Annotated in this window: 76 protein-coding genes, 2 tRNA genes and 1 pseudogene; 64 read left to right on the top strand and 15 right to left on the bottom strand. The window is 42.3% G+C overall.

The features are described 5' to 3' along the window. Positions 1 to 380 precede the first annotated feature (380 nt). Positions 381 to 464, bottom strand: coding sequence for a putative holin-like toxin (locus tag K5Q29_RS10900; RefSeq protein WP_221877039.1), 84 nt, complete (start codon positions 462 to 464; stop codon positions 381 to 383). A 245-nt stretch (positions 465 to 709) separates the two neighbouring features. Between K5Q29_RS10900 and K5Q29_RS05200 the strand changes: the two genes are divergently transcribed. From K5Q29_RS05200 to K5Q29_RS05160, 9 genes are all read left to right on the top strand, one after another. After that, complete coding sequence (locus K5Q29_RS05200; protein ID WP_029693774.1) at positions 710 to 970, top strand: type II toxin-antitoxin system Phd/YefM family antitoxin; 261 nt, start codon at positions 710 to 712, stop codon at positions 968 to 970. Position 971: 1 nt separating this feature from the next. Continuing rightward, entirely contained in the window at positions 972 to 1,229 is a 258-nt protein-coding gene (locus K5Q29_RS05195) for a Txe/YoeB family addiction module toxin (RefSeq protein ID WP_105139678.1), read from the top strand. 13 nt (positions 1,230 to 1,242) lie between these two features. Then, entirely contained in the window at positions 1,243 to 1,773 is a 531-nt protein-coding gene (locus K5Q29_RS05190) for a DUF1697 domain-containing protein (protein WP_105139679.1), read from the top strand. 20 nt (positions 1,774 to 1,793) lie between these two features. Then, positions 1,794 to 2,666, top strand: coding sequence for a 16S rRNA (adenine(1518)-N(6)/adenine(1519)-N(6))-dimethyltransferase RsmA (gene rsmA, locus K5Q29_RS05185; RefSeq protein ID WP_002939007.1), 873 nt, complete (start codon positions 1,794 to 1,796; stop codon positions 2,664 to 2,666). A 369-nt stretch (positions 2,667 to 3,035) separates the two neighbouring features. Then, entirely contained in the window at positions 3,036 to 4,766 is a 1,731-nt protein-coding gene (locus K5Q29_RS05180) for a hypothetical protein (RefSeq protein ID WP_105139680.1), read from the top strand. A gap of 12 nt (positions 4,767 to 4,778) precedes the next feature. After that, positions 4,779 to 7,223: an LTA synthase family protein gene (locus K5Q29_RS05175; RefSeq protein WP_105139681.1), complete on the top strand. Its 2,445-nt coding sequence runs from the start codon at positions 4,779 to 4,781 to the stop codon at positions 7,221 to 7,223. 126 nt (positions 7,224 to 7,349) lie between these two features. Next, entirely contained in the window at positions 7,350 to 8,177 is an 828-nt protein-coding gene (locus K5Q29_RS05170) for a helix-turn-helix domain-containing protein (protein ID WP_105139682.1), read from the top strand. Positions 8,178 to 8,319: 142 nt separating this feature from the next. Continuing rightward, on the top strand, positions 8,320 to 9,897 hold the full coding sequence (locus K5Q29_RS05165; protein ID WP_105139683.1) for an ABC transporter ATP-binding protein: 1,578 nt from the start codon (positions 8,320 to 8,322) through the stop codon (positions 9,895 to 9,897). Positions 9,898 to 9,930: 33 nt separating this feature from the next. Then, positions 9,931 to 11,547 (top strand): ABC transporter ATP-binding protein, encoded by a 1,617-nt coding sequence (locus K5Q29_RS05160; RefSeq protein ID WP_221877038.1) that lies wholly within the window; start codon positions 9,931 to 9,933, stop codon positions 11,545 to 11,547. 131 nt (positions 11,548 to 11,678) lie between these two features. Here the strand turns inward: K5Q29_RS05160 and K5Q29_RS05155 are convergent. Continuing rightward, a tRNA-Leu gene (locus K5Q29_RS05155) sits at positions 11,679 to 11,760 on the bottom strand. 124 nt (positions 11,761 to 11,884) lie between these two features. On the opposite strand from K5Q29_RS05155, the gene rsgA reads away from it, so the two are divergent. From rsgA to K5Q29_RS05010, 30 genes and pseudogenes are all read left to right on the top strand, one after another. Beyond that, on the top strand, positions 11,885 to 12,760 hold the full coding sequence (gene rsgA, locus K5Q29_RS05150) for a ribosome small subunit-dependent GTPase A (protein ID WP_105139685.1): 876 nt from the start codon (positions 11,885 to 11,887) through the stop codon (positions 12,758 to 12,760). A 14-nt stretch (positions 12,761 to 12,774) separates the two neighbouring features. Continuing rightward, the gene (gene rpe, locus K5Q29_RS05145; RefSeq protein WP_105108244.1) at positions 12,775 to 13,434 is read left to right on the top strand and encodes a ribulose-phosphate 3-epimerase; all 660 of its coding nucleotides are present in this window, start codon (positions 12,775 to 12,777) and stop codon (positions 13,432 to 13,434) included. Further along, positions 13,427 to 14,059, top strand: coding sequence for a thiamine diphosphokinase (locus K5Q29_RS05140; protein WP_105139686.1), 633 nt, complete (start codon positions 13,427 to 13,429; stop codon positions 14,057 to 14,059). The genes rpe and K5Q29_RS05140 overlap by 8 nt, the downstream gene beginning before the upstream one ends. Beyond that, the gene (locus K5Q29_RS05135; protein WP_105139687.1) at positions 14,060 to 15,298 is read left to right on the top strand and encodes a DNA recombination protein RmuC; all 1,239 of its coding nucleotides are present in this window, start codon (positions 14,060 to 14,062) and stop codon (positions 15,296 to 15,298) included. After that, positions 15,288 to 16,229, top strand: coding sequence for a 3'-5' exoribonuclease YhaM family protein (locus tag K5Q29_RS05130; RefSeq protein ID WP_105139688.1), 942 nt, complete (start codon positions 15,288 to 15,290; stop codon positions 16,227 to 16,229). The genes K5Q29_RS05135 and K5Q29_RS05130 overlap by 11 nt, the downstream gene beginning before the upstream one ends. After that, entirely contained in the window at positions 16,229 to 17,095 is an 867-nt protein-coding gene (locus K5Q29_RS05125) for an aminoglycoside phosphotransferase family protein (RefSeq protein ID WP_105139689.1), read from the top strand. The genes K5Q29_RS05130 and K5Q29_RS05125 overlap by 1 nt, the downstream gene beginning before the upstream one ends. Positions 17,096 to 17,196: 101 nt before the next feature. Continuing rightward, a complete protein-coding gene (gene purR / locus K5Q29_RS05120) occupies positions 17,197 to 18,009 on the top strand; it encodes a pur operon repressor (protein ID WP_002938438.1) in 813 nt (270 codons plus the stop codon). 284 nt (positions 18,010 to 18,293) lie between these two features. Further along, positions 18,294 to 18,584 carry a WXG100 family type VII secretion target gene (locus tag K5Q29_RS05115; protein ID WP_013730614.1) on the top strand — a complete coding sequence of 97 codons (291 nt, stop codon included), beginning with the start codon at positions 18,294 to 18,296 and terminating at the stop codon, positions 18,582 to 18,584. A gap of 73 nt (positions 18,585 to 18,657) precedes the next feature. After that, a complete protein-coding gene (esaA, locus tag K5Q29_RS05110; RefSeq protein ID WP_105139690.1) occupies positions 18,658 to 21,807 on the top strand; it encodes a type VII secretion protein EsaA in 3,150 nt (1,049 codons plus the stop codon). After that, the gene (gene essA / locus K5Q29_RS05105; RefSeq protein ID WP_013730613.1) at positions 21,808 to 22,272 is read left to right on the top strand and encodes a type VII secretion protein EssA; all 465 of its coding nucleotides are present in this window, start codon (positions 21,808 to 21,810) and stop codon (positions 22,270 to 22,272) included. 29 nt (positions 22,273 to 22,301) lie between these two features. Continuing rightward, positions 22,302 to 22,541 carry an EsaB/YukD family protein gene (locus K5Q29_RS05100; protein ID WP_024413501.1) on the top strand — a complete coding sequence of 80 codons (240 nt, stop codon included), beginning with the start codon at positions 22,302 to 22,304 and terminating at the stop codon, positions 22,539 to 22,541. A 1-nt stretch (position 22,542) separates the two neighbouring features. Continuing rightward, positions 22,543 to 23,805 (top strand): type VII secretion protein EssB, encoded by a 1,263-nt coding sequence (essB, locus tag K5Q29_RS05095; RefSeq protein ID WP_105139691.1) that lies wholly within the window; start codon positions 22,543 to 22,545, stop codon positions 23,803 to 23,805. 3 nt (positions 23,806 to 23,808) lie between these two features. Then, on the top strand, positions 23,809 to 28,236 hold the full coding sequence (essC, locus tag K5Q29_RS05090; RefSeq protein WP_205032608.1) for a type VII secretion protein EssC: 4,428 nt from the start codon (positions 23,809 to 23,811) through the stop codon (positions 28,234 to 28,236). A 1-nt stretch (position 28,237) separates the two neighbouring features. After that, entirely contained in the window at positions 28,238 to 28,564 is a 327-nt protein-coding gene (locus K5Q29_RS05085) for a TIGR04197 family type VII secretion effector (protein ID WP_052506915.1), read from the top strand. A 9-nt stretch (positions 28,565 to 28,573) separates the two neighbouring features. Next, the gene (locus K5Q29_RS05080; RefSeq protein ID WP_029179009.1) at positions 28,574 to 28,945 is read left to right on the top strand and encodes a hypothetical protein; all 372 of its coding nucleotides are present in this window, start codon (positions 28,574 to 28,576) and stop codon (positions 28,943 to 28,945) included. Further along, on the top strand, positions 28,932 to 30,452 hold the full coding sequence (locus K5Q29_RS05075) for a T7SS effector LXG polymorphic toxin (protein ID WP_105139794.1): 1,521 nt from the start codon (positions 28,932 to 28,934) through the stop codon (positions 30,450 to 30,452). The genes K5Q29_RS05080 and K5Q29_RS05075 overlap by 14 nt, the downstream gene beginning before the upstream one ends. A gap of 4 nt (positions 30,453 to 30,456) precedes the next feature. Beyond that, the gene (locus tag K5Q29_RS05070; protein WP_105139795.1) at positions 30,457 to 31,131 is read left to right on the top strand and encodes a hypothetical protein; all 675 of its coding nucleotides are present in this window, start codon (positions 30,457 to 30,459) and stop codon (positions 31,129 to 31,131) included. A 24-nt stretch (positions 31,132 to 31,155) separates the two neighbouring features. Beyond that, entirely contained in the window at positions 31,156 to 31,455 is a 300-nt protein-coding gene (locus K5Q29_RS05065) for a DUF4176 domain-containing protein (RefSeq protein ID WP_024412827.1), read from the top strand. A gap of 292 nt (positions 31,456 to 31,747) precedes the next feature. Further along, positions 31,748 to 34,693: pseudogene (gene essC, locus K5Q29_RS05060) on the top strand (type VII secretion protein EssC); the annotation flags it as partial. Further along, positions 34,690 to 35,787 carry a hypothetical protein gene (locus K5Q29_RS05055; protein ID WP_105139864.1) on the top strand — a complete coding sequence of 366 codons (1,098 nt, stop codon included), beginning with the start codon at positions 34,690 to 34,692 and terminating at the stop codon, positions 35,785 to 35,787. The pseudogene essC (K5Q29_RS05060) and the gene K5Q29_RS05055, both read left to right, overlap by 4 nt. Further along, on the top strand, positions 35,780 to 36,064 hold the full coding sequence (locus K5Q29_RS05050; protein WP_105139865.1) for a hypothetical protein: 285 nt from the start codon (positions 35,780 to 35,782) through the stop codon (positions 36,062 to 36,064). Before K5Q29_RS05055 ends, K5Q29_RS05050 begins: the two co-directional genes overlap by 8 nt. Position 36,065: 1 nt before the next feature. After that, positions 36,066 to 37,445, top strand: a complete 1,380-nt coding sequence (locus tag K5Q29_RS05045) for a T7SS effector LXG polymorphic toxin (RefSeq protein ID WP_172699867.1) — start codon at positions 36,066 to 36,068, stop codon at positions 37,443 to 37,445. A 13-nt stretch (positions 37,446 to 37,458) separates the two neighbouring features. After that, entirely contained in the window at positions 37,459 to 37,998 is a 540-nt protein-coding gene (locus tag K5Q29_RS05040; protein WP_105139867.1) for a hypothetical protein, read from the top strand. A 2-nt stretch (positions 37,999 to 38,000) separates the two neighbouring features. Then, positions 38,001 to 38,507, top strand: a complete 507-nt coding sequence (locus K5Q29_RS05035; protein WP_105139868.1) for a hypothetical protein — start codon at positions 38,001 to 38,003, stop codon at positions 38,505 to 38,507. Between the two features lie 13 nt (positions 38,508 to 38,520). After that, positions 38,521 to 38,946, top strand: coding sequence for a DUF5082 family protein (locus tag K5Q29_RS05030; RefSeq protein ID WP_105139869.1), 426 nt, complete (start codon positions 38,521 to 38,523; stop codon positions 38,944 to 38,946). Between the two features lie 48 nt (positions 38,947 to 38,994). After that, on the top strand, positions 38,995 to 39,129 hold the full coding sequence (locus K5Q29_RS10690; protein WP_260619127.1) for a hypothetical protein: 135 nt from the start codon (positions 38,995 to 38,997) through the stop codon (positions 39,127 to 39,129). 117 nt (positions 39,130 to 39,246) lie between these two features. Next, entirely contained in the window at positions 39,247 to 39,990 is a 744-nt protein-coding gene (locus tag K5Q29_RS05025) for a hypothetical protein (RefSeq protein ID WP_105139870.1), read from the top strand. A 44-nt stretch (positions 39,991 to 40,034) separates the two neighbouring features. Then, entirely contained in the window at positions 40,035 to 40,649 is a 615-nt protein-coding gene (locus K5Q29_RS05020; protein ID WP_172699868.1) for a hypothetical protein, read from the top strand. A 226-nt stretch (positions 40,650 to 40,875) separates the two neighbouring features. Continuing rightward, positions 40,876 to 41,037, top strand: a complete 162-nt coding sequence (locus K5Q29_RS10895) for a DUF4176 domain-containing protein (RefSeq protein WP_172699869.1) — start codon at positions 40,876 to 40,878, stop codon at positions 41,035 to 41,037. 85 nt (positions 41,038 to 41,122) lie between these two features. Further along, positions 41,123 to 41,788, top strand: coding sequence for a hypothetical protein (locus tag K5Q29_RS05010; protein WP_105139873.1), 666 nt, complete (start codon positions 41,123 to 41,125; stop codon positions 41,786 to 41,788). A gap of 406 nt (positions 41,789 to 42,194) precedes the next feature. On the opposite strand, the gene K5Q29_RS05005 is transcribed toward K5Q29_RS05010, so the two are convergent. Both K5Q29_RS05005 and K5Q29_RS05000 read right to left on the bottom strand, forming a co-directional pair. Continuing rightward, positions 42,195 to 43,064, bottom strand: a complete 870-nt coding sequence (locus tag K5Q29_RS05005; RefSeq protein WP_105139874.1) for an RluA family pseudouridine synthase — start codon at positions 43,062 to 43,064, stop codon at positions 42,195 to 42,197. Between the two features lies 1 nt (position 43,065). Beyond that, the gene (locus tag K5Q29_RS05000) at positions 43,066 to 44,034 is read right to left on the bottom strand and encodes an NAD(P)/FAD-dependent oxidoreductase (protein ID WP_024413586.1); all 969 of its coding nucleotides are present in this window, start codon (positions 44,032 to 44,034) and stop codon (positions 43,066 to 43,068) included. Positions 44,035 to 44,187: 153 nt separating this feature from the next. On the opposite strand from K5Q29_RS05000, the gene pbp2a reads away from it, so the two are divergent. The 5 genes from pbp2a (at position 44,188) to K5Q29_RS04975 (ending at position 52,643) form a co-directional block, all read left to right on the top strand. Continuing rightward, complete coding sequence (gene pbp2a, locus K5Q29_RS04995) at positions 44,188 to 46,401, top strand: penicillin-binding protein PBP2A (RefSeq protein ID WP_105139875.1); 2,214 nt, start codon at positions 44,188 to 44,190, stop codon at positions 46,399 to 46,401. 33 nt (positions 46,402 to 46,434) lie between these two features. Continuing rightward, positions 46,435 to 46,587: a 50S ribosomal protein L33 gene (gene rpmG, locus K5Q29_RS04990; RefSeq protein ID WP_002940258.1), complete on the top strand. Its 153-nt coding sequence runs from the start codon at positions 46,435 to 46,437 to the stop codon at positions 46,585 to 46,587. Between the two features lie 9 nt (positions 46,588 to 46,596). Continuing rightward, complete coding sequence (gene secE, locus K5Q29_RS04985; RefSeq protein ID WP_002940255.1) at positions 46,597 to 46,773, top strand: preprotein translocase subunit SecE; 177 nt, start codon at positions 46,597 to 46,599, stop codon at positions 46,771 to 46,773. A gap of 109 nt (positions 46,774 to 46,882) precedes the next feature. Beyond that, complete coding sequence (nusG, locus tag K5Q29_RS04980; protein WP_002940254.1) at positions 46,883 to 47,422, top strand: transcription termination/antitermination protein NusG; 540 nt, start codon at positions 46,883 to 46,885, stop codon at positions 47,420 to 47,422. A gap of 142 nt (positions 47,423 to 47,564) precedes the next feature. Further along, complete coding sequence (locus K5Q29_RS04975) at positions 47,565 to 52,643, top strand: S8 family serine peptidase (RefSeq protein ID WP_105139876.1); 5,079 nt, start codon at positions 47,565 to 47,567, stop codon at positions 52,641 to 52,643. Positions 52,644 to 52,685: 42 nt separating this feature from the next. On the opposite strand, the gene K5Q29_RS04970 is transcribed toward K5Q29_RS04975, so the two are convergent. Further along, positions 52,686 to 52,756 (bottom strand) — tRNA-Cys (locus K5Q29_RS04970). Between the two features lie 370 nt (positions 52,757 to 53,126). On the opposite strand from K5Q29_RS04970, the gene rpsB reads away from it, so the two are divergent. The 7 genes from rpsB to K5Q29_RS04935 all read left to right on the top strand — a co-directional run bounded on the left by rpsB (position 53,127) and on the right by K5Q29_RS04935 (position 59,691). Beyond that, positions 53,127 to 53,903: a 30S ribosomal protein S2 gene (gene rpsB, locus K5Q29_RS04965; protein ID WP_012775356.1), complete on the top strand. Its 777-nt coding sequence runs from the start codon at positions 53,127 to 53,129 to the stop codon at positions 53,901 to 53,903. A 129-nt stretch (positions 53,904 to 54,032) separates the two neighbouring features. After that, complete coding sequence (gene tsf, locus K5Q29_RS04960; protein ID WP_105139877.1) at positions 54,033 to 55,073, top strand: translation elongation factor Ts; 1,041 nt, start codon at positions 54,033 to 54,035, stop codon at positions 55,071 to 55,073. A gap of 109 nt (positions 55,074 to 55,182) precedes the next feature. Beyond that, positions 55,183 to 56,715: a pilus ancillary protein 1 gene (locus K5Q29_RS04955; RefSeq protein WP_105139878.1), complete on the top strand. Its 1,533-nt coding sequence runs from the start codon at positions 55,183 to 55,185 to the stop codon at positions 56,713 to 56,715. 6 nt (positions 56,716 to 56,721) lie between these two features. Continuing rightward, complete coding sequence (gene lepB / locus K5Q29_RS04950; protein ID WP_079268952.1) at positions 56,722 to 57,264, top strand: signal peptidase I; 543 nt, start codon at positions 56,722 to 56,724, stop codon at positions 57,262 to 57,264. Between the two features lie 20 nt (positions 57,265 to 57,284). Continuing rightward, positions 57,285 to 58,310, top strand: a complete 1,026-nt coding sequence (locus K5Q29_RS04945) for a QVPTGV class sortase B protein-sorting domain-containing protein (protein WP_105139879.1) — start codon at positions 57,285 to 57,287, stop codon at positions 58,308 to 58,310. Positions 58,311 to 58,326: 16 nt separating this feature from the next. Next, the gene (gene srtB / locus K5Q29_RS04940; RefSeq protein WP_029752678.1) at positions 58,327 to 59,034 is read left to right on the top strand and encodes a class B sortase; all 708 of its coding nucleotides are present in this window, start codon (positions 58,327 to 58,329) and stop codon (positions 59,032 to 59,034) included. Between the two features lie 36 nt (positions 59,035 to 59,070). Next, a complete protein-coding gene (locus K5Q29_RS04935) occupies positions 59,071 to 59,691 on the top strand; it encodes a Spy0128 family protein (protein ID WP_172699870.1) in 621 nt (206 codons plus the stop codon). A 247-nt stretch (positions 59,692 to 59,938) separates the two neighbouring features. Here K5Q29_RS04935 and K5Q29_RS04930 read toward each other — a convergent pair whose 3' ends face one another. Continuing rightward, on the bottom strand, positions 59,939 to 60,277 hold the full coding sequence (locus K5Q29_RS04930; protein ID WP_105139881.1) for a thioredoxin domain-containing protein: 339 nt from the start codon (positions 60,275 to 60,277) through the stop codon (positions 59,939 to 59,941). A gap of 269 nt (positions 60,278 to 60,546) precedes the next feature. Between K5Q29_RS04930 and K5Q29_RS04925 the strand changes: the two genes are divergently transcribed. From K5Q29_RS04925 to K5Q29_RS04915, 3 genes are all read left to right on the top strand, one after another. Then, positions 60,547 to 61,005, top strand: a complete 459-nt coding sequence (locus K5Q29_RS04925; protein ID WP_221877037.1) for a CtsR family transcriptional regulator — start codon at positions 60,547 to 60,549, stop codon at positions 61,003 to 61,005. A 3-nt stretch (positions 61,006 to 61,008) separates the two neighbouring features. Further along, on the top strand, positions 61,009 to 63,462 hold the full coding sequence (locus K5Q29_RS04920; RefSeq protein WP_105139882.1) for an ATP-dependent Clp protease ATP-binding subunit: 2,454 nt from the start codon (positions 61,009 to 61,011) through the stop codon (positions 63,460 to 63,462). A gap of 425 nt (positions 63,463 to 63,887) precedes the next feature. After that, entirely contained in the window at positions 63,888 to 64,376 is a 489-nt protein-coding gene (locus K5Q29_RS04915) for an adenylyltransferase/cytidyltransferase family protein (protein WP_105139884.1), read from the top strand. A 103-nt stretch (positions 64,377 to 64,479) separates the two neighbouring features. Here K5Q29_RS04915 and dusB read toward each other — a convergent pair whose 3' ends face one another. The 4 genes from dusB to gshAB form a co-directional block, all read right to left on the bottom strand. Beyond that, positions 64,480 to 65,484 (bottom strand): tRNA dihydrouridine synthase DusB, encoded by a 1,005-nt coding sequence (gene dusB, locus K5Q29_RS04910; protein ID WP_105139885.1) that lies wholly within the window; start codon positions 65,482 to 65,484, stop codon positions 64,480 to 64,482. After that, the gene (gene hslO, locus K5Q29_RS04905) at positions 65,477 to 66,343 is read right to left on the bottom strand and encodes an Hsp33 family molecular chaperone HslO (protein ID WP_013730589.1); all 867 of its coding nucleotides are present in this window, start codon (positions 66,341 to 66,343) and stop codon (positions 65,477 to 65,479) included. The genes dusB and hslO overlap by 8 nt, the downstream gene beginning before the upstream one ends. Positions 66,344 to 66,422: 79 nt before the next feature. Next, positions 66,423 to 69,542, bottom strand: coding sequence for a DUF6359 domain-containing protein (locus K5Q29_RS04900; protein WP_105139886.1), 3,120 nt, complete (start codon positions 69,540 to 69,542; stop codon positions 66,423 to 66,425). A gap of 567 nt (positions 69,543 to 70,109) precedes the next feature. Continuing rightward, the gene (gene gshAB / locus K5Q29_RS04895; protein WP_105139887.1) at positions 70,110 to 72,341 is read right to left on the bottom strand and encodes a bifunctional glutamate--cysteine ligase GshA/glutathione synthetase GshB; all 2,232 of its coding nucleotides are present in this window, start codon (positions 72,339 to 72,341) and stop codon (positions 70,110 to 70,112) included. A gap of 363 nt (positions 72,342 to 72,704) precedes the next feature. On the opposite strand from gshAB, the gene K5Q29_RS04890 reads away from it, so the two are divergent. From K5Q29_RS04890 to K5Q29_RS04865, 6 genes are all read left to right on the top strand, one after another. Then, on the top strand, positions 72,705 to 73,997 hold the full coding sequence (locus K5Q29_RS04890; protein WP_002937782.1) for an adenylosuccinate synthase: 1,293 nt from the start codon (positions 72,705 to 72,707) through the stop codon (positions 73,995 to 73,997). Positions 73,998 to 74,106: 109 nt separating this feature from the next. Continuing rightward, the gene (gene yajC, locus K5Q29_RS04885) at positions 74,107 to 74,430 is read left to right on the top strand and encodes a preprotein translocase subunit YajC (RefSeq protein WP_105115980.1); all 324 of its coding nucleotides are present in this window, start codon (positions 74,107 to 74,109) and stop codon (positions 74,428 to 74,430) included. A 113-nt stretch (positions 74,431 to 74,543) separates the two neighbouring features. Then, positions 74,544 to 75,299: an isoprenyl transferase gene (locus K5Q29_RS04880; protein WP_105139888.1), complete on the top strand. Its 756-nt coding sequence runs from the start codon at positions 74,544 to 74,546 to the stop codon at positions 75,297 to 75,299. Positions 75,300 to 75,308: 9 nt separating this feature from the next. Beyond that, complete coding sequence (locus K5Q29_RS04875; RefSeq protein ID WP_105139889.1) at positions 75,309 to 76,115, top strand: phosphatidate cytidylyltransferase; 807 nt, start codon at positions 75,309 to 75,311, stop codon at positions 76,113 to 76,115. A gap of 9 nt (positions 76,116 to 76,124) precedes the next feature. After that, positions 76,125 to 77,384, top strand: coding sequence for an RIP metalloprotease RseP (rseP, locus tag K5Q29_RS04870; protein WP_029186785.1), 1,260 nt, complete (start codon positions 76,125 to 76,127; stop codon positions 77,382 to 77,384). A gap of 376 nt (positions 77,385 to 77,760) precedes the next feature. Further along, the gene (locus tag K5Q29_RS04865; protein WP_105139890.1) at positions 77,761 to 79,623 is read left to right on the top strand and encodes a proline--tRNA ligase; all 1,863 of its coding nucleotides are present in this window, start codon (positions 77,761 to 77,763) and stop codon (positions 79,621 to 79,623) included. 223 nt (positions 79,624 to 79,846) lie between these two features. Here the strand turns inward: K5Q29_RS04865 and K5Q29_RS04860 are convergent, their stop codons facing one another. The 4 genes from K5Q29_RS04860 to dhaK are packed head-to-tail and all read right to left on the bottom strand — an operon-like array spanning position 79,847 to position 82,513. Next, positions 79,847 to 80,557: an MIP/aquaporin family protein gene (locus tag K5Q29_RS04860; protein ID WP_044755256.1), complete on the bottom strand. Its 711-nt coding sequence runs from the start codon at positions 80,555 to 80,557 to the stop codon at positions 79,847 to 79,849. 9 nt (positions 80,558 to 80,566) lie between these two features. Then, a complete protein-coding gene (dhaM, locus tag K5Q29_RS04855; RefSeq protein ID WP_105139891.1) occupies positions 80,567 to 80,941 on the bottom strand; it encodes a dihydroxyacetone kinase phosphoryl donor subunit DhaM in 375 nt (124 codons plus the stop codon). Then, positions 80,938 to 81,513: a dihydroxyacetone kinase subunit DhaL gene (dhaL, locus tag K5Q29_RS04850; RefSeq protein ID WP_105139892.1), complete on the bottom strand. Its 576-nt coding sequence runs from the start codon at positions 81,511 to 81,513 to the stop codon at positions 80,938 to 80,940. The genes dhaM and dhaL overlap by 4 nt, the downstream gene beginning before the upstream one ends. A 10-nt stretch (positions 81,514 to 81,523) precedes the next feature. Continuing rightward, entirely contained in the window at positions 81,524 to 82,513 is a 990-nt protein-coding gene (gene dhaK / locus K5Q29_RS04845) for a dihydroxyacetone kinase subunit DhaK (RefSeq protein ID WP_105139893.1), read from the bottom strand. A 146-nt stretch (positions 82,514 to 82,659) separates the two neighbouring features. Here dhaK and dhaS point away from each other — a divergent pair, with 146 nt between their 5' ends. From dhaS to K5Q29_RS04825, 4 genes are all read left to right on the top strand, one after another. Beyond that, on the top strand, positions 82,660 to 83,205 hold the full coding sequence (dhaS, locus tag K5Q29_RS04840) for a dihydroxyacetone kinase transcriptional activator DhaS (RefSeq protein WP_014638686.1): 546 nt from the start codon (positions 82,660 to 82,662) through the stop codon (positions 83,203 to 83,205). A 10-nt stretch (positions 83,206 to 83,215) separates the two neighbouring features. Then, complete coding sequence (dhaQ, locus tag K5Q29_RS04835) at positions 83,216 to 84,205, top strand: DhaKLM operon coactivator DhaQ (RefSeq protein WP_105139894.1); 990 nt, start codon at positions 83,216 to 83,218, stop codon at positions 84,203 to 84,205. Between the two features lie 164 nt (positions 84,206 to 84,369). Beyond that, positions 84,370 to 84,624 (top strand): hypothetical protein, encoded by a 255-nt coding sequence (locus K5Q29_RS04830; RefSeq protein WP_205032604.1) that lies wholly within the window; start codon positions 84,370 to 84,372, stop codon positions 84,622 to 84,624. A gap of 25 nt (positions 84,625 to 84,649) precedes the next feature. Further along, a complete protein-coding gene (locus K5Q29_RS04825; protein WP_105139896.1) occupies positions 84,650 to 85,120 on the top strand; it encodes a hypothetical protein in 471 nt (156 codons plus the stop codon). Positions 85,121 to 85,123: 3 nt separating this feature from the next. Here the strand turns inward: K5Q29_RS04825 and K5Q29_RS04820 are convergent. Beyond that, positions 85,124 to 85,354 (bottom strand): transposase (locus K5Q29_RS04820; protein WP_221877036.1); only part of this gene is annotated, 231 nt, incomplete at its 5' end.

Genomic DNA, 85,354 nt, shown 5'->3' with positions numbered 1-85,354 from the left:
TGGCTAAGAAATTAGTCCAAGATAGTAGAAGCAGAAAGAAAAACACAGACAGTTCGGCTGAATTTCATCAGAATCAGCTTGAATCTATCTGTGTTTTTTATTTACTGGCTAGTTTTTGCCCAGTCTCGATAGGACCGTTTTAAAGACGGGACGGATTTGTAGATAACAGAAAAACCGCTACTTACAGACCGGTCAAAGTTGGAAGTGCGGTTTTACTGTTTATTTTTTTCGTTGAAATATTAGAACCTATATTCACAGTTCAGCACTTCCACCTAAGGCTAGTTTTCAGCTACTCATCGTTAGTTTTTTTCAAAATACAGTCGTATTCCCTCAAAAAACTGCCTTGATTAACTAAAAACTATCTCTTATATAAAAGTACTTCACTTGTGAATACAGGTTCTTAAAATAGCCAGTAAAAGAATGCCAAAGTGTATCATTAGCTCAATCGCTTCGTAAACTGACATCGACGGTCACCTTTCTAAGGAGTTGTGCCATGGTCTCACCTCCTGAATCAGATTTCCGTCCTGCCTTCGGAACTTCCCTACACTAGATTAATTCGGAAAACAACAAGCATTTTGTTCCGCTTTTTTAAAATAAAAGGCAAAAAATGAGAAACACACATAATAATCGCCAAAGAGTTGTACAAGAAGTTTGACAACTCTTTTTTTCTATGCTATAGTAAGCCTAGAAATGATGAGAGGTATTGCTTATGGAAGCTATTGTATATTCCCATTTTCGAAATCACTTAAAGGACTATATGAAAAAGGTCAATGACGAGTTTGAGCCTTTGGTTGTGGTTAATAAAAATCCAGAAGAAGATATTGTTGTACTGTCAAAGAGTGAGTGGGATAGTTTACAAGAAACCCTTGCTGTTGCTCGGAACGCCTACCTATCTCAGAAAGTCTTGCGTGGTATGGCTCAAGTCAAAGCGGGACAAACTCAAGAACGAAACTTGATAGAGGCGGACTAACATGGGAATCCATTTTACAGACGACGCCTGGGAAGACTATCTCTACTGGCAAGGTCAGGATAAGAAAATACTGAAGAGAATCAATAAGATTATCAAGGATATGCAGCGACATCCTTTTGAAGGCATTGCCAAACCAGAACCTTTGAAGTATGATTATCAAGGTGCTTGGTCAAGAAGGATTGATGCGGAGAATCGGTTGATATATATGGTAGAAGCAGACCAGTTGTATATCTTGTCGCTAAAAGACCATTACGGGTGAGGGGGATTAACAAATGAAAAAAGTTGCTCTTTTGCGTGGTGTTACCCCTGTTGGCAAGAATAAAATTCCCAAGATGTCCTATCTGGCGGAAATTTTGACGGAAGCTGGTTTAACTTCTGTTCAAACCTATATTCAAAGTGGAAATGTTGTTTGTGAACCAGATTTGTCAGATGAAAAACTCAGCCAGCTTATCCATCAAACCATTAAAGAAAACATTGGTGCAGATTTGGCTGCTATCATTAAAAATCAGTCAGAGTTAACACAAGCAGTTGCTGAAAATCCTTTTGGTGAGGGTTATGATCCTTCTCGTGTCCATTTGGTCTTTACCAATGATGAGATAACTGGTGAAAAATTAAACAAATTATTGCACCAAGACTTTGGTGATGAGGAGTTACGTCTGGGAAGTCAATGTCTATACATGTATCTTCCGAGAGATGCTCGAAAGAAGAAACTAAATACCAATTATTTAGAAAAACAGCTGGGCATTACAGCGACGATGAGAAAACTAAGTGTTATTTCACGATTGAGTGAAATGGCGAAATAAAAAAACAAGAAAGAACACACATGAGAATCGCAGACAAAAACGTTACTCGGGCCGTCCTTGAGCGCCACGGGTTTACCTTTAAGAAATCCTTCGGTCAGAACTTTTTGACCGATACCAATATTTTACAGAAGATTGTGGACACGGCAGAGATTGACCAGAATGTCAATGTCATCGAGATTGGACCTGGCATCGGGGCCTTGACCGAGTTTTTGGCGGAAAATGCTGCTGAGGTCATGGCTTTTGAGATTGACGACCGCCTGATTCCGATTTTGGCGGACACCTTGGGTCGCTTTGATAATGTGACCGTGGTCAACCAAGACATCCTGAAGACCGACCTGCAGACCCAGATTCAGAATTTCAAAAACCCTGACCTGCCTATCAAGGTCGTGGCCAATCTGCCTTACTACATCACAACTCCTATCCTCATGCACCTGATTGAGAGCAAGATTCCCTTCAGCGAGTTCGTGGTCATGATGCAGCGAGAGGTGGCCGACCGCATTTCTGCCGAGCCAAACACCAAGGCTTACGGCAGCCTGTCCATTGCGGTCCAGTACTACATGACTGCCAAGGTGGCCTTCATCGTGCCTCGCACCGTCTTTGTGCCCGCACCAAACGTGGACTCCGCCATTCTCAAAATGGTTCGCCGCGAGCAACCCCTGGTAAGCGTCAAGGACGAAGATTTCTTCTTCCGGGTGTCCAAGGCCAGCTTTGTGCACCGCCGCAAGACCCTGTGGAACAATCTGACCAACCATTTCGGCAAGTCCGAAGAGGTCAAGGACAAGCTGACACAGGCACTTGGCATGGCAGAGCTGGAAGCCAGTGTACGTGGGGAAGCCCTTTCTATGGCTGACTTCGCGCGTTTGTCTGACAGCCTTCAGGAAGTTGGCTTATAAAAAAATATTTGATTGTGGAGAAATCTGCAATCAATATTTAGTTTATTTAGAATTATAGTAGTTTTCTACTTGCCTTGTCCGTTGACAGTGGGGGGAAAGCTTGTTATACTGGGAGTTGATAAATTTTAAGGAATTATTGTCTGCAAATGAGCAGAATAGTAAGAACCCGTATTCACAGTTCAGCACTTCTACTTAAGGATAGTTTTTAAGCTAGTCATCGTTAGTTTTTTCAAAGTACAGTCAGTATTCTCTCAATAAAACTGCCTTGATTAGCGAAAAACTATCTCTTATTTATAATCACTTCACTTCTGAGTACAGGTTCTTACAAAAACAAGAGAGGGGTTCCCTCTTTTTTTATGAAGGTATCTTATGTTAAAAAAATTACTGAAAAAGCATCCAGATATTGTTGCAGTAACTGTATTTTTTCTTTTTTCGCTCACCCTTCTATTGCCACAGATTTTGACAAAAGCAGTGGTGACAGGAGACGATATTGTTTTTCATTATAATCGTTTTTATGATACAGCTATGCAAATTAAGTCAGGAGATTTTTCTTATATAATGAGCTTGCATGGCTATCAGCAATCTGGAAGGATTGTCAATGCTCTATATGGTCCATATCTAGCCTATTTGCAAGGAGCCTTGCTGTTGTTGGCCGGAACTTGGTATCGATATCAACTACTGTCTAATCTTCTTTTAGGAGTTTTGAGTGCCACTTCGCTTTATTTTCTAATGCGAGAAGTGAAAGTACGCTATTCTCTATCTGTTGGGTTATCCATGTTTTTCGTGACTACCTACTCTGTTCAATACTGGTGGGTAGCTCAAGGATTTTCAAGTTGGGGAGTGGCCTTATTTCCGCTTTGCTTGATTCCAGCAGTTCGATTCCTAAAAACTGGTAAAGTTCCTATTTTTCTGATGGCAGGAGCTGTAGGGTTAATGTTGCAGATACACATGCTGTCGGCTCTGTTTCTCATCTTAGCCTATGCAATTCTTTTTTCAATTGGTTGGTTAAAATCGCAAGACAAATGGAACGTAATGAAAGATGTACTGTTTTCGGTTGGAGTTTTTCTGATTTTAACTGTAAATATCTGGTTGCCCTTATTATATGTAAATGCAACAAATGAATTAGCAGCACCATTTATAAACAAAAAGTTTATTCAGTCAACAGTTACCTGGTCTAAGGCTTATTTCTTATACTTTCCATACTCTCTACCAATCATTTTTGCAACCTTTCTTTATTTTATGCTGAAAAAATGGAAGAAGCAATCGGTGATATTGAGGGGGCTGACATTAACTTTTTTGGTATTTTTTATTTTTTCAACAAATCTTTTTCCGTGGCAACTATTTGCTGGTAAAGGTATTGGATTAGTGGATTTAATCCAATTTCCCTTTAGATTCTTTTTGTATGCTAATACTTTACTTCTGACGATTGTTGGTCTTCAATTAACAGATTACGAAGTGCGTAAAAAGTTGTTTTTGGGGATGACAATCTTATCTACCATAATTGGTGTTGGTTTTACTTGGGATCAATATAATCAAGCAGTCAATGACCAGTACAACAAAGCAGAATTCTTACAAGATATGCTTCATACTACTCTATACGGAACAACGGAAGAATTACGTGCATCCTTGCATTCAAAAAATTTAGGTGAGTTTGTTCAACTGGCTCAGAAATCAACTCCCGACTATGTGCCGGTGTTATCTGAAAAAGAAGAGAATGTTCGTGCGGTAAATGAGGCTAAATCTCGTTATGATCGTTACCGTGACCAGATTATTTTACCTAACCAGCAATTTAATAAGCAAGTTTTTGGGGATAGCTTAAAAATAAGTTGGTCGGCAAATCAATCAGAGGAAATCCAAATACCGATTGTTATTTACCGAGATAGTGAATTGACATTGAATGGAAAGAGGTTAGGGAAGATGGATTATTATCTTTCCACTATTGGTGTGCCAACGGTTACCAGCCAAAAAGGGAAGAACACCCTTATCCTCTCCTATAAGCAACAATGGTGGTTATTGCCAGTTATCTTTATCAGTTTGACTGGCTGGATACTTTGGTCGATTTATTATACCTTTATCTACCGAAAATCAAATATTTCCTAAGAGAGAAATGCTATGAAACAAATCAAACTCAAGGCAACCAAGCAATTTATTCTGGTCATGGTAATGACCGTCTTGCTGGCTATGGGGCGAGCCCTTTTACTGAGTGATGTATCTTTTCCACTCCGGTTTATTCCCCTGCCCTTGATTGCCTATCTTATTTTTACATTTTATGTATTGGTCTTGCTTGATAAATATGAGAAATTTATAAAGACCAAAACCTTTGCCAAGTATGTCGGCTATTTTCTAGGTTTTCTATATCTTATCAACCTGGTCTATCGGCTCAATGCCAAGAAGTATCAACCCTGGAATATTTTCCGGAATAATCTCTTTCAATTTGAGCTTCTATTGATGTTGGCTCTTCCTGTATTGTTGGCATTTTTATGGCGGAAGAAGACGGGAATTCGAGAAAAATTAAGCCAGTGGTCAGCCAATCACTTGGTACCAGATGGCTATTTGCTCTTGACCAGCTTACTCTCGCTCAGTCCTCTCGCCATATCTTACTGGAAAGATAGCCATTATGAGAGTTTGGTTGAGAAAGGTTCTTACATAGAGTTTTTCAGCCAGACACCGCTGTTTGCACCTATTCATTTTATAGGGACTTACATTTTTCTTCGCTATCTTCATAAGGCATTTGTAGAGTTTAAGGCCAATCGGACCAACGTTCACAGCATGCTCTTTATCAGTTTGGCACTGGCTACGCTATCGCATATTGGTTATCAGGCTTCTATGGCTGGAGCGACTGGTTCTTATTTCACACGTCATCTCTTCCCAGGGGCTATTGTCTTCCAGATTGCCTGCCTCTTTTTCCTCAATGTCATCATTAGCCTAGTTATCAACCGCCAAATCTTATCTGTTGCCGTGATTGCTAGTCTAAACGTCATTTTGGTTACGGCCAATTTTCTCAAATTCCGCTACCGTTCGGAGCCATTGACCCCAAATGATTTCAAATGGGTCGGGAACTTGGGGATGATTCTCAGCTTTATCAGTCTACGTGTTGTCTTGGTATCGCTCGTCTTTATAGTCCTCCTTGTGTTTATCTACCGACGTATTCACAAGAAGTACTTCCAAGGAAGGATTGTCGCTTCTATCTGGAAACGGCTGGCAGGGATTTCTGTCATTATTTCCTTGATTTTAGGAATGGGCTGGGCAATTCGCAATGAAAAAGACCATAAGATTGCTGGCTGGATTCCTATTCTTTCTCAGGTCAATAACTGGCGGAACGTAGACTGGAAGGGCTACGCCTTTGTGGCTCGTTATCGCACTCTTTCATTCCTCTGGTTGCAGCAACTCAGCAAGACCAGTATGGAAATGCCTGAGAATTACTCTGAGAAGACCATGAAGGCCATTGTGAAGAAGTACACCGCCCTGGCTGAGGAAATCAATGCAGAACGGACAGGTCAATTGACTGACCAGACGGTTATCTATATTCTTAGCGAGAGTTTGGCTGACCCGCGTCGGATTCCCGGTGTAACCCTTAGTCAAAATGTCCTTCCAAATATTGAGTACATCATGAGCCAGACTACCAGTGGCTTGATGAAGAGTGACCACTATGGTGGTGGTACGGCTAATATCGAGTTTCAGGTCTATAGTGGTCTGCCCTTCTACAATTACAGCTCATCCATTTCTTCAGTCTATTTGGATGTGGCGCCAAATATGAAGAAGTTGCCAAGTATCAGTGACCTCTATCCAGCAGATAATCGTATTGCCATCCATCCTTACTACGATACCAGTTACAACCGAAATTCTATCTATAAGCAGCTGGGGATTGAGCAATTCTACACGCTCAATAGTGCCAAGTATCCTCTTACTGTGACGGCTGAGGATTATCAGGGGAATTTTGTCAGTGACAAGAAGACCTATGACTTGATTTTGGAGCAGGTACGTTCTGCCGATACCAGCTTTGTGTCGGCTATTACCATGCAGAACCATGTTCAGTGGAATTCTCTAGAGCCTGCAGGTATAACAGCATCGGGTGAGGGTTTCACGGCTGAGGAAAATGCCAACCTTAATAGCTATGCTCGTCTTCTATCTTTTACGGATCAAGCAACAAGGGATTTTCTAGACCAGCTCAAGACCTTGGATAAAAAGGTGACCGTTGTTTTTTATGGTGACCATCTGCCAGGTTTGTATCCTGAGTCAGCCTTTGTGACTGATCCAAGTCTGCAATATAAGACAGATTATTTCGTTTGGAGCAATTTTGATACAGCGAAATATAATTATGAGCTAGTTAACTCTAGCGACATGAATGCACTGATGCTGGAAACGACCAATAACAAGGTCAGTCCTTACTATGCCCTCTTGACAGAAGTGCTTCATAAGGACCGAGTAGGACAGGCTGAGCGAGATGCGAAAGTTGCAGAAGAGCTCAAACTGGTCCAATATGACCTATCCACAGGAAAAGGCTACCTTTTGAAATACAAAGATTTTTTCAATGTGGCGACTGAAACGACAGAATAAAAATAAACCAAGTCAGATAGCTGGCTTGGTTTCTTATTTATGTGAAAAAGGACACAAATATAGGAAGGCATGGTATAATAATTATGTTTACAAATGATTTTTTAATCGTGAGTGTAGAGGTGAAGTATGAATCGTTTTGGTAGGACATTAAAATTGATACGAGAGGGAAAGGGGAAGAGTCTGGCGGAGGTCGCCAAGGGACATATTTCTACTTCTCAACTTTCTCGGTTTGAAAATGGGGAATCCGACATCACTGTTAGTAAATTATTTGGTGTGCTGACAGAAATGAATGTGGATGTGGACGAGTTCGTGTATGCTAGTCAGGATTTCAAAAAAGATGAGCTGACTAGAATTTTGGAACAACTAAAACAATCCATCTATATCAGAGATGTTGTAACCATAAAGAAAATCTTGTCTGAACAATTAGCAAAAGCAGAAAGAGATTCTCGTAGGGAGTTTCATCGGTTGAATGCTATTTTAATCGCTTATAAACTAAGAAACTTAGATAAGACAATAGTTGTTTCGAAAGAAGATACAGCCTTTTTAACGGATTACTTATTTCGAGTTGAGAATTGGAGTTACTATGAAATCTTACTATTTGCGAATACGATTGACAAATTGGGTCATCAAACAATGATGCTTTTTTGTAGAGAGTTACTTCATCGTACACAGTTTTACCGTGAAATGAAACAACATCGATTGGTAGTTTCTCAAATTTTACTGAGTGCCTATCTCGTCAGCGTTCAACATAAGGAACTTACCGATGCAGTCTTTCTTGAAAAGACCATCAAAAGTCTGTTTTTCGATGAAACGGAAATTTTTGAACGGATTTTGTTTAAATTTGGTAAGGCTTTTTATGATTATCGAAAGACAGGAAGTGCCAATGCTATCTTAGAGATGAGAAAGTGTATCGAACTTTTACGAGCGGTTGATAGTCAGAATATAGCAGATTAGTATGAAACGATACTTGAAAAAATAGTGAACGAGAAATAGTTGCATATAGGGGACGTATAGATTCAATTACAATTCGTATTCTATAATATAGATGAAAGTGACCAAATGTTTACTTAGAAATCTATCCAACGGTGGAGGAGAAATGAAAAAGAGGGATTTTTGGCTAACCTTATCTTGTATTTTTGCAGTAGCCCTGCTCAATGTTGGGTTTCTGTATCAGTATCGCTATATTATTGACGCTATTGCGGCTGGAGATAGACAGGCCTTTGTGTCCTATTTTGTGCTGATGGGGCTAACTGTCCTTGTTATGCTGATTTTTGAGTACATTCGTCAGATTGCCAATGTCAGCTATCTCAATCAAGTAGGTTTCCAATTGCAGGCGACCTTTATTGGGAAAATTTTTGATTTGCCTTTTAGGCAGTTTGTTGAGCAGGGGGCAGGGGCCTATATTTCTCAGCTCAATAATGATTTGGAGACGGTGAAAGAAGATTATTACGACGCTTTCTTTACGATTTTTCAAGGTGCTTGTACCTTTGGCATTGCCAGTTTGGCCCTTCTTAGCTTGGATGGTCTGACCGCTATTTTCTTGATTCTGATCTCATTCTTGCCAGTTGTGATTCCCTATTTGTTTAAAAAGCGGAGAAGGCTCAATCAGGAGGCGATTTCGGACAGTCAGCAGGTCTATAATACAAGGGTTTCAGATGTCTTTCTGAGTTATTTGCAAGTGAAAAATAGCCACCAAAGACAGCAAGTTTTAGATGGTCTGAACGATCGCTATCAAGCAGTCAATGACAAGGTCAATCAGGCCAATCGAACAACAGTAACCATGCGGCTCTTAGTCGGTTTCGTCTTTTATTTGACCACTCTTTCGATTATCTTTATCGGTGGTTTTCAGGTTTTATATGGCGCTTTGACCATCGGTGGCTTGACAGCTATTCTGACCATTTCAGAGCAGTTGGTTGATCCCATTAATAGCATTGCGGCAGCCTTTTTGGACAGGCATGCCGTTAAGAAATTGAAGCAAGAGTTTGAGCTATCTACTTTGGGTCAAGAAACGAAGGGACAGGAACTAGCTTCAGCTTTCCAGAGCATGCAACTGGTAAAGGCTAGCTATGCAATCGGTGAGAAACAGGTCTTTGAAGACCTGACCGTAGCGTTTGAACGTGGCAAGAAGTATTTAATTCTTGGGGAAAGTGGTTCTGGCAAATCTTCCTTGGCTCTTATTTTGACCAAGAATAGCCAACTGCAAGCAGGGGATATTTACTTTGATAAAACCTCTCTTTCAGACTTGTCCTACCAAGCCATTCAAGATAAGATTGCCTATCTGCCACAAGAGGGAGCCCTTTTCCATGATACTGTACTTTACAACTTGACCATGGGACGGGATGTTTCAGAAGATAGGCTGATGTTCCTCATTAAGACCATGAATCTTGACAGTCGTTTTCCAAGTTATGCTTCTTTGAGCGAGGAAATCAGTGACGATAGTGGACTGTCTGGCGGACAAAAGCAACGCCTGCTCTTGATTCGTGCCTTGCTACAAGATAAGGAGGTCTTGTTGCTGGATGAAAGTCTGTCTGCCTTGGATCAGGAAACTTATGTAGTGATTGAAGATTATCTCATCTCACTAGCAGATAAGACGCTCATTCATATTTCCCACCGTGTGTCCGATGAGGTCCTTTCTCGCTATGATGGGGTGGTACGGATTGGGGAGAGCAATTAATTTTTGTCAGATTGTTCCTATCTAGGAGGAGTTATGAAAAAAATCATCTATCAATTGAGGTTTGTTATTGCCATTCAGTTGGTTTTCCATATCTTATATAGTTTGACCAATGTCGTTTTGCCGGAGTTAAATAAGTATCTTTTTGACCATATTTTTCAGATGGGCTGGACAGGGCTTGTATGGCTCTTGTTAGCCTATGCCTTAACCATTATTGCTAATTCAGTCTTTCAGTACATTTCCCAGGTTTATGAGTGGAAGGTGTCTCAGGGCTTCTATGTCACTGCTAAAAAAGGCCTGGCAAACAGCTTGTTATCACAGTCTTTATCCAAATTTTCAGAGAAGAATGTCTCCGCCTATCTGTCCATTTTTGATAACGATTTGGAAACCATTGAGGAGAGTTATCTAAGCCCTCTCATGGACATTATCCGCTCTAGTTTGAGCATGCTCATCTATGCGGTTTCCCTCTTTCTCTTTGTTCATCCGCTGGTTGCGGTTGGCATTATTCTATCGTCTGCCTTGGCGGTTTTCATTCCCAAGTGGATTTCTGGTCCTCTTTCTCAGCGGCAGCGGGCATTTTTACAGAGTTTGGAAAGTTATTTTCAGGTGGTAACTGACCTCTTTTCTGCTAAGAACCGTGTTAATAGTGAAACCTTCGGCTCCATCAGCCGTGTCCACCATCGGTCAGTAGAAGAAAGTGAACAGGCTCGTTTTCGCTTTGGGCAATTCAAGACCCTGGCTAATGTTGTCAATGGATTTTCCATGTTTTTGGTGCAATTAACAGCTTTTGGCTTGGTCGGCTATCTCTTGCTACAAAAAGAGTTGATCATTGGAGCTGCTATTGCGACTTTTAGCTATGTTGAAAATTTCATCTATCCTATGAAATACATCCTCTTGGATGTCAATTATATCCATTCAACCAAGGAAACAGTTGCCAATCTAGAAGACTACCTTGCTGGTCAGGTCTTGTCTGAGCAAGTGCCAAGCTATCCCAATGTGGCAGCCTTAGAAGTCAGGGATGTGGCCTATCACGTGGGAGAATTAGCGGTCACCGATTTTTCCTATCGGTTTGACAAGGGGAAAAAGTATGCCATCATTGGTCCGTCAGCCAGTGGAAAATCCACTTTTCTACGAGTGTTGGCAGGGGAACTGGCTCTGGACATGGGGAGTGTTTCCTATTTGGAACATGATGTTTCACATGAAATGGAAGCAGCTACCGCCTTCTATCTCAGCCAGTTTGAGCATCTTTACCATACCGATTTTGAAAGCAATGTGTCTGTTTTTGGAACCTATGAGAAGGGAAGAGATGTCATGCTTGGCTTGTTAAGGAGCTTGCCAACGAGTTTACAGGACACCTTGCGTACAACAAGCGATCCCAGTCTCTTGAGTGGTGGCGAAAAAAATATCCTGTGTCTGCTCCGTGCCCTGATGAGTGGTAAGGATGTCTTGCTCTTGGACGAACCGACCGCCCATTTAGACCCTGCCCTGACCAAGCAGGTCTTGACCAACCTCTTGCAGTTGGAGGACAAACTCATCATCACCATCTTGCATGAATCGGACCCTGCCATCCTAGACATGTTTGACCACGTTTTGGAAATGCGGGATGGGAAACTGATACTCTTCGAAAATCAAAATCAGACGTTGTTGACTTGATTTGATGAACTTCAGTTCTATCTGCATCTGCGTCGCCTAGTCTGTTTTTGATTTTCATTGAGTATGAGTGAGAAAATATAAAAATCACCCCAAGCCATCAACTTTGACTTGGGGTTATCCTTTATAAATAATGCGGAGGAAGGGATTTGAACCCTCACACCCGATGGGCACATGCGCCTGAAGCATGCGTGTCTGCCGTTCCACCACCTCCGCTTGCTTTTTATTATACTATTTTTAAATTGAAATGACTAGAGTAAAGTGTAAAATCGAAACCGCTTGCGGTTTTTTTGTAGGAAATTTGGTATAATAGGAACAAGTACACACAAAGGAGTCTTCATTGCAAGGAAGAATTATCAAGGCCTTGGCTGGTTTTTACTATGTCGAGGCGAATGGACAGATTTATCAAACCAGAGCCAGAGGAAATTTTCGTAAGAAAGGCCAAACGCCCTATGTGGGTGATTTTGTGGACTTTTCTGCGGAGGAAAATTCAGAAGGCTACATTTTAAAGATTCATGAGCGAAAAAATAGCTTGGTTCGACCTCCTATCGTCAATATTGATCAGGCGGTGGTTATCATGTCGGCCAAGGAGCCTGATTTTAATGCCAATCTACTAGATCGTTTCCTAGTGCTTTTGGAACAGAAGGACATGGATCCTATTATTTATATCTCTAAGATGGACTTGGTAGAAGATCGGACGGAGATGGATGTCTTCAAGGCTATCTATGAGAAAATTGGCTATCCATTTGTCTATAGTTTGGAGGAATTGACGCCATTATTGCAGGATAAGGTGACGGTCTTTATGGGGCAGACAGGGGTTGGCAAATCAACTCTGCTCAATCGCATTGCACCAGAATTAGCCTTGGAAACAGGGGCTATTTCAGATAGTCTGGGGCGTGGTCGCCATACCACTCGTGCGGTCAGCTTCTACAATGTCTTTGGTGGGAAAATTGCGGATACGCCAGGTTTTTCATCCCTAGACTATGAAGTCAAGGAGGCTGAGGCTCTGACAGATTGTTTCCCAGAGATTGCGGAAAGCAGCCAGGACTGCAAATTTAGGACCTGTACCCACACCCATGAGCCGGATTGTGCAGTCAAAGAAGCTGTTGCCAGCTCTGCCATTTCCCAAAGTCGCTTTGACAATTATCTCCAATTCCTCAGCGAAATCCAAAATCAGCGCGAAACCTATACCAAGGTAAGTAAGAAATTCAAATAGAAAGTTGGTTCTCTATGTCACATTATAAGATTGCACCGTCTATTTTGGCGGCAGATTATGCAAATTTTGAAAAAGAGCTCAAGCGTCTAGAAAAGACAGGTGTGGAGTATGTGCACATTGATGTCATGGACGGTCATTTTGTGCCAAATATCAGCTTTGGGGCGGATGTGGTTGCGGCTATGCGTCCTCATAGCAAGCTGGTTTTTGATTGCCATCTCATGGTGTCCAATCCTGAAAATCATATTGAGACCTTTGCACGTGCGGGTGCAGATATTTTAACCATTCATGCAGAAGCAACGGTTCACCTGCATGGGACCTTGCAGAAAATCCGTGCCGCTGGTATGAAGGTGGGTGTGGTCATCAATCCAGGTACACCACTTGTGACCATTGAGCCTGTGCTCAACTTGGTGGATCAGGTTCTGCTCATGACGGTCAACCCAGGTTTTGGTGGACAAGCCTACATTCCAGAAGTGGCTGAGAAGATTGAGGCCTTGGTCAAACTGCGTGAAGCCAAGGGCTTGACCTTTGACATCGAAGTGGACGGCGGGATTGACGATAAGACCATTCATTCAGCCAAAAATGCGGGTGCCAATGTCTTTGTGGCTGGTTCCTATCTCTTCAAAGGAGACTTGGATGCCAACGTTGCCAAATTGAGAGCGGCCCTCCATGATTAAGATTGCTGTCATTGCAGGCGGTTCCTTTGACTGCCTTCCTGAGCCTGCCGACCTCTATGTGGGGGTAGATGCAGGCTCTCTTCGTCTTCTGGACCATTCCCTGCCTCTTGACTGGGCCATGGGTGATTTTGACTCGGTGACACCTGAAGAGTTGGGGCGGATAAAGGATCTAGCAGAGCGGTTCCTACAAGCTCCTGCTGAAAAAGATGATACAGATTTGGAGCTGGCTTTAAAAGAAATCTTCAAGGCCTATCCGCAGGCCCAGGTTCGCCTATACGGAGCCTTGGGTGGCCGCATGGACCATATGATGGCCAATCTCTTTCTGGCTGCAGAGCCGGACTTGGCAACCTATATGGAGCAGATTGAACTGGTGGACAGTCAGAACATCGTCCGTTTTCGACCTGCAGGTCAGCACCGTTTGTCACCGATTGCTGGTATGAAGTACATTTCCTTTATGCCGTCGGACCAAAGCCGCCTGACCATTCGTCATGCCAAGTACCCGTTGGATGCCAGCAATTATTTTTTCAAAAAATGCTATTCCTCTAACGAATTTATAGATAGAGACATAGACATTCAACTGGATAAGGGCTACGTGGTCCTTATCTACAGTAAGGATAAGGATTAGATGGATATTGTATTACTTATTTTGCTGATACTGGTCTTGCTTGCCTTGGTTTTTCTTTATGGAAAATGGCAGAGCTTGGCCCTGCTTTTGCAAGATCAGGCAGAAGACACAGCAGACAACTTGTCTGATCAGCTCAGCTATCAATTAGAAAATGCAACCCTCAAACAGCAACAGGCCATTCATCAGGAAGTGGAAAGACTCCGCACGGAGCTTTACCAACAGCTAACAGACATCCGTCAAGAGCTGAATAAGAGCCACTTGGAAACGCGAGATGCCACCGACCGCCGTTTGCAGGCCATTCAGGAGTCCAATGAAAAACGCCTGGAAGAAATGCGGCAGACGGTTGAGGAAAAGCTAGAGAAAACCCTGCAAACCCGCCTACAAGCCTCCTTTGAAACGGTGTCTAAGCAGTTGGAATCGGTCAATCGTGGTCTGGGAGAAATGCAGACGGTGGCGCGTGATGTGGGTAGTCTTAACAAGGTGCTGTCTGGCACCAAAACCCGTGGTATCATGGGTGAATTGCAGCTGGGGCAGATTATCGAGGATATCTTGACACCTAGCCAATATGAGCGAGAGTTTGCTACGGTTTCAGGCTCTAGTGAGCGCGTGGAGTATGCGGTCAAGCTACCAGGACGGACGGAAGGCGACTATATCTACTTGCCAATCGATTCCAAGTTTCCGCTGGCGGATTACTACCGCTTGGAGGATGCCTACGAAAGTGGGGACAAGGACCAGATAGACCTCCATCGCAAAAATCTCTTGGCTGCTATCAAACGTTTTGCCAAGGATATTCAGAGCAAGTACCTCAATCCGCCAGAAACGACTAACTTTGGGGTGCTCTTTCTGCCAACCGAAGGGCTGTATTCAGAAGTGGTTCGCAATCCCATTTTCTTTGATGACCTTCGCCGTCAGGAAAATATCGTGGTAGCAGGACCGACAACACTTTCTGCCCTGCTCAATTCCCTCTCCGTCGGCTTTAAGACTCTCAATATCCAGAAGTCTGCCGATGATATTTCCAAGGTCTTGGGCAATGTCAAGCTGGAATTTGGCAAGTTTTCTGACCTCTTGCTTAAGGCTCAGAAACAACTCAATCAGGCTAGCAGCAATATTGACAAACTCCTAACTACTCGCACCAACGCTATCGAGCGTAGTCTTCGCACCATCGACCTGTACGAAGATGACCAAACCAAGGGACTACTTGGCCTGTCCCCATTAGATGAGGAAGATAATGAAAATTAACCAAATGAAAAAAGATGAATTCTTCGAAGGATTTTATCTTATTAAAACAGCTGATGTCCGTCAAACACGGGCTGGCAAAGACTACCTAGCCCTGACCTTCCAGGATGATACTGGTGAGATTGAAGGCAAGGTCTGGGACGCACAGCCAGGGAAAATCAAGGATTTTACTGCTGGGACAGTTGTTCACGTGCAGGGACGCCGTGAAGTTTATAACAACACCCCGCAAGTCAATCAATTGATTCTCCGTTTGCCAAAAGCTGGCGAACCCAATGACCCTGCTGATTTCAAGGAAAAGCCACCTGTGGATGTCAAGGACACTAAGGACTATCTGAGTCAGATGATTTTCCGCATCGAAAATGCCACATGGCAGCGGATTGTTCGTGCCCTTTACAGCAAGTACGACAAGGAGTTTTATTCCTATCCAGCAGCCAAGACCAATCACCATGCCTTCTATTCAGGCTTGTCCTTCCATACGGCGACCATGGTAAGATTGGCAGATAAAATTGGGGATATTTATCCCCAGCTCAACAAGAGCCTGCTCTTTGCAGGAATTATGCTGCATGACCTAGCCAAGGTGATTGAACTGACAGGACCTGATAACACAGGTTATACTGTTCGTGGCAATCTGATTGGACACATTTCCTTGATTGATGAAGAGATTACCAAGGTTTTGGTGGAATTGGGCATTGATGATAGTCTGGAGGAAGTGACTGTTCTGCGCCACGTTATCCTCAGCCACCACGGTCTCTTGGAGTATGGTAGCCCAGTCCGTCCGCAGATTATGGAGGCGGAAATCCTCCACATGATTGACAACATCGATGCGGAAATGATGATGATGCTATCGGCCTTGGACAAGGTCGGTCCAGGCGAGATGACCAACCGCATCTTTGCCATGGACAACCGCGCCTTCTATAAGCCCAACATCGACTGATGGCAGTTAGGATAGTGTCTCGACAGCCCCTCACCAAAGGCTGGTCCACGGACCAAAAGTACAAGGTCCAGCTAGAAGATGGTCGCTTTGGTCTGTTGAGAATAGCAGAGCGACCAGCCTATGAGGCTAAGCGATTAGAGTTTCAGTTAGTTGAAAACTTGTTTGGTCTAGGTTTGCCTGTGGCAGAGCCACTAAGTTTTTGGGCGGATGACTTGTCCGTTTACACCCTCTATGAATGGGTGGAAGGTCAGGATATGAATGAAGTGGCTTCCGATCTGCCTGATTCTGTCTTGTATGATTTGGGCTGTCAGTCAGGGCAGTTTTTGCGAACCTTGCATGCCCTACCGATCGACCAAAGTCAACGGGACTGGAACAGTTTTTATCAGGCTAAGATTGATAGTAAATTAGCTGCCTACCAAGCAGCTAGTCATTCCTATCCAAATGGTCAAGCTATGATAGACTTTGTCCAGGCCAATCGTCACTTGCTTGAAGGGAGACAGATTGCCTACCATCATGGAGATTTTCATACAGGGAATTTCTTGTTGGGAAGAGATGGAAAACTAAAAATCTTAGACTTTGATCGCTACGATATAGGAGATCCCTGGGAAGAATTCAACCGTTTGATTTTCACGGCGGATTTGTCTCCAGCCTTTGCACGTGGTCAGGTAGATGCCTATTTTGACGGAGCTATTCCAGAGGAATTTTGGAGACTTATGGCTCTTTATGTAACAGTAAATAGCCTAGGCGCTCTTTCTTGGGCAGAACAAGTAGATTCCGAACAAATTCCATTGATGAAGTTGCAAGCGCAGAAGATTTCTGAATGGTATGAATATTTTAATCATCATCTTCCAAGGTGGTATATGTAAGCGATAAACAAAATACGAAAAAGACGGACTTTTTAATCAAAAAAGTTCGCTTTTTGTAGTTTGTTGTGATATAATAGAAAAAAGTGAAAGAGGATGATTTTATGAAATTAAGAAGAAGTGAGCGTATGGTTGTCATTTCCAATTACCTCATCAACCACCCTTATGAATTAACTAGTTTGAATACCTTTGCGGAAAAGTATGAATCTGCCAAGTCATCTATCTCAGAGGATATTGCCATCATTAAAAAGGCTTTTGAGGAAAGCTCTATCGGGCATATTGAAACCATTACTGGTGCCAGTGGAGGAGTTGTTTTTACTCCATCAATCTCTAAGGCAGAGTCTGTCGAAATTGCACAGGCCCTTCGTGATCAGATGGCTGAAAGTAATCGTATCTTGCCAGGCGGTTATATCTATTCATCTGACTTGCTGTCTACACCGCATATTTTGAAAAATGTCGGTCGTATCATTGCAGATGCTTTCAAAGATGAAAAGATTGATGCGGTCATGACAGTTGCGACTAAGGGTGTCCCTTTGGCCAATGCTGTTGCCAATGTCCTTAATGTACCGTTTGTTATTGTGCGCCGTGATTTGAAAATCACAGAAGGTTCAACCGTTTCTGTCAACTATGTGTCAGGATCTAGCGACCGTATCGAAAAGATGTTTCTGTCCAAGCGTAGTTTGAAGGCAGGAAGCCGTGTCTTAATCGTCGATGACTTCTTGAAAAATGGTGGCACCATCAATGGTATGATTAGCCTCTTGTCTGAGTTTGACTCAACCTTGGTAGGCGTGGCTGTCTTTGCGGAAAACCAAAAAGGGGACCGTAGCGTAGCTAACTACAAGTCTTTGCTCGCTGTGACCGACATCAATGTCAAGGAAAACCGAGTTGATGTAGAGTTGGGAAATATTTTTGAATAACATTTACCAACCTACACTTAAAGAGACGTAAGGTGGTCCCTATTTAGATTATTCGTGCATAAAGAAAAAGCTGAATTTTCAGCTCAGATTGGAGGAAGGTTTGTTTCGAACATCTTCCTTCAATCTTTTTTTGCTCTGTAGTCAAAATAGTATAAAATTTTTACAATTATGTTTTGCCCTGGCTAAATAATTATTTTTCTATAAATAAAGTTGCATATATGGTTGTATTTTTGGCTTTTTTATTATATAATGGATTAGTAATTATAAGACAAAAGGAGAAAGATATGTCACGTATTAAATTAACCCCAGATGAGCTCCGTACTTCTGCGATTCGCTATACAGAAGGTTCAGATAACATTGATGCTATTTTATCATCTTTGTCAAATGAGCAATCTGTTATTCGTGAAAACTGGGAAGGTACAGCTTTTGACAGTTTTGATGCTCAATTTGAAGCGCTTAAGCCAAAAATTGTTGAATTTTCTGAGTTGCTTCGAGATATCAATGCCCAATTGAATAAAGTTGCTGACATTATCGAGCAAACAGATGCAGACATTGCAGCGCAAATCAATGGCTAAGGGTTGACGAAGTTCAAATGCTAGGAAGGCGCCAGCCTTCCTATTTTTTATCGAAATGAAGGAGATATGAAAAATGGATAAACAGCGCATTTTGAAGTATGGGAGAAATGCTTTGCTGGTCTTACTTTTGCTTCTATCTATCATTGGATTAAATATTGCCGTTCAGAACAACACGAGTATTTCCAAGAAAGAGCAAGAAGCAGGGCGACAAAATATTAAGCTGGATGTTGCCTTGGTCAATGAAGATAATACTATAACCCTAAATGGTACGGAATATAATCTTGGTGCTAGTTATGCAAAAAATATCGAAAAAAATACTGCCCATAACTGGTCAACTGTCAGTCGTGGTACGGCTGACAAGGGGTTAAAAGAAGGGCTTTACCAACTGGTTGTGACCATCCCAAGCGATTTTTCAACAAAAATCTTGGATATCAACAATACCAATGTGGATAAAGCGACAATTACGTATAAGATTAATGCAAATGGTAATTTGCAGGTAGAGAATGAAGCTGTTAAGGTGGCAAAAGGAATTATTGCAGACCTACAGAGTCAGCTGATTGATATGTATATGGCCAGCATTCTCGGGAATCTTTATCAGGCTCAACGAAATGTTCAGACCTTGTCAGATACAAAGGTGAGCAATATTGCTGTTTTTAGGAACAATCTCTATCAAACAGCTGTTGATTTTAAGACACTTTTTCCGAATTTGACTTCGACGGCTGATTCAACATTGGCAGCTAATAATCTTTTGAAAGAAGCGCTTTCTGGCAACGTGACGGCATATGATAGCCTAAATACTGCTCAGACAGGACTAAAAGATAATTTGGCTACCTTGATTGAACAACGAAATCAGGGAAAACTATCACAGGAAGAATTTTCAGCTTCACTTTTAGCAATGAATAGCTCTGTACTCAGCGCTGAAACGGATCAGTTGTTTGCAACGATTAAAACGACCCAAGAGGTGCTCTCGGGGCAGTTGGGGGCAGCAGCGATAGACGAGACGGGTGAAGCTAGTGGCTATGTTGGTTTGGTTGAAAAGTTGGATCAAGCCATTGCCGATTTACAGGTGGCAATTGAAGCTGAGAGTACGAAATTAGCAGAGCATGAGGCTGCGATTTCTGACTTTGCTGAAACACATTTAACCACTTACTATGGTGATAGTCTGAAAACAATCCACATTGGAGCGGTTTTGGGTAAGAGTACAGAGTTGCCGGTTTCTCTAGCATCCTATCAAACGAGCTTAGACCAGTTGATTTTGAATCAATTGGCAGGTTTACCAAGCTTGACTCCTGCAGATCTGACTGCTGATTTAAACAAATTGGATCCAAAGGCAGCGAGTCAGATTCAATTTGACGCAGCATTTGCGCAAGCGCATTTTGGTGAACACTTTGTAGCTTCTAATGATTTGAAAGAATTACAGGCTCTTGCTAAAGAGTTAGAACCGCATCTTCAAGCTGCTGCAGATTTTAAAATTCCTACTCCAACAACTCGTGCCACTCTTTCTTTAGAAATTCCTAGCGGGTTTGATTTGGTATCTTGGGAATTGAATGGCAACAGCTATACCAATCCTAGTGAAGTTGTTGCTTTGCAAAAGGATAATACAGTAACCGTCACTCTCCAATATGAAAAGAGTCAGACGACCACGGTTTCAACAACGGTAGTAACGGATTCAACTTCAACTTCGTCAACGACGGGTTCGAGCTCATCGGAAGAGAATACTGCATCGACTATGTCACCGTCCACTGGTACACCTGTCACGACAACTGAGATGGCGAAGGGGAGTGTCAAAGTAAGTGTTAATAATCTGGAAGTCACAACAGCAGGATTTGATTGGGAAAACTTCTTAAAAGAACAGGAAGCTTATCGTAAAGCAGAGGTTGCTTATGCTGCAAAAGTTAGTGAAATCATTTCCAAGTATAATCAAGCTAATCGTTTATTAGATCAATATTATCCTGTTAATACTGTAACTGGTGAACGTAGCAGTTTGACGGATAGTTTCTTCAACCAAGACGCGAAATCCCTGTTGACCTCTTTAGTCACGAGCTCCATTACAGCTAATTTACAATCCTATTCTGAAGCGCGTGCACAAGATCAAGCTTTGAAGGAAAGATTGGCTGAGTTAGAAGGACGCAAACAAGAATTAAAAGATCAACTCCAATATATCAGCACGACAAATAGTGATTTGGCTCAACAGATAGCGAATCAGCTGGCATTTTTGGAGGATGTCAAGGCACGAGCTCAGTCTATTGCAGATGGTCAAGAGCAACAAACTGCTCTTCAAGGAACGCATGATACAGAACTTGCGGCGCTCGCTACTGAATTGGATGCTTCCCTTTCTATTACAGGTGAGGTAAAATCCCTTTCAGAACAGAACGTTGAGGAGGCGACTAATGTCAATACCGTCTTCACTACATTTACTAATGATGTACAGGCTGCTCAAGAAAGCGGAGAGAATCTATCTTCTGAAGCAACTGCCCTGATGGAGAGGTTTGAATCAGAATTGGCTGAAAATGGCGACTTTGTAAAAACCTTTACTTCTGTCTTAAGCAATACCTATGACAATGGTGTTCCAAATGAAGTGATTTTGGATTTCTTGTCCGCACCATTGACAGAATCGTCTTCATCTGTAAAAGCAACAGTCAACACCTACAGACCTTTCACCTGGATTTTACTCTTGGAGATGGTGACCCTGTTTGCAGCTTATGTTTTTGGTACTCATCGTGTGATTAAGGCTGTGAAAGATAAGTTTAAAGTGAGCCGTCTCGAGGATACAGATTTAGTAACAGTGACTGTGCTCAGCGTTCTATCACTTCTGGTCGGTGGATTGATCGGGGTTGTATCAAGTCAACAGTTGCAGATTGATAGCGAGTTGATCCCGACTTGGGTGCTGATGATTACCTTGTTTAGCTTATTACTAGCACAAGGTCAGTATCTATTGATAAAAAATGCCAAAGGACTTGGCATGGGGATTAGCTTCTTCATGGTTATCAGCTTTATTTACCTATCCAATGCCATTGGTACAACTGCTAGTTTGACAGGCCTGTCTGCAACACTGAAAGCCATCAACCCTCTTTCTGTTTTAGAAAATAGTTTATCTGGTTACTTTGATGGCGAAGCTGCCAGTCTGACAGTGATTGCTACGGCGCTCGTATTGGGGCTTGGTTTTGCTGGCTTGAGTGCTTTTGTTGATGTGGAAAAATTCCTAAATAAAAAAGAGGATTAAATGAAAAAGATAGCACTTGTTCTTAGTTGCCTGGTTCTCTTTCTTCCGGTTGGGATAGAAGCGTCCGAACTTGGAGACAATAGTCTTCAAATTGATAGTTCACGCATTGAAGTAGAAAAAGAAAAGAAAATAGGTAGTCAGGATTTACTGGTCCAATCTTTGTTTTTGGCACCAGATCAAGCAGAATTGACTGCCAAAAAAGAAGCTGATCAAGTCTTATTAGAGCATCAGCTAAATAGCCTATTCCAAACTGGTGAGAAACCAAGCACGGATATTTTGCAAGTGGGGACCTTGTTTGATACTCGGACCCATAAGGTGATGACAACCAAGGTAGATAGTGGGACAGAGGGAGCTCCAGCAGGGCTTCTCTCTGGCCTGTTTTTTGCTTCTATTGTAGTTGGCATTCTATTGCTTGCAAGTTTAGCAACCTATTTGATGGGTAAGGATGAAGTAGGCCAGGAATAATCTTCTAGTGGTCTATTGGAGGAGATGAGATGGAGACGCATATCAATGTTACCTTACATGATGGAGGACGAATCAGGGACTTACGGATTCCGACTCACATTGAGGTTAGGAGATTAATCAAGGAGTTGGATAGCATCTTCGAAAAAGAGAATGCTAGAAAAAAATACCAACTCCATGTTGTTAATAAGGGGTTTGTTTTGGACGAAGGGAAAGTATTAGCCGATTATCCTGTGACAACGGGAGATATTGTAGAGGTTTTGGAGGTTTAGGGTGAAAGAAGAAACATTTGTCTTTGGTGGACAGGAATTTGTCTTTTTAAAGGGTGATAAAGAGTGGCACCTTGATGTAAAACGGTCTGATGTGGCAACGCAAGAGCTAACTGACCTGCTCTTGTTGGATCTGCACCACCCTCAATTTTTACAACAGGAAATGACGGTGGATGAAGATACTGTTCATTTCACCTATCATCTGGATGCATTTGGGCAAACCTTTGAGGACATGAAGGAGAAAGAGGTCTCTGAAAAACTACGACTTTCTCTCAATGTTTTAGAATTGAAGCAGGCTTTGAAATTGCCAATCACCTTTTTCGTGCATCCGTCATCTGTCTTTATTACTAAGGATGGTCGGGTCAAACTAGCCTATCGGGCTATCCCGGAGAAGATGGTGCCTCAGACCTTGGATGTTACGGATTTGTTGAAGCAATTAAAATCTTATATCCTTGCCTTATTTACAGAGCATGATTTTATGGACCTTTACAATGGTGCGCTGGATGTGGTTCCTGTACCGGAGTTCTTAGATACCATTCGCAAGGCAGAGGATATGGATAGTTTGGAAGGACTTTTGCAGGGCTATTTTCAGGATAAGTTGGAGGAGGAGAAGGCGACTTTGACAAGGGTTTCTCGCTCCAAGCACCGTCTCTATCGCTATGCGACCATCTGGCTTTCTGCCCTGGCAGGATTATTGGTCTTGCCGCTGATTTATCTAGTTTTCATGCACAATCCTTTCAAGGAAAAAATGCTGGATGCGGATACGGCCTTCATCAAGGTGGACTATCCTGGGGTGATTAGTGAGTTGGAGCGGGTAGAGGTTTCTAATCTTCCCTACACTCAAAAATACACTCTTGCCTATGCCTACATCCAAGGGTTTGATTTGAGTAATGAACAACGTTCTGTTATCTTAAATAATGTGACGCTCAAATCAGATGAGCAATATTTGGACTACTGGATTGAAATTGGTCGTGGTAATAGCCAAGAAGCTTTGGATTTGGCCAAGCGTTTGGATGATTCGGATTTGATTTTGTATGCTCTTTACCAGCAAATGGAACAGGTTCGTGAAAATCCGACTTTGTCGGGGGAAGAGCGGGAAACAACCTTGGATGAATTGAAAGCGGAGTATCAAAAGTATTGGGATACCCGAACTACGATTTTGAATGAAGATGGGTCACAGGTGAAAACAGGTACAAGTTCGACTTCTAGTTCAACCTCTTCTACAGAGTCATCATCAACGAGTCCATCAAGCTCGAGCGGGGAATAAGCAATGGCAGAGACAGTAGTTTTTTATAAAGATGGTTTTCGCTATGTGGCGGATGTGTCTGCTGGAAAAAAGATTCTTTTTCAAGGCACAGAAAAGGCACAGGTTTTTGTCTCCTCACTGGATACTCCTTTGACGATTTGGTTAGATGAAGCACAAGTTTGCTATGACTATGATGGAGTGGAAGGAAAGCTTGTATCTGGTATGTCTTTGGCGGGGGGCGTGGTCTATCTTCTTCCGTCGGAACAGGTAATCCTAGACCCTCTTGATAAGCAGGAATTAACGATCGGCCAGCATACGGGCAATAGTTTTGTTCTTGCAGGGTCAAGTTGTCATGTCTTGCTCAAACGCAGTGACCAGTCATGGATGCTTTATCGTTTGGCGGGCTCCATCTATATCAATAATCTTTTGATGGAGAAGGGGGAAATGGAACTGGCTCTTGGAGATGAGCTTGCTTTTGAGGATACTTTTTTCAAATTTTATGCAGATGAGGTCCTGGTTGCGGGTCCTGTAGAGGCTAGTGATGAGTTGGCTCGTAAGTCTGCATCGCGCTATGCTTTTTATGAGGATTATCCAGACTACCATCGCTCTCCACGGATTATCTATCGGAGTTCAGAAGACAGGGTGGCTATCAATGCGCCTTCAAATGCACCTTCAAAACCGTCTGACAGTTTGTTGAAATTAATCTTGCCTCCTCTTATGATGGTGGGGATTACATTGGTTATCATGATTTTCCAACCTCGTGGTCTCTACGTGCTTGCGACTATCGCCATGTCGATTGTGACGTTGGGGATGTCCATTGCTGGCTATATAAAGGGGAGAAAGGATTATCAGAAAGAGCTGAGAGACCGAGAGGGGCTCTATCATGACTATCTGGCTGATAAGGCCAAGGAGTTGGCTGGTCTGACCAAGTCGCAGAAAGATGGTCAGCTCTACCATTATCCTGCTATTGAGACCTTGGTGGATCTGGCAGATAGCTACCACCATCGGATCTATGAGAAGACGCCTCTTCATTTTGATTTCTTGTATTATCGCTTGGGTCTGGGTGAGGTTCCGGTGTCTTATGACTTGTCCTATGCTCAGACAGAACGGTCGGGCAAGCGGGATCCCTTGGAGTTGGAGGGTTTCCAACTCTATGAACAAAACAAGACCATTTCAGATATGCCCATTGTGGCCAATCTGTCCCATGGTCCTGTCGGCTATATTGGTCCGCGTGCCTTGGTGATTGAGCAGCTCCAACTCATGGTCAACCAAATAGCACTTTTCCATTCCTATCATGATGTGCAGTTTATTACCATCATGCCAGAGGAGGAGAAGGAGCAGTGGGATTGGATGCGGTTCTTGCCTCATGCGACCTTGCAGGACATGAATGTGCGTGGCTTCGTCTATAACCAAAGGACCCATGATCAGGTGCTCAACTCGCTCAATCAGATTTTGAAACTGCGCAGGGCTCAAAAGGAAGACAAGTCCAATCGGGAGTCGACCCTCTTCAGCCCTCACTATGTGGTTTTGGTGACGGATGAGAAGTTGATTTTGGACCATGTCATCATGGAGTTCTTCACAGAGGATCCGACGGAGCTGGGCTGTAGCCTGGTCTTTGTGCAGGATGTGCTGTCTTCTCTGTCTGAGAATATCAAGACCATCATTAACATCAAGGATCGAAACACTGGTCAGCTGGTCATGGAGGAAGGTCAGTTGCGTGAGATTGACTTTGCCTTGGACCACTTCCCAGTTGGCTATGATAAGGAGACCTTGGTGCGCCGCTTAGCTCCACTTAACCACCTACAGAACCTCAAGTCTTCTATCCCTGAAACGGTGACCTTTATGGAGATGTACGGGGCTGAGACCTTTGAGGACTTGGGTGTTGTCAGTCGTTGGGAAAAGCATGTGCCTTATAAGAGTTTGGCGGTGCCTCTGGGTCTGCGTGGCAAGGAGGATATTGTCTATCTGAACTTACATGAAAAAGCTCACGGTCCGCACGGCTTGGTGGCAGGTACCACGGGTTCTGGTAAGTCAGAGGTCATCCAGTCTTATATCTTAAGCCTTGCGGTTAATTTCCATCCGCATGATGTGGCCTTCCTCCTCATCGACTATAAGGGCGGGGGCATGGCCAATCTCTTCAAGGACCTGCCTCACTTACTTGGGACCATCACCAACTTGGATGGTGCCCAGTCCATGCGGGCCTTGGTGTCCATCAATGCGGAGCTTAAGCGTCGTCAACGTCTCTTTGCGGAGAATGATGTCAACCATATCAATCAATACCAGAAGAAGTACAAGCTGGGGGAGGTGAGTGAGCCCATGCCCCATCTCTTCTTGATCTCCGATGAGTTTGCGGAGCTCAAGACCAACCAACCTGACTTCATGAAGGAGCTGGTCTCAACCGCTCGTATCGGTCGAAGTTTGGGTATTCACCTGATCTTAGCTACTCAGAAGCCATCTGGTGTGGTGGATGACCAGATCTGGTCCAACTCCCGCTTCAAGCTGGCGCTCAAGGTGGCGGATCGGAGCGACTCCATGGAGATGCTTAAGACGCCAGATGCGGCTGAGATTACCCAGGTGGGTCGTGGCTATCTGCAGGTCGGAAACAATGAAGTGTATGAACTCTTCCAGTCTGCCTGGTCTGGGGCTGATTACCAGCCAGATAAGGATGAGCAGGGGATTGAGGACCATACCATCTATGCCATCAATGACATCGGTCAATATGAGATTCTTAACGAAGACCTGTCAGGTCTGGATCAGGCTGAGTCCATCAAGGAGGTTCCGAGTGAGCTTCAAGCCATCGTAAGTAAGCTGAAAGCCTTGACAGAGCGCCTGTCCATCCAGGCCCTGCCGCAACCATGGTTGCCTCCGCTTTCTAAGGAAATCTTCCTGCAAGATCTACGCCCACAAGGTTTCAAGGACTTGTGGGGACAGGCAAGTGGTCTGGTTGCACGCTTGGGGATGGTTGATATACCAAGTCACCAGAGCCAAGAAGTCTTGGAACATGACTTTGAAAAGGATGGACACATCGCCTTGTTCTCTAGTCCAGGTATGGGGAAATCGACCTTTGTTCAAACCCTAGTGATGGACTTGGCACGCCAACTGACACCGGAGGAGCTACACTTCTATCTATTGGACTTCGGTACCAACGGACTCTTGCCGTTGAGAGATCTGCCTCATACTGCGGATCTATTGATGGCGGAGGATACAGAGAAGTTGACCAAGTTCATGCGTCGGATTAAGGACGAGTTGGCTCAGCGCAAGGCGGCCTTTAGTCGCTATGCCGTCCCAAATCTCACCCTCTATCGACAGGCGAGTGGAGACGAGCTTCCTGTTATCTTCTTGGTTTTGGATAATTTTGATGGTTTGAAAGAGGCAAGCCTTGGAGCTGAAATGGAAACTCTCTTACAAACTCTGGCACGTGAAGGAGCCAGCCTCGGAATCTATCTGGTCCTCACAGCTGGTCGCAGTGGGGCTCTTCGCCCAGCTTTACAAGCCAGTCTGAAAACACGTTTGGCATTGAAATTGACAGATGACGTCGAATCTCGTACCATTGTCGGTCGTCACCAACATGTGATGGAAGAGGTTCCTGGTCGAGGCTTGGTTCCTTTGGATGAGGTTGAGGTCTTCCAAGTAGCCCTTCCAGCCTATGCCAAGGACTCCTTTGGTCTGGTGCAGGCTGTACAGGATGAGGCGAAAACCATGGCTGCTTCTTGGACAGGTCGTCGTCCAGAAGGCATACCAGTCATGCCTGAGAGCCTGAGTTTTGAAGAGTTTGCGGGACTAGCAAGCGTGCAAGAAGCTGTCGCAGGTGGTGAGCTACCAATCGGACTAGACTTTGAGAATGTGGAAAGTGTTAGTTTGAAGCTTGACCGCTTTAAGCATTTGGTTTACCTGTCAGATAGAGAAGAGCAGGTGCAAGCAATTGGCGAGCATTTACTGAAGACCATGCAAGAGTTGACATCTTACCAAGTTATGTTAATCGACACAGCAGGAACGTTTGCGCATCATCAAGGAAACTGTAAAACCTATCTCTCAGGTCAGTCCCTGATTTCAGATATGGCTGAGCAACTTCTGTATGAACTGGAACGGAGACAAGCAGAAGGCTTTACTGAACATTTCTTGGTGGTGATTTCTAACTATGAGAGCTTCCTATCTATGACGGGTGCTAGTCAAGACAAGATGGCCTTGCTTTTATCTCAAGGTTCACAGGTTGGCTTACACTTAGTTGTTGGTGGCTTGTATAACTTTATCGGAGTTAAGACGGATGCGGCTGTTAAAGTCTTGCGTGAGCAAGCTCAACAATTCCTATTTGGAATGAAGTTAAACGATCAAAGCATTGTGGATAAGGTCTACAACAGCAAGGAGTCACACCCTGCTATGGATGAGGTCTATCTTCACAATCGCAGTCAATCTGACTTGATAAAAATAAGCCAATGGAAGGGAGAAGGATGATATGATAGAGAATAATAGCTACACAGCTCAATCGTGTGCAACGAGCATTAGTCAGGCCGCAACACGATTAGCAGATCAGGGTTTGAGCCAAAAGGATAATGGTAGTGAATACCTAGGCAAGACTTCTGCCTCTAGTGCTATTGATCAAGAAAACCAAGCTACAGACCAGCTGGCGAGCCAGTTAATGCAGTTTGTACGCTTAATCCAACAAACGGATCAGGAATTCCAGGCGGTAGATGCTCGATTAAGTAGTCAAATCATGGAACAAATCGAAGTCCCAACCGCATCATATAGTGCCGATTTCACCCCTCGATCAGGTTTGTTTTAAGGAGTGTTTATGGCTGAAACAATGAAAATAGATACACTGTACACAGAGGAAAGAAGAACGCAGGAACGTTTGGACGACTTGGTTCGTTCGAAGCATCATTATCAGATATTGGAAGAAGATGTCGTCAATGGTCGTGGGGAGGTCCTACTTCATTTACGCGAGATAGAAAATCGGTCTCCTGATTCAAGGGAAGTCTATGAACTCATAGAACTATTTGAGGATGGCATCCGTGGGGTTTCACAGAGCATCATCACCCATCAGGAAAGCTTATCTAAGGAAGAAGTGCGGCTTCAGAGAGTTTTAGACGATATATATTATGAGAGGCAGAAACTCAGTCTAGGGGATTCTGCGGGAAAGGAGGAAGAGAATGGTAAAGGTTAATCTTGGAAGTATGAACGGTCATATTTCCTCCGTAAATGCGACATCAGGGCAACGGATTGCCAGCCTGCAACAAGTAATCAGTTCCTTGGACCAATTTTACAGTGCTGGTAGTTTGCAGGGTCAGGCTTATACCAATGCCAAGGATTTTGGTCAAGATGTTTTAAGGTCCTTGGCCCAGGGCTTGATTCTCTATTCAGAAGAGTTGAGTCAGAGTGCGAGCCAACTTGGGAGCTTATATAAGTCCATTGTAGGGGATGAAAGCTTGGATGAATCGGTTTTGCGTGCCAACATCGCCTCTTATCAAGCCAGTCTTGCTCATCAGTCTTATATTTACAATCGTTTGATGGGAGAGGATATCCTTAATTTTCGCTCACTTAACAGTCTCCACAGTGCTATGAGCATCACCAACAACAGCCTACAGAAAGAGCAGGAGAAGTTGGACAGGCTCCTAACCTTTAATAGTCAGTCTGTCTCTGTTTTCTCGGACTTGGCTCAACTTAAACAGTCTATCACAAGTGGTTTTTCAGGAGTTCAAAGTAGTTTTGGGCAACACGCTAGTCTGGGTGGTTTCAGAATGCCAGAAGATATGGCTTGGAAAAAGGATCTTGACGATAGGTGGAAGGAACGTGTTGAGGTTATTCAGTCTGGATATGATGCAGTTGTAAAGAAAGTGGAGAAGGGCGAGGAGTTGACAGAAGAGGATATTCGTGTCATTAACCGATATGTACATGAAAATCCGCACCTGTCCCTTGCACCGTCTATCCAGAAAGCTACGGAAGTTTACGCAATCATTCGAAAATATGAGGAAGTAGTAAAAAAGTTAGAAAATGGAGGAGAATTAAGCAAGGAAGATATTGCTAGCATTGAAGATTTTATACAGGAACGTCCAGACTACTTGCTTGACTCGATAGTTAGTAATGCGCTTATGGTTCATGAGGTTGGGGGTGCTAGCTCTTATGCTAAAGGTGCTAGTTACCTAAGTACTGGAAGTTTAGCTGGTACGGAGGCCCTTGCTAGTATTAAGAAAATAAAGAATGGAACTTGGTGGCGTAAACCAGTTTCTACAACGTACTCTAAAACTGGCTATAAAACTTGGAGACAGGTTAGTGGAGAAGTAAGTCGTTTTAAGAATGTTAAAGTGGCTAGAAGTGCAGATGAACTGATAAATGGTGCTGGGAAAATTGTCAAAGGTGGTGGGGCGAAAGGAGCTCTCAAGAGTGTTGGAACTCTGGGAGGTGCTCTGGCTATATTTGATGGTGTTACAACTTACTTTGACAGAGTTGATCAATATGGTACAGTTAACGCGACAGTTGATGGAGTTGCTCACACTGCGACTGCTGTTGGCTCAATTTATGTTGGTGCTGCAATAGGTTCTTTGATACCAATACCAGTGGTTGGCACAATCGCAGGAGCTGCCGCAGGTTATGTGTTTGGAGGTATAGTGAATACACTATACGATGGTTTAGTACGTAATGATTGGGACGGGGATAACTGGGCTTTATGGTGAGTATATGTTTTTAAGAAAAATTATTTATATTGGTGAGTCTGAAAATGGTGCAGTTTATTTTGATACGGAGAGGAAATTAGCTCTGTCAGCTCCCAAAAGTCAACTGCTCAATACAGAAGGAGCGGGTAAGGTTAACCGCTTTATCCCTCTATTGGTGGGTTTTCTTATCGTAGGCGGTGGGACTAGTTTTTTTACGGTTGCCAACCCATTTGGAGGTCGTTATAGCTATGGAACTTTGATTTTTTTAGGGGTTACTTGGCTCTTTGAATTTATTGGTATGGTATGGCTTTTAGAAAGAGCACTTTATAAAAATGTTCAACAAGCACAACCCACCAGCCGACAAAACTTTAGGGTGGCGGTTTATAATAATCTAATCTGGCGTAATTTTAGTGATAAAAAGGTGACAACTGGTAAAATAGTAGTTTGTTGGCTTTTTGTATCTATGATATTTTTAGTAAATATTGCTTGTTTCCCTATATTTCAAAATACAATTTTGCCGTTAATTTTGAATAGTTCAAGTATTGGTAGTGAAATAATAATGCTATCATTATTGGGGATTATGCCTTTCAGTTTGGTACTTCTAATCTGGCAAAATAATCCAATACGTTTCATGAATCTTGTAGGTAAATACCAAAAGCGAGAGATTAAATGGGGTAAGGAATCCATGTCTAAAGATTAATTTATAAGTGGAAAGGAATAGAATATGGCTGAAGAAATTTTGCCGTTAGGCAGTGTCGTTACATTAAGAAATGGAGATGGCACAGAGTTGGTAATTATTGCAAGAGCAAGTATAGTCGTTGAAAATGATGAAGAAATCTATTATGACTATGGCGCGGTTTTGATTCCTCAAGGAATGATGAGCCCTGACAAGGTTTTCTTTTTTAATAGAGAAAATGTTCAAGAAATTAAATTTAGAGGTTATGAAAATAACGATGAAAAACTATTTTCTAAACAATATAATCAAATGATTGAACATTCTCCATATCCCAAAGGAACTGTTTAGTTTACAAGTTGTTAGTCATAAGATTAGAGTTTAAACTGTCCAGTAAACAGTTGGCAGGAGTAGAGTATCCATTTAAGAATCTGACGCATACAAATTATTGCCTAATTAATAACAGAATCCAGTCAGGATCACCTTGTCTGGATTTTTTGGTATAATGGAAAGGTAATATTCTTCCTTGACACATAAGAAGCTAGGCTAGACTTGTTCTAAGCGGAGCTGTTGGATTCGACAGAGTTAGACTTGCCAAACTTACTTCACTCTTGGAAACGGGTGAATTGCTCTGCCATTTTTCAAAAAACAGACCCTCTTCAGCCCTCACTATGTGGTCTTGGTGACGGATGAGAAGTTGATTTTGGACCATATCATCATGGAGTTCTTCACAGAGGATCCGACGGAGCTGGGCTGTAGCCTGGTCTTTGTGCAGGATGTGCTGTCTTCTCTGTCTGAGAATATCAAGACCATCATTAACATCAAGGATCGAAACACTGGTCAGCTAGTCATGGAGGAAGGTCAGTTGCGTGAGATTGACTTTGCCTTGGACCACTTCCCAGTCGGCTATGATAAGGAGACCTTGGTGCGCCGCTTAGCTCCGCTAAACCACCTACAGAACCTCAAGTCTTCTATCCCTGAAACGGTGACCTTTATGGAGATGTATGGGGTTGAGACCTTTGAGGACTTGGGTGTTGTCAGTCGTTGGGAAAAGCATGCGCCTTATAAGAGTCTGGCGGTGCCTCTGGGTCTTCGTGGCAAGGAGGATATTGTCTATCTGAACTTACATGAAAAAGCCCATGGTCCGCACGGATTGGTGGCAGGTACCACGGGTTCTGGTAAGTCAGAGGTCATCCAGTCTTATATCTTAAGCCTTGCGGTTAATTTCCATCCGCATGATGTTGCCTTCCTCCTCATCGACTACAAGGGTGGGGGCATGGCCAACCTCTTCAAGGACCTGCCTCACTTACTTGGGACCATCACCAACTTGGATGGCGCCCAGTCCATGCGGGCCCTAGTGTCCATCAATGCGGAGCTGAAGCGTCGTCAACGTCTCTTTGCGGAGAATGATGTCAACCATATCAATCAATACCAGAAGAAGTACAAGCTGGGTGAGGTGAGTGAGCCCATGCCTCATCTTTTCTTGATCTCCGATGAGTTTGCGGAGCTCAAGACCAACCAACCTGACTTTATGAAGGAGCTGGTCTCAACCGCTCGTATCGGTCGTTCGCTAGGTATTCACCTGATCCTAGCGACTCAGAAGCCATCTGGTGTGGTGGATGACCAGATCTGGTCCAACTCCCGCTTCAAGCTGGCGCTCAAGGTGGCGGATCGGAGCGACTCCATGGAGATGCTTAAGACGCCAGATGCGGCTGAGATTACCCAGGTGGGTCGTGGCTACCTCCAGGTCGGAAATAATGAAGTGTATGAACTCTTCCAGTCTGCCTGGTCTGGGGCTGATTACCAGCCAGATAAGGATGAGCAGGGGATTGAGGACCATACCATCTATGCCATCAATGACATCGGTCAATATGAGATTCTCAACGAAGACCTGTCGGGTCTGGATCAGGCTGAGTCCATCAAGGAGGTTCCGAGTGAGCTTCAAGCCATTGTAAGTAAGCTGAAAGCCTTGACAGAGCGCTTGTCCATCCAGGCCCTGCCGCAACCATGGTTGCCTCCGCTACCTTCACGTTTGTTTGTGGAAGATTTACGAGATGAGGCTGAGTTAACTTGGTCGGGAGTCAATGAGGAGTTAGAGGTTCTTCTAGGTCTCTTGGATAAACCGAGCCAGCAGGCTCAAGAACCGCTGTCTATCAACCTATCTCAGGATGGTCATTTGCTTATGTATGGGGCTCCAGCGACCGGTAAGACTACTTTCTTACAGACTACGGTCTTGGATCTAGCTCGTCACTATAGCCCATCTGAACTCCATATCTATCTGATGGACTTTGGGACGAGTGGTCTGGTTCCAATGGGGGATTTACCACATGTGGCGGATGTCTTCCTCTTGGATCAGGGAGAGAAGATTGGTAAGTTTATCCGTCTTTTGGAGAAGGAAATCAACCGTCGCAAGAAATTGCTTACGGAACATCGTGTGGGTACCTTGTCCATGTACCGTCAGTTGACAGGACAGGTGGAGCCACGTATTGTCATTGCCTTGGATAGCTTTGAGTCTATGAAGGATGAGAGTTTTGAGGCAGAATTACTCAAACTCTTGACCCGCATTTCTCGTGAGGGTCAGGCCATTGGTCTTCACCTTGTGGTGACGGCTAGTCGTCAGGCTAACCTTCGTGCGACCTTCTACTCTAACTTCAAGCACCAGTTGACCTTGAAGCAACACGATAAGACAGAAGTTCGCAGTGTTGTCGGGGCTACTGGTCTTGCGGATATTGAAGATATTAAGGGACGGGCTCTCTATAAGGGTGAGGAAGTTTATAGCCTCCAGTTGGCACTTCCCCTTCGTGTGGACCACGACATAGAGCTGGTGGATCAGATGCGTGAGGAAGTGAGTCGTCAGAAGGCTGCTTGGACGGGTCAGGTTCCAGAAGCTATCCCAATGGTGCCAGAAGAGCTGACTCGCGAGGACTTCCTCAGTCGTGCCAGCGTCCAGAAAGCCATCGCCTCAGGTCAGATTCCACTTGGACTGGATCTGGAAACGGTGGAGGCTGTGAGTTGGGATTTGACCGTTGGGAACTTTGTATATATTTATGAACAAGATAGGCATAGAAATAACTTTTTGCGAGGTTTTTTAAATACTCTAGGACAAACAGATTATTCTGTAAAAATGGTTAGTGGCGAAGAGTTCTTTACTGATAATGGGACGGAAGTTTCGTTTACACCTTCGAGTCGTTTATTAATGATTGATGAAATATATGATTCTGTTTTTGAAAATATCGAATTTGATGAATATGATGAAATAGTTGTTGTCATTTGGAATGAATTAGATGTTTTAGTACAAGAGGATAGTCAGTTGTTAGATAAGATGCTCTATATATTGACTAATGGTCCTAAAGTAGGAGTATACAGTTTAATTGTTACTATGCCTGGCCTATCTTCTAAGATTGATGTTGTTTCTAAGCATGTTAAGTTAATGAAAGAAGCTGTGGTGGAAACACGATTGAATGATCAAAAAATCCTAAGCTTAAATAATGTTAAGTACTCAGAGCCGTCATTACAAGAGTCATTAGCCTATTTTATAACTAACAAAAATTATAAATTGATGAAAACTGTGAGTGAGGGGTCTAAATGACAAATAATCAATATAAAATAAAAATTCATCATAAAGCTGAGAACAAAAAAATATATATTTCAATTGGTATCAATGTTGGTTTTGCCCTACGTGATTTTGTGTACGGCAATGATGTATATTCTTTTAAACCGGGAGCATTGCTTTTCTTAGCTAAATATAAAGAAGAATTTGCTAAAGAACTCTATAATAAGAAAATTAATATTTCTGTGTATGCTTCTCAAACGATTTTTTCATTCATTAGTAATTCAAAGAAGTTGATTGGTGACATAGATATTTTTGAAAAAATAAAGTCAAAAGTTCCGTCACGAGAAGAATTTCCGGAGTTATTTAAACAATTTAAATTAGATTACATAAATAACTTTTCTGATGAAGTGAAAGAAGAATTAATTTACTCAGAATTTCTACATTATCATAAACGGTTCTCAATGGATAATTTTCATAAATCCATTGAGAGTCTTACATTCGAAGATGTAGAGAAAGTCCAAAAATACCTTTTCCAAAAAATTCGATATAAAGTATATATTTATGGAAATGTTGAAGAAAGGATTGAAGATATACAGGCTTGGACGGTAAACGGTTGTTTAGAGTTTATTAAGCCAATCATTCTACCGCTTACTGATGGAGAGGTTGTCTGGAAAGGTATTGAACTCAATGGAATATCAGATAGGCGAAGTTATCTGATGCATACAAATTTATTCCAAATTCCAATCGCTGATGCTTACTTGACCTATCAAATTCTAAGTCAATGGTATAGTGATAAAAAGATACAAATTACCATTGATTCTGTAGAAATGGGAGCTATACTGCCAGATACTGATAATATTGAAGATTTTAAACTGGACCTAGCCAGTATCCAACTATTTAAGGACAATATTTTAAGGCAATATGAGTATTTAAGCGGAAGAAAGCAATTATTTTATTCGATATACTTTATGAAACTATGGCTGGCTGGTTTAGATTACCTTGACTTCTATCTGTACTTACAAAAAATAAGTTCGGAGGAGATTGAAGATAAAATGTCTACTGTACTAAAGGTAAGTCAATTTTGCAAAGTTGAACTATCAAAACAAAATATGGAGATAACAAATGAGTGAGCAAATATTAATAAATCCAGAGGGATTCTATCCAGAAATAGATAATTTGTCAGTGGCTCAAGCTCTTATAACGGATGAAATGTTTTCAATAGATAAGGGTGAGCTTAATCTGGATACAGTTTCAGAGATTGACAGTTTAGTAAAGGAATTGAATTCACTTTATGTACTTTATAGAGAGCATCTAGGTCGGGATGTTAAAAATCTAAATGTAGTAATTGCAGAGTGGATGAAGGTAGATGCCTCGCTTGCAGGAAAAAATTTGCTTGGGGGGGATTAAGATGACAAAGAAGTTAGATAATACCGCTATATCAACCCTTAAGACAGAAGTTGAAGCTTCGTACTCAACTGCGGAAACCAGTCTTTATGAGATTTTCAAAGCACTGTCCGTTTTAACGCAGTCAGCGAACTTTCGTGGAGCAGGTGCAGAATCTCATAAATTGTTTTTACAAGAAGCCAGTTTAAACTACGCCTATGTTCTGTTAGAGGTGACGCAAACATTTAAATCCTATATCTTAGAAGTTGAGAAAGGATTCTTGGAGTATGAGTCGGAAGTTTCAGGAAAAGTGAATACTGATACAGTTTCTGAGTATAAGACTTCTTTGTCAGGGATAGCCAAGCAGATAGAATTACTAAAAAGTGATTTGACTTCTCCAGAATCAATAGCAAGAAGCAACGGAGTGAATATTGTTTCAACTGGAGCTGGAAATTTAGCAACTCAATTTTTTGCGATTGATTCTAATTTAGAGAAAGTTAACCAAGATTTAGCAAATACGGATAGTTCCTTGAAAGGTAAAGCAACTATAGTTTCCGAAGCAATTTCCAATTTGAAATCAAATTTAGATAGCGTCTCTTCTACCTACATCACTTCAACAGGTAAATACAACACCTCAACCATAGGTCAGTTGACGAAACAAGATTGGTATCTAAAAGGATGCAGGAACGTATTTGCGGACAAACAGAAGTCGGACCCCTTTGTTTACAATTCAGGGTCGGCCTCAGTGTGGGAGGGGCAGTATGCGGTTGGTTTGGCGAAGGATACATACCTTACTACAACAGGAGCTGTAGCATCTGGACAATACAAAGCAGGGATTGATGGTGGAGAAATATATTTAAAATCTAATGGATATATTTTGGGAGGTAGTCTAGAAGTTCAAGCAACTTCTGCTATTGAGGTAACAGCAGCTGCTAGTATGGCATCAGGTAATGTAGACTTGCGCACCGGAAAATATGGATGGTACGCTAGCGGAGGTGCAAGTGGACCATCTGCACAAGGAAAAGTTGGAATTATAGATGGGCTATTTTCTGTCTCAGGTCAAGCTAGGTTTCTTTTCGCAGAGGGGACAGTTGGTTCGTATGATAACGGCGAAGAATTCTATTACGGATTTGATGCTAGTGCCAGCCTTACTGAAGCAAGTGCAAATTTCGATTTATTTAATGTACAAATAGATGGACAGAAGCCAGTTTTTGCAATTTCAGCTGAACCTGTTTTAACTGGTGGAGGCGGAGCGACGGTTGCAATTTCAGGTCAATCTGTATATGAAGATTTTTTAGGAGTAGATTGGTTAGATGTTGATGCAGTGACATTCAAAGTAGGTGGAAAGGCAATAATTGGTGGGAATATCTCGGTCACAATTCCTTGGCCAGATCTCAATTTTTAGAAAGTAAGAAATCATGAAAAATATTATCTTAATTGTCACAAGCATGTTCTTATTAACAGCTTGTGGAAATTCGAGTACAAATACAGAAACACAATCAAGTGTTGAAAGTAGTACAAGTAGTTCAGTGGAGGATAAAGCGTTGACATTAGTACATGGAAAAAATACAACTCAATCTGATGAAGTTGTTCAATATGTTGAGGATTTGCTTGAAAAGAATCCTAATTTAGGAGCAGAAAAAGCCATTAGCTTAAATTATGCAGATGCTACGAATTCAGATGGAACCACTACCTACGCTTTGTTCTTAGTAACGAATAGGACGGTAGATAGGATTGAACAGAATTTTGATTTTACTGTCAAATGGTCCTATAATGGAACAGTCATCTATGAAAATCAAAAAGTACTGTATGAGCCTGATGAATATGGGGTGCTAGAACCCAATACGACAGCTATTATCTTCCTACCTCTACCTGATGAGAGTGTTGAAGTTGCAAAAAATATGACAGATAATAGCAAAATTTCACTTTCGATTTCGGATTTGGCTTATGTGGAGTAAAAATGAACAAGACTTGGTTATATCTTTTAATATTTTTGCCGATAACTGTACCTTTTTGTTTTTTTCTTTATAGATGGCGTAGGGAATATGTTATTCGAAAATACAGTACTTCTACAATTATCGGTAAAGTTGTTGCACATAGAGAATGGATTTCACTTCGTCCCCCAATTATAGAGTATGAAGTAGAGGGTATTATATATAGAAAAGCCCTAGAATACAAATCTGTTGTTTATGGTCCAAAAGATATTTCATATCCTCGTGATATAGAAGAACTCCGAAATTATATGTTGGAAAGGAAGAAGTTATACAACATTGGTTTAATGCCGTACAATATGTATGAACTATTTCCTATTGGATATGAAATGACAGTGATGTACAATACGAAGCGACCTCAGTTAGCTTTTGTAGAACGTTATGCTGGGGGAGAGTTATTTTTTAGATTTGTCAGCTTATTCTATTTTCTTGTAATAATCCTTATCTGTTTGTTCTTGTTTTTTGTTTTAATATAAGGAGGTATTTCTAATGTCAAAAGATGCTGAAATTGCTCGTTGTAATCAACGGATATTAACTACTAATAGTCAGATTTCAAGTACAGAATCAACAATAGCCACTTACAAAACAAAACTAGAAGCACTTAAAAAAGCTTATGAAGCTATGAAGACAACTAGATCTGATTTTAAGGATAAAAAGAAATCATTGAGTCAATTACAGAGGAGCGCGGACACGAGTTGGTCTGGAAACTTATTCGATACAAAATATGATAAATCACTCGAAGATTTGATCTCAGATGTTAACGATGTTATTGGTAAAATTGATGATAATTTAGATCGTATCAACAATAAGATAAATGACTATGAAAATAAAATCATGCAAAAAGAATCGTTCTTAGGTGGGCTATATAGTGTATTAAATAGTCTATGGGGACAGTTAGAAAACTTATTTAATTAAGGAAAAATTACGAAAAAATTAGTCACTATTATTTTACTTTTCATAGGGATGGTGGCTATATCTGCTTGTAGTGGTTCTGATGAAATCATCGGAACATGGCAAGCACAGGCAGCAGATGGGACAGAGCTGATAATTGAAATTGACAAAAAAACAGATTGCGGTAGTTTGAAACAAGTTGAGTAGCTCTGCTATTTTTCAAAAACCTCAAGAGCTGAGGTTGAGGTCTTCCAAGTAGCCCTTCCAACCTATGCCAAGGACTCCTTTGGTCTGGTGCAGGCTGTACAGGATGAGGCAAAAACCATGGCTGCTTCTTGGACAGGTCGTCGTCCAGAAGGGATACCAGTCATGCCTGAGAGCCTGAGCTTTGAAGAGTTTGCGGGTCTAGCAAGCGTGCAAGAAGTTGTCGCAGGTGGTGAGCTACCAATCGGACTAGACTTTGAGAATGTGGAAAGTGTTGGTTTGAATATTGGAGCTATGAAGCATTTATTGGTTTTTGGGGATCAATTATCTACGGTGGGCCGTGTGATGAAACATATAGTGACTTATTCTCTTTCTCTTTTGCCAGAAAAAGAAATTATCTACGTTTCATCAGAGCAATCATCGTTTAATTTTATAAGTGATACTATAGATAGAGTTATTACTGCTGAGATTGGAGTTGAGAAACTTCTGTTTCAAGAAATTCAACAGAGGAAGACTCAATCTATTCAAAAAGTAAGTTTCTGCATTATTCCTGATATAATAGCTTTTCTGGAGCAGACTAAGATGAGTTACTCAGACTTTATAAAACTCTACCAAGAATCACTCAAAGTAGGGGTCCAACTGATAATTGGTGCACAAAAATCATCGTTACTCAAGACAGATTTATCTATTAAGTATATTAAAGAGAATCTGGTGACGGCAATCGTTGCTCAAAGACTATATGATCAAAGTATTGTACAACATAAAATGACAAGTCGTGAGGAGACTTTGAAAGTAGATGAAGTGTATCTATATCATGACCAAGACTATCAAAAAGTAAAAATTAGTAAGCAGGTGGCGGAGTAATGAATCGAATAAAAAAACTAATGATGTGCATTTTAGGAGGTGTTATGATAATGGGTTTGACAGGTTGTAATAAAGAAGCAGAGATTAGAACAGAGTTGGCACCGATGTATGAGGTGTTGGACCAGCAATCTATAGAGAATTTTGATATTCTTTCGATTGAAGATAGTTTGAGGATATATGGTATGGAGAGTGCCAAGGCATTTAAGACTGACTTGGCTATTAGTTCAGATGGACAATTTGAAGGAATGAGTTATGATTTGTCAGTTTCTGAAACGGAAGGCTATCCAACGACTTATATAGATGGAAATTTGAAAATTAATACGACTAGTGAAGTGTTATCCGATAGAAAAATGTTATTTGAAGAATTTCATTTTTCAGAAGACTATTTTAATAATCTAGAGCTAGTGAAGGTACTGGACCATCCCAATACTTATATGAAAGAGATTACCTACCAAGAGAAAACTCCTTCGGAATACACAAAGATGCTGATAGATTTATATGATTTAACTACCTCAAGAATGGCAAATATTGAAATTAGTAAAGTAAGGGCTGACGAAAAAGCGTTTGCTTATATATTGACCTACTCATTATATGATGAGACTAATATTTCAATTAAACGTGTCTTTTCTTTTGTGATGGAGGATAAAACAGATGAGTAAGGCTGATATTAATCGTCGGGTGGAGGTATCTGCCGATATTGCAGACAGTGTTTATAAATTTGAAGAGTATTTGGTAAAGAATAGCGATATATTATCGGATAGGTAGTGTAGTAAGGCTAAATAGAAGTGAAAATGTAGACTTAATGATTATCAATAGGGGTTATATTGTTCTTCAAGATGGAAAAGAAGTTTATTTTGATTATGGGCAGTTCGAATCCCACAGGGATTGGTTACTCCAGAGGAAACTTACTTTTTCAATCAAGAAAATATTGTAGCTGTAGTACTTCGTGGTTATGTCAACATTGATGAGCAGTCTTTTTCAAGTCAGTGTGATACATTGATTTCAGAATCTGGTTATGAAACAGGAAAAGTTCTATCATATAATTAGTAATTTGAATCCTCAGTAAATTGTTTGCTGGGGATTATTTATTGTATAATAGGAAAGTATGATAATCTGATAAGGATGAGTAAAAATGAAAACATCAATATGGAATGCCTCTTTAGAAGAGAGCATGAATCTTGTAACAGATAAATACATCAAAACTTCTATGGATGATGTTAATCAACATGGATATAAGAAGAAAATTTTAGGTTTTTTTACGATGGTTCTTTTCATCGGACTACTCAGTTTAATTGGAATCTATATTGATAAGGAATCTGGAGTATTGTTATTTTTAAAAGCTGAACTATTATTTCGAATCCCATTAGTACTAAGTTTGCTGTTTTTATTATGTTATCTGATGGAATTGAGAAAAGTCAAGGAGTATAGAGTTCTATCCTACTATATTTTTAATAAGTATATGTTTTGGGTGATGAGTTGTTTTATTTTACAACTTTGGCTGATATGTGCTGTAGGATTTGCGATTCTATGGGGTTCAGTTCTGTCAATTATCGTCAATGTCGGTATTTTTAGTATAGTGGTATCAGAACGTCTTATTTCGTTTATAAAGAAAACAGAAGGAGCATTGTATCAAGGACAACCATCAAATAACATCTTGTATAAATTCCTGGAAAAATTTGTTGCTTTTTCAAAAAGATATGGTGGTGGTTTAGTTGTTCTTCTCCTTGTTAGTCGTTTTGTATTTAAAAATAGCTTTCAAAGTGCAAGTGGAGAAGACATTTACCATAATGATTTTTAACGCTCGCTGGCGATGACATTCAGTGTTTTTTCCCTATCCTCCCGTTTTATTTCTCTGTAGCTATTGCTACTAGTTGTATAGAGGGATATTACTTGGAGAAATATTCCGAAGATTACCGTCAACTATCTGGTTATTCCGTAGAAGACTGGTATGGTAAAAAGTCCAAGCGATATAAGGAAAGTTTGGGAGAGTAGGTTTTGTTTAGCTCGTCTTAATTTACTTTTGGTTTATGGCTAAGCAATGGATTCCAAAATCCCAAGTTACATAATTTTTTGATGCTTAAGTTATTAACTTGTAAACCCAGACAAGATTACCTTGTCTGGATTTTTTGGTTAGTGGAAGCATAAAAAAATTCACTGGATTAGTCCAGTGAAATAGGGATATAGAGCTCTAAGGGTACAGCTATTTATTTCATGTTTTTTAAGACTTTCTCAAAACTCTTCGATCGTGCTTCCACGCTGATTTCTTCAAGGGTCAGCGGGTGCGTTAAGCTGAGTTTTTTGGCGTGGAGCATGAGGCGGGGGGCTGCGATTCGACTATAGAGTGGGTCGCCAATCAGAGCATGGCCATGATGAGCCAAATGCACCCGAATCTGATGGGTCCGCCCTGTCTGAAGGCGACAGGAAACGAGACTGTTTTTGCCAAGGCTCTTCAAGAGATGGACCTGGGTCAAAGCGGCCTGTCCCTTGCGGTTGTCGACCACCCGCTTTCTGCGGTCGTGTCGGTCCCGTCCGATTTTATCAGTGATAGTCCAGTCTGTCTTTCTTAGCTCCCCTTGGCAGAGGGCCAGGTAGTCACGATAGATGACCTTGTCCTCCAAAAGCCGATTGAGAATGGGCAGGATAAAGGGATTTTTAGCAAAGAGAATGGCTCCGCTGGTTTCCATATCGAGTCTGTGGACCACATAGCAGGTCTGACCCACATAGGCAGATACATGGTTGAGCAGGGCGATTTCCGTCGGCTCATTGCCGTGGGTTTTCATACCTTCAGGCTTGTTGACGATAATCAAATGCTCATCTTGGTAGAGTTCCTCAATCAAGTCCGCCTGTCCTAGAGGAATGCTTTTTTCAGGATAATCTTCCTGGTCAAAGGTCAATTCGAGCAGGTCACCTGCGGCAATCGGACTCTGCCAGTTAATCAGCTCACCGTTGACATGGACGTGTTTCTTGGTGCGGAGGAAGTGACGGATTTTTCTAGGAATGAGAAAATAATCTTCCAAGACTTCCTTGACAGTCAGCTGCGGAAAGGCTTGGGGAATGCGAATATCAACTTTCATCTTATAGGCTAGTCGAGTGCTTGGGTTGCACTTTTTCATTTGGATTGAGGTAGTTCATGGCATTGTTGACTGCGGTTGGGGCTTCGCCCAGTCCAGTCGCAATCAGGTCAACCTTGCCCTCGTAGAAGCAACAGTCACCGATAGCATAGATACCAGGAACAGAGGTTTCTTGCTTGCTGTTGACCACGATGCGGTGGCGATTGAGTTCCAATCCCCATTCTTTCAGCGTGCCGACAGATGATTTGAAACCGTAGTTGACAAAGAGGTGATCGAAAGACAGGCTGAGCTTGTCCTCGCTCTTAACCTTGTCAAAATGAATCTCAGAAGCTCTGCTATTTTCCCCAGAAAGCCCTTTAGGAACAAAAGGTGTGTGGATGCTGACGCTGGACTGCTTGAGCTCTTCCACGCTGTGCTCAAGGGCTCGGAAGTTGTCGCGACGGTGGACGATGTGAGTGGTCTTGGCGATTTTTTCAAAGGCCAGGGACCAATCGACCGCAGAGTCACCGCCACCCAAGACGACGATGTCCTTGTCGGCATACTGCTGGATATTGGATACGTGGTAGTGGACGTTGTCAAAGCTGTCAGCACCGTCAATCTCCAGTGGACGTGGCTTGAAGGCACCGCCACCCATAGCGATAATCAGGGTCTTGGTCTGGTGGCTACCTTTGTTAGTCGTCAGGGAAATGACCTCTCCTGGCTCAATAGCAATCAGGGTTTCATTGAGGCAGATCGTAGTGTCAAATGGAGCCAGTTGGGCAAGGAGGTTGTCGGTCAACTCTTGTCCTGTCAGGCTTGGAAAGGCAGGAATGTCTAAAATAGCCTTCTCAGGATAGAGAATGGCAGGCTGGCCACCCAGTTGGGGAAGGGAGTCAATGATTTTGACCTTGGCTTGACGGAGGTGGGCGTAGAAGGCGGCGAATAAACCGACTGGTCCGCCACCGATGATGGTAATGTCATATACTTGTGTCATGGGAATCCTCTTCTTTGTTCAGAATGACCCTATTTTATCATATTTTTTGGAAAAATTCTTTGTCTGTTGTCACAAGTTATCGCAGGCTTTTTTCTGCTAGTTTTTACGAAATGGTGTATAATGGTACAAAATTCACTAGAAAGAGGTTAAAGTATGGACGATTTGCAACATCAGCCGATTGAAGTTCCAGAAGATTTCCAAATTGATCCCGAAGACCGACCTAGCCGTCGCCGCAGGGGAAATCGTGGCTCTGTTGATAAACCAAAGAAAAAATCACATATTCCGGAGCCGATTCGTAAATTTTGGCGCCGTTACCAACTGACTAAAATTTTAATCATTTTAATGGTCCTGACAGTTCTTACAGTAGGTGGCTATCTATTTTTTCTTGCAAAGACAGCTAATGTTGGTGATTTACAGCAGGCGCTAAAAGCTACAACGATTATTTACGATAAAGATGGTGCGGAAGCTGGGACATTGTCAGGTCAGAAGGGGACCTATGTAGAGCTGGATGCTGTCTCTGATAATTTAGAGAATGCTGTCATCGCTACAGAAGATCGGAGCTTCTACGAAAATTCAGGTATTAATTACCAGCGGACCATTTTAGCGGTCTTGACCCTTGGGAAATCAGGTGGTGGCTCGACCATTACGCAGCAATTGGCAAAAAATGCCTTTCTAACTCAGGATCAGACCATCAGTCGAAAGGCTCGAGAATTCTTTTTGGCTCTGGAAATCAATAAAAAGTACAGCAAGCAAGAAATTTTGACCATGTATCTCAATAACGCCTATTTTGGGAATGGTGTTTGGGGAGTGGAAGATGCAAGCCAAAAGTACTTCGGTATTCCAGCCAGCGATCTTACTCTTGAGCAAGCGGCCGTCATTGCAGGTATGCTCAAGGGACCTGAGATTTATAATCCTTATTATTCTCTAGAAAATGCAGTTAATCGTCGGGATACAGTCCTGCAAAATATGGTCAATGCTGGTTATATTGATCAAGCGACTGCAGATGCAGGTTTCCAAGTAGATCTAGCCAGTCAGCTTTCAGATACCTATACAGGGAAACAAAGCAATTATTCCTATCCATCCTATTTTGATGCTGTGATTGCGGAGGCGATTGAGCGATACGGACTGAAAGAATCAGACATTATTAATAACGGCTATAGGATTTACACGGAGATGGATCAAAATTCTCAAGCCAGCATGCAGGTGATTTTTAATGATGAGACCATGTTCCCGACATCAAGTTTTGATGGTACCCATGCTCAGGCTGCCAGCGTAGCTCTTGATCCGACGACTGGTGGAGTTCGCGCCTTGGTTGGCCGAGTTAACAGTTCAGAGGATGCGGTCTTTCGGACTTTCAACTTTGCGACACAAGCCAAGCGCAGTCCTGGTTCAACGATCAAGCCTCTTGTTGCCTATGCTCCAGCAGTAGCCGCGGGCTGGTCGATTGATATGGCTCTGGATAACCATACAGAAACCTACGGTGATTACACCTTGCATAACTATGATTATTCGACTTCTGATACCATTCCAATGTATCAAGCTTTGGCTCTCTCTTACAATTTACCAGTAGCTTATATAGTGAACACCTTGGGGATTGACAAAGCCTTCGAGTATGGACAAAAGTTTGGACTTGATATGGAAAATGTCGAGAAAGTTTTGGGGGTTTCAATTGGTTCTGGAGTGGAGACTAATCCTCTGCAAATGGCCCAGGCCTACGCTGCTTTTGCGAATAAGGGTGTGATGAAGGATGCCCACCTCATCACTCGTATTGAAACGGCTAGTGGAAAGGTTTTAGCAGAGCATCGAGAAACAAGTACCAAGGTGATTGACCGTTCTGTCGCAGATAAGATGACAGCAATGATGCTTGGAACCTATACCAATGGTACGGGAGTGACAGCAGATGCGGCCAATTATCATATCGCTGGGAAAACAGGAACAACCGAAACAAGTTTTGATGTCAACCTCGTCAATGACCAGTGGCATATTGCCTACACACCTGATTTGGTCATCAGTCAGTGGGTTGGTTTTGAGCAGACAGATGAAAATCATTATATAGATAGCAGTAGCTACTGGAAGGCTCCGTCGGTCTTCCAGACTGTGGCCAATTCAATCTTGCCATATACTGCAGGAACTAAGTTCGAAGTAGAAAACGCCTATGCACAAAATGGTATTGTAGAAGTAGCTCCAGATGAAGCTACGCAAACTGAATCAAGCCTTGGTCAAGAACAGGTACAAGAAATTTCAGATCAGGCGAAAAACTTGATTGAGCAAACTAAACAAAATCTAATCGATGCCAAGTTGCCAGAACGAGCAAAAACCTTGTGGGATAACATTACGTCTTGGTTTGGAGAGTTGTCAAATCCATAAAAACATGGTAGAATGAAAAGGATGGAGGGCTTTATGGCACTAAAAAAAGCAAGCCTAGCCTGTACTGTTTGTGGTTCTCGAAACTATTCAATCAGCCTTTCGAGCAATCCCAAGCCAACACGGTTAGAAGTAAATAAATTTTGTAAACACTGTGGACAATACACTGTTCACAAGGAAACCAGATAGGAGTTACGCATGAAATTTATCAAAGACATTATCCGCATTTTAAAAGATACGTCTTGGCCAACTCGTAAGCAGAGTTGGACGGATTTCGTGTCTGTAGTGGAATATACTGCCTTTTTCGTAGCGGTGGTTTACCTCTTTGACTTGATTTTGTCACGAGGAATCATGAGCTTGATTAATCTTTTCTAGAAAATACTTGCCATTTGTAAAATGGAAGTGATATAATAAGGAAAAGCGAAAGCCTTCGGGCTTTTTTTAGCGTCTAAAAATTCCGTGTTTCCAAAGAAAGGAAGTAACAATGTACGATAGTTTTGATAAAGGCTGGTTTGTTTTACAGACCTACTCAGGATATGAAAATAAAGTGAAGGAAAACTTGCTCCAACGTGCCCACACTTATAACATGTTGGAAAACATCCTCCGTGTAGAAATTCCAACTCAGACTGTTCAGGTTGAAAAGAACGGTGAGGTCAAGGAAGTGGAAGAAAACCGTTTCCCTGGTTATGTTTTGGTGGAAATGGTTATGACCGATGAAGCTTGGTTTGTGGTTCGTAACACGCCAAACGTTACAGGTTTCGTGGGTTCACACGGTAACCGTTCAAAACCAACTCCACTTTTGGAAGAAGAAATCCGTCAAATCTTGGTGTCTATGGGACAAACCGTTCAAGAATTTGATATTGATGTCAAAGTTGGCGATACTGTTCGTATCATCGACGGTGCCTTCACAGACTACACAGGTAAAATTACAGAAATTGATAACAACAAGGTCAAAATGGTTATCTCTATGTTTGGTAATGATACCATTGCAGAGGTTAACTTGAGCCAGATTGCTGAGTTGTAATAAGTTGTTAAAGCGCAGGGAAACCTGTGCTTTTTCTTGTTTTTGAGGCTAACTCAAAAAAAACTTGCCAAAGATTTAAAAATTTTATAGAATTAGGTGTACCTAACTTATAAATTAATCAATATTAAAAAACGGAGGTTTTATGAAACAGAAGTGGTCTCAGATTGAGAATAAACAACGCTTTAGCATCAAGAAGTTAAGTGTCGGTGTGGCATCGGTATCAATAGGATTTTTTATCACAGGTATTCCGATGGTTCAAGCAGATACTAGTGGAGAAGGATTGGAGTCTACGGTTGCGGTCGCAACGGATATGGACAGCAAGCAAGATTCTGTGGCAGAGAAAAAAGAAGATGGACCATTATCAGATGAGCCAGCTAAAACGGAGCAGGTGGATGAACCAGTTGCTGAAGAGGGAGCAGTCGAAGAAGTTGTAGATACAGAGGCGGGTGAAGAATCAGGTCTTCTCACAGATCGAGTTGCGACCGAGATAAAAACTACAGCTGGTAAGACAACAGAAGAGTCAAGGGAAAAAGAAGACATTAGCGTAAAAGAAGCTAGTGCTCCTCAAACAATCCCGCAGGAATCACAGCTTGAGCCAGAAGAGGTGACAACAGGGCGCTATATTTTACAATTTTCCGAAGAGAACCGAAATCTTGTATTGGATAAATTAAAGAAAATTGATGGCGTTAAAATTGTTCATGAGTATAAGGAGGTTTTAACGGGAGCATCTGTAGAGGTAGGGAAAGAAAGTTTGTCTGATGTGAAGGCAATTACCGAATTAACCTCTTTAGAAGAGAGTCGCCGTATCCGACCGACTCTTCATACTGCTAAACAGCTGGTTGGTGCCTTAAAAGCAAGTTCTAAATATCAGACAGATGGTCGCGGAATGGTGATTGCAGTCATTGACTCCGGTTTGGATATTAAGCACAAAGACATGAGGTTGGATGATGGTGTCATTCCTAAAATCAAGGACATTACTCCATCTACGACAGGAACATACACACTGAAAGTTCCCCATGGCTATAATTATGTATCTGGTAACGATAATCTTTACGATGATACCCACGAACCACATGGTATGCACATAGCAGGAACTCTGGCTGGAAATGCAACAGACGAAGAAGTTGCGTCTAAAAAGGGAGTTGATGGGATTGCTCCCAACGCACAACTGCTAGTCTACAAGATTTTTTCAAATGACCCTAAAAATTATAAAGCTGAGACGGAGGATGCTGCCTATGCTGCCATTGAAGATGCTATCAAACACGGGGCAGATGTCATCAGCTTGAGCGTTGGTTATTATGATAGCGGGCTGCCAGGGAATGCTTACTACACGATTGCTAAGAGGGCAGCAGAAAAGGGGATTATCATTACAGCAGCTATTGGTAATGCTGGCGCCTCCTCTTCAGACACCTCCTTTGACCTGCATACAAATAATGCCTTGGGAGCTGTGGATACGGCAACAACAGTTGGCGTAGCAGCGACTCCTGCAGTTATCGCGGTTGGATCGGCGAGAAATACCCATCTTGTTCAACGCGAATTTATGCTGAATAGGCAGTCTTTTGGCTACTATCCTATTGGCTATACAACGCTTACAGAGGGAAAATATGAATTTGTAGATGCTGGAAATGGTCATTGGGAAGAAGTGCAGGGGCTTGATTTGGCTGGTAAAGTCGCGGTTATCAAAAAAGATAAGTTTGACTTGAAAGATGCTGTTCGTAATTTGAAATTCAAGGATGTTGCTGGAATTATTGTGATAAATACTGATCAGGGATGGAACAAGGATTATTATAGGACCCATCAGTTATTGGTAGATGATAAGACTTTGCTTTCTTATTCCTCTATCTGGGGCATCAGTCTTAGTGGAGAAGATGGAAGGCGATTATTGGAAGTTGCCAACCAATCGCAAGACAACACTGGTTTGGTTCTCAGGCCTACAATTGGAATGAAGAAGTTAATCGAAGTACCGACTGTATCAGGCTTTTCTAGTTGGGGGCCTACGGTCAACTTAGAATTGAAGCCAGAGATTGTGGCACCAGGAGAGGATGTTTATGCAACCTTGAATGACAATCGTTATGGCTCCATGTCAGGGACTTCGATGGCTTCGCCAATTGTGGCGGGTGCCAGTGCACTTTTATTGCCACGGATTCGCCAAATGACACCACCAGAAGGCATGACTAGGATGGATTTGCTGAGAATCATTTTGATGAATACTGCTACCCCTTTGGTTGATGTTCTAGATTCATCTGGGCATGCTTTGGAAAATTCTCCGAGACAACAAGGTGCTGGTCTGTTGCAGATTGATAGAGCCTTTGAAACAGATGTGATTCTTCACCACCGTCTAAAAGGAGGGGTGGAATTAAAAGAAATAGGGCGTGAGACAGAATTTGAGGTAACCTTGGAAAATCTGGGAAACCAACAAAGAAGCTTTGCTATTTCAGCTGGGAAAGTATTGACTAGTCAAGATGTTCCTGTTGATAGAATAGGACGTTCTGGAAAAGTAGTTAAAGAGATTCATGCGGCAGAAATCAGGGGTTCGAGTATTCATCTTTCTGAGCAATCCATTCAACTGGGTCCGAAAGAGAAGAAAACTATTCGTCTGAGATTGGATGCAGGAGAAGCGAAAGACCAGTTTGCAGAAGGGTATATTTACTTCAAATCATTGACGGAAGGGCAGTCTGACATCAGCATTCCTTATTTTGGCTTTGTTGGGGACTGGTCAAAAGAAAGGATTGTTGATGCACCGGCTTGGGAAACCAGTTCTAAATTGAAACTGACCTCGGTTTTATCTAGTTATAAACACAATAAGTCTGGGCGCTATATTGAACTTGGGCGTGAAAAGATTCAAGATAATCAATCGCCTCTAAATCCAGATAATATCGCAATTCAAAACCAGCATTCGGATAGTCAGATTGGGAATGCCTTTGTTCGATTTGCGCTATTGAGGGATATTACCAACTATGATTTGGATATTGTAAAAGAAGCTACAGAAGATGCTCCTGTTTTGAGGCGGATTGATACAGGAACCATGCTGTCTCGTGTTCGCTATGTAGATTATTTTGAAAGTCTTTCGGAGTATTCCAAGCTTCGTACTCCGATAGAATTACACCGTTGGGATGGGAAAGTGTACGATGCAAGCAAGGATGAAAATATACCAGCACCGGAAGGACAATATTTCTTTAGATTGCGGGTAAAAAATAAAGAAAATGGGGCCTATCAGTATACCTATCTGCCAGTCAAAATTGATAATCAAAAGCCAGAAATTGTCGCGATTGATACCAATCGTCTAACCAGCCATAGAGAACTGGTCGTCACAGCCAAGGATAATAATAAAGTTTGGGAGGTTCGAGCTAATCTAAATGGAGAAGATCTTCTTGTTGAAAAGGTTGTAGATGATGCAGGTCAACTACATTACCATCTCAAAGAAGTGGAACTGCCACTCGATGCTAAAAATCATCTCCGTGTTGAAGTGATGGATATAGCGGGCAATGTGGTTGCTGTTGAAAAAGACTTAGTGGTGCCTGTAATCCAGTTTAAAAATTTGGAAGATTTGACGGCAATTCGCAGTAAGAAAACTGTAGAAATTAAAGCGAACGTCTCAACGCAAGTTTCTGATGTGCAGGCTAACTTGGATGCTCAGGCTGTGAATTACTCTCTGGAGAATGGTCAACTATCTCTCCAGATTCCAGGGCAATCAGATGGACGCCATAGTTTTGAATTAATCTTGAAAGATAAGGATGGCAAGCTTATTTACACTAAAACCTTGAATTATTTGGTAGATAATGAAAAGCCGACGATTGATCTTGATATTGAAAAAGATGAAGAGGATGAAGAGGTTATCCAGATTGGTAAAAACGGACGCTTTACATTGAAGGGGAAAGTGAGTGATAATATTAGTCTTCCTAAGGACATCAAACTTTACTATTCCAATCTAGACATTGGTAAGGGAGAGCTGAAAATCATAGATGTAAAAGAAGACGGTAGTTTTGAGCAAGACTTCTTTAAATCTGATTTTCCTAGAGCCATCATGTTAACTGCGGTAGATGAGAAGGGTAATAAATTAAAGGACCTTCGTATCAATACAAGTCCAGAGAGTCTGGATGAGGAGGAGGAAACAGAAGTTCCGATTACTGTTAATAACTGGTTGATTGACCCGATTCGTTTCAATAAAGAAAGTCTTGGTCGTGAGCTAGATAGCGGGTTGGTTGACTTCAAAAAGCAAGAAGATGGGACTTATCTATTTACATTTGAAATAGAAGCAGAAACGGATCAAGCTCATTCTGTGCGCATCAATGGTGGCGAAAAACGCTATTTTGAGGGTAGTAAGCTGACTTATCCAGTTACCCTGATTGAAGAGGGAAATGTTGTGGATATAAGTGTGTACAATGAGGCAGATGAGTTGACTTACACGAAGAAATATCAGATGTTGGTTGATACAGAAAATCCTGTTTTACAGCTGGAAAATGAGGTGCTGCCATTGGAAAGACAGGTAGTGGATAGTGAAGAAGATGAAGACGAGGAAAATCAGTATGCAGGAGTCCTCCTGGCAGATGCCGATGGGCACTTGATACTCACCGGAAGCGCCAAGGATAATGGAATTTATTGGTCCTTGAAGATCAACGAAGATTTTGTAGCTCGAGGAGGCTTCTGGAGGCAGTATGGAAATAATGAAAAAGCCTTTCGCTATGAGCTACATAGTCTGAAAGACGGGGACACAGTCAAGCTTGATTTGAGTGACAGTTTTGGAAATGCTGTTGTGAAGAAATATAAGGTACGGTTAAATGACAAGGAGGTATCTGAGCAGGTTCCTGAAAAAGACCTTCATGTGGAGCAATCAGATAAGGATCAAACCCCTAGCATTCCTATTCCGAAATCGGAAGTGCAGGTACCAATGCCAAAAGAAGATAATTCACTTGCTCCGCAAACAGAATCTACTGAAATCGCGCTGTTAACTGGCGATACAAGAGAAGATGGTGTGGAGCATTTGGGGAGACTTACAAAACATGAGGAGGCATTAGGAATTTCTGACGAGAGCATAGAAGTGTCCGTATCACACAGAGAATTCTTTGAAAGAAGCGGAAGAGGAGAGACAGGTGCATTAGCGGCGGATACTAGTGGGAAACTGCCTCAAACTGGGGATAGCCTTGGAAGTGTCTTTATAAGCGCCTTGTTAGGTCTATTTGGTGGAGCTATGGCCCTCGGAAATCTGAAACGAAAAGAATAGCAAAAAACCTAGGGAGATTCCTAGGTTTTTTAGAATATTAAAAGGCGGTAGACGGATTTGAACCGACGATCAAGCTTTTGCAGAGCCGTGCCTTACCACTTGGCTATACCGCCATAACAAAGAATATTGTATCTTAAATCCTGGAAATGGTCAAGTGGAAAAATAAAGATTTAGAGATAATCTGGTTCGAATTTGAAAATTCTCTTGCCGTGTCGAGCTGATTGAGGAGAAGTTGGTGATGCGAGGAGAGGTTATTTGTTTGAGGAGGGAAGCTATTTTGAATAGGGGGAAGGGGAGAATTTGATGGCAGATTTTCATGAATTTCTCTGCTATTTTACTTGAAAATATACAGGTATTCTGATATACTAATAGAGTTGCTGTGCAACAAATACTCATCTCGGACCAATTGTGGTCTTGTTGCCGAAAGGTTGGGCTGCAAGTCGAAGTTCGGGAGAGGAGAAAAAACAAAAAGGAGAAATACTCATGGCAGTAATTTCAATGAAACAACTTCTTGAGGCTGGTGTACACTTCGGTCACCAAACTCGTCGCTGGAATCCTAAGATGGCTAAATACATCTTCACAGAGCGTAACGGTATCCACGTTATCGACTTGCAACAAACTGTAAAATTGGCTGACCAAGCTTACGAATTCATCCGTGACGCTGCAGCAAACGACGCAGTTATCTTGTTCGTAGGTACTAAAAAACAAGCTGCTGAAGCTGTTAAAGACGAAGCTATCCGCGCTGGTCAATACTTCATCAACCACCGTTGGTTGGGTGGAACTCTTACAAACTGGGGTACAATCCAAAAACGTATCGCTCGTTTGAAAGAAATCAACCGCATGGAAGAAGATGGAACTTTCGAAGTGCTTCCTAAGAAAGAAGTAGCATTGTTGAACAAACAACGTGCTCGTCTTGAAAAATTCTTGGGCGGTATCGCTGACATGCCACGCATTCCAGACGTAATGTTCGTTGTTGACCCACATAAAGAGCAAATCGCTGTTAAAGAAGCTAAAAAATTGGGTATCCCAGTTGTAGCGATGGTTGACACAAACACAGATCCAGATGATATTGATGTTATCATCCCAGCTAACGATGACGCTATCCGCGCTGTTAAATTGATCACAGCTAAAATGGCTGACGCTATCATCGAAGGTAACCAAGGTGAAGACAGCGTAGCAGCAGTTGAAGCTGAATTGGCAGCTGAGCCAGCATCTACAGAATCAATCGAAGAATTGGTTGAAGTTGTAGAAGGTAAATAAGTAACGAAGGCGATTTAAAATCTATAGGATTTTAGCTCGTGTACAATTCCAAACATCAAAAAAACAATCCTAGAGGGGCAGGGCTGAGCCCGCTCCTCTATTTTATAAATACAAACAAGGAGAATAGACATGGCAGAAATTACAGCAGCTCTCGTTAAAGAATTGCGTGAAAAATCAGGTGCTGGCGTTATGGACGCTAAAAAAGCATTGGTTGAAGTAGAAGGCGATATCGAAAAAGCAATTGAATTGCTTCGCGAAAAAGGTATGGCTAAGGCGGCTAAGAAAGCTGACCGTGTAGCAGCTGAAGGTTTGACTGGTGTTTACGTTGATGGTAACGTAGCAGCAGTTGTTGAAGTTAACGCTGAAACAGACTTCGTTGCGAAAAACGCTCAATTCGTTGAATTGGTAAACACTACTGCTAAAGTAATTGCAGAAGGCAAACCAGCTGACAACGAAGCAGCTCTTAAATTGACTATGCCTTCAGGTGAAACCCTTGAAGAAGCATACGTAAACGCAACTGCAACAATCGGTGAGAAAATCTCATTCCGTCGCTTTGCTTTGGTTGAAAAAACAGATGCTCAAGCATTCGGTGCATACCAACACAACGGCGGCCGTATCGGTGTTATCTCAGTTGTTGAAGGTGGCGACGAAACTCTTGCAAAACAAATCTCAATGCACATCGCTGCGATGAAACCAACTGTTCTTTCTTACACTGAATTGGATGAGCAATTCGTTAAAGATGAGTTGGCACAAATCAACCACAAAATCGAACAAGACAATGAAAGCCGTGCAATGGTTGACAAACCAGCATTGCCATTGTTGAAATACGGTTCAAAAGCTCAATTGACTGACGAAGTGATTGCAGCAGCTGAAGAAGCTATCAAAGCGGAATTGGCAGCTGAAGGCAAACCAGAAAAAATCTGGGACAAAATCATCCCAGGTAAAATGGACCGCTTCATGCTTGACAATACTCAAGTTGACCAAGCTTACACACTTCTTGCACAAGTTTACATCATGGACGACAGCAAAACAGTTGAAGCTTACTTGAACTCAGTGAACGCTTCAGTTGTAGAATTTGCTCGTTTCGAAGTGGGTGAAGGTATCGAGAAAGCTTCAAACGACTTTGAAGCAGAAGTTGCAGCTACAATGGCAGCAGCTCTTGGTAAATAACCTCCAATTGTTTGAATAAGATTTTAAACTAGCACTTCCTTCCTATAGCTCCAAATAAATAGTGCTAGAGGAAGGAAGTATTAGCGTTATAAAAAAACACGGAGGATATATGAAAAATATTCATAAATTTAGTCTACTCTTTGTGTTCATTTTGTTTTGTTCTGTATTTGGTTGGAAGCAAAATAAGGTGATAGCAGAAGAAGTAGGAACTCAGGTTATTATCCGAAAGTATGCGGAAGGCGATTACTCTAAACTGTTAGAGGGGGCAACTTTAAAATTAACTCAAACAGAAGGCAGCGGTTTCCAAGAAAAAACTTTTGTAAGTAATGCCACAGGAGAGCAAGTAAAGTTACCGGACGGTACTTATGTACTGACTGAAGTGAATCCGCCTCAAGGTTATGGAATAGCAGAACCTATAACTTTTAAAGTACAGAGCGGTAAGGTTCAAGTTCAGAAAAATGGTCAATTTGTTGATAATCCTTATAAAGAAGTTTTGAAGCCATATTCCGTTGTTGCATTTAATGATTTTTCAGATAGTGGCTATATAAATTCTGAAACGCATACTCCATATGGTAAATTCTACTATGCTAAAAATTCTGATGGTACTGATCAAGTAGTCTACTGTTTTAATGCAGAACTACATTCACCGCCGGATTCTTATGACAACGGAGAATCAATTGATCCAGATTTTGTTGAGGAGAAGGAGATTAAGTATACGCATGTACTGGGAAGTGCATTAATTCAGTATGCTCATAAACCTCGAGCGAAAACAAATGATGAACTGTTATCGCAAATAAAGAAAGTTTTAGAAAAAGGTTATCGTGATAGTTCAACAACGTATAACAATTTGACTTCAACACAGTTCAGAGCAGCAACACAATTAGCTATTTATTATTTCACAGATAGTGCGGATTTGGATAATCTAGAAAACTATCATGGTTTTGGAGCTTTACCTAAGGAAGCGTTGGACGTTACCAAGGAAATAGTTAGATATGCTGAAGATAGCAGTAATATTCCGACAATTTCTGATTTAGACTTCTTTATACCGAATAGTAGCAGATATCAGTCACTCATCGGTACGCAGTATCATCCAGAAGCATTGGTTGATGTTATTCGAATGGAAGACAAAAAAGGAGTTGTCGTACCTACGACGCACAAGTTGCAAATTTCTAAAAAGGTTACAGGGACAGCTTCGGATAAGTCAAAAGACTTTTATTTTGAAGTAGAGTTGAAAGATGCAGCCGGTCAACCATTAGCAGGAGAATATCAAGTCAAAATTACAGGAAGTGAAGAAAATGCTGAACTAACATTGAAAAATGGTAGAATCTCCTTCCCATTGAAAGATAGTGATACCGCGGAGATTTTAAATATTCCAACAAATTACACATATACAATAAAAGAATCTGCATATGATGATTATAAAACAACGATCAGTGTTGATTCAGAGTCAGAACAACTTGTTGGAACAAAAGAGATTACAAGGAACGCTGTTTCTACAGATGTTGCTGTGATGTTTGAAAATAATAAAGAAATTGTTGTACCGACAGGAATTTCTGATAATACCAATATATACCAAATGATGCTTAGTCTGGCTGTGGTAGCCATTGTATCGACCATATTTGTCAGCTTTAAAAGAAAATAAAAACGTATGGGTAAAAGAAGGAATAATCCTATTCAAAAAGATGATAAAAATCAGTCGCGAGAAGGTAGACAAGGATTGAAAAAATTTATTACTAAGTGTGCTGTAATAGCAGGGATAGGATACATTTTTCTAAACTTTGTCGTAGGAGTGATTTTTGTAAAAAATATTCACATGTTTCCAAATTTAAAAGTTGGTGATTTGGCAATATATTCAAGAATTTATGACAATATAAAAATTAATGATGTTGTTGTTTATCAAGAAGAAGATTACGAACGTGTAGGACGTGTAGTCGCACAGTCAGGTGATATTGTTGATATTACAGATAAGGGAGAATTGATGGTGAATGGTCATGTTCGCGAAGAAGAGCTTCCCTATCAAACTTCAGCCCATTCAAGTGGTGTCAGTTATCCCTATGAAATTCCTGCGGGAAGCTACTTTGTTCTGTATGATTTTAGAAAAGAACAAACGGATAGTCGATTTATTGGAGCAATTCCTATAAACAAAATAAAAGGAGTTGTGACCACACTCATCAGAGTGAGAGATATTTAAAAATAGAAGGAGAATATAAAATGAAGAAGTATAGTTTTTTAGTATCAGGTTTGGCATTGATGATGCTTGTTACAGGAACAGTTAAGGCGGAGGAGATTTCAAACTCTAACGTGGTAAATGGGACTAGTTTGAATGTAACTAAATCTTTGGATGTAGTAGATAAAGTATTGGTGCCAAATACAACATTTACTTTCACTATTTCTGGCGTTTCTAGTGAAAATGGAACAACAAAAGATGGGTTGACTGTACATGAGGGACTTACTGCTGGTTTAGAGACTTCTAAGACAGTTTCTTATACAAATAAAGATACGATAGCCAGCAAAGAACAAACGGTGGCATTTGATTTTTCTCGTGTAAATTATCCAACTCCGGGTATTTATCGCTATAAGGTAACAGAGACAGCGGGTAATACTCCGGGTGTAAGTTATTCCAATCAAAAATATGTGGTAGATGTTTATGCATTGAGTGAAGGTGATGCAATTAAACCTAAATATATTATTTCACGCCAAGAAGGCAGTGATACTAAGGAACCAATTAAATTTAATAATGGTTTGAAAACAACTGCATTAACTATAAGTAAAAAAGTAACCGGTAATGCTGGTGATAAGAATAAGGATTTTGGATTCACTATTACTTTGAAAGCAGATAGCCATTATGAAAATGGTTCTAAAATTTTTGCTAAGTTCAATGATAAGACCGGTAAAAGTACAGATAAAGAACTTTCAATAGGAGAAAACCAATTTACATTGAAAGATGGCGAGTCGTTGAGTATTGATAAATTACCAATTGGTATCACATATAAGGTTGAAGAAAATAAATCAGAAGATTATGAAGTAAGTGCAGAACTTACAGAAAATAATCAAGCTAAGCCTTATAATTTAGGTGAAGATATCAAGTCAGATGCTACCTCAGATGCAATCGTTGTAACAAATAATAAAAACATTGATACACCGACAGGTGTTGCGATGACAATTGCTCCATATGCTGTTATGACACTAGTTGGTATCGGTGGAGTTCTATACTTTGTTAAAAATAAAAAAGCTTAATCAATGCTAATGTTATATGTATGCCTTAATTAAGTGGTTAAACTGGATAATTGATAGATGTTTGTTACTGTTCTGTTTTCTAATTTTGGGACTCGCTTTGTTGGGTTTGTATAGTAATTATTTTCTATATCATAATGCAAGCGCAGCTAATTACCAAAGTTATAAAGAGAATGAAATTGATTTTGAAAAGCTTCTACACTTAAATTCTGAAGTAATAGGATGGTTAGAAGTAAAGGGAACAAATATTGATTATCCTCTTGTTCAAGGAAAAACAAATTTAGACTATATTAATAAGTCAGTAGAGGGAGAATATTCCCTCTCTGGCAGTGTTTTCCTTGATCATCGTAATCAATCTAGCTTTAATGATGTTTATTCCATTATCTATGCCCACCATATGGCAGGAGATGTCATGTTTGGGGAATTGCCAAAGTTTTGTAACGCAGATTATTTTAAAGATCATAAAACTGCGACACTTTTTCTCCCAGATGGTTCTTCTAAAACAATATCATTTTTTGCATGTGTGAAGACAGATGCTTTTGATGAAATGATGTTTAATCCGACTGGAATTGATGAACAGAGGTTTGAGAATTTACTAGCTCATATAAAAACGAAATCAGTTCAATATCGAGATTTAAAGATGACGAAACAAAATAGATTAGTTGCGTTGTCGACTTGTGAAGATACAGAAACAGATGGTAGAATATTGGTTTTAGGGATAATTTAAAGCATTTGATATTAGTATAGAATAATGGAGCTATATATGAAGAAAATATTCACTCTGTTACTTGTTTTTTTAGGGATAGTTTTAGGAACAAGTCATGTGGTCAATGCAGTTTCTGCTGAACAATCCGTTGTTACTGAAATTGTTTTCAAAAACCAGTTAGTGACTCAGAATGGAAAACCCCTCCCTAATGGAAAGTTTACTTTTATTTTGACTCCAGAAGATCCTAGCTTTCCCCTGCCTAAAGAAGGGACAAAAGTAACAGTTGACGGAGAAAAAGAGGGACGTTTTTCAAATTTAACCTACACAACACCTGGTAAGTACACATATATACTTTCTCAGGAAGATAATGGTTTAGAAGGTTATATTTTTGACCAGACAAAATATCGAGTTACTGTTCTTGTTTCAGTGGATGAAGTGACAGCTCAATTACGTACATCAATAGTTGCTTCAGAAATGAATCAAGATAAGAAAACTGAACTTCTCTTTAAAACTATTTATACCTCTGAAGAAAATAAAGTTGCTGACAACAAAAAAGTTGCTAACAACATAAAAGTCTTGCCTCAAACAGGAGAAAAAACTACTAAAGAGATTTTCTTATTGGGTGTAATGCTTATTGTTTTATTTATTGGTTTAATAGTATATAAGAGAGCATTTTAAGTTATATTGTGATGTAATCAAGTTGTAATAAAGATGGTAAAAGTTTTGGCTTTTTGGTCGATGCTTCAAACCAAAATAAAGTCGTTAGAATTGTACTTCTAATGACTTTTTCTTTTTTGTAAAATCGGTCTTAGGGCGGATGTCGGATATATTTGGTTAGGTTATACTAGTATCAATCCTAAATATTTTTCATAATCTCCTTAAAAAGCACCGGTCTTGTGGTCGGTGCTTTTTTGTCTGTTATGTATTAGTCCTCAATAAAAGCCACAATTTCTTCTTCCGTCATGCTGGAATCGCAGCGGACTTGGACGCCGTTTGCTTTTGCGACGAGGAGGCCTGGTACGGTAGGAACTCGGTAGTGGTCGCGGAGGGCCTGGAGTTCAGGGCTGACTTGGCTGGAGTCGAGGAAGTGGACGGTCACTTGCTTGTCTTGGGCGACCTTGTGGAGTTTTGGCGCAAAGCGGTTGCAGTAAGGGCAGGTTGCTCGTCCGATGAAGAGAACAGCCCCCTCTTTTGCAGCTAGAAGGTTCTGTGCCTGCTCCACAGTCACACTTGTAAAGTCTTGAATGTAATCTTGAAAGTTCATGGTATAAGATATAAAGGGCCTTAAGCGGACACAGACAAACTAGGAAACAGAACGACGACTAGTTCTCGTTTATCTTTTTGACCTAGTCCGTAGCCCGTATTCAGTTCAACCAAATACGGAGCCCCTAGTCCTTTCTATTTTTTCTTTTATTATAGGATAAAGCAGAGCAGATTTCAAAATTCTGCTATGCTAGTTGCTAGGCTTTTGCTTTCAAAATTCGTCATTTTAAGGTATAATGGTCAAAGATAGTCAAAGAAAGAGGCGATACTATGGCGATGAAGAATACATCGGATTATATAGAAGAGCATATCAAAGCCATCTTGGACCAAGTCTGTGTAGCTGAGTTGCGTCGAAGTGAATTGGCCAGTCGGTTTGAAGTGGTGCCAAGTCAGATTAACTACGTCATTAAAACCCGTTTTACAGCCAGCCGTGGCTATATTGTTGAGAGTAAGCGTGGTGGTGGTGGTTATATCCGAATTGGGCGGATTACCTTTTCGGATAAGCACGAACTGGTCCATGATTTGTTAAACAACATGGGTGAGCAGTTGTCTGCGACGGTTTATGCGGATATTTTACAGCTCCTTTTTGATGAAGGATTGATGACAGAACGAGAAGGCAATCTCTTTTTGTCCACAGGATCTGATGAAATATTAGGGAAAGATGCAAGTTCCATTCGAGCACGCATGATGCGTCAAATACTACGACGTTTAGATAGGAAAGAGGATTAATTTATGAAAATTTCAACTGGTTTACAAAGTGTTTTTGAAGATGCCCAGTTGGTCGCACAACGTTATGCTTGTGAATACTTGGAAACCTGGCATGTTCTCTTGTCTTTCGTTATCAACCATGATACAGTCGCCGGCGCTGTTTTGGCAGAATATCCTATTTCAATTTCTGACTATGAACATGCAACTTTTGTTGTGACCGACAAGGTCTATCGTGAAGAGTTGGATAGTTTTCGTATTTTACCATCTTCTAAACGTTTGGATGAAACGGCTAGTTTTGCCAAGAAAATTGCAGAAGTCGTCAAGGCTAAGGAGCTGGGAACGGAACATTTGTTTATGGCTATGTTGTTGGACAAGCGGTCAACAGCTAGTCAGATTTTGGACAAGGTAGGTTTTTATTTTGAAGACTCAGATGATAAGTTTCGTTTCTTGGACTTGCGTAAAAACTTGGAGGCACGTGCGGGGTTTACCAAAGAGGACCTTAAAGCTATCCGCAGTGTGATGAAGGGTGGCAAAGCCAAACCTACTAATATGGGACAGATGATGGGAATGCCCCCAGCATCTCAAAGTGGTGGATTAGAAGACTACACTCGTGATTTGACAGCTTTGGCGCGTGAAGGGAAGATTGAACCTGTCATCGGTCGAGACGCTGAGATTGCACGGATGATCCAAATTCTATCACGTAAAACCAAGAACAACCCAGTTCTAGTTGGTGATGCTGGTGTCGGAAAAACTGCGCTTGCTTTGGGTCTTGCTCAACGTGTTGCTGCAGGTGATGTCCCTGTCAGCTTGGCTAAGATGCGGGTTTTGGAACTTGACTTAATGAACGTTATCGCTGGAACTCGTTTCCGTGGTGATTTCGAAGAGCGGATGAATAATATCATCAACGACATCGAGGAAGATGGTCAGGTCATCCTCTTCATCGATGAGTTGCATACCATTATGGGTTCTGGCTCGGGGATTGATTCGACCTTGGACGCAGCCAATATCCTCAAACCAGCTCTTGCTCGTGGCACCCTCCGTACAGTCGGAGCGACGACTCAGACAGAGTACCAAAAGCATATTGAGAAAGACGCAGCCCTGGTTCGTCGTTTTGCCAAAGTGACCATTGAAGAGCCGACAGTGGAAGATAGCATTGCCATTTTGACTGGTTTAAAAGGTACTTTTGAGAAATACCACAGGGTCCGTATTGGACAAGTGGCTGTAGAGACTGCTGTGACCTACGCTAAGCGATATTTGACCAGTAAAAACCTGCCAGATTCTGCCATTGATCTGCTGGACGAAGCTAGTGCAACGGTACAAAATCGAGTGAAAGGGCAGGCTGAGGAAACAGGACTGACGAGCATTGACAAGGCCTTGATGGATAAAAAATATAAGACTGTCAGCAAGCTTTTGATTAAAACGAAAGAAGATGCCGAGGCTAGTCAAAACGATGACTTAGAAGTGACAGAAGATGATATTTTGGAAACACTTAGTCGCTTATCAGGTATCACGGTAGCCAAGCTCAGCCAATCAGATACTAAGAAGTACCTGAATCTGGAAGCAGAATTGCACAAGCGTGTGATTGGGCAGGAAGAAGCTATTTCTGCAGTTAGCAGAGCTATTCGCCGTAATCAGTCAGGGATTCGTACAGGTCGCAGACCGATTGGTTCCTTTATGTTCTTGGGACCAACTGGTGTCGGTAAGACAGAGCTTGCTAAAGCCTTGGCAGAGGTTCTCTTTGATGATGAATCTGCTCTTATCCGTTTTGATATGTCTGAATACATGGAGAAATTCGCAGCCAGCCGTTTAAACGGTGCCCCTCCGGGTTATGTGGGCTATGAAGAGGGTGGCGAATTGACAGAAAAAGTTCGTAACAAACCGTATTCTGTTCTTCTTTTTGATGAGGTTGAAAAGGCTCATCCAGATATTTTCAATGTTCTCTTGCAGGTCTTGGATGATGGTGTTCTGACAGACAGTAAGGGACGTAAGGTTGATTTCTCAAATACCATTATTATCATGACGTCAAACCTTGGAGCAACAGCCCTTCGTGATGATAAGACAGTTGGTTTTGGCGCCCTTGATTTATCTAAGGACCACAAGGAAGTGGAGAAACGCATTTTTGAGGAATTGAAAAAAGCCTACCGTCCAGAATTTATCAACCGTATTGACGAGAAAGTTGTCTTCCATAGCTTGACTGAGTCCCATATGCAGGATGTTGTTAAAGTCATGGTTAAACCATTGTTGGCTGTAACAGCTGAGAAAGGAATTACCCTTAAACTTCAACCATCAGCCCTTAAGTTATTGGCTAAACAAGGTTATGACCCAGAAATGGGAGCTCGTCCTCTTCGTAGACTCTTACAAACCAAATTGGAAGATCCGTTGGCAGAAATGTTACTCCGTGGTGACTTGGCTACTGGTTCGACCTTGAAGGTTGGGGTCAAGGGCGAAGAACTCAAGTTTGGTGTGGTAAAGGGATAAGGAGTGCTTGTTGTTGCTATCCTTTCCAGATGCAGAATTGTTCTTCCGTTTTGAAAAAAGGATAAAATAGGGAGTGAGAAAGAACTCGACTAGTCTAAAAAAGAGTTCCCCTCACCTCCAAACAGTAGGTTCGGGCTAAAATAGTCCACTGGACTAATTTACTCCCACCCCCGCACAGCTCACAAGGTTCAGTGAACCTTGTGAGGTTGGAAATGAAGCGAACTCTGTTCGCATCAGTCGTAGTGGTCAGATTTGGAGTGTAAAACACGAATTGATGAGATTTGCTTTGCAAATCTTATCTCCAACCTTTAACAGTCCACTGGACTGTTAAACCCAATCAACCACTGCGCTAAGATGTTGACACGAACTCTGAGAAGAGGTGCTGGGCTTCTTGCTCGCCTCTTTAGCAAGTAGAAAGGAAATCTATGAATCAAACCATAGCTGTTGTTTTCGGAACCTTTGCTCCCATGCACAAGGGACATTTGGATTTGATCGAGCGAGCAAAGTTGGCCTGTGGTCAGGTTTATATTGTGGTGTCAGGGTATGACAAGGACCGTGGGGATTTGATTGGTTTAGATTTGACCAAACGATTTCAATTTGCTCAAGAGCAGTTTAAGGGAGATGATTTGGTCAGAGTTTGTGCCTTGGATGAAACAGACTTACCTCCCTATCCAAATGGCTGGGACCTTTGGTTAGACCGCTTGCTTGGTTTATTGGATTTGTCTGAACATCAAACGCCAGTCTTCTATGTGTCTGAGGAAGAATACGCTCAGGAACTGCAAAATCGAGGCTATCAAGCTCATTATAGTCCTAGAAAATTTGGCATTTCAGCGACCCTCATTCGCGAGAATCCGGGGCAGTATCGAGACTATATTGCCCCTGCCTTTGTTGGCTTCTTTGCTGAGCAGGAATAAGGTAATCATACAGAAAAAACGCATAAAATCAGGTTATAACCCTGGCTTTATGCGTTTTTGTATATGTTTAATGATTGGCAAGTATCAAACTTCTCAGATTTTCTTACTTAGTGATCCGTTCTTGATAGGCTTCTCTGGCCTGGTCAAAGAGTTCTTGGACCTGCTCAATGGTTTCTGCTTTGGCAACGGCACCACGGATTTTGGCAGCACCTGCTGAGCCACGAAGATAGTGGGGAGCAAGGCCACGGAATTCGCGGACGGCAACTGACTCGCCCTTGAGATTGGTCAATCGGGTCAGGTGGTCGAAGGCGACATTGAGTTTGTCATCGAAGGAGAGGTCGGGCAGGACTTCTCCTGTTTCAAGATAGTGGTTGATTTGGTTGAAGATGTAAGGATTACCCATGGCAGTTCGTCCGACCATGACGGCATCAGCTCCGACTTCCTCCATTCGCTGACGGGCATCTTCTACATTACGAATGTCGCCGTTTGCGATAAAGGGAATCTTGGTCAGGCTGCCAGCCACCTTGGTCAAGGTTTCCAGGTCAACCGTTCCTGTGTACATCTGCTCGCGGGTCCGTCCGTGCATGGCCAGGGCAGCCACACCGCCACTTTCTGCGGCCAGGGCATTTTCGACCGCCAGGTCGGTATTGTTCCAACCGGTCCGCATCTTAACGGTCAAGGGAATGTCGAGGACCGAGGTCACTTCCTTGACGATGTGGTAAATCTTGTCGGGGTCCTTGAGCCACTTGGCACCGGCCTCGTTCTTGATGACCTTGTTGACGGGGCAGCCCATGTTGATATCTACGATATTGGCCTTGGTGTTTTTCTGGATGAAGTCGGCAGCTCGTTTCAGCCCTTCGGCGTTGCCACCGAAAAGCTGGATAGACATAGGGTATTCGTTGTCGTCGATATGGAGCATATGGAGGGTCTTCTCGTTGTTGTAGAGAAGGCCTTTTTCAGAAATCATTTCCATAACGACCAGGCCTGCTCCCATTTCCTTGGCAATGGTGCGGAAGGCCGAGTTGGTCACGCCAGCCATAGGAGCCAGCACGCAGCGATTGGGGATTTCCACATCACCAATCATAAAAGGGGTGTTGAGATTAGCCATTGATGAGTTCCTCCAAATCGTTTTCGTCAAAGTGGTAATGGGTCTGGCAGAATTGACAGGTGATGTCCACGCCCTTGTCTTCTTCCTTCATCTCTTGTAGGTCGGTTTTTGGCAAACTAGCTAGAGCATCAAGGAAGCGGTCCTTAGAGCAGTCGCAGACAAAGCCGATTTCCTCTTCTGACAGGCGTTTGAAGTCGTCGTCGCCATAAATGGCGGATAGCAGAGCTTCTATGTGGTTTTCAGAAGCCAGCAAGCTTGAAATGGCAGGCATTTCTTGGATACGTTTCTCGAAACGGGCAATTTCAGCCTCGGTTGCACCTGGTAAAACTTGCAACAAGAATCCGCCAGCTACCTTGACCTTGTCTTCTTCGTCTAATAACACGTTCAATCCCACTGCTGAAGGTGTCTGCTGGCTGTCTGTCAGGAAGTAGGCAAAATCTTCACCGATCTCACCAGAAATCAAGGGTGTCATGGAATTGTAGGGGTGACCTGTTCCGTAGTCTGTGATGACCAGAAATTGGCCATTGCCTACAAGAGGTCCAACGATGACTTCGCCAGTCGCTGTCCGTTTGTAGTCCAAGTCTGGATTTTGAATGTAGCCCTTGACCTGACCTTTGGTATTAGCAACGGAGATGATAGCACCAACAGCACCGCTGGCCAAGATTTTCAGGGTGATTTTTGTATCGCCTTTTTCATTAGCAGCCAAGATCTGATTGGCAATGAGAGTGCGGCCCAGAGCAACGGTGGACGACGCCATAGTGTCGTGTTTTTCCTGGGCTGTTTTCACGGTTTCTGTGCTATCTAGCACAAAGGCACGGAAATGCCCGCTTTTTGATAGTGTTTTAATAATTTTATCCATAACTTTAATTATAGCACAAGTGGAGGTGGAGCAGTAGAAAAATGAGCCTGAAAGTCATGCTTTCAAGCTCAAAAAATGATTAGGATTCTTTTTGTTTTTTGACAAGGCAGGCGCTCAAGATAACGAGACCGATTGTGATAAGTACAAAGCTTGTTTCTTCTCCTGTTTTTGGAAGAATTTTCTTTTGACTGTTTTTGGCAGTAGGGATGGCTGTTGGTTGTCCCTTGTCTGTATCGCCAGAACGGTCATCAGTATTTACAGATGTTTGATTAGAAGTTGAAAGATTTGTTGGCTTGTTATTGTTGGTCGTACCATTGTCATCACTATTATTGACTGTTCCTGAGTCATCTGTCTGCTTGTCGCTTGGTTCTGGTTGAGTTGGTTCTTGTGCCTTTGTCACATCCAGTTGTACCAATAGCGGATCGTGGTCAGAAGCTCTGCCATGTTCTTCCATAAAGGCTGAATTGACATGGACCATATCAAAGGCATAGCGCTCCAACAAGTTAGTTGATACTAGCATATTGTCAAGAGACTGATTGTTTCCATTATAGAAGTAAGAGAAGCGATCGGATGCATCGTGACGACTAACGAGGTTAGCCATTCCTCCTGTTTCTAAAATTTCTATGGTTTTAGTAAATTCATAGTCATTGAAGTCGCCTAGCATAACGATATTAGCATTTGGATTTTGAGTTAAACCTGCTTTTGTAAAGTCAGCGATAATTTGTGCTAGTATGTGGCGTTTTTCTTCGGACTTGAAGCTGACAGGTTGGATTTTTCCGTAGAGACCATTGTCACCGCGTTTTGAGTTGAGATGGTTGGCAAGGACAACGACTTTCTCGCCTTTGAAGACGAATTCAGCTGCAAGTGTTTTGCGGACAGCTGCCCAAGCAGGGTTGGTTGGGTCGATTCGGCCCAGGCTGAGATTGAGTTCGCCGTTTTCCCAAGCTACTGCCTGTGTTGCGGTACCGATTGGTTTGTCAGATAGGCTGACACGTTTTGAGTTGTAGAGGAAGCCGACGCGAATATTGCCTCCCTCTTGTCCGCCGTCTTTGTTGTTTTCGGGAGCAATATCCACATAGGTATAGGTTGGTCCGCCGGCTGCTTGAATGGCTGCAATTAGGCGCTCAGCACTCTTACTAGCATCAGTTGTGCCGTCGTTTGTAGCACCGTTGTTGTCTTGCACTTCAATCAATCCGATAATGTCTGGAGAATGTAGGTCTGAAACAAAGGATTTGGCAATGCGTTGGACTTTAGCGTCTGATGTTGACTTACTATTAGCAGAGAAGTTTTCAATATTATAAGAAGCGATAGTCAGCTTGTCATCATTTGGGATAATAGTTGTTGTTTCTGGTTTTGTAGTTCCTTCGTGCAAGGTTGGAAGGGTGCTATCATCCACATAGACCTTATAATTGGTGTAAGAGTAGGTAACTGGTCCAGCAATACGACCGGTGAAATAGTCTCCTGATTTGACGATCTGTTTTCCATTTTTCAAAAGTAGAGGAATGATATTGGTATTATTCCCTTCAGGGCGAAGGTTGACGCCTCCGACATTGTTTAAAGGAAGTTGACTAGTGGTAGGAGTGACATAGATTTCCTTGTTTTTTAGTGGACCGAGTATTTTTGCATCATCAACGGCAACCACCATGCCTTCAACGGATTCCCAGAAATCGAGCGCATCTTGTTCTGGATCAAATTGAGCCAAACCGTCGTTGTCGATAATATCTGCTGGGATGGTTCGGTCAAGACCAAGGACTATAGGAGATGGTACAGGTGCAGTCCCATCCACAGTTACTTCAGTAGCTCGAATTTGTGTGATGGTTAAGTCTGTTTTGTCACGTTCAGCATACCCTCTGCCCTGGTATTCTTCTACTCGTCCTGCGATAGTGACAAGATCTCCTACTTTGACATTTGTTTTTAATTTGTCAGTAAAGATGTTAATACCGTCAGATGTTTTGACGTCTCCATCTGGTGTGACATCTTGCACGTAGAAGTTATTGGCAGAGGTAACGTAGGTTACTACGACATTTTTAAGCATAACAGATTGATTCACCAGAGGTGACTGGTGACTTGCACCTTGAATGCGACCGACTGTTACAGCTTCGGTCTTTCCTGGTCCTGCTTCCGTCGTTGCCTTTTCAATGACTTCAAAATGAGAGAGGTCAAATGGTTTTAATTGTATTTTTCCGTTATAGGTGGATAAAATAGCGGTTAGATTAATCTTATCTCCCTTGTTGATACGGTTCAAAAGATCCGCCGTTTTGACGCCTGTTCGACTGTCTAAACGCACATCCACAGTTTGTCCTTCAGAGTCAGTTACGGTAAAGGTAGAATTTTGATAGCTATCGCTTTGAATATCTCCGACAGTCAAGTTTTTTAGAGAAACTAGTGTTGCCTGTGCTTGCGTCGTTAACTGAGCAATGTTTGTTTCTGTAATAGGAGTGTTGAAATTCTCAGAGATAGCCTTGTGGTTGCTAACTGTAGTTAGTTGGAGTTCGCCTTTATACTCACCCAATGTTCCTGTTAATTGAATGGTATCACCAGGCTGATAGCCCAAGGCAGCCCCAGGGTAGATATAGATACCAGCACCGTCAGAACCTTGGAGGTAAAAACCATTTCCTCCCCAACCATTTACTAGGCTAATAATTTTACCAGAGACTGTGTACTCTGTTCCTTGTGCACCAGAACGAACAGTAGCAATCGGTGTAGAAACAAGGTCACTTGGTTTGGTAGCTGTATTTTCACTTGTTGGTGGCTGAACATTAGTAGAAGATGAATCTACGATTTCAATCGCTGTAGCTGGTTTGATCCCAGCTCGCTTCATGTATGTATCGCTAGTTCCTGTGATGCGAACCAATTTTCCGACTAGTTCGGGATGATCAACGAGGTTGAATTGGCTACGAAGAGGTTCTTTTAGTTGAATAGGGATAGTGTCGGCGGCCGCAGTATCCATGCTTGCACCAAGGGCTAGATTTGTTTTGTTAGTAGCGTCAAAAGCAGTTCCGCTACTATTAAGTGGTGCAATAAGATAGCCTTGTATCGTGACTTCCGACTTGGTTATTGCAAGTGACGGATAATTCTCTATCGCCACTTCAGTAGCGTGCACAGATGGTATGGGCGAAGTAGCAAGACTAAACAAGAGTCCGGCTGTTACCGCTACAGAACCTACGGTATAGAAGAGAGAACGGTTTCTAATCTTCATATAAAACTCCTTTTTGTTATATATGGACGTCATAAAAACGTCTGCAGTTGTTATATACATATAGTTTAACAGAAAATGAGTTGTTTGGAATACTTTTTTTAGATATAATACGGATATTTTTAAAAATTCAAATGAAATAGTAAAAATAAATTGGAAAACGAAACAAAAGACGAACGAAACAATTAAGCGATGGGAATTGGTTCACAAAAAAGCACCGAGATATAAATGATTATCTCGGTGTCTTATTCGTTTTGTTTAATATTGGTTGGGAGTTTTCGTGAAGGAACAAAGGGGCAAAGCAGATATATAGTCCTTTAGTTGACTTTTTTTACTTCGACGCAAGAGGAACTCCGTTTCTGGCCTTCCAGCTTCAAACAATCCACTGGTTTGTTTGAACTCGCTTTGCCATACTTTACAGAAGTGACTTGCGAGGCAAGTCTTATTTTCAACCTAGAATGTTCTAGCAACCTGCCGCTATTGAGGCGAATGTACTTTGCCCTATCTCCAGCCTTCAAAAGCTCCACAAATCTTTGAAGTAAGTACTAACAAAGTAAGGAAAATGGAAAACTATAGCTCTGGAAACAATTTTTTCAAAATCTTCGGTGTAATGCTCTGTCCAGGTCCTGCGTAAGTATAGGTGTGCAGGTACATGGCAGGGTTGAAGTTGAGTTCGATGCAGGTACAGTTGGGCTTGTCTTCGCTGGCTGGCTTGGTGCGGTCGGGGATAATCAAGTCCACACCACAGGCCCAAGCTCCCATAGCAGTCGCCATATCAGTGGCCAGTTGCTTGTAGGACTCGTCCATCTGGTCGGTCATATCGATGGAATCGCCACCCGTTGAAATATTGGAATTGCCACGCAGAAAGGCTTGAACGCCCTCTGGCAAAACTGTATCGGGCGTGTAGCCTTGTTGCTCCAACATAAGCAGTTCGATGTCGCCCAAGTTAATGATTTCCAGCGGCGAACGGTGGTCACGCCCTCGCAGTGGATCTTGGTTTTTTTGGTCCACCAATTCACGGATGGTTGAGCTACCGTCCCCCACGACATTGGCTGCGACGCGGAGCAGGACAGCCTCGCACTTGCCGCCTAAGATGAAGAAGCGGTACTCGGTTCCCGCCACGAACTCCTCCACGAGCACATGGCTGTCTTCTGAAAAGGCGATGTCCAGGGCCTTTTCATAGTCCGCAAGGCTGGCTGGCTCCTGGAAGATAGAGATGCCTAGGCCGAAGTTGGTGGATTTTGGTTTGACAACAATAGCAGAGCTGGCTACCTGTCCGTAGTACCGCAGGGCATCTGTCTTGTTTGCAAATTCCGCTCCCGCAGGTACTGGAAAACCAGCCTGGTCCAAGATTTTCTTGGTCACGACCTTGTTGGCCATGGCGAGAGGGATGACGTAGTTGTCCTTGGAGGTCATGTTGCCATTTTTGATGTACTCGACATGGTCGCCATGCCAGAGTTTGAGAAATTGGTCTTCTTCATCCAAAATCTCCACGTTCAAGCCCAGCTGAATGGCGTCGAAGAGAATCATCTGGGTGGAGAGTTCCATGTTTTCATAGCCCTTGAGGGCGTAAGGGGCTGTCCAAGCATAGTCATGGAATACTTGTCCTTGCTGCTGACCAAACTTTTCTAGAGACCCATCTTCAACCTGCTCTGCTATTTTTCCGGAAAGGGTCAGATGTGGGTCTTGAAGAGCGGCCTCCACATGTGCAATGAGCTGGCCATAGTAGTCATCCAGTCCAAAGTGTAGAACTATGGCTTTCATGGCTGTCAAGATTGGCGTGGCATCGGCCTCGCTAGGTAGAGGTGTGTGTGGGTGGCTAAGGGCGATGAGGTTGTTAAGTTTATCTGCTTTTGCTAGGGTGTTATCAACATCTGTCAGTTGGTCTAGCCAAAGAAGAGATAAGATAAAGAGGTGGACTGTATCAAGGGTTTCCTGACTAATAGCAAGCGGGTCATAGGGGTTAAGGTCAAAGGAACGGAATTCTAAATAAGAAATCCCCTTGCTGAGGTAGTCACGGCTAGTCTTGGCACCACGGAGGCGGACAGCTGAGTAAAATTCCTTCTCAGCGGATAGTTGACCAGACTGGACAGCTTGTTCGATGTCATCCACGTACTGTTCGAGAGAAGAAAAGGAAATATGAACATCATCGGAGTTGACATAGCCGTACTTGGAATTACGAATGGAACGGACGCAACCGACTTCCGTAGTTAGGAATCCTTTTTCGGCTAGGCTACTTGCCCCATATAGGTAAGTTAAGAGCCAACGATAGTTGAGGAAGTTTTGTGCTAATTTGAGGTAGAGGGTATTTTTGAATGCGATAAAGTCTGTTTCCTCGTTTAATTCAAAAAGTTGTTGGGTTAAGTCTTTTCCTAATTCAAAATTATAATGGATGCCAGACATAGACTGGACGAGCTTGCCATAGCGTTCTCCCAAACCGACACGATATTGGTACTCATAGTCGCTATCTAGTTGAGCAATTTGGATTTCCTCTTCTGAAATCACAGGTGGCATGGATAGGGGCCAGAGGTATTCTTGCTTATCCATAGAACGTGCGGCAACATCTGTAATGGCTCCCAGTAGGCGACGAGCTTCCTTAGTCGACTGAGCGATTGGTGTAATCAACTCTAACTGTGGCTCGCTGTAGTCTGTCTGGATATAGGGGTGGAAGCTACGAGAACCCAGTTTATGAGGATGGGGAGTTTGTGCAACTCTGTGGTTTGAATTGATGCGAAGTGATTCGCGCTCAATTCCAAAAGTAGCCTGAAGAATGGGGCTGTTTGGTGATAATTTTTGTAACATACTAAGTCCTTTATATTTCTGTCAAAGTCTTATTCCAATTTTATCTAGATTGGAGGGCAAATACAAATTTCTGCTACGTTTCTCGTGAAAAATGTACTGAAAATTATTGAAAGCAAACAAAGACTTCGGATTTCTCTGTCAAAAGCATATTTACACATGTCTATCTCGTGTGTTTAATCGGATTTTTTTGAAATATGCTTTTTAAAAAATAAAAACATTCGCTATATATGAAATTATTGGAATTTCTTGAAAAAATGTTCGTTTTTTGATAGAATAGTGTGTAAAGCGAAACTTGCAGGTGAGATTCCTGCCAGAAGTAGAAGAAAGGCTGGGCTGGTTAGCCAGTTCAGAGAAAGAGTGAATATGACATCAGTAGTTGTTGTAGGAACCCAGTGGGGCGACGAAGGTAAGGGTAAAATTACAGACTTCTTGTCTGCTAATGCTGAAGTAATCGCACGTTATCAAGGTGGTGATAACGCTGGACACACTATCGTTATCGATGGCACTAAATATAAATTGCACTTGATTCCGTCAGGAATCTTCTTCCCAGAAAAGATTTCTGTGATCGGTAATGGTGTGGTTGTCAATCCAAAATCTTTGGTGAAGGAAATCAACTATCTCCATGATTCAGGTGTGACAACAGATAATTTGCGGATTTCAGACCGCGCACACGTCATCTTGCCTTACCACATCAAATTGGACCAGTTGCAAGAAGAGTCTAAAGGTGAGAACAAGATTGGTACAACCAACAAGGGTATCGGTCCTGCTTACATGGACAAGGCAGCCCGTGTCGGTATCCGTATTGCAGACCTCTTGGACAAGGAGATTTTTGCGGAGCGTTTGAGAACAAACTTGGCTGAGAAAAACCGTTTGTTTGAGAAAATGTATGAGTCAACTCCGATTGAGTTTGATGAAATCTTTGAAGAATACTATGCTTATGGTCAAGAAATCAAAAAGTATGTAACAGATACCTCTGTTATCTTGAATGATGCTCTCGATCAAGGTAAACGTGTCTTGTTTGAAGGTGCGCAAGGGGTTATGTTGGATATTGACCAAGGTACCTATCCATTCGTTACTTCTTCAAACCCAGTTGCTGGTGGTGTGACCATCGGTAGCGGTGTCGGCCCAAGCAAGATTGACAAGGTTGTTGGTGTATGTAAGGCCTATACTAGCCGTGTTGGTGATGGACCATTCCCAACTGAATTGCACGATGAAATCGGAGACCGTATCCGCGAAATCGGTAAGGAATACGGTACGACAACTGGCCGTCCACGCCGTGTCGGTTGGTTTGACTCAGTGGTGATGCGCCATAGCCGCCGTGTGTCAGGTATTACCAACTTGTCCCTCAACTCGATTGACGTCTTGTCAGGTCTTGAAACGTTGAAAATCTGCGTGGCTTATGACTTGGATGGTGAGCGTATTGACCACTACCCTGCAAGTTTGGAGCAACTCAAACGTTGCAAACCAATCTATGAAGAAATGCCAGGTTGGTCTGAAGACATCACAGGTGTGCGTAGCCTGGATGAATTGCCAGAAGCGGCTCGCAACTATGTTCGTCGTATCAGCGAATTGGTCGGCGTTCGTATCTCAACCTTCTCAGTAGGTCCTGGTCGTGAACAGACCAACATCCTTGAGAGTGTATGGAGCGCAAAATAGTGTGCGAAGACTGAACGAAAGTTCGGTCTTTTTCTGTTTGGTCGAATTTTGCTTTCTTGTCCAGAATTTGATATAATCATGCTTATCAAACAATAAAAGAGGTAAACAAATGGAAGGTTTATTTTTGCCGCTTGTCATGGTTGCCATGATTGGTTTTATGTTCTATTCGCAACGTAAACAACAAAAACAACGTCAAGAAGCACTAAATCAAATCAAAAAAGGTGATGAAATTGTAACCATTGGTGGGCTATTTGGTATTGTCGATGAAATCGATGATAAAAAGGTTGTTCTCGATGTTGATGGTGTTTATTTGACATTTGAACGTGGTGCTATTCGTAATCGTGTAGCAAGTTCAGGTACTACATCTGCAGTTGTTGAAGAAGCGGCAGTTGAAACGACAGAAGCGACTCCAGAATCTGCAATTGAAGAATAAGGATGAAAAACCGAGGGAAACCTTGGTTTTCTCTTGTTTTAGCCCTGCCTGATTTTTGCTATCCTAGGTAAAAATATGGTATAATGAAACGATTATACAATAAGGAAAATACCATGTTTAAATTTAATTTTAAAAAGAAAGAAAGCATTGAAACAGCAATTGAAGTCCCTAAGCATATCGCTGTGATTATGGATGGCAATGGCCGTTGGGCGAAAAAGCGGATGCAGCCACGTATTATGGGGCATAAGGCTGGTATGGATGCACTTCAAAAGGTTACCAAGACGGCTTCTGATCTGGGAGTAAAGGTGCTAACTGTCTATGCCTTTTCTACAGAAAACTGGTCTCGACCGGAAAAAGAAGTGAAGTTTATCATGAATTTACCTGTGGAGTTTTATGATAAGTATGTTCCTGAACTCCATGCCAATAATGTCAAAATTCAGATGATTGGTGACCATTCCAAACTTCCTGTTCCGACTCTCAATGCGCTTTATAAAGCTGAACAAAAGACAAAGAGTAACACTGGTTTGATTCTCAATTTCGCTCTGAACTATGGCGGTCGTGATGAGGTGACTCGCGCAGTCAAGGCTATTGCGCAAGATGTCTTGGATGCCAAGTTCAATCCTGGTGATATTGATGAGAAATTAATAGCGGATTACCTCTATACAGGAACCTTATCACCAATGTTACGCGATCCCGATCTAGTTATCCGTACAAGTGGTGAACTTCGTCTTAGCAACTTCCTGCCGTGGCAAACAGCCTACAGCGAGCTGTACTTTACAGATATTGCTTGGCCTGATTTTGATGGAGAAGCACTTAAATTAGCGATTAAAGAATACAACCGTCGCCACAGACGTTTTGGCGGTGTATAAGGAGAAGGTATGACAAACGATTTACAGAAACGAGTGATATTTGGCGGCATTGCTCTAGCTATTTTCATTCCCTTTTTGTTGGCTGGTGGGATGGCATTTCAATTTTTTGTAGGCCTGTTAGCTATCATTGCTACAACTGAATTGATTAAAATGCATCGCCTAGCACCAAATTCTATCGAGGGTGTCCTAGCTATGTTGGCCAGTTTAGTCTTGGCTCTTCCACTCCAGAATTATCTGACATTTTTACCGACGGATGGAAATTACACAGCCTACGCCATTGTAGTATTTTTACTGCTTGGTTCGACGGTTTTTAATATCGGTCATTACAACTATTCCGATGTGGTCTTTCCAATTGCCTCAAGTTTCTATGTTGGTATCGGCTTTCATAGTTTGATACTGGCTCGTATGGATGGGCTCAATAAAGTCTTCTTTGCCCTCTGTTTAGTCTGGGCAACAGACATTGGTGCCTACTTAATCGGTCGTCAGATTGGTCGGAGAAAATTATTGCCCAAGGTTTCACCGAATAAAACGGTTGAAGGCTTTGTAGGCGGTATTCTTTCTGCGGTGGTAGTTGCTATCATTTTCTTGATTGTCGATAAGTCCTTGTTGGCGGTCTATTCATTTAGCATGATGTTGTTGTTAGTTGTGATTTTCTCGATATTCTCACAATTCGGAGACTTAGTAGAAAGTGCTATTAAACGCTATTTTGGTGTGAAGGATTCTGGAAAAATTATTCCAGGACACGGCGGTATCCTGGATCGTTTTGACGGTATGATTTTTGTCTTTCCAATCATGCACTTCTTTGGATTATTTTAAGGAGGTACTATGAAGGGAATTTTAGCATTTATATTTATATTTGGTGTGATTGTGGTTGTCCATGAATTTGGTCATTTCTACTTCGCCAAGAAAGCGGGTATCCTTGTGAGGGAATTTGCGATTGGGATGGGTCCCAAAATTTTCGCTCATACGGGTAAGGATGGGACACTTTACACCATCCGTATTCTTCCTCTAGGTGGCTATGTTCGAATGGCTGGATGGGGTGAAGATAAGACAGAGATTAAGACAGGTAGTCCTGCCAGCCTCAGCTTGAATGAAGCTGGTGTTGTGACGCGGATTAATTTGTCTGGTAAGCAACTGGATAGTCTCAGTTTGCCAATGAATGTAACCAGTTTTGACTTTGAAGAAAAATTGGAAATCACAGGCTTGGTCTTGGAAGAAAGCAAGACCTATAAGGTTGATCACGATGCCACGATTGTAGAGGAAGATGGAACAGAAGTTCGGATTGCTCCACTTGATGTTCAGTATCAAAATGCGACAGTCTGGGGACGGTTGATGACCAACTTTGCGGGGCCCATGAATAACTTTATTTTAGGGATTCTAGTATTTATTATTTTGTTCTTCATGCAAGGCGGGGTTGCCAACCCATCAAGCAATGCAGTAAGTATTACTGAAGGTGGTGCTTTGCAGGCAGCAGGTGTTGTCACAGGGGACAAGATTCTTTCGGTCAATGGGAACGCGACAGACAGCTACACAGAAGTTGCAACGATTATTAGCAAAGTAGCGACAGATGCAACAACAGCCCCAAGCTTTGATTTGGTTGTTGAGCATGATGGGAAAAACCGTCATGTCTCCGTTACTGCTGAACAAGTAGATGGGGCCTATCGAATTGGTATTTCACCGATTTTGAAAACTGGTTTCGTTGATAAAATTGTCGGTGGTTTCCAAGAAGCGGGAGCGACAGCTCTTAGGGTTGTAACAGCTTTGAAGAATCTAATTGCAAACTTTGATGTTAAGCAGTTGGGAGGACCGGTTGCTATTTATAAAGTAAGTTCTCAAGCGGCTGAATTTGGTTTGGTTTCTGTATTGGGGCTAATGGCTGCACTTTCCATTAACCTTGGAATCTTCAATTTGATTCCAATTCCAGCCTTGGATGGTGGTAAGATTGTTATGAATATTCTGGAAGCCATTCGCAGAAAACCACTCAAACCAGAGACGGAATCTTATATCACTCTAGCAGGTGTAGCCGTTATGGTGGTTCTTATGATAGTAGTCACTTGGAATGATATTATAAGAGTCTTCTTCTAAGATAATTTGAAATTTATGAAAGGAATTGAATGCGTGCTAAATGCAGGACGTTCTGAAAACTACGAAAAAGAAAGGAACAGAGAGTTTTCATATTTGAACTCGAGCGTCAGCGAGGGTTTTGATAAGTGACTTCTGTGATTCCTAATCAAGTTAAACTACGAAAGGAACTGAATGCGTGCTAAATGCAGGATGTTCTGAAAAATACGAAAGGAATTGAACACGGGCTGAAACCTGTGTCTTCCTGTCAAACAAATGATGAAAGGAACTGAATGCGTGCTAAAAACTTTACGAAAAAGATAAACCTGCCTAGTGCCAAAGGCACTGCGTTAGGTTTCCTATTTTCGTTTCGTTTTCTTAACGCACTTATATCTTAACTATGAAACAGTCTAAAATGATTATCCCTACTTTGCGGGAGATGCCTTCGGATGCGTCGGTGATTAGCCACGCTTTGATGTTACGTGCGGGTTATGTCCGTCAGATTTCTGCTGGTATTTACAGCTACTTGCCATTGGCTAACCGTGTGATTGAAAAAGCAAAAAATATCATGCGTGAGGAGTTTGATAAGATTGATGCTATTGAATTTTTGGCTCCAGCTCTTTTGTCAGCGGACATTTGGCGTGAGTCAGGTCGTTACGAAACATATGGAGACGACCTCTACAAGCTCAAAAACCGCGAAGGTTCTGACTTTATCTTGGGACCAACTCACGAAGAAACGGTGACTCTTTTGGCGCGTGATGCGGTCCAGTCTTACAAACAGTTGCCACTTAACATCTACCAAATCCAATCTAAGTATCGTGATGAAAAACGCCCTCGTAACGGTCTTCTCCGTGGTCGTGAGTTCATCATGAAAGACGGTTACAGCTTCCATGCTAGTTATGAGAGCTTGGACCAGACCTATGATGACTACAAGGCGGCTTACGAGGCAATCTTCACTCGTGCAGGCTTGGAGTTCAAAGCTATCATCGGTGACGGTGGTGCCATGGGTGGTAAGGATAGCCAGGAGTTTATGGCTATTACTCCAGACCGTACTGACCTGGACCGTTGGGTTGTCTTGGACAAGTCGGTTGCTTCTTTTGAAGAAATCCCAGAGGATGTTCTTGAAGCGATCAAGGAAGAACTCTTGGCATGGTCTGTGTCTGGTGAAGACACTATCGCCTACTCTAGCGGATCAGGCTACGCTGCAAACCTAGAAATGGCAACTAGTGAGTACAAACCAAGTACAGCAGTTGTCGTCGAAGAAGACTTGGTTAAAGTAGCGACGCCAGATGCCAAAACCATCGACGAAGTGGCAGCCTTCTTGAATGTCGCTGAAGAGCAAACTATCAAAACCATGCTCTTTATGGCAGATGGCGAGCCAGTTGTTGCCCTCCTTGTTGGCAATGATCAAGTGAACGATGTCAAGTTGAAAAACCACCTCGGAGCAGATTTCTTTGATGTAGCAGGCCCAGCGGATGCTGAAAAAATCTTCGGTGTAGGTTTTGGTTCCCTTGGACCAGTCGGCTTGCCAGAAAACATCAAGATTATTGCAGACCGCAAGGTGCAAGATGTGAAAAATGCTGTTGTCGGTGCCAACGAAGACGGTTTCCACTACACAGGTGCCAATGCAGGGCGTGATTTCCAAGTGACTGAGTATGTGGACATTCGTGAAGTCAAGGAAGGCGAACCTTCTCCAGATGGACACGGGGTTCTCAACTTTGCCCGTGGTATCGAGATTGGTCACATCTTCAAACTCGGTACACGCTATTCTGACAGCATGAATGCCAACATCTTGGATGAGAATGGTCGTTCTATGCCGATTATCATGGGATGCTACGGAATCGGTGTTAGCCGCCTCTTGTCAGCCGTTCTTGAACAACACGCTCGCCTCTTTGTTAACAAGACACCAAAAGGCGAATACCGTTACGCTTGGGGAATCAACTTCCCTAAAGAATTGGCACCGTTTGATGTGCATTTGATTCCAGTCAATGTCAAAGATGAAGCGGCAATGGAATTGACTCAGTCTATCGAAGCGAGCTTGGTTGGTGCAGGCTATGAAGTATTAACTGACGACCGTAACGAGCGTGTAGGTGTTAAGTTCTCTGACAGTGACTTGATTGGCTTGCCAATCCGTGTGACTGTTGGTAAGAAAGCAGCTGATGGCATCGTCGAAGTGAAGATCAAGGGCACAGGTGATACTGTGGAAGTCCATGTGGACCAACTCCTTGAAACCTTGCAAATCCTTACAAAAGAAAATGAATAACAGAAAAAGACTTGGTTGATGATAGCCAAGTCTTTGTTGATAAAATGGGAGTGGGAAAGAACTCGACTAGGTCAAAAAGAGTTCGTCTTTCCACCCCCGCACAGTTGATTAGGTCAGATTTGGAGTGTGAAACACGAATAAATCTGCCAAACAACCACTGCGCTGAGATGTTGACACGAACTCTGATAAGTTGCGCGGGTCTTTTTCCAAAAGCCTATTTTTTTTATAACATATTTAGTAGGAGGTTATAGAGGATAGCTCCTGCGACTCCTCCAAGAATTGGGCCAGCAACTGGGATCCAGCTATAAGACCAGTCAGAATCTCCCTTATTAGGAATTGGAAGGATGGCATGCATGATACGAGGACCAAGGTCACGAGCAGGATTGACTGCGTAGCCTGTTGTAGATCCTAGTGAGAAGCCGATTGCAAATACGATAAGTCCCACGATGATTGGGCCGAGGCCAGCGCTGACATTGTTAGGGCCAATTGCAAGGATTCCCATGACTAAGACAGCTGTGCCAAGAGCCTCGCCGAGCAAGTTTGAAGCTGTGTGACGAAGAGCTGGTCCAGTAGAGAAGGCAGCAAGGATTGTTCCGCTATCTTTTGTTTCCTGCCAATGTGGGTAGAAATGGAGATAGAGGACGATGGATGCCAACATTGCTCCAGCAAATTGGGCAAGTAGGAAGCCTGGGACTTGAGCCCATGGTAGGGAGCCGATAGATGCCATTGCGATAGTGACAGCTGGATTCAGGTGGGCAGGTCCAAAAATTCCTGATACGTAGACGGCAATTGTTACAGCGATGCCCCATCCTAGTACGATGGTCAGCCAGCCACTATTTTCAGCCTTGGTTTTAGAGAGGATGCAGGATGCAACCACACCGTTTCCAAGTAATACTAGTATGAAAGTTCCAAGTAATTCTCCAATCAGATTCATAATGACCTCCTATTTATTGATTGTCAGTTCTTTTAATTGTTCAAGAATAGTCTCTAAGTCAGCTCCAGCCTGTAAGAGAGCTGCGGCAGTATAGCAACCTTCGACGACTGGTACGGTCTGGATAAGAATTTGTTTGTCTGTAAAATCGGCAGCAAGCTCCATGTTCATTCGGGCGCTACCTAGGTCGAAAAAGGCAAGGAGGGTATCAGCAGGGGTTGCATCAACTCGCTCTTGTACGATTTCAAAGCTGGTACCGATGCTACCATCTTCTAGTCCGCCACAGTAGGTGATGGGAATATCTTTTGCGACTTCAGATACTAGGTCGATGATTCCTTGGGCCAAATTTTTTGAATGGGATACGAGTAAGATACCAACCTTTGTCATAGTCCTGCCTCCAACATGGCTTCAAAGAGAAGTCCAGATGAGAAAGATCCTGGGTCAATGTGTCCAATAGACCTTTCCCCAACATAGGACGCTCGTCCCTTGGTTGCAGCAATATTCTTTGTCCCTTGAATGGCTTTATGGATAATTTCCGCTGTCAGTTGGCTTTCTCTTAGGGCAGAAATAACAGGAATCCAAACGTCTACCATGGTTTTCTCGCCTAATTCAGCCTTGCCGCGTTTTTGGATCATGTCCAAACCTGCTTGAAGCATGTCTGCCAAATCAGCGCCGGCTTGACTGGCTTTAGTAATCCCCATAAAGGCAGAGCCGTAGAGAGGACCGGAAGCACCGCCAACCTTGCTGAGAAGTTGCATGGCAACCACCTTAAAGACTTGGTCAGCAGTCTCATAGCCTTTTTCAGATAGCTCCTGCATGACGGCAGCCATTCCTCGCGCCATGTTGCCCCCGTGATCTCCATCTCCGATTGGAGAGTCAAGCTCACTCAAATAATCTTTGTTTTCTTGAATTTTCTTGTTGAATGTCTCCATCCAGAGTAATGCTTGTTTTGCATCCATAGTTTTTCTCCTACCAAGCTACCACTTCAACAGGTGCCTGCAAAGCGTCAATCCAGCTTGGGTCTTCTAGTTTGATTAAGGTCAATGACAGTCCAGCCATATCAATCGATGTCATGTAGTTACCGATTTTCTTGTAGTTAACGACCACGCCTTTTTTAGCCAGCAATTGAGCAACGTCGTTGGCAAAGACATATTGTTCCATGAGAGGAGTTGCGCCGAGACCGTTGATAAGGACACCATAGTGCTCGCCATCTTGAATATCAAAGCTTTCTGCCAATTTGTCAACTAATTCTTCAGCCAATTTAGCAGATGGTTGGAGTTTTTCTTTCTTATAGCCAGGTTCGCCGTGGATACCGACACCGTATTCAAATTCATCTTCTTCAAGGACGAAGCCTGGTTTGCCCACTTCTGGTACAGTAGCGCCTGATAGGGCTAAGCCGATAGTCTTGATTTGTGGGACGAGACGGTCAGCCAGTTCCTTGATTTCTGCTAGGGATTTGCCAGTTGTTGCAGCGTGACCGAGAATCTTGTGGACAAGGATGGTACCTGCTACCCCACGACGTCCTTGGGTATAGAGGCTATTTTCCACAGCGATGTCATCGTCCACAACGACACTGGCTACTTCGATGCCCTCCATTTCCGCCAATTCTTGCGCCATCTCAAAGTTCATGATGTCGCCGGAGTAGTTTTTGATGACCATAAAGACGCCAGCTCCCTCGTCAGCAGCCTTGATGGCTTCCAAGATTTGGTCTGGTGTTGGTGAGGTAAATACTGCGCCACATACAGCGGCAGACAACATGCCCTTGCCGACAAAGCCTGCATGAGAAGGTTCATGACCAGAGCCACCTCCTGAGATGATGCCGACTTTACCAGATTTTTCGGCCTTGCGGATAATCACATCAAATCCATCGATTCGATCGACAAGATCTTGGTGCATAAAGACAAGTCCTTTTAACATTTCATCAACGACATGTTCGGGTTGATTGATAATTTTTTTCATGAGAAAACTCCTTTGTTTTTTGTTTGCGCTTTCATTTTACATTGTCCGAAAGAAAAAAGGAAGGGACAGATTGTCCAAAGTGTCCCTTTTGTTCCAAAGAAAAGCATGATAGGGTATAATAAAGAGGAAGCGAAAGGAAGTGACATATGCCAACCTCGTTGATTACAAAGAAAAGGATTGCAAAGGCTTTTAAAAAACAGCTATCCCAAAAATCCTTTGATAAAATCTCAGTTGTCGACATCATGCAGGAAGCAGGGATTCGTCGTCAAACCTTTTACAACCATTTTTTAGACAAGTATGAGTTGCTGGACTGGATATTTGAAACAGAATTGCAGGAGCAGGTAACTGACAATCTGACCTATATTAGTGGAATCAAGCTTCTGGATGAGCTCTTGTACTACATCGAGAGTAACCAATCTTTCTACAGGCAACTCTTTGAGATTAAGGGGCAAAATGATTTTGTCAGCTATTTAGAAGGCTACTTTATGGTTTTGATGGAGAAAATTATCAACGAATACCAGCTTCAGGAGGGTAAAATGATTTCCCAACAGGATAAGCATTTTTTGATTCTCTATCATGTTAATGCTTGGATTGGACTGATAAAGGAAGGACTGACGCAGTCGCCTTGTCAGATTCACAGTTATTGGAAGCAAATGGTGGCTCTTGTTCGCGAGTCGTTTTTGATTTTGTAGGAGTTAATATATGGTGTTTATTAGAAATAGACAGGCAACAATTATTGAAGATTATTTGGATGGTTTCTGTCGAACCAATCCTAAAGTGAAGAAAGTGAAGGGGCTTCCGATTGTTCTGCAAAGAAGACAAAATGGGGAACAGATTCCGATTGTTTCTGGCGGTGGTTCTGGTCATGAGCCAGCCCATGTTGGCTTCGTCGGTAAAGGAATGCTGACTGCAGCAGTTTATGGAGAGATTTTTACTCCACCAACTGCTGAAGAAGTCTTGGCAGCCATTCGTGCAGTAGATAAGGGCAAGGGAGTTTTTCTGATTGTAAAAAACTTTGAGGCAGACCTTGTCTCTTTTAGAAAAGCTATCGAATTGGCTCGGCAGGAGGGAATTGCAGTCAAGTACATCGTATCCCATGACGATATTTCGGTCGATACTAAGAATAATTTCCGTATGCGGCATAGGGGGCTTGCAGGGACTATTCTACTTCATAAGATATTAGGAGCTGCTGCCCTTACTGGCTATAGCCTGGATGAATTGGAACAGCTGGGACTGTCTCTGGCAACAGAGATTGCGACCATCGGTTTTGCAACCAAGTCGGCCTATTTGCCCAATGCTGCCCTGCCTTTGTTTGATTTGGAGGAGGGACAAATATCTTACGGCATCGGTATCCATGGAGAAGAAGGCTATCGGACCGTTCGTTTTGAATCCTCTGAGCAGTTAGCCAACGAAATTGTGAACAAATTAAAATTAAGATTCCGCTGGAAGGAGGGGGAAGACTACATCCTCCTGGTCAATAATCTTGGATCTATGTCCGAGGTTGAGCAAGGAATCTTTTTGAACGACATTTGCCAATTTCTAGAACTAGAAGGTCTGAAGCTTTCCTATATAAAAACAGGTAAGTTTATGACTAGTCTAGATATGGGAGGAATTTCTGTCACCCTCTGTCGTGTCAAGGATCAAAAATGGCTGGACTTTTTAGAAGCACCGACAGAAGCTGCGGCTTGGTAGGTTCCTCTTTTCATAGAACATCCACCTCTAGGGGTTTTCCCATAGAGGTTTTTCGTGCACTCTTTCTATTTTTTAGACAAAATACCTTGACAAAAATGGTCAGGGAGGAGAATGGCACTGATAAACAAAAACTTTATCATAAAACGATTCAGAAGGATGATAAGATGACAAAGAAAAAACAATTGACCGGACTCGTCCTTGCGACAGGTTTGTCTGTTTTTGGAAGCGAAGTCCAAGCAGACGAAATCGTCACAGCCACTAGTCCAGCAGAGGCGGAAGCTGTCAGTTCGACGACCAGTAGCCAGCCGGTCACTGCTCAGGATGTGGCAGATGCTCAGGCTGTGGTTGATGATGCGCAAGCCATTGATACGGCAGTGGCGACAACGGAGCAGGACTGGGCATGCTCGGATTGGCAGTAGGAGTGAGACGGAAAGGAGGGTAGGGATGAGTAATCACGTAGAAAATAAAAAGGATGTAAATCTAATTGTGGCCTATAAATTGGGAGACCGCTACAATGGTAAAATGCTTGCTAGAAGTGTATTGGATGCCCACTATTTTCATGCAATGAATAACGGCGGTAGAGTTTTGTTTACAGTAGAGACTCAAAATGTTATGAAGATTGGTAGTGGAAAACAGCCAGGAAAAATCATCTTGACACCAGGCGATTTTTCAAGAGGATTTGAGGCGGTTATAGTTGATTTTGATGAGTTTCAGAACAGAATGCCAAACTCTAGCTACCGAAATCCGTCACAATTTAATACGAACCAAGAAAGTCAGTCAAATTATACTTGGTTTGAACTAAAAAATCCTAAAAAGCTTGCTACATTAGCTTTAGAACAATTTACAAATGTAAATACAGGTAAGCTACTTATAGAAAGTTTATCAGGTCAATCTTGTCGTATTTATGTTCAGTAATACTCAATTAAAATCAAAAATAGCCGATATCCAATCTCTATGTACAATTGATTTGAGTTGATAAACAGTTAAGGTTTGAATAATCTCTTGAAGTTTATCGATTACCCCATTTAAAGTCTTAAATACTTTATTCTTGAAACCAAGTTTACGAATCTCAGCCCAGACTTGCTCAATAGGATTCATTTCAGGTGTATAGGGTGGAATGAAGGTGAATTCTATATTCTCAGGAATATT

This window comes from Streptococcus sp. 2018037, assembly GCF_019754195.1.
Taxonomy (GTDB): Bacteria; Bacillota; Bacilli; order Lactobacillales; family Streptococcaceae; genus Streptococcus; species Streptococcus hashimotonensis.
The sequence above is the reverse complement of the archived record's forward strand: the minus strand, read 5'-3'. Positions and strand labels throughout refer to the sequence as shown.

Excerpts from the sequence above, each read along its gene's own strand:
- K5Q29_RS10900 (WP_221877039.1), bottom strand. The coding sequence starts at position 464 with ATGTCAGTTTACGAAGCGATTGAGCTAATGATACACTTTGGCATTCTT.
- K5Q29_RS05200 (WP_029693774.1), top strand. The coding sequence starts at position 710 with ATGGAAGCTATTGTATATTCCCATTTTCGAAATCACTTAAAGGACTAT.
- K5Q29_RS05195 (WP_105139678.1), top strand. The coding sequence starts at position 972 with ATGGGAATCCATTTTACAGACGACGCCTGGGAAGACTATCTCTACTGG.
- K5Q29_RS05190 (WP_105139679.1), top strand. The coding sequence starts at position 1,243 with ATGAAAAAAGTTGCTCTTTTGCGTGGTGTTACCCCTGTTGGCAAGAAT.
- rsmA (WP_002939007.1), top strand. The coding sequence starts at position 1,794 with ATGAGAATCGCAGACAAAAACGTTACTCGGGCCGTCCTTGAGCGCCAC.
- K5Q29_RS05180 (WP_105139680.1), top strand. The coding sequence starts at position 3,036 with ATGTTAAAAAAATTACTGAAAAAGCATCCAGATATTGTTGCAGTAACT.
- K5Q29_RS05175 (WP_105139681.1), top strand. The coding sequence starts at position 4,779 with ATGAAACAAATCAAACTCAAGGCAACCAAGCAATTTATTCTGGTCATG.
- K5Q29_RS05170 (WP_105139682.1), top strand. The coding sequence starts at position 7,350 with ATGAATCGTTTTGGTAGGACATTAAAATTGATACGAGAGGGAAAGGGG.
- K5Q29_RS05165 (WP_105139683.1), top strand. The coding sequence starts at position 8,320 with ATGAAAAAGAGGGATTTTTGGCTAACCTTATCTTGTATTTTTGCAGTA.
- K5Q29_RS05160 (WP_221877038.1), top strand. The coding sequence starts at position 9,931 with ATGAAAAAAATCATCTATCAATTGAGGTTTGTTATTGCCATTCAGTTG.
- rpe (WP_105108244.1), top strand. The coding sequence starts at position 12,775 with ATGTCACATTATAAGATTGCACCGTCTATTTTGGCGGCAGATTATGCA.
- K5Q29_RS05140 (WP_105139686.1), top strand. The coding sequence starts at position 13,427 with ATGATTAAGATTGCTGTCATTGCAGGCGGTTCCTTTGACTGCCTTCCT.
- K5Q29_RS05135 (WP_105139687.1), top strand. The coding sequence starts at position 14,060 with ATGGATATTGTATTACTTATTTTGCTGATACTGGTCTTGCTTGCCTTG.
- K5Q29_RS05130 (WP_105139688.1), top strand. The coding sequence starts at position 15,288 with ATGAAAATTAACCAAATGAAAAAAGATGAATTCTTCGAAGGATTTTAT.
- K5Q29_RS05125 (WP_105139689.1), top strand. The coding sequence starts at position 16,229 with ATGGCAGTTAGGATAGTGTCTCGACAGCCCCTCACCAAAGGCTGGTCC.
- purR (WP_002938438.1), top strand. The coding sequence starts at position 17,197 with ATGAAATTAAGAAGAAGTGAGCGTATGGTTGTCATTTCCAATTACCTC.
- K5Q29_RS05115 (WP_013730614.1), top strand. The coding sequence starts at position 18,294 with ATGTCACGTATTAAATTAACCCCAGATGAGCTCCGTACTTCTGCGATT.
- esaA (WP_105139690.1), top strand. The coding sequence starts at position 18,658 with ATGGATAAACAGCGCATTTTGAAGTATGGGAGAAATGCTTTGCTGGTC.
- essA (WP_013730613.1), top strand. The coding sequence starts at position 21,808 with ATGAAAAAGATAGCACTTGTTCTTAGTTGCCTGGTTCTCTTTCTTCCG.
- K5Q29_RS05100 (WP_024413501.1), top strand. The coding sequence starts at position 22,302 with ATGGAGACGCATATCAATGTTACCTTACATGATGGAGGACGAATCAGG.
- essC (WP_205032608.1), top strand. The coding sequence starts at position 23,809 with ATGGCAGAGACAGTAGTTTTTTATAAAGATGGTTTTCGCTATGTGGCG.
- K5Q29_RS05085 (WP_052506915.1), top strand. The coding sequence starts at position 28,238 with ATGATAGAGAATAATAGCTACACAGCTCAATCGTGTGCAACGAGCATT.
- K5Q29_RS05080 (WP_029179009.1), top strand. The coding sequence starts at position 28,574 with ATGGCTGAAACAATGAAAATAGATACACTGTACACAGAGGAAAGAAGA.
- K5Q29_RS05075 (WP_105139794.1), top strand. The coding sequence starts at position 28,932 with ATGGTAAAGGTTAATCTTGGAAGTATGAACGGTCATATTTCCTCCGTA.
- K5Q29_RS05070 (WP_105139795.1), top strand. The coding sequence starts at position 30,457 with ATGTTTTTAAGAAAAATTATTTATATTGGTGAGTCTGAAAATGGTGCA.
- K5Q29_RS05065 (WP_024412827.1), top strand. The coding sequence starts at position 31,156 with ATGGCTGAAGAAATTTTGCCGTTAGGCAGTGTCGTTACATTAAGAAAT.
- K5Q29_RS05055 (WP_105139864.1), top strand. The coding sequence starts at position 34,690 with ATGACAAATAATCAATATAAAATAAAAATTCATCATAAAGCTGAGAAC.
- K5Q29_RS05050 (WP_105139865.1), top strand. The coding sequence starts at position 35,780 with ATGAGTGAGCAAATATTAATAAATCCAGAGGGATTCTATCCAGAAATA.
- K5Q29_RS05045 (WP_172699867.1), top strand. The coding sequence starts at position 36,066 with ATGACAAAGAAGTTAGATAATACCGCTATATCAACCCTTAAGACAGAA.
- K5Q29_RS05040 (WP_105139867.1), top strand. The coding sequence starts at position 37,459 with ATGAAAAATATTATCTTAATTGTCACAAGCATGTTCTTATTAACAGCT.
- K5Q29_RS05035 (WP_105139868.1), top strand. The coding sequence starts at position 38,001 with ATGAACAAGACTTGGTTATATCTTTTAATATTTTTGCCGATAACTGTA.
- K5Q29_RS05030 (WP_105139869.1), top strand. The coding sequence starts at position 38,521 with ATGTCAAAAGATGCTGAAATTGCTCGTTGTAATCAACGGATATTAACT.
- K5Q29_RS10690 (WP_260619127.1), top strand. The coding sequence starts at position 38,995 with ATGGTGGCTATATCTGCTTGTAGTGGTTCTGATGAAATCATCGGAACA.
- K5Q29_RS05025 (WP_105139870.1), top strand. The coding sequence starts at position 39,247 with ATGGCTGCTTCTTGGACAGGTCGTCGTCCAGAAGGGATACCAGTCATG.
- K5Q29_RS05020 (WP_172699868.1), top strand. The coding sequence starts at position 40,035 with ATGATAATGGGTTTGACAGGTTGTAATAAAGAAGCAGAGATTAGAACA.
- K5Q29_RS05010 (WP_105139873.1), top strand. The coding sequence starts at position 41,123 with ATGAAAACATCAATATGGAATGCCTCTTTAGAAGAGAGCATGAATCTT.
- K5Q29_RS05005 (WP_105139874.1), bottom strand. The coding sequence starts at position 43,064 with ATGAAAGTTGATATTCGCATTCCCCAAGCCTTTCCGCAGCTGACTGTC.
- K5Q29_RS05000 (WP_024413586.1), bottom strand. The coding sequence starts at position 44,034 with ATGACACAAGTATATGACATTACCATCATCGGTGGCGGACCAGTCGGT.
- pbp2a (WP_105139875.1), top strand. The coding sequence starts at position 44,188 with ATGGACGATTTGCAACATCAGCCGATTGAAGTTCCAGAAGATTTCCAA.
- rpmG (WP_002940258.1), top strand. The coding sequence starts at position 46,435 with ATGGCACTAAAAAAAGCAAGCCTAGCCTGTACTGTTTGTGGTTCTCGA.
- secE (WP_002940255.1), top strand. The coding sequence starts at position 46,597 with ATGAAATTTATCAAAGACATTATCCGCATTTTAAAAGATACGTCTTGG.
- nusG (WP_002940254.1), top strand. The coding sequence starts at position 46,883 with ATGTACGATAGTTTTGATAAAGGCTGGTTTGTTTTACAGACCTACTCA.
- K5Q29_RS04975 (WP_105139876.1), top strand. The coding sequence starts at position 47,565 with ATGAAACAGAAGTGGTCTCAGATTGAGAATAAACAACGCTTTAGCATC.
- rpsB (WP_012775356.1), top strand. The coding sequence starts at position 53,127 with ATGGCAGTAATTTCAATGAAACAACTTCTTGAGGCTGGTGTACACTTC.
- tsf (WP_105139877.1), top strand. The coding sequence starts at position 54,033 with ATGGCAGAAATTACAGCAGCTCTCGTTAAAGAATTGCGTGAAAAATCA.
- K5Q29_RS04955 (WP_105139878.1), top strand. The coding sequence starts at position 55,183 with ATGAAAAATATTCATAAATTTAGTCTACTCTTTGTGTTCATTTTGTTT.
- lepB (WP_079268952.1), top strand. The coding sequence starts at position 56,722 with ATGGGTAAAAGAAGGAATAATCCTATTCAAAAAGATGATAAAAATCAG.
- K5Q29_RS04945 (WP_105139879.1), top strand. The coding sequence starts at position 57,285 with ATGAAGAAGTATAGTTTTTTAGTATCAGGTTTGGCATTGATGATGCTT.
- srtB (WP_029752678.1), top strand. The coding sequence starts at position 58,327 with ATGTATGCCTTAATTAAGTGGTTAAACTGGATAATTGATAGATGTTTG.
- K5Q29_RS04935 (WP_172699870.1), top strand. The coding sequence starts at position 59,071 with ATGAAGAAAATATTCACTCTGTTACTTGTTTTTTTAGGGATAGTTTTA.
- K5Q29_RS04930 (WP_105139881.1), bottom strand. The coding sequence starts at position 60,277 with ATGAACTTTCAAGATTACATTCAAGACTTTACAAGTGTGACTGTGGAG.
- K5Q29_RS04925 (WP_221877037.1), top strand. The coding sequence starts at position 60,547 with ATGGCGATGAAGAATACATCGGATTATATAGAAGAGCATATCAAAGCC.
- K5Q29_RS04920 (WP_105139882.1), top strand. The coding sequence starts at position 61,009 with ATGAAAATTTCAACTGGTTTACAAAGTGTTTTTGAAGATGCCCAGTTG.
- K5Q29_RS04915 (WP_105139884.1), top strand. The coding sequence starts at position 63,888 with ATGAATCAAACCATAGCTGTTGTTTTCGGAACCTTTGCTCCCATGCAC.
- dusB (WP_105139885.1), bottom strand. The coding sequence starts at position 65,484 with ATGGCTAATCTCAACACCCCTTTTATGATTGGTGATGTGGAAATCCCC.
- hslO (WP_013730589.1), bottom strand. The coding sequence starts at position 66,343 with ATGGATAAAATTATTAAAACACTATCAAAAAGCGGGCATTTCCGTGCC.
- K5Q29_RS04900 (WP_105139886.1), bottom strand. The coding sequence starts at position 69,542 with ATGAAGATTAGAAACCGTTCTCTCTTCTATACCGTAGGTTCTGTAGCG.
- gshAB (WP_105139887.1), bottom strand. The coding sequence starts at position 72,341 with ATGTTACAAAAATTATCACCAAACAGCCCCATTCTTCAGGCTACTTTT.
- K5Q29_RS04890 (WP_002937782.1), top strand. The coding sequence starts at position 72,705 with ATGACATCAGTAGTTGTTGTAGGAACCCAGTGGGGCGACGAAGGTAAG.
- yajC (WP_105115980.1), top strand. The coding sequence starts at position 74,107 with ATGGAAGGTTTATTTTTGCCGCTTGTCATGGTTGCCATGATTGGTTTT.
- K5Q29_RS04880 (WP_105139888.1), top strand. The coding sequence starts at position 74,544 with ATGTTTAAATTTAATTTTAAAAAGAAAGAAAGCATTGAAACAGCAATT.
- K5Q29_RS04875 (WP_105139889.1), top strand. The coding sequence starts at position 75,309 with ATGACAAACGATTTACAGAAACGAGTGATATTTGGCGGCATTGCTCTA.
- rseP (WP_029186785.1), top strand. The coding sequence starts at position 76,125 with ATGAAGGGAATTTTAGCATTTATATTTATATTTGGTGTGATTGTGGTT.
- K5Q29_RS04865 (WP_105139890.1), top strand. The coding sequence starts at position 77,761 with ATGAAACAGTCTAAAATGATTATCCCTACTTTGCGGGAGATGCCTTCG.
- K5Q29_RS04860 (WP_044755256.1), bottom strand. The coding sequence starts at position 80,557 with ATGAATCTGATTGGAGAATTACTTGGAACTTTCATACTAGTATTACTT.
- dhaM (WP_105139891.1), bottom strand. The coding sequence starts at position 80,941 with ATGACAAAGGTTGGTATCTTACTCGTATCCCATTCAAAAAATTTGGCC.
- dhaL (WP_105139892.1), bottom strand. The coding sequence starts at position 81,513 with ATGGATGCAAAACAAGCATTACTCTGGATGGAGACATTCAACAAGAAA.
- dhaK (WP_105139893.1), bottom strand. The coding sequence starts at position 82,513 with ATGAAAAAAATTATCAATCAACCCGAACATGTCGTTGATGAAATGTTA.
- dhaS (WP_014638686.1), top strand. The coding sequence starts at position 82,660 with ATGCCAACCTCGTTGATTACAAAGAAAAGGATTGCAAAGGCTTTTAAA.
- dhaQ (WP_105139894.1), top strand. The coding sequence starts at position 83,216 with ATGGTGTTTATTAGAAATAGACAGGCAACAATTATTGAAGATTATTTG.
- K5Q29_RS04830 (WP_205032604.1), top strand. The coding sequence starts at position 84,370 with ATGACAAAGAAAAAACAATTGACCGGACTCGTCCTTGCGACAGGTTTG.
- K5Q29_RS04825 (WP_105139896.1), top strand. The coding sequence starts at position 84,650 with ATGAGTAATCACGTAGAAAATAAAAAGGATGTAAATCTAATTGTGGCC.